Source organism: Paenibacillus sp. FSL A5-0031, from assembly GCF_001956295.1.
Classification (GTDB): domain Bacteria; phylum Bacillota; class Bacilli; order Paenibacillales; family Paenibacillaceae; genus Pristimantibacillus.
In genome coordinates this window covers 1-115,343 of record NZ_MRTD01000011.1, presented here as the reverse complement: position 1 = coordinate 115,343, position 115,343 = coordinate 1, and the positions used below count along the sequence as shown (strand labels likewise).

The 115,343-nt window shown below is 42.9% G+C and carries 114 protein-coding genes (1 of these 114 running past the window's edge); 10 read left to right on the top strand and 104 right to left on the bottom strand.

The annotated features are described in order from the left end of the window. The 6 genes from BK120_RS19820 to BK120_RS19795 all read right to left on the bottom strand — a co-directional run. A protein-coding gene (locus tag BK120_RS19820; protein WP_076269232.1) for a hypothetical protein crosses the window boundary here: on the bottom strand, positions 1 to 2,554 show its 5' portion. The gene continues 1,601 nt to the left of window position 1, outside the view; only the first 2,554 of its 4,155 coding nucleotides appear in the window; the start codon lies at positions 2,552 to 2,554; its stop codon lies off the left edge, out of view. Beyond that, positions 2,551 to 3,036, bottom strand: coding sequence for a hypothetical protein (locus tag BK120_RS19815; protein WP_076269231.1), 486 nt, complete (start codon positions 3,034 to 3,036; stop codon positions 2,551 to 2,553). Before BK120_RS19815 ends, BK120_RS19820 begins: the two co-directional genes overlap by 4 nt. After that, a complete protein-coding gene (locus BK120_RS19810; protein WP_076269230.1) occupies positions 3,029 to 3,853 on the bottom strand; it encodes a DUF4007 family protein in 825 nt (274 codons plus the stop codon). The genes BK120_RS19815 and BK120_RS19810 overlap by 8 nt, the downstream gene beginning before the upstream one ends. Beyond that, positions 3,846 to 7,160: an Eco57I restriction-modification methylase domain-containing protein gene (locus BK120_RS19805; protein WP_076269229.1), complete on the bottom strand. Its 3,315-nt coding sequence runs from the start codon at positions 7,158 to 7,160 to the stop codon at positions 3,846 to 3,848. Before BK120_RS19805 ends, BK120_RS19810 begins: the two co-directional genes overlap by 8 nt. A gap of 155 nt (positions 7,161 to 7,315) precedes the next feature. Then, positions 7,316 to 7,771 carry a hypothetical protein gene (locus tag BK120_RS19800; RefSeq protein ID WP_076269228.1) on the bottom strand — a complete coding sequence of 152 codons (456 nt, stop codon included), beginning with the start codon at positions 7,769 to 7,771 and terminating at the stop codon, positions 7,316 to 7,318. A 143-nt stretch (positions 7,772 to 7,914) separates the two neighbouring features. Then, positions 7,915 to 8,949 carry a hypothetical protein gene (locus tag BK120_RS19795; RefSeq protein ID WP_076269227.1) on the bottom strand — a complete coding sequence of 345 codons (1,035 nt, stop codon included), beginning with the start codon at positions 8,947 to 8,949 and terminating at the stop codon, positions 7,915 to 7,917. Between the two features lie 230 nt (positions 8,950 to 9,179). Between BK120_RS19795 and BK120_RS19790 the strand changes: the two genes are divergently transcribed. Together BK120_RS19790 and BK120_RS19785 are read left to right on the top strand one after the other, a co-directional pair. Then, positions 9,180 to 9,653 (top strand): JAB domain-containing protein, encoded by a 474-nt coding sequence (locus BK120_RS19790; protein WP_076269226.1) that lies wholly within the window; start codon positions 9,180 to 9,182, stop codon positions 9,651 to 9,653. Positions 9,654 to 10,426: 773 nt separating this feature from the next. Next, positions 10,427 to 11,305, top strand: coding sequence for a phage integrase SAM-like domain-containing protein (locus BK120_RS19785; protein ID WP_076269225.1), 879 nt, complete (start codon positions 10,427 to 10,429; stop codon positions 11,303 to 11,305). Positions 11,306 to 11,540: 235 nt separating this feature from the next. On the opposite strand, the gene BK120_RS35345 is transcribed toward BK120_RS19785, so the two are convergent. Then, positions 11,541 to 11,714 (bottom strand): hypothetical protein, encoded by a 174-nt coding sequence (locus BK120_RS35345; protein ID WP_179089833.1) that lies wholly within the window; start codon positions 11,712 to 11,714, stop codon positions 11,541 to 11,543. A 149-nt stretch (positions 11,715 to 11,863) separates the two neighbouring features. Between BK120_RS35345 and BK120_RS35340 the strand changes: the two genes are divergently transcribed. The 5 genes from BK120_RS35340 to BK120_RS19760 all read left to right on the top strand — a co-directional run bounded on the left by BK120_RS35340 (position 11,864) and on the right by BK120_RS19760 (position 15,736). Continuing rightward, on the top strand, positions 11,864 to 12,034 hold the full coding sequence (locus BK120_RS35340) for a hypothetical protein (RefSeq protein WP_179089832.1): 171 nt from the start codon (positions 11,864 to 11,866) through the stop codon (positions 12,032 to 12,034). A 33-nt stretch (positions 12,035 to 12,067) separates the two neighbouring features. Next, positions 12,068 to 13,030: a hypothetical protein gene (locus BK120_RS35335; protein ID WP_076269223.1), complete on the top strand. Its 963-nt coding sequence runs from the start codon at positions 12,068 to 12,070 to the stop codon at positions 13,028 to 13,030. A gap of 10 nt (positions 13,031 to 13,040) precedes the next feature. Beyond that, positions 13,041 to 13,751, top strand: coding sequence for an ATP-binding protein (locus BK120_RS19770; RefSeq protein WP_076269222.1), 711 nt, complete (start codon positions 13,041 to 13,043; stop codon positions 13,749 to 13,751). Positions 13,752 to 13,772: 21 nt separating this feature from the next. Further along, positions 13,773 to 15,191 (top strand): DnaB-like helicase C-terminal domain-containing protein, encoded by a 1,419-nt coding sequence (locus tag BK120_RS19765; RefSeq protein WP_076269221.1) that lies wholly within the window; start codon positions 13,773 to 13,775, stop codon positions 15,189 to 15,191. Positions 15,192 to 15,271: 80 nt separating this feature from the next. Beyond that, positions 15,272 to 15,736 (top strand): DUF2538 family protein, encoded by a 465-nt coding sequence (locus tag BK120_RS19760; protein ID WP_256710955.1) that lies wholly within the window; start codon positions 15,272 to 15,274, stop codon positions 15,734 to 15,736. A 52-nt stretch (positions 15,737 to 15,788) separates the two neighbouring features. Here BK120_RS19760 and BK120_RS19755 read toward each other — a convergent pair whose 3' ends face one another. Further along, positions 15,789 to 17,945, bottom strand: coding sequence for a recombinase family protein (locus tag BK120_RS19755; protein WP_076269219.1), 2,157 nt, complete (start codon positions 17,943 to 17,945; stop codon positions 15,789 to 15,791). A gap of 92 nt (positions 17,946 to 18,037) precedes the next feature. Continuing rightward, the gene (locus BK120_RS19750; RefSeq protein ID WP_076269218.1) at positions 18,038 to 18,328 is read right to left on the bottom strand and encodes a hypothetical protein; all 291 of its coding nucleotides are present in this window, start codon (positions 18,326 to 18,328) and stop codon (positions 18,038 to 18,040) included. A gap of 307 nt (positions 18,329 to 18,635) precedes the next feature. On the opposite strand from BK120_RS19750, the gene BK120_RS19745 reads away from it, so the two are divergent. Both BK120_RS19745 and dnaN read left to right on the top strand, forming a co-directional pair. Next, positions 18,636 to 18,887, top strand: coding sequence for a ribbon-helix-helix domain-containing protein (locus BK120_RS19745; RefSeq protein WP_076269217.1), 252 nt, complete (start codon positions 18,636 to 18,638; stop codon positions 18,885 to 18,887). A 15-nt stretch (positions 18,888 to 18,902) separates the two neighbouring features. Then, positions 18,903 to 20,033 (top strand): DNA polymerase III subunit beta, encoded by a 1,131-nt coding sequence (gene dnaN / locus BK120_RS19740; protein WP_076269216.1) that lies wholly within the window; start codon positions 18,903 to 18,905, stop codon positions 20,031 to 20,033. 63 nt (positions 20,034 to 20,096) lie between these two features. On the opposite strand, the gene BK120_RS19735 is transcribed toward dnaN, so the two are convergent. Next, positions 20,097 to 20,705: a TetR/AcrR family transcriptional regulator gene (locus BK120_RS19735; protein WP_076269215.1), complete on the bottom strand. Its 609-nt coding sequence runs from the start codon at positions 20,703 to 20,705 to the stop codon at positions 20,097 to 20,099. A gap of 185 nt (positions 20,706 to 20,890) precedes the next feature. Here BK120_RS19735 and BK120_RS19730 point away from each other — a divergent pair, with 185 nt between their 5' ends. Further along, the gene (locus tag BK120_RS19730) at positions 20,891 to 22,384 is read left to right on the top strand and encodes an MDR family MFS transporter (protein ID WP_076269214.1); all 1,494 of its coding nucleotides are present in this window, start codon (positions 20,891 to 20,893) and stop codon (positions 22,382 to 22,384) included. 70 nt (positions 22,385 to 22,454) lie between these two features. Here BK120_RS19730 and pduL read toward each other — a convergent pair whose 3' ends face one another. The 94 genes from pduL to trmFO all read right to left on the bottom strand — a co-directional run bounded on the left by pduL (position 22,455) and on the right by trmFO (position 115,125). Further along, a complete protein-coding gene (gene pduL, locus BK120_RS19725) occupies positions 22,455 to 23,030 on the bottom strand; it encodes a phosphate propanoyltransferase (RefSeq protein WP_372239009.1) in 576 nt (191 codons plus the stop codon). Positions 23,031 to 23,119: 89 nt separating this feature from the next. After that, the gene (locus tag BK120_RS19720; RefSeq protein ID WP_076269213.1) at positions 23,120 to 23,986 is read right to left on the bottom strand and encodes a 2-oxoacid:ferredoxin oxidoreductase subunit beta; all 867 of its coding nucleotides are present in this window, start codon (positions 23,984 to 23,986) and stop codon (positions 23,120 to 23,122) included. Continuing rightward, the gene (locus BK120_RS19715) at positions 23,964 to 25,721 is read right to left on the bottom strand and encodes a 2-oxoacid:acceptor oxidoreductase subunit alpha (RefSeq protein ID WP_076269212.1); all 1,758 of its coding nucleotides are present in this window, start codon (positions 25,719 to 25,721) and stop codon (positions 23,964 to 23,966) included. Before BK120_RS19715 ends, BK120_RS19720 begins: the two co-directional genes overlap by 23 nt. Positions 25,722 to 25,903: 182 nt before the next feature. Then, the gene (locus BK120_RS19710) at positions 25,904 to 26,845 is read right to left on the bottom strand and encodes a dipeptidase (protein WP_076269211.1); all 942 of its coding nucleotides are present in this window, start codon (positions 26,843 to 26,845) and stop codon (positions 25,904 to 25,906) included. A gap of 112 nt (positions 26,846 to 26,957) precedes the next feature. Next, complete coding sequence (locus tag BK120_RS19705) at positions 26,958 to 27,218, bottom strand: stage V sporulation protein S (protein ID WP_006036664.1); 261 nt, start codon at positions 27,216 to 27,218, stop codon at positions 26,958 to 26,960. Between the two features lie 137 nt (positions 27,219 to 27,355). Beyond that, positions 27,356 to 28,150, bottom strand: coding sequence for a TIGR00282 family metallophosphoesterase (locus BK120_RS19700; protein ID WP_076269210.1), 795 nt, complete (start codon positions 28,148 to 28,150; stop codon positions 27,356 to 27,358). Positions 28,151 to 28,239: 89 nt separating this feature from the next. Next, positions 28,240 to 29,784: a ribonuclease Y gene (rny, locus tag BK120_RS19695; protein ID WP_076269209.1), complete on the bottom strand. Its 1,545-nt coding sequence runs from the start codon at positions 29,782 to 29,784 to the stop codon at positions 28,240 to 28,242. A 181-nt stretch (positions 29,785 to 29,965) separates the two neighbouring features. Further along, positions 29,966 to 30,670 carry a regulatory protein RecX gene (locus BK120_RS19690; protein WP_256710954.1) on the bottom strand — a complete coding sequence of 235 codons (705 nt, stop codon included), beginning with the start codon at positions 30,668 to 30,670 and terminating at the stop codon, positions 29,966 to 29,968. Positions 30,671 to 30,749: 79 nt separating this feature from the next. Next, complete coding sequence (recA, locus tag BK120_RS19685) at positions 30,750 to 31,799, bottom strand: recombinase RecA (protein ID WP_054028920.1); 1,050 nt, start codon at positions 31,797 to 31,799, stop codon at positions 30,750 to 30,752. A gap of 259 nt (positions 31,800 to 32,058) precedes the next feature. Further along, the gene (locus BK120_RS19680; protein ID WP_076269208.1) at positions 32,059 to 33,309 is read right to left on the bottom strand and encodes a competence/damage-inducible protein A; all 1,251 of its coding nucleotides are present in this window, start codon (positions 33,307 to 33,309) and stop codon (positions 32,059 to 32,061) included. A gap of 92 nt (positions 33,310 to 33,401) precedes the next feature. Then, positions 33,402 to 33,977: a CDP-diacylglycerol--glycerol-3-phosphate 3-phosphatidyltransferase gene (gene pgsA, locus BK120_RS19675; RefSeq protein WP_076269207.1), complete on the bottom strand. Its 576-nt coding sequence runs from the start codon at positions 33,975 to 33,977 to the stop codon at positions 33,402 to 33,404. Next, a complete protein-coding gene (locus BK120_RS35330; protein WP_179089831.1) occupies positions 33,974 to 34,117 on the bottom strand; it encodes a hypothetical protein in 144 nt (47 codons plus the stop codon). Before BK120_RS35330 ends, pgsA begins: the two co-directional genes overlap by 4 nt. 251 nt (positions 34,118 to 34,368) lie before the next feature. Then, positions 34,369 to 34,863, bottom strand: coding sequence for a YajQ family cyclic di-GMP-binding protein (locus BK120_RS19670; RefSeq protein ID WP_076269206.1), 495 nt, complete (start codon positions 34,861 to 34,863; stop codon positions 34,369 to 34,371). Positions 34,864 to 34,891: 28 nt separating this feature from the next. Then, a complete protein-coding gene (locus BK120_RS19665; protein WP_076269205.1) occupies positions 34,892 to 35,836 on the bottom strand; it encodes a helix-turn-helix domain-containing protein in 945 nt (314 codons plus the stop codon). An 18-nt stretch (positions 35,837 to 35,854) separates the two neighbouring features. Next, on the bottom strand, positions 35,855 to 36,622 hold the full coding sequence (locus tag BK120_RS19660) for a DUF3388 domain-containing protein (RefSeq protein WP_076269204.1): 768 nt from the start codon (positions 36,620 to 36,622) through the stop codon (positions 35,855 to 35,857). Positions 36,623 to 36,811: 189 nt separating this feature from the next. Further along, on the bottom strand, positions 36,812 to 37,063 hold the full coding sequence (locus BK120_RS19655) for a DUF3243 domain-containing protein (protein WP_076269203.1): 252 nt from the start codon (positions 37,061 to 37,063) through the stop codon (positions 36,812 to 36,814). 108 nt (positions 37,064 to 37,171) lie between these two features. Further along, positions 37,172 to 37,918, bottom strand: coding sequence for an elongation factor P 5-aminopentanone reductase (gene ymfI / locus BK120_RS19650; protein WP_076269202.1), 747 nt, complete (start codon positions 37,916 to 37,918; stop codon positions 37,172 to 37,174). Further along, positions 37,915 to 39,201, bottom strand: a complete 1,287-nt coding sequence (gene yfmH, locus BK120_RS19645) for an EF-P 5-aminopentanol modification-associated protein YfmH (protein WP_076269201.1) — start codon at positions 39,199 to 39,201, stop codon at positions 37,915 to 37,917. The genes ymfI and yfmH overlap by 4 nt, the downstream gene beginning before the upstream one ends. Before the next feature lie 3 nt (positions 39,202 to 39,204). Beyond that, positions 39,205 to 40,479, bottom strand: a complete 1,275-nt coding sequence (gene yfmF / locus BK120_RS19640; protein WP_144376799.1) for an EF-P 5-aminopentanol modification-associated protein YfmF — start codon at positions 40,477 to 40,479, stop codon at positions 39,205 to 39,207. A gap of 147 nt (positions 40,480 to 40,626) precedes the next feature. Beyond that, positions 40,627 to 41,412, bottom strand: coding sequence for a spore cortex-lytic enzyme (gene sleB, locus BK120_RS19635; protein ID WP_076269200.1), 786 nt, complete (start codon positions 41,410 to 41,412; stop codon positions 40,627 to 40,629). A gap of 118 nt (positions 41,413 to 41,530) precedes the next feature. Next, positions 41,531 to 44,209: an FtsK/SpoIIIE family DNA translocase gene (locus BK120_RS19630; RefSeq protein WP_076269199.1), complete on the bottom strand. Its 2,679-nt coding sequence runs from the start codon at positions 44,207 to 44,209 to the stop codon at positions 41,531 to 41,533. A gap of 81 nt (positions 44,210 to 44,290) precedes the next feature. Beyond that, the gene (locus BK120_RS19625; RefSeq protein ID WP_076269198.1) at positions 44,291 to 44,503 is read right to left on the bottom strand and encodes a YlzJ-like family protein; all 213 of its coding nucleotides are present in this window, start codon (positions 44,501 to 44,503) and stop codon (positions 44,291 to 44,293) included. Further along, positions 44,500 to 45,237, bottom strand: a complete 738-nt coding sequence (locus tag BK120_RS19620) for a ClpP family protease (RefSeq protein WP_076269378.1) — start codon at positions 45,235 to 45,237, stop codon at positions 44,500 to 44,502. The genes BK120_RS19625 and BK120_RS19620 overlap by 4 nt, the downstream gene beginning before the upstream one ends. A gap of 216 nt (positions 45,238 to 45,453) precedes the next feature. After that, positions 45,454 to 47,133 (bottom strand): ribonuclease J, encoded by a 1,680-nt coding sequence (locus tag BK120_RS19615; RefSeq protein ID WP_053375776.1) that lies wholly within the window; start codon positions 47,131 to 47,133, stop codon positions 45,454 to 45,456. 433 nt (positions 47,134 to 47,566) lie between these two features. Beyond that, positions 47,567 to 48,442 carry a 4-hydroxy-tetrahydrodipicolinate synthase gene (gene dapA, locus BK120_RS19610; RefSeq protein ID WP_076269197.1) on the bottom strand — a complete coding sequence of 292 codons (876 nt, stop codon included), beginning with the start codon at positions 48,440 to 48,442 and terminating at the stop codon, positions 47,567 to 47,569. A gap of 25 nt (positions 48,443 to 48,467) precedes the next feature. Next, complete coding sequence (gene dapG / locus BK120_RS19605; RefSeq protein ID WP_076269196.1) at positions 48,468 to 49,682, bottom strand: aspartate kinase; 1,215 nt, start codon at positions 49,680 to 49,682, stop codon at positions 48,468 to 48,470. Positions 49,683 to 49,744: 62 nt separating this feature from the next. Beyond that, positions 49,745 to 50,779: an aspartate-semialdehyde dehydrogenase gene (gene asd, locus BK120_RS19600; protein WP_076269195.1), complete on the bottom strand. Its 1,035-nt coding sequence runs from the start codon at positions 50,777 to 50,779 to the stop codon at positions 49,745 to 49,747. Positions 50,780 to 50,807: 28 nt separating this feature from the next. Continuing rightward, the gene (locus tag BK120_RS19595) at positions 50,808 to 51,398 is read right to left on the bottom strand and encodes a dipicolinate synthase subunit B (protein WP_076269194.1); all 591 of its coding nucleotides are present in this window, start codon (positions 51,396 to 51,398) and stop codon (positions 50,808 to 50,810) included. Next, positions 51,395 to 52,294: a dipicolinate synthase subunit DpsA gene (gene dpsA, locus BK120_RS19590; RefSeq protein WP_076269193.1), complete on the bottom strand. Its 900-nt coding sequence runs from the start codon at positions 52,292 to 52,294 to the stop codon at positions 51,395 to 51,397. Before dpsA ends, BK120_RS19595 begins: the two co-directional genes overlap by 4 nt. Before the next feature lie 128 nt (positions 52,295 to 52,422). Beyond that, positions 52,423 to 52,902: a dUTP diphosphatase gene (gene dut, locus BK120_RS19585; protein ID WP_372239008.1), complete on the bottom strand. Its 480-nt coding sequence runs from the start codon at positions 52,900 to 52,902 to the stop codon at positions 52,423 to 52,425. Then, on the bottom strand, positions 52,847 to 54,115 hold the full coding sequence (locus BK120_RS19580; protein WP_076269191.1) for a M16 family metallopeptidase: 1,269 nt from the start codon (positions 54,113 to 54,115) through the stop codon (positions 52,847 to 52,849). The genes dut and BK120_RS19580 overlap by 56 nt, the downstream gene beginning before the upstream one ends. A gap of 123 nt (positions 54,116 to 54,238) precedes the next feature. Beyond that, the gene (locus BK120_RS19575; RefSeq protein WP_076269190.1) at positions 54,239 to 55,234 is read right to left on the bottom strand and encodes a polysaccharide deacetylase family protein; all 996 of its coding nucleotides are present in this window, start codon (positions 55,232 to 55,234) and stop codon (positions 54,239 to 54,241) included. 202 nt (positions 55,235 to 55,436) lie between these two features. Further along, positions 55,437 to 57,536 (bottom strand): polyribonucleotide nucleotidyltransferase, encoded by a 2,100-nt coding sequence (gene pnp, locus BK120_RS19570; RefSeq protein WP_076269189.1) that lies wholly within the window; start codon positions 57,534 to 57,536, stop codon positions 55,437 to 55,439. Between the two features lie 152 nt (positions 57,537 to 57,688). Next, entirely contained in the window at positions 57,689 to 57,958 is a 270-nt protein-coding gene (gene rpsO, locus BK120_RS19565) for a 30S ribosomal protein S15 (RefSeq protein WP_053375765.1), read from the bottom strand. Between the two features lie 211 nt (positions 57,959 to 58,169). Next, positions 58,170 to 59,117 carry a bifunctional riboflavin kinase/FAD synthetase gene (locus BK120_RS19560; protein WP_076269188.1) on the bottom strand — a complete coding sequence of 316 codons (948 nt, stop codon included), beginning with the start codon at positions 59,115 to 59,117 and terminating at the stop codon, positions 58,170 to 58,172. 44 nt (positions 59,118 to 59,161) lie between these two features. Then, the gene (truB, locus tag BK120_RS19555) at positions 59,162 to 60,076 is read right to left on the bottom strand and encodes a tRNA pseudouridine(55) synthase TruB (RefSeq protein ID WP_076269187.1); all 915 of its coding nucleotides are present in this window, start codon (positions 60,074 to 60,076) and stop codon (positions 59,162 to 59,164) included. A gap of 3 nt (positions 60,077 to 60,079) precedes the next feature. Continuing rightward, a complete protein-coding gene (locus BK120_RS19550; RefSeq protein WP_076269186.1) occupies positions 60,080 to 61,069 on the bottom strand; it encodes a DHH family phosphoesterase in 990 nt (329 codons plus the stop codon). Continuing rightward, positions 61,066 to 61,422, bottom strand: a complete 357-nt coding sequence (gene rbfA / locus BK120_RS19545; RefSeq protein WP_054028943.1) for a 30S ribosome-binding factor RbfA — start codon at positions 61,420 to 61,422, stop codon at positions 61,066 to 61,068. Before rbfA ends, BK120_RS19550 begins: the two co-directional genes overlap by 4 nt. Positions 61,423 to 61,429: 7 nt before the next feature. Continuing rightward, positions 61,430 to 64,063: a translation initiation factor IF-2 gene (gene infB, locus BK120_RS19540; RefSeq protein WP_076269185.1), complete on the bottom strand. Its 2,634-nt coding sequence runs from the start codon at positions 64,061 to 64,063 to the stop codon at positions 61,430 to 61,432. After that, positions 64,053 to 64,385, bottom strand: coding sequence for a L7Ae/L30e/S12e/Gadd45 family ribosomal protein (locus tag BK120_RS19535; RefSeq protein ID WP_054028945.1), 333 nt, complete (start codon positions 64,383 to 64,385; stop codon positions 64,053 to 64,055). The genes infB and BK120_RS19535 overlap by 11 nt, the downstream gene beginning before the upstream one ends. Next, a complete protein-coding gene (rnpM, locus tag BK120_RS19530) occupies positions 64,372 to 64,686 on the bottom strand; it encodes an RNase P modulator RnpM (RefSeq protein WP_076269184.1) in 315 nt (104 codons plus the stop codon). The genes BK120_RS19535 and rnpM overlap by 14 nt, the downstream gene beginning before the upstream one ends. Positions 64,687 to 64,740: 54 nt before the next feature. Next, entirely contained in the window at positions 64,741 to 65,838 is a 1,098-nt protein-coding gene (gene nusA, locus BK120_RS19525) for a transcription termination factor NusA (RefSeq protein ID WP_054028947.1), read from the bottom strand. A 38-nt stretch (positions 65,839 to 65,876) separates the two neighbouring features. Further along, complete coding sequence (rimP, locus tag BK120_RS19520; RefSeq protein WP_076269183.1) at positions 65,877 to 66,338, bottom strand: ribosome maturation factor RimP; 462 nt, start codon at positions 66,336 to 66,338, stop codon at positions 65,877 to 65,879. Between the two features lie 169 nt (positions 66,339 to 66,507). Beyond that, positions 66,508 to 70,815 carry a PolC-type DNA polymerase III gene (locus BK120_RS19515; protein ID WP_076269182.1) on the bottom strand — a complete coding sequence of 1,436 codons (4,308 nt, stop codon included), beginning with the start codon at positions 70,813 to 70,815 and terminating at the stop codon, positions 66,508 to 66,510. A gap of 43 nt (positions 70,816 to 70,858) precedes the next feature. After that, positions 70,859 to 72,307 (bottom strand): proline--tRNA ligase, encoded by a 1,449-nt coding sequence (proS, locus tag BK120_RS19510; protein ID WP_076269181.1) that lies wholly within the window; start codon positions 72,305 to 72,307, stop codon positions 70,859 to 70,861. Positions 72,308 to 72,317: 10 nt separating this feature from the next. After that, entirely contained in the window at positions 72,318 to 73,592 is a 1,275-nt protein-coding gene (rseP, locus tag BK120_RS19505; protein WP_076269180.1) for an RIP metalloprotease RseP, read from the bottom strand. A gap of 88 nt (positions 73,593 to 73,680) precedes the next feature. Continuing rightward, entirely contained in the window at positions 73,681 to 74,820 is a 1,140-nt protein-coding gene (locus BK120_RS19500) for a 1-deoxy-D-xylulose-5-phosphate reductoisomerase (protein WP_076269179.1), read from the bottom strand. 16 nt (positions 74,821 to 74,836) lie between these two features. After that, positions 74,837 to 75,631: a phosphatidate cytidylyltransferase gene (locus tag BK120_RS19495; protein WP_076269178.1), complete on the bottom strand. Its 795-nt coding sequence runs from the start codon at positions 75,629 to 75,631 to the stop codon at positions 74,837 to 74,839. Between the two features lie 27 nt (positions 75,632 to 75,658). Further along, positions 75,659 to 76,423: an undecaprenyl pyrophosphate synthase gene (locus BK120_RS19490; RefSeq protein WP_076269177.1), complete on the bottom strand. Its 765-nt coding sequence runs from the start codon at positions 76,421 to 76,423 to the stop codon at positions 75,659 to 75,661. 61 nt (positions 76,424 to 76,484) lie between these two features. Beyond that, the gene (gene frr / locus BK120_RS19485; protein ID WP_076269176.1) at positions 76,485 to 77,039 is read right to left on the bottom strand and encodes a ribosome recycling factor; all 555 of its coding nucleotides are present in this window, start codon (positions 77,037 to 77,039) and stop codon (positions 76,485 to 76,487) included. Next, on the bottom strand, positions 77,039 to 77,767 hold the full coding sequence (gene pyrH, locus BK120_RS19480) for a UMP kinase (RefSeq protein WP_053377774.1): 729 nt from the start codon (positions 77,765 to 77,767) through the stop codon (positions 77,039 to 77,041). The genes frr and pyrH overlap by 1 nt, the downstream gene beginning before the upstream one ends. 103 nt (positions 77,768 to 77,870) lie before the next feature. After that, positions 77,871 to 78,545 (bottom strand): translation elongation factor Ts, encoded by a 675-nt coding sequence (gene tsf / locus BK120_RS19475; RefSeq protein ID WP_339208950.1) that lies wholly within the window; start codon positions 78,543 to 78,545, stop codon positions 77,871 to 77,873. A 120-nt stretch (positions 78,546 to 78,665) separates the two neighbouring features. Continuing rightward, positions 78,666 to 79,364 (bottom strand): 30S ribosomal protein S2, encoded by a 699-nt coding sequence (rpsB, locus tag BK120_RS19470; RefSeq protein WP_054028957.1) that lies wholly within the window; start codon positions 79,362 to 79,364, stop codon positions 78,666 to 78,668. 183 nt (positions 79,365 to 79,547) lie between these two features. Continuing rightward, positions 79,548 to 80,117: an MltG/YceG/YrrL family protein gene (locus BK120_RS19465; protein WP_076269174.1), complete on the bottom strand. Its 570-nt coding sequence runs from the start codon at positions 80,115 to 80,117 to the stop codon at positions 79,548 to 79,550. Continuing rightward, positions 80,110 to 80,676, bottom strand: coding sequence for a DUF6115 domain-containing protein (locus BK120_RS19460; RefSeq protein WP_076269173.1), 567 nt, complete (start codon positions 80,674 to 80,676; stop codon positions 80,110 to 80,112). Before BK120_RS19460 ends, BK120_RS19465 begins: the two co-directional genes overlap by 8 nt. A 35-nt stretch (positions 80,677 to 80,711) precedes the next feature. After that, positions 80,712 to 81,038 carry a hypothetical protein gene (locus tag BK120_RS19455; protein ID WP_076269172.1) on the bottom strand — a complete coding sequence of 109 codons (327 nt, stop codon included), beginning with the start codon at positions 81,036 to 81,038 and terminating at the stop codon, positions 80,712 to 80,714. Positions 81,039 to 81,077: 39 nt separating this feature from the next. After that, positions 81,078 to 82,484: a flagellar assembly protein A gene (locus BK120_RS19450; RefSeq protein WP_076269171.1), complete on the bottom strand. Its 1,407-nt coding sequence runs from the start codon at positions 82,482 to 82,484 to the stop codon at positions 81,078 to 81,080. 14 nt (positions 82,485 to 82,498) lie between these two features. Next, positions 82,499 to 83,284 carry a FliA/WhiG family RNA polymerase sigma factor gene (locus BK120_RS19445; protein ID WP_054028962.1) on the bottom strand — a complete coding sequence of 262 codons (786 nt, stop codon included), beginning with the start codon at positions 83,282 to 83,284 and terminating at the stop codon, positions 82,499 to 82,501. 4 nt (positions 83,285 to 83,288) lie between these two features. Then, entirely contained in the window at positions 83,289 to 83,726 is a 438-nt protein-coding gene (locus BK120_RS19440; protein WP_076269170.1) for a hypothetical protein, read from the bottom strand. Positions 83,727 to 83,728: 2 nt separating this feature from the next. After that, positions 83,729 to 84,223, bottom strand: a complete 495-nt coding sequence (locus BK120_RS19435; RefSeq protein ID WP_076269169.1) for a chemotaxis protein CheD — start codon at positions 84,221 to 84,223, stop codon at positions 83,729 to 83,731. After that, positions 84,220 to 84,840: a chemotaxis protein CheC gene (locus BK120_RS19430; RefSeq protein WP_076269168.1), complete on the bottom strand. Its 621-nt coding sequence runs from the start codon at positions 84,838 to 84,840 to the stop codon at positions 84,220 to 84,222. The genes BK120_RS19435 and BK120_RS19430 overlap by 4 nt, the downstream gene beginning before the upstream one ends. A 3-nt stretch (positions 84,841 to 84,843) precedes the next feature. Beyond that, entirely contained in the window at positions 84,844 to 85,305 is a 462-nt protein-coding gene (locus tag BK120_RS19425) for a chemotaxis protein CheW (protein WP_076269167.1), read from the bottom strand. A 13-nt stretch (positions 85,306 to 85,318) separates the two neighbouring features. Continuing rightward, complete coding sequence (locus BK120_RS19420; protein WP_076269166.1) at positions 85,319 to 87,403, bottom strand: chemotaxis protein CheA; 2,085 nt, start codon at positions 87,401 to 87,403, stop codon at positions 85,319 to 85,321. A 44-nt stretch (positions 87,404 to 87,447) separates the two neighbouring features. Beyond that, positions 87,448 to 88,809 (bottom strand): protein-glutamate methylesterase/protein-glutamine glutaminase, encoded by a 1,362-nt coding sequence (locus tag BK120_RS19415; protein ID WP_076269165.1) that lies wholly within the window; start codon positions 88,807 to 88,809, stop codon positions 87,448 to 87,450. 26 nt (positions 88,810 to 88,835) lie between these two features. Continuing rightward, positions 88,836 to 89,705 (bottom strand): MinD/ParA family protein, encoded by an 870-nt coding sequence (locus BK120_RS19410; protein WP_076269164.1) that lies wholly within the window; start codon positions 89,703 to 89,705, stop codon positions 88,836 to 88,838. Then, complete coding sequence (flhF, locus tag BK120_RS19405; protein WP_076269163.1) at positions 89,702 to 90,931, bottom strand: flagellar biosynthesis GTPase FlhF; 1,230 nt, start codon at positions 90,929 to 90,931, stop codon at positions 89,702 to 89,704. Before flhF ends, BK120_RS19410 begins: the two co-directional genes overlap by 4 nt. Beyond that, positions 90,928 to 92,958 carry a flagellar biosynthesis protein FlhA gene (gene flhA, locus BK120_RS19400; protein ID WP_076269162.1) on the bottom strand — a complete coding sequence of 677 codons (2,031 nt, stop codon included), beginning with the start codon at positions 92,956 to 92,958 and terminating at the stop codon, positions 90,928 to 90,930. Before flhA ends, flhF begins: the two co-directional genes overlap by 4 nt. Before the next feature lie 22 nt (positions 92,959 to 92,980). Continuing rightward, on the bottom strand, positions 92,981 to 94,075 hold the full coding sequence (gene flhB / locus BK120_RS19395) for a flagellar biosynthesis protein FlhB (RefSeq protein WP_076269161.1): 1,095 nt from the start codon (positions 94,073 to 94,075) through the stop codon (positions 92,981 to 92,983). A gap of 13 nt (positions 94,076 to 94,088) precedes the next feature. After that, positions 94,089 to 94,886, bottom strand: a complete 798-nt coding sequence (gene fliR, locus BK120_RS19390; protein WP_076269160.1) for a flagellar biosynthetic protein FliR — start codon at positions 94,884 to 94,886, stop codon at positions 94,089 to 94,091. 11 nt (positions 94,887 to 94,897) lie between these two features. Further along, positions 94,898 to 95,167: a flagellar biosynthesis protein FliQ gene (gene fliQ / locus BK120_RS19385; RefSeq protein ID WP_054028974.1), complete on the bottom strand. Its 270-nt coding sequence runs from the start codon at positions 95,165 to 95,167 to the stop codon at positions 94,898 to 94,900. A gap of 22 nt (positions 95,168 to 95,189) precedes the next feature. Beyond that, positions 95,190 to 95,897, bottom strand: a complete 708-nt coding sequence (fliP, locus tag BK120_RS19380) for a flagellar type III secretion system pore protein FliP (protein ID WP_372239010.1) — start codon at positions 95,895 to 95,897, stop codon at positions 95,190 to 95,192. A 37-nt stretch (positions 95,898 to 95,934) separates the two neighbouring features. Continuing rightward, positions 95,935 to 96,534 carry a flagellar biosynthetic protein FliO gene (locus tag BK120_RS19375; protein ID WP_179089830.1) on the bottom strand — a complete coding sequence of 200 codons (600 nt, stop codon included), beginning with the start codon at positions 96,532 to 96,534 and terminating at the stop codon, positions 95,935 to 95,937. A 57-nt stretch (positions 96,535 to 96,591) separates the two neighbouring features. Next, on the bottom strand, positions 96,592 to 96,954 hold the full coding sequence (locus BK120_RS19370; RefSeq protein ID WP_076269158.1) for a response regulator: 363 nt from the start codon (positions 96,952 to 96,954) through the stop codon (positions 96,592 to 96,594). Between the two features lie 20 nt (positions 96,955 to 96,974). After that, the gene (fliY, locus tag BK120_RS19365; RefSeq protein WP_076269157.1) at positions 96,975 to 98,240 is read right to left on the bottom strand and encodes a flagellar motor switch phosphatase FliY; all 1,266 of its coding nucleotides are present in this window, start codon (positions 98,238 to 98,240) and stop codon (positions 96,975 to 96,977) included. Next, positions 98,230 to 99,231, bottom strand: coding sequence for a flagellar motor switch protein FliM (fliM, locus tag BK120_RS19360; RefSeq protein WP_054028979.1), 1,002 nt, complete (start codon positions 99,229 to 99,231; stop codon positions 98,230 to 98,232). The genes fliY and fliM overlap by 11 nt, the downstream gene beginning before the upstream one ends. Before the next feature lie 37 nt (positions 99,232 to 99,268). Continuing rightward, the gene (locus BK120_RS19355; RefSeq protein ID WP_076269156.1) at positions 99,269 to 99,733 is read right to left on the bottom strand and encodes a flagellar basal body-associated FliL family protein; all 465 of its coding nucleotides are present in this window, start codon (positions 99,731 to 99,733) and stop codon (positions 99,269 to 99,271) included. Further along, on the bottom strand, positions 99,730 to 99,957 hold the full coding sequence (locus BK120_RS19350; protein WP_054028981.1) for a flagellar FlbD family protein: 228 nt from the start codon (positions 99,955 to 99,957) through the stop codon (positions 99,730 to 99,732). The genes BK120_RS19355 and BK120_RS19350 overlap by 4 nt, the downstream gene beginning before the upstream one ends. Before the next feature lie 56 nt (positions 99,958 to 100,013). Next, on the bottom strand, positions 100,014 to 100,832 hold the full coding sequence (flgG, locus tag BK120_RS19345; protein ID WP_076269155.1) for a flagellar basal body rod protein FlgG: 819 nt from the start codon (positions 100,830 to 100,832) through the stop codon (positions 100,014 to 100,016). A 117-nt stretch (positions 100,833 to 100,949) separates the two neighbouring features. Continuing rightward, positions 100,950 to 101,327 (bottom strand): TIGR02530 family flagellar biosynthesis protein, encoded by a 378-nt coding sequence (locus BK120_RS19340; RefSeq protein ID WP_076269154.1) that lies wholly within the window; start codon positions 101,325 to 101,327, stop codon positions 100,950 to 100,952. Further along, positions 101,327 to 101,860: a flagellar hook capping FlgD N-terminal domain-containing protein gene (locus BK120_RS19335; RefSeq protein WP_076269153.1), complete on the bottom strand. Its 534-nt coding sequence runs from the start codon at positions 101,858 to 101,860 to the stop codon at positions 101,327 to 101,329. The genes BK120_RS19340 and BK120_RS19335 overlap by 1 nt, the downstream gene beginning before the upstream one ends. Positions 101,861 to 101,901: 41 nt before the next feature. Continuing rightward, on the bottom strand, positions 101,902 to 103,272 hold the full coding sequence (locus BK120_RS19330) for a flagellar hook-length control protein FliK (RefSeq protein WP_076269152.1): 1,371 nt from the start codon (positions 103,270 to 103,272) through the stop codon (positions 101,902 to 101,904). 45 nt (positions 103,273 to 103,317) lie between these two features. After that, the gene (locus BK120_RS19325; protein WP_256710965.1) at positions 103,318 to 104,214 is read right to left on the bottom strand and encodes a MotE family protein; all 897 of its coding nucleotides are present in this window, start codon (positions 104,212 to 104,214) and stop codon (positions 103,318 to 103,320) included. 46 nt (positions 104,215 to 104,260) lie between these two features. After that, positions 104,261 to 104,707: a flagellar export protein FliJ gene (gene fliJ, locus BK120_RS19320; RefSeq protein ID WP_076269151.1), complete on the bottom strand. Its 447-nt coding sequence runs from the start codon at positions 104,705 to 104,707 to the stop codon at positions 104,261 to 104,263. Positions 104,708 to 104,715: 8 nt separating this feature from the next. Further along, positions 104,716 to 106,041 (bottom strand): flagellar protein export ATPase FliI, encoded by a 1,326-nt coding sequence (gene fliI / locus BK120_RS19315; protein ID WP_076269150.1) that lies wholly within the window; start codon positions 106,039 to 106,041, stop codon positions 104,716 to 104,718. Beyond that, positions 106,028 to 106,867 carry a FliH/SctL family protein gene (locus tag BK120_RS19310; RefSeq protein ID WP_076269149.1) on the bottom strand — a complete coding sequence of 280 codons (840 nt, stop codon included), beginning with the start codon at positions 106,865 to 106,867 and terminating at the stop codon, positions 106,028 to 106,030. The genes fliI and BK120_RS19310 overlap by 14 nt, the downstream gene beginning before the upstream one ends. Next, entirely contained in the window at positions 106,860 to 107,861 is a 1,002-nt protein-coding gene (gene fliG / locus BK120_RS19305; RefSeq protein ID WP_179089844.1) for a flagellar motor switch protein FliG, read from the bottom strand. Before fliG ends, BK120_RS19310 begins: the two co-directional genes overlap by 8 nt. A 23-nt stretch (positions 107,862 to 107,884) precedes the next feature. Then, positions 107,885 to 109,456, bottom strand: a complete 1,572-nt coding sequence (gene fliF / locus BK120_RS19300) for a flagellar basal-body MS-ring/collar protein FliF (RefSeq protein ID WP_076269148.1) — start codon at positions 109,454 to 109,456, stop codon at positions 107,885 to 107,887. A 42-nt stretch (positions 109,457 to 109,498) separates the two neighbouring features. After that, entirely contained in the window at positions 109,499 to 109,804 is a 306-nt protein-coding gene (gene fliE, locus BK120_RS19295; RefSeq protein WP_076269147.1) for a flagellar hook-basal body complex protein FliE, read from the bottom strand. A gap of 39 nt (positions 109,805 to 109,843) precedes the next feature. After that, positions 109,844 to 110,293, bottom strand: a complete 450-nt coding sequence (gene flgC / locus BK120_RS19290) for a flagellar basal body rod protein FlgC (protein ID WP_076269146.1) — start codon at positions 110,291 to 110,293, stop codon at positions 109,844 to 109,846. 2 nt (positions 110,294 to 110,295) lie between these two features. Then, on the bottom strand, positions 110,296 to 110,709 hold the full coding sequence (flgB, locus tag BK120_RS19285) for a flagellar basal body rod protein FlgB (RefSeq protein ID WP_076269145.1): 414 nt from the start codon (positions 110,707 to 110,709) through the stop codon (positions 110,296 to 110,298). A 216-nt stretch (positions 110,710 to 110,925) separates the two neighbouring features. After that, positions 110,926 to 111,696 carry a GTP-sensing pleiotropic transcriptional regulator CodY gene (codY, locus tag BK120_RS19280; RefSeq protein ID WP_076269144.1) on the bottom strand — a complete coding sequence of 257 codons (771 nt, stop codon included), beginning with the start codon at positions 111,694 to 111,696 and terminating at the stop codon, positions 110,926 to 110,928. A 27-nt stretch (positions 111,697 to 111,723) separates the two neighbouring features. Further along, complete coding sequence (hslU, locus tag BK120_RS19275; protein WP_076269143.1) at positions 111,724 to 113,124, bottom strand: ATP-dependent protease ATPase subunit HslU; 1,401 nt, start codon at positions 113,122 to 113,124, stop codon at positions 111,724 to 111,726. A 78-nt stretch (positions 113,125 to 113,202) separates the two neighbouring features. After that, positions 113,203 to 113,748 (bottom strand): ATP-dependent protease subunit HslV, encoded by a 546-nt coding sequence (hslV, locus tag BK120_RS19270; RefSeq protein ID WP_076269142.1) that lies wholly within the window; start codon positions 113,746 to 113,748, stop codon positions 113,203 to 113,205. A gap of 57 nt (positions 113,749 to 113,805) precedes the next feature. Beyond that, positions 113,806 to 115,125 carry an FADH(2)-oxidizing methylenetetrahydrofolate--tRNA-(uracil(54)-C(5))-methyltransferase TrmFO gene (gene trmFO / locus BK120_RS19265; protein WP_076269141.1) on the bottom strand — a complete coding sequence of 440 codons (1,320 nt, stop codon included), beginning with the start codon at positions 115,123 to 115,125 and terminating at the stop codon, positions 113,806 to 113,808. Positions 115,126 to 115,343: the final 218 nt, after the last annotated feature.

The following is a 115,343-nucleotide window of genomic DNA, read 5'->3' as shown; positions in this document are numbered from 1 at the left end:
AAGTGTCTAGTGCTTTAGTAGTATCCCAGGATAAATCACTTTCAAAATTTAATAATCGATCGACAGCATCTCTAAGTGCGTTCTGACCATTTTTTTCAATACTATGATTTTTATTTAGATCGGGGTGCTTTATTCTTGTGCGTTTATTTTCAAATAATTTTTGCAATACATAGCTAACAGAAGCATGCTCATCCTTGGAAATTGGAATAACATTTCCTTCTTTTTCAGTCCAATTAATATTTTTTTGGTCGGAGTATTGCTTCAGTTGATCCGAGATAAGTTTTGCCTGATAGTTTTTCTTGTCTTGAACTAGTGCGAATTCTTGTTCTGAAATCGCTGAACTAGATATACTCTCCAGAGCAATATATCTAGCCACTTGTTCTTTCACAGGAATATCATTTTTAGGAACCCCTATTAGTATTCGTGAGTTTTTATTATGCATTGATAGGGATCTTGCCTTATCCCTCTCATCTAATGTCTCACAGATTACAATGAGTGAAACGCCTTCATATGATTTTGTGAAATCTTGTTCTTCAAACATCGCTCTAGAAATTTTCTCAAAGAAATTCTTACTTTCTAGCTCTTTAACTGTTGTAAAGACGCGTAAAAACCGTTTATCTTCTGACCATTCTAAATTGTATGCCTTACCCGAGTAAAAGTCGTCTCGGAAAAGTTGATACAATTCAGAATGATCTCTAATTTTACCAATACGAGAAAACTCATCTACGACATTAAAGTTGTAATGTTCTTCCTTAGAGACATACTCTTCGATTAATCCATCAATATCAATCAAATCATTTTTCTTAAACTCATATGCATCAGACTGTTTGTTGTAAAACAAAATATGCCTATCTGCCAGATATCTCAGGATGGATTTAATCTTGGCAGCAAGCTCTGGGAATAAATTAGCATTAGCATTTAATCCAAACAAAATATTAGTAGCATTAGGTACAACATTCGCTAAATGATATAAAACAAGAGTTTGAAGTATACGCTCTGCCCAAAGTTCATTTTCATCAACAATTAGGGTTTTCTCTTTGGCATGAACCTTTTTCCATTCCCTCAAGGATGCTTCAAAATTCCTGATTATGGATTTCTTACTGTCAGGAAGTTCGAGATTATCAGAACTAATTAATTGGTTGAAGTACCGAAATAAGTAGTCTACCGTATAAAAATTCAGATTCCCTTTGTCGTCCAATATATTATGTGTATGAGTATACCAGTTGTAAGATCCTTCTTCACTACTGTTACGATAGGCTTTTGTGAAAAATGTAAATACGGAACGATTGTTAGACGCAATATCTTTCGACAGTTCAAGTAGGACATGAGTAGCCATCGGGTGCATAGGATAAATATTTTCAATGATTTTCTCCCGAAGCTTTTTCCCTGAGCTAGAAAGGTGTGAAAAAATCTCATGTTCTTTACATGATTGCGTTAGAGAATCAAAAACATGACGGTTTGGACGTATAAGTTGTTTCCATGATTCAGAGTTTTTATTTGGGATTACTATTGCAGAAATAATGTCTTCGAATCCTTCTGTTTTAAGAGAAACTTCTTCTACACGATTGTTAACTACAGAAAAATCATCTTCGTTATATCGAGACTTATAACTGATAAACGATCTATGTCCCGTAGCTAACATAAAAACAGGAGCACCATTAATAAATGATTTAGAACAATATTCTCCAAAAGCTTGGAACACATTCAAATTTGAACCAAAACGTTGTTTTTCTTTTAATATGTAATCAAACTCATCGAATAAAATTGCAATCCCCTGAAAATTTTCCAAGAATAAAGGGCTTTGTACTAAATCCTTCACAATCTCTACCAAATTATTTTTATCCATCATGAAATCAACTGTAGTGATTTCCTTATGAATTTGTCTAAATATAACTAATTTTTCTGAATCGAGATCCTTATCAAGAGCTTTAATAAATTGATTAGGAGTTGTTCCGGGCAGTTTGCTCATTAAAGAACGTTCAAAATCGGAATAGAAGTCTTTTAATCCTTCATTGGAGAATCTTTTCCAATCCTCGATTTTTCTAACTGCTTCTCTATATGGAGTAGCTAATTGAGCACTATCAATTCCTTCTCTTTCCAATGCAGTGATAATAGATTTAAGAATGATCTCCATGAAAGAATTATCACTGTCATAATCACAAATGCAGACAAGAAACTTACCATTCTTTCTTTTGATTTTCCATTTGTCAATGTCATTTATGGATTCTCCATCTTGCTCTGACATATGTGCAAAGTTTTCGAAGAAAGTTTCAATTTCTGGTGCCGTAGAAGGGTGCGTCAAATAATTTGCAAGCATTAAACTTAGATGAGACTTGCCGGTACCATAGCTACCTGTTAACAGAAAAAACCTTTTACTGTCACGCTCTAGTAGAGCTCTAGTGATTTTCTCAAATGCTGCTCTATGGGAACGTATAGGCATATAACGCTCCATACGCTCTAAATTGACTTTATAATCATCATATTCTTCCCTTAAATTTACTTGAGTAGAGTAAGCGCTTTTTATTTCAATAATGTTTGAGATTTTGTTCATCATTGAGGTCCTCCTAGTAGTATCTCGTTAATATCCATCACTCTAGGTGAGTGATGGGCATCGTTTTTCCAGTCACATTTCATTAGTTGATCGTCTTTAAGAATTAAAAAAATAAAGACCGTATCTCTATACGGTGAAATAGTATTCATTTCAATCATTTTTAGAAATCGATTTCGCATTGAAGTAGACCATACAGTCCAAAGCATATCAATGCCCTCTAAAACTACAACTTCTTCTGTTGGTGTTACCAATTCCCTAAGCGTATTTTTCAAATCATCAGGATCGAATGTGTCAATACATGTATTACGCAATTGATTTTGTACAAACTCATCTACGATCGAGATGTACTTCGCTTCTAGTGCACTAGCGATATCACTTCCAACATTAGGAGATAAAGAATGAATATTCCCAAGGATAATAATCGCTTTATATCGTTCTGTTTTCTGAACTTCGACGAGGTCGTTAAGGTGTATTGAATTAGTCATGATTACCTCTGTAATACATCTTAACTCCATCAAGAAACGTATGATTATGAACAAAACGAATCTGATCTAGATCTGCTCTTGATTCCAATTGTATCAATTTCACTTTGTGCAGTTCTTCAATCATCCGTCTAATATTTATTGAAGAGTATAAGCTAACACGTCCTGGACTGTTGAACTCACTGCATAGAAAAGAAACATCCATTGTAGATGCACCTTGATAATTACGTTCTTTATACAGCAAAACTAAAGCATAAAATATGATAATGGACATAGGTTGATTTTTATAAGAATAAACTCCATCGTTAGTCTTCGCAATAATTCCTAGTTTCGAAAATTGTTGTTCACTGTATGCATTAAGCAGGCTATTAAGCTCACTTGGAACATTTGTTTTAATTGTTGCGGGTGTAAAAGTTTCATGTAGATCATCAAAATAATGATAATACTCATTACTTTGATGACCTGTTGGCATTTCATGAAGAATTGTATTAAATAAGCGATTCCAAATAATCAACTCTTGATTAGAAGCTGCAATATAATGCATTAACCAAAGTGTACCGTTGTCTCCAACATATGGATCATATTCGTTAACAAGCTTACCAAATAAAGTCGGTTTATAAACTTTTGGTATTAATAATCCGGTAGCGCTGCAATAATTCGCAATGCACTTCACCATTCTTGACGATACCCCCATGTTCTTTGTAACCCACTCTTTGGAGTGGGTTGGCAAATTAGAATCATTGACCAGTTGAAGCAAGGAAGCTACAGTGTCAAATTTCATGTGGTAACCTTCTGATAAATAAAGTTTAGGTTTACTCATTTTCATTACCCTCTTCACCCATTCTAAACCGATAGTCGTAATTTATAATAAAAGAAAGCTCTTCTTCGTTAAGTCCATAATACTCAGCAATAAATCCATCTATCTTATCAATAATAGGCTTAGATAACTGATGGTCAACGGAATCTAAAGTTACTTGACCGAGGTTCCCACCAAGATTCATAATCAGTTGCTTTTTATTTGTCTTGAAATTATCCATTAACTCATTGAATACATTGCTTAAATTGTTGATCATTTCTAGAGAAAGACTGTCCCAATTAAAGCTAAAATCCATAACATCCCTTTTCGTTAGATGCCTACAATCGGAAACAACATTCCACCACCAATAAAATAGAGCACTATTCACTATGCATCCAAATACACTTTTCTTTAACTCGTCACTAAAGGAAAGAGTCTTATACTCTGTTGATTGCTTATGTCCTTGCTTTTCACTGTAGAAACCAGGAACATAATCCATAGCTTTATTCCAGTACCTAGGGGTTCCATGATAGTAAAGATAGATCTCTCCGTCATTATCGGTAATTGACGCCAAATTATTTTTTACAGATTTAATTTTTTGAAATATGTTGTTTTCAATTACGTTGCCAAGTTTTGGTATAATCCCATCCGTGACAATCTCAATATAACAGCGAGAATATTTTAACATTTCCGTGAATAGTTGCTTCCTTTCATGAGAGTACCACTTCATATAGGAAGTGGTATACAGTTCAACCTCAGATTTGTTATCAATAGCTTTCGTCCCCATAATTATGGACAATCTTTGCTCAACTTTTTGAAATAATTTTGATGGTCTAGTTGAATAGTTGCTTATATACAACTTACTCATACTGGACAACAAGTGTTTCTGGAGCGGAATCATAGTTTTCCCAGCAACTGATGAAATAGGAACAATTACACCAAAGTATCCTTCACCTTTGCTATGTTTAAGGGCTCTTTCCATCATATAAGAGTATAAATTATTTGTCTGTAGAGTCTGGGTAATACTTTGCCTATATGGTTTTGTATCCGTAACAACAACGTAAGGGGGATTACCAATAACTATATCAAACCCACCATTTTCCATAATATCAGGGAACTCTAAATCCCAATGAAAATATTGTTGCTGTTGAGCATGTAGCAGGTATTCTTCATACACATCGAGATTAATATCAAATTCGGAATCATTATAGTTTAACAACTTAAGGAAGGTTTCATCGTGTACTTTACCATCTATCTGTAACATACCTAAATAAACATTGAATTTTTTCTTTAGAAGATCTACTTCACTATTAATTTCATCATAAAGATCTTTTTTCGCATGCACTTGGTCTCTTGTCTCTTCTGGCATTTGTGAGATTAGATTGTATTTGTTAAGTATATTTTCGATTACGCTGTTATAGGAAGCTGTAAAAATGTCATATTCACCGTTCATCCAATCATTGATTTGCTGTTGAACCTTTCTCTTGTCTATACCGATTAAGCTATTTCCTACTTTCAAATGGTGATCCATAAATGATAAGGGCTTATTTTTTGCAGCAGAAACAAGCCATAAAGACAGTTTGCCCAGATGTAGTGCTAGCGGATTAATATCAATACCGAATATACAATGACTTACTACTTGTATTTTCCAGTATGAGAGATCACCATTCAGATATTCACTTTCCCATTCAGTCGAATGAACTAAATCCATAATAAAATTAGCAATATAATGTGTTGTATTAACTAGAAAGTGTCCGCTTCCCATTGAATTATCAAGAACACTTAGAGTTAATATGTTCTTTTGAATAAATTCATGAACATTTTGGTCAATACTGTTATGAATCGCTTGTGTTTCCGAAAAATTGATTGCTGTAAGCAATCTGCTTTGTTCATTTTTCAAAAGTTGATTGAATTGAGATCTAATTTCTTCTAATTTTTTACCAACCGTATTTTCAATAATGTAATTTACAACATCTTCTGGTGTATAATAACTGCCGGTTTCTTTACGTTCTAATGCATCTTGGGAGAGGTAGATCTTCCCTTTCGAAATAATACTATTTCGTTCTGTTTGTTTCACTGTTGTTTCAGAGGTCGGAATATAAACAACTTTCCCTTTCGAAGATCTTCTTACTAATTCTTCTTCAGCAATAAATAGATTGAATTCAAGCAAGCCTTCATATAAACTGCCCAAACTCCTTACAGATAAATCTTTGAATTCAATACGATCTTTAAATCCATCGTTCTTGTCTTTTACGAAAGAGAGCCCGCATAAGACTTCGGCAAAGTAACTGTCAGAAATAGAATAACCATTAAGAATCTCATGGTACTCATTATCGAAAAGTCCACCATTGTATGCCTTCATATCTATATCATCCCATCCGGAATTAATATAGCCGCGCAATATATCCAGCTTTCTCCATAGTGAATATGAATCAACGTAATTTACCAAATCGCCTGAATTATATAAATCTCTGGCAGATTGAGCTAACGATTCGAAACTTTGCTTTACATATGTTTCGTTTTCCATAGGAAATAGGGATCTTGATTCCGCATATTGTATAAACAACATACGATATAATAAAATAATCGAGTCCTCGAAAATTTTTCTGCGTTCTAACTCAGAATACTGTTCTTTTCCGATACTTTGAATAAAACCATAACTTATATCTGTTACAATTTGTTCGATTTTACCCTTCAAAACATTTTCAAGCTTTTCCATTTCTTTTTCGCTATTCTCGAAATGAATCTCAATTTGAGATTTAACCTCACTTGTAACAGAAAAGTATGATTTAGCTTGACAAAATAATGAAAACGCTTTTGCGTCTTCATTCATATCAGTTTTAGCAAATAATACATCAGTTAAGTTTATTTCCAAATAAGTTTCATATGGACTTACAGACTGTACATCATAAATACGCCAGATTAGTCCGTTTGTTAGAAAAGCCCATCTAACATTTTCTTTACGTGCTAATTGAACAGCCGTATAGCCGAAGTTTTTCCCTTTGACTTCCGATGATACTTCATCAGAGTAGTGAAGAGCTACCAAAGTACCTATTGGCTTTTCTTTCAAGGAATCCGCATAGAGCTTAAAGTTATTTACACTATCAGATATTGAATTAAAATTAAAAAATGTCCCAACATAAGAAATAATAAAATCATCAATATACTCTTCTAACGAATATTCTTCTTTATCGCTATTTTTATCTACGTATGTTTTTACATCTTGAAAAAACATACGAATGCCTTCAATTGAATTTTTGATCATTTCATTTTTGATTTTAGATATAACTAATTTAAGATACGTCTGTGATATAAAACCGTTGTTGAGCATTTTCAATTTCTCCTCAAAATTAATATCTTGTTCTAAAAATAAAACGACAGCAACCTTATTTATTCGACTAAAGCTTTATACTTCCCTGCTTTCATAGTAAAAAAGCCCTGTTGAAAGAGGGCTTTAAGTCATAAAATTCATCTGAAGATACGAATCTAATTATTAGCCTCAAGTAGCTTTTTCATATATGCAGATAGTTGTCCATAAGTTTCATACCGACCTTTATGATATTCGTATTGCTCAGTATCTTTGTTCATTGAATCTTCGGATTCCTTTGTCATACTTCGAATATAAACTTGCAGTTCTGCCCAAAGCTGATCGTACAGTATAGGTTCTTTCCCACCGTTCAAGTAATAAGCATATAACTTTTTCATTTGTCTTAAAGCTGGTTCTTCTATCCTTTTTGGCAGATGAAATTGTTTTTGACGCCAATCCCACTCGAATTCTCCGTTACCTTGAAGGACAATAGGATTATTCATTTTTTCTATTTCACTCCAAATGCCATAATAAGCTTTACCATTTATGACATCGATATATAGTCGATAATTATGATCAATATGGAGCATGTAATTCGCTGTCGATCCATCATCAATTTTTTCATAGCGCAACATGTATATAATTTCCCCAATCCCATTTTTCTGATAAAATCCACAATAAATTCTATCGTACCATAAATCTAACTGGTTCAGTAGACATAGAATGAAAAAGAGCTTTGTTGCAAGCTCTGAAAAAAGGAGTTTAGCTTGTTAGTAGTTCAGTTGACGAAATACACAAGATAGTCTGAAATTGCATTCAGAGTTGTTTTACCTTGAATCTCAAAGGCTCTTTTCGCTTTAATAATTATATTCTGCTGTTTTTCTCGCAGAGTTTCGAAGCTATTATAAATTCTGCTAAGCTGCAAGCGATCATAAATCTGTCCAATATTCGGATACAGCTTCTCTTTCAATGGATCAACGAAAAATCCCGGTTTAAAAAGAATATTGATATGTTTGTGAAGTTTCTCTATCGTCTTGCCATGCAAGGCATCGTTTTTCGGGTCGAATCTATCCTCTAGCACGTTACGATGAAGATACTCTCGGCAGTTTTCAATTTGCTTTTCCAGTGAATCTACCATTTGAACGGATAATTGATATTCTTCTTCGTCAAGCTCGCTGAAAATACGAAGGAGAAGCGTGTACGCCTTTACATTCTCCAATTGGCAATCAAGATAATAGATATAGTCCATATAATCCAAATGCGTCGGCTTGTCGTCCAAATTAAACCTGCTTCTGCATTGGACACGGTCGATCCAAAAATCACTGTAAAAATCATAGAACATCCACACCAAATCATTAACACTTTCACTTTCTTTGATTGATTTGATTTCAGCTACCCTTAATAACCACTTTGCTTCACTATTTTCCTGCTTGTACCGCCCTTCCGTTCTATCATAATAGAAACGAAAGGATCGAGACATGGGATTATCAAGAGACGGCTTCATATACCGTGTATCCTGAGGATTCATTTCAAGTTTTCCATATTCTTGAATGATCTCGCATGCATCACCATAGTTGATGATTCGATAATCGCAAAATTTTGCCCCAAACTGTAGTGGAAGTATCCGACTATCACGATAAACAGGAAAAACCACGTATCCCTGTTCTAAATATTCCTTAGCGAAGTCTGGACGAATATCCGCTTCTCCCAGAGTAAACTTCCTACGAATCTGACTATCCGCTGAAAGCTCTCTTTCTTTTACAAGCAGCGGAGGGCACTTCATTGTTTCTAAATCTTTTATAAATTGATACAAATTAATCACCTTCTTTTCTGTGCTTAAATGATAAATCCAAACAAATGATTGTCAATCTTTTTGTTGACAATCATTCGTATGAAACTATAATGCTGGCGTATTATCGCTTAATTTGTTCGGAGATTATTTTTCGGACAAGCTTTACCTGTTTTATAACGAGTAAAGTGCGCCGCTAATCTATGATTCGTGGTTTAATCAAAGATAACTATAAAAAATGGAGGATGCATATCATGCAACTAACCGAAGAACTTGAAAAAGCACCAAAAATGAAAAGATTGAATATTGTTAGCTTAAAATTAGTGAAGGAAGCTACCTTATCATATCAAACCAATGTTATACGCAAGCCGCAAGATGCTTTTCAAATAGCAAAAGATTTCTTTGGCAGTGAGGATCGCGAACACTGCATTCTTATTTGTTTGGACACGAAAAACAAAGTTAATGCCATTCAAACAATTGGAATTGGTAGTCTGAACGCTGCTATTGTTCATCCTCGTGAAGTATTTAAAGTCGCTATCCTAAGCAACAGCGCCAGCATTATCTTTGCTCATAATCATCCAAGCTCAGACTGTTCACCTTCGCAGCAAGACTGCGAAATAACTGAACGTATTAAACAAGCCGGTGAAATTATTGGGATAGAGTTGCTTGATTCGGTCATTGTCTCGGAAGAAAATTATTTCAGCATGAAAGAACAAGGTTTAATGTAAATACTAATTTATAGAGGAACGCGTAAGTTCCTTCTTTCTTGAACACAATTTGGTTACCATGCCACGTATAACCTTACGCACGTAAGGTTTGTAACAATGGGAGGCGCAGCCTCTTGCTTTAGTGAATGTGTTCAAACTCTCAATGAAAGCAGCATGTAACCCATAGTGGGCTGGGTGCTTTTTTGCGTTGCATCAACGCCAAAAATGCATTCAGTGGTTTTGTCGTGAAACGACATAACCAGCACTATCAACCCTTTATCTGGCGTTTATGAAGTATCGCGGCAGCGATATTTCATCATAAGGCAGGTAGAGGGGGAATTCGTTTAGAATATGTCGGCTAAATGATCCAACTACAACAGTTTTCTTAGGTTTATATTTGTCGGTATTCATAAAAAAATTTCTTCTGGATCGTTTCATGCTCAGTTAAACTCTTAAGACTTTATACTGAGTATCGGGCGTGATAGGTTTAGAAATTGACAAGATAGCCTCTTAACGGAGTCTAAGAACATCTAAGAGCACCTAAGATCATCTAAGATCATATAAGAGCATCTAAAAGAATATAAGAGCATATAAGTGCATATAAGAGCCCCAATAGGCTACCCTGCCGTGCGAATACCTTGCGGTTTTACTCATTCACATGAAATCACGCCTGTAGAGGCTCCATGTCAATTCGGCTTAGGTCCCTCCATCTACTCGCAATTTTTCGGAATTATTTTCAACTCAATTAAATAAATGCAGATATAATACCTCCGAATCAGGAGGTGGTTCAAATAATGGATGAAACATCAAAGATCAAACGTGCTCTATCAAATCGCCTAGCCTATGACAACAAGTATTTTTCCGGTCAGAAAAAGCATGGAGAAAGGAAAAGCAAACAAAAGGTGAGTGATAAACAGCGAAAAATCGACCATCTTTCTAGCCGACAGAAAAAAGAGTTGATTCGCTTACATGCCGATTTAGATAAAGTGATTATCAGGAATTCCAAAGTCACAAGGGCTACCAGCGGTAAACAGACCAAACGCGATGCGAAGAAAGGAAACAATGGAAATCTTGGAGTGACGGGAATTTGGTCATCAGTGACATTTGAACGTTACAAAAAAAGTTGCCGTACATTTCTTAAGTTTTGTTATGAGAATTACGATAATGTGAAGTCATTACGTGATGTAAAACCGCGCATGGTCGGTGGTTTTATCCAATCCTTACTTGATAAAAACCTTTCTGCCAAAACAATCTCCGCTTACGTAAGTTCAATTATTAAAATGTCGGAATCAGCAGTAATCGTAGGATTAAAAAGTCATGCTACTCTTGTCAATGATAAGCACCGCAGCATGATTCCAGTAGCCCGAAAAGCTGATCGCAGGCGTGGTAGCACTGGAGGAGTAGGCTATACCCTCCGTGAAGCACAGATTATCGTAAAACAAGCTCAAAAGCATTACAGCCTATATGAAGAAACACTCCTCTCCATTTTCTTACATGCCAACCCTCGAATATCAGAAGCGCTTAAAATCAGTTTCGAACAGATTGACTTTGAGAACAATTGTATCCATTTGAACAAAAAGAATCAAAATAAGAATAACCGCCCACGAATGCTCCCCCCTCCCTCCCATCGTCATGGAAAAACTCAAAAAGCTGGAGCCGCACTTTCCCAATAAACAAACAAATATTTGGGGACATAGAATGTCAGAAAAGCAGGTTCGATCACTTGTTAAAAGTTGTGCTTCACATGGAAAAGTTTGTTATAAATCTGTTCATGATTTCAGAAAAGCTGGAGTCGAGTTACATATGCGTCGGTTGAAATCCTGGAGTAAGGAACAGCTTGTGGAAGCAATAATGCAATTCGTTAACGAAGACCCCAAACTAAATCCGACAGTTCAACGAAATGGTGTTTTAACGCCCAAGTATGTTCCCAATCGGTTGATGAATCGTCAACAACGTTGGCTGATCAATCAATACATCACTCAGTTGTACGGTCACAGTCGCAATGACAAAATGTGTCCATATAAGCGGAGTAAAAAATGAAATCAATCTTCTTGTTATGATGCCTCCCTTTTCGGTTGGCATTTTTTTATTGCGATTTTCTTGACGACAACCAAAATTCCCTTAAAATCGTTGGGCAATCAAAATTTTTTAAAACTAAAAAAGGACTCCTTCTTTTTTATCTCAATTACATAGTCAGAAAGTCCATTATTACTATTTTACGAGGGAGAATTATGATGTTGTTAAAAAGAAATCAGCAACCACAAATCAAATTCTACGCAAGAGATGAAGAAATGCGTAGAGCATTTAAGGTGTACTGTGCAGAGCGCGGTCTCACGATTCAAGAAGTATTGGAAGCCTATGTAATGCAGTTACTCGAAGGGAAGGTGTGTGATGAGCGTTAATATTGTGCCTACGCATGAAAGAGGATGGTCTTTATGAACACACGGAACCATCTTCTTCTTGATGAATATCCACTGCTTGTATATCCTCGCCTTGCCTGCTTGATCGGTCTGAATGAAAGCATCATTCTTCAACAATTCCATTATTGGCTGGACAAAAGCACTCATCAACATAACGGGAAACTCTGGGTATATAATACCTACGAAGCCTGGCAAGAGCAATTCCCGTTCTGGTCTATTAGTACAATCCGCCGAATCATTGGGAGTTTGGAGAAGTGTGGGTTAATTATAACTGGAAATTACAATCATGCCGGATTCGATAAAACCAAGTGGTACACCATTGATTATGCTGAATTGGATCGGATGAGCAATGCATCTGTTCAAAATGAGCAGACGGTCAATTCAAATTGGACAGACGCATCGCTCAGCTTGAACAAACCAATACCAGAGAATACTTCAAAGACTACTCCAGAAAGAAGAAAAATGAATACTGCGCATTCAAATCCTGAGATTCAAACTAATTTTACTGCTTTGAATTCATACCTAAAGGCATTAGGAGCAAATAGTGATTACGCCTTTACCAAACAGACGCTTGACTGGCTGAAAATAAATCATGCTCCCGCATCAGCGCTCCTAGCTCTTATTACGGCATCAGGCTGGCGATCACATAAAACCAAAACACAGCGGGACAGTATGCTTAAAATCCTCTCTGTCTATATCAAACAATACGAATCTTTTCCTTCTGAGGCTGAGCTTAATTGGTTGGAGAATAAACGGACAAGCGATAACGTTTATGAACCTAAAATCGTATGCCAAGCAATAAAAACAGCAAATGCAAATGGCTTGATAGCCTTGACTGATACATTCCATGCCTATGTTGTACAAGCCTCTCAACAGCAGAAAGAGAAACATTTACCCAGAACATCACGTCAGCTCACAGCAACAAAAGCCGACAATAAACCAAGCAACTTCGCCGATATTACCGGCTTATTCGAATAGGAGGAACCAAATGATGAAATGCATTATCGAAAACCCAACTTGTGACGGCTACGGACAAATTAAAATCAATCGAGATACATACGAGTTTTGTCCTTGTACAGATATTCATAAAGCATATGAGATTTACCGGCAATCAGGGGCAAGTAAACATTTAATGTTCTTCCCCTCTCAATTGCAATTTAACCCGAACATTCTAACAGAACATAATGGTTTAATACCTTTCCATGAACTTATAAGCACTCATAATAATTCACTAGCTCACATGATCAAGAAGAGATGGCACTTGATTCTCATCTCCGATATGGGCTATGGAAAAACCCAATATGCCTGTACATTGCTATTATTAGCAGCTTATCAAAAATACAAAAGTGTCTTTCTCGATATGCGCTTCATCCGTGATTGGTTGAATGATAAGACGAAAAAAGCACAGATGGAAAAGCAACTGTCAGAAGCAGATATTATTGTTATCGACGATCTTGGCGTTGAGAACTATACCGATTTTAATTTGAACAATGTTATCAATAATATCGATGCCATTATTCGCGATCATACCGGTTTGCTCATTGTTACCAGCAACTGCAAGATTGCTGATATGAAAACCGCATATCCTAACGGTAGAATTACGAGTGCTCTATTGAAAGGCGATAGGAAGATATACGCTTTTTTAGAACAATCTATTAGGCATCAGCCTACTGATGAGAAAATCAAGCAAATTCCCTAGAAACAACTGGAGGTAATATAAATGAATAGAGAACAAATGGAAAATGAAATTTTGAAGGCTTTATGTGCAGATTTGAAGCTACTAAAAACGATTAGGCAGCTTGGGATTACGGTGCAGGATTTTACAGATTCTAATTGCAAACAGGTTTTCAACATATGCGAGGAAAACCAAAAGCATGGAAAACTGACTCTTGAAATGTTTAGCCGCTTCACAGAAAACAAGAATATAGCAAAACAACTTCACCAGACCTTTGCTATTAGTGATGACAAAGAAGTTATTAACAACTTCATGCTTCACGTAACCGATATGGTAGAACAAAAATTTAAGTCCCAACGGGATTTACTTCTAAAGGAATATGCCGACAATCGCAAAAATGCTAAAGATACAAAAAAAATTGACATGCAATTCGCTCAAAAAATACTTGCTCTTAAAGACCCGAAAATTGTATTTGAAAATACATCAGCTGAAGAAATTATAGACGCACACTACAGACAAGATAAACGCAAAAAAGCGGTTCCTACTTTTTTGCGTGAACTTGATGAGCATAGTAAGTTTTATCGCGGCGAGCCAAACGTCATTGCAGCTGGATCGGGTGTAGGCAAAACCACAACCATGATGAATTGTGCATCCAAAGCAGCAGAAGCTGGATATAAGGTACTCGTCCTTTCCCAAGAAATGCACCCTATGAACTTAGTTTTTAAGGCGCTTGCAATTATTTCTGAAAAAGAAGAATTTTTTTGGCGGCTAGAGAACCGTTTGGATGACTCACCAGACCAATTTCAGACCGTCAAAGCACAAGCTCAACAGTTATTACGGCAATTTTTTAGCGGCAGATTAATAATTGAAGGTAACATCCTATCTGCTGAGCGTCTATGCCAAAGGATAGAGCATGCAGAAGAACAAGGAATAGATATCGTCTTCTATGATTACTTCCAGCTTTGTAAAGCCGAAAAACCAAAGGCAAACGGCGATTTCGAACGCTACGCCGAAGTATCGGATATGATACGGCAATGCGTGAAAGATAAGAATCTCTCTTTTGTTTGGCTGTCACAAATAACTCCAGATTTAAAAGACCCTGGCAACAGTAAAATGAAAAATACGAGCACGTTAAAAGACAATTCTGCTTCCGTAATCATTTTGTACAAAAAGAAATCGGATCGCATATTACCTAATGTCCACCCCAATATTTACGCCTACATCAATAAAAATCGATATGGATTGAAAGACATAGAGATTGCTTTCCCATTTGATTATACTCGCCAGCGCATTAGTAATTATCAATTTTCTAGTTTAAACCTATACGCCCGGAGTCGGATATTGTCCAATATGCCAATCGATTTATTTGCGCAAAGTACCATTATTCATATACCTTCATTTGAAAACGATAAACATAATGTAAACGACGAAACATATGAAGAGTTGATTGACAATGTCCAGTAATCGCTTATCATTTGTAAAATTCTTAATTTGTCCGCTGGTTATACCGCGAGACAAGCTCTGGATGCTTCAAAGTAGTCAGAGTGATCCGTTCTTTAAAGTTTGGAAATAGTCAAAACAATAGCAATCATGGAGGTCGTTTGTACATGTATTTCGCAAACAAGAAACACGCAGAAAATTTTAATTTAATGTTGGAGAAGTACCCAGTAGCAAAGAAAGATTCTCAGTACCAAACGGGATTTTACATAGTAGCTCATCCCGTAATATTTGACCATTGTGATGGAAATCCCGTTTCAGATGGGCACGGTCCTTTCGATTGGTATTTTGAAGTGCAGGATGATTCACCACCAAGCAATAGAACTGGGTTATCATCTGGGTATCTATTTCTGGTTAAGGCTGGTTTGAATCTCTACAATAACCATCAACACGAATTACGAAATGACGATTTTTCAACCTACCTCGCTTTAGGAACTTGGGGAGACGAATTGTTTAAGGTATTTGTGGAAGCATGTCAAATTAGACGTGGAAGACTTATCTATCAATATTAGCAAGAGAAAAAACTCGCCTATGAGAGACGAGTTTTTTCTCTTGCTATCATTCTTATGGCGAATCAACATCTTTATCGAGAACAAGTTCACTTGAATTTGATTTAAGAAATTTAGTCAACTCTCGTTTTGCACTCGGATTCATTCCATTAATGAACCCCTGAAATTTTTTGCGCGCACTCGGTCTATACTCCTTACCATCATCGTTCAAATAGTAAATCGGCAAACTCGATTGAAGTGCAACTATTTTGGCAACCGATTTCAAATTAGATTTATTCGGATCGATTACGCCACCAATTTCTGTTCTTACATGATGTGACAACTGCCTCAAATTAATTTCGTTAATCTTCTCGTTAACACTCTTTTCCTCGGTTCCATTTCCCTTATTAACAAAATCAACAAAGCGCTTATCTTCGAAATCAAATAACGGAAAAAATAATGGCATTAGAACGATTTTTTTAATTTCATAAGCATGAGCTCCTTTTTTCCCCTCCTCTTTGGTATATTCGATTCGTTTAACGTACCTGTCAACAAAGTCCATTTGCCCAACAGTTGTTAATGAGTCGAAGTAAACTCGAATATCTGAGAAACCCTTTAACTTTTCCACAATATCTTCGACTTCTTTTTCTTCCCAAAGCCGTTCTTGCATTTCACTCTTAATCTCATCCATTTCCATTTGAACCTGGCTTCGTTCTCCATCAATTTGGTTAATAATACTTTCAGCTTGCTCACGAGTTTTTATTAATTTTTTCGGGGAATCCGACTGATATTCGTGAACAATTTCTGCCATACGCTTATTTGCTCCAGCAATCTTAACATCAAGTGCTGCAAGTTGTGCTTCAGCGTCCGTTTGATATTTTTCGCGCTTTGATTCTTTTCCTACTATCTCATCGAACCGCTTATAGATGTATGACTCATAATGGCTTAATACGACATTCAGAATCGTTTCCCTGATATAATCCTCTCGTATCATGTTGTGCTTGCACATACCGCCTCTAGCTGCCTTCTGACACTTGTAATATACCTGTCCATCAAGAGTGGATGCTGCCATCGTTCCGCGGCATTGTGGACACTTTAATACGTGTGTGAAGAGGTGTTTTGCTTGTCTAGATGTATCAATTTTACTAGTGTCTTTTTGGGAACGCTGATTAAGTCGGTCGACTACTTTTGCCCATAGCGCCTCCGATATAATTGCTTCATGAATTCCTTCAGCAATTATAATTTCGTGATCTTCTTTCCGGTATGTCTCTTTAACCGGCTTAAGGTAGCCTTCCTTTGTTGGTTTCATTACCTCCTTATCACGAACGATGCCATAATCATCGACAATCTCTTCCATTTTGTTTTCAGTTCCGTGCCTATTCCAGACTAGCCATCCTGTATATAGATGACCGTTCTTCAGAATGCTTTGAATTTGTCTCTGCTGCCATTCCTTCCCCTTTCGGTACTTCCATCCAATTTCATTAAGATGCTTGGCTATTTTATATTCGCCAACAATCAAGTCATTTCCGATTCCGTCACAATACCATTCAAAAATCTGTTTGACCTGTCTTGCTTCATCTGGTTCTACCAAGAGCATCTTCTTCTTAGCATTTGCATCATTTGGAGGAAGCTCAGGATTTATCTCATGTTTATAGCCATATGGAACGTACCTAGCGCCCTGCCATCTACCATAATCTCTTACAGAAGTAATCATGTTGGGCATTACCCTCTCAGCTATTTGCTCAGATTCAAGCTGTGCAAGCGCCGATAGGATGGTAAGGGTAAACCTGCCATTGGCTGTTTTAGAGTTTAAACTATCTGACTTAGAAAGCACTGTTACATCCAATTTATTAAAGTCATCTATAGTATCCAGAACCATTCTCACATTACGTCCAAGACGGCTAATGGCGTAAAAGCACACCCCATCAATATCCTTCCGATTATCACGGACATATTTAATCATTTCCTGAAACTTATCGCGATATTGATCCTTACCACTCTTTCCCTCCTCACGGAAGACCTTATCCACTTCATATGTAATGTGCTTACCATTTTCATCCACAGAATTTTTAAGGAAAGCTCGTATCTCATTTTCTTGTGTATCCAATGACACACCGTCCAATTGCTTAACATCAGATACCCGCACGTAGATTACGGCTTTCCTAATACTTTTTAAATTATCTGCACTAGACTTTTCCTTCCTCTTTCTAATCGATGAAAAGTGCTCAACCATTTCAACGCCCCCTATGAATACTAAAAAGATCCTCTACTTTTAAGGTAGAGGATCAGCATGGAATTTGCAAGATATTATTATGCATTAACGTCTTACGGACAGCCATACGTTTGGATTAAATAAAACTTGCCTATACCCATCGATCGAAGCTCAGCAGGAATCGCAAAGTCATAATGCACCTCGATATCCTCTTTGCCACGCTTCTTCTCATCCTTGTGATTGGGAGCAGAGTTGATTTGTATATTCCGACCTTTAATTCGAACGGTAGTCATGCCATCTTCTTCTCGTAAAATCTTTGCATCCGAAAAATCGAAATACTTGGAGTAGTCCTTAACACCCGTGCCAGATTTTAAGTCTGGTGTGCTTTTGGTCTCCTTCGTCATGGGGATTCACTTCCTTTATCTGCAATTTCCATTATTAATTATTTTTATTCATTTGAACATATCAATTAGAAATTATATCATAACGCCCACGCCTAATCCATCACAAGCAAATCAAAAAAAAGCTTATAGAATGGTTTCATTCATTTACTATCTTTTTTATTGCTATGTATAGTCAAATGGCAGTTATTCAAATGGACCTTGATTAATGTTTTATAACCCACATTGCAATGTCATAATTTACATGCTAAAGTTAATATATTGATCATTGATTAGAGTTACCTTAATCAAACGAAAAAGGAGCAGTTTTATGGCTGGAAAAAAGATAAAAATTGCTGTGCCCGACGAAGAAGGGCAGGTTTCCATCATGTTTTCCCGTGGAGGACCTCGTGCCGGAGCCGGAAGAAAGGGATTTGGGGAAACTAAAAAAATATCGTTAACGCTCACCAATGAGGTCTGGACCGAGCTTGAAAATCGGTGCAAAACATCTGGTCTCTCCAGATCTGAAGTAATTCGCGGAATAATAGAGTCATCATTAAATACACACGACAAATTATTGTAAAGACGGGTGACCATCATGCTTGTTGAAGTGAGACAGCAATCGTTGCATATTGGACTTCAGCATATTGCTGCTGGTTTGGCATTAAAAGCAGTTTCCCCTATTCTTACAGGGATTAAAATGCAAGCCGGAGCTCGCGGTCTTTCTCTCACAGCCTGCAATGCTTCAATGGCTCTTCAATATGTTATCCCTAGTCATTGTGACCAGCTTAAAATTGATAAAGAAGGAAGTACAGTTATCCCCGCTCGTCTTTTGCTCGATATTGTCCGCAGTTTTTCAACTGAAAGCAAAGTGAAACTCGCAGTGTTAAAACATAATTTCATACATATTGAATCAGATCATTCTACATACAGTCTGGCTACAATGGATGTTTCACAATTTCCAGATATGCGCAGCTTGGAGAATACAGCTAAATTTCAAATCAATAATATAGAATTTAAAAAGATTGTGAAGCAAGTTTCGTTTGCAGCTTCCACTTCTGAAGCGAAACCGATATTGACAGGCATTTCTTGTCAAACCATTAATGGAAAGCTAAGGCTTTCTGCTACCGATGGCGTTCGGCTTGCTACAAGCACCTCAAATCTAAGTGAATACAGCTTAGATTCAGTTCCGTTTGTTATTCCAGCAAAACATTTGTCCGATTATTCCAAAATGCTGTCAGATGGATCTAGCAAAACACAAATTACGATTTCAGACCAGGTCATTTCCTTCCACACATTAAATTTCACTATGCAATCGCTGCTTATTCAAGGCACATTTCCTGTAGTTGAAAGATTGGTGCCAAAAACCTTTTCAACCGAAATAACGATGAACACTGCTCCTTTTCTTCGGGCCGTCCAACGCGTCAGCTTGCTCGTTAGTGATACACATGCCATCGGGATGCGTATTTCATCTCGTGAAGTCGAATTATTTGCAACAGCAGCTGAGATAGGTGATGTCTCCGAAAAGTTCGCCATTAACCATATTTTAGGTGAGCCGCTTGTTGTTTTTTTCAATGGAAAATATATGAGAGGCATTTTGCTAGCTATTGACAGCACACAAGTGTTGTTGCGATTTACAGGGAAAAATAAACCGATCATCGTTAAGCCGACCAACAACGAAGATACACTATACATTATTTCTCCTGTGCTGACGGCGCATCAGCTATAATTTCAAGACAAATAAAAGAGAGGGCAGCATATACGCTGCCCTCCTTTTTACAATAGTAATCAATTATCGAAATAAAGGATCAATAAATGTCTTGCAAAATCGGTCCTGTATTTCTTCACAAGTGTAGCCCATTACGTAACGCAATTGCCTAAACGTATGCGGGGATTGAATGGATATAAAGGAATGAGCAGCATAACAAGGATCAATAGGCTTAATTTGCTCTTTCTCCATTGCTTCCTCAAGTAAGCTGCGCAGGACAGTATGCAAATATAGATAAGGCGGTGATTGAAAAAAATCACCTTTAGGATGTTCAAGTTCGATTTTATTAAAAGATTGCATCACGCCAAGCCATTTCGATTCCTTATCGATAAACGCTATAATTTTGCGCATTACTCCGCTCAATCGCTCATGTACGGACAGCATAGCCCCTTCTGTCAAATACGCGTCGATCTCATTGATGAAAATTTCAAAATTCTCTTTCATCATATCCATACACAAATCACCTTTGTTTGAATACCTCCGGTACAAGGTGCCTTGTCCAATACCGACTGATTTGGCGATTTGATGCATACTGACCGATTCTACCCCATGCTCCGTAAACAAGTGATTAGCCGTACGCAAAATCGCTTTGCTTAGCGCTTGTTTCGTTCTGCTGTTTTCTGGTGCAGTCATCGTTCCTATCTCCTTTTTCCGCGTTTACAAATCTTACGATTGACAATTGCCCCATTCGTCTTTATTATTCAGTAATGCGGACAATTGTCCGCTCATAGAAGCGGTCACCTTTCATTGTAGCCTGCTGGTACACAGAGGTCAACAATAGTTGGATAGACCCTCATATTTGGATAGGAGGAAATAAAATGGCTTCAGCTTCAAAAAAAGCTTCACCTGCTGGTGATCCGATGTCCATGCGCAATATTATTGCACCGCTGATTGCCATTATCGTCGGTATGTTCATGGTTATTTTGGACGGCACCGCAATGAATGTCGCTATGCCAGGTTTAATGGCCGACTTCAAAAGCTCGATGTCACTTGTTCAGTGGACCATCACGGGTTATGCACTTGCACAAGCTGCTGTTATTCCGCTTGCGGGATGGATGTCAGATCGTTTTGGCGCCAAACAAGTCTTTTTGTTCTCAATCATTATGTTTACGATTGGTTCCGGTCTTTGTGCATTAGCAACAACCGCTGAACAGCTTATCGTATTCCGTATCATTCAAGGTCTTGGCGGCGGTATGGTTGCTCCAATCGCAATGGCCTTTACCTTTAGACTCAGCCCTCCTGGCAAACAAGGAGCAGTTATGGGTATGATCGGTATTCCAATGCTGTTAGCTCCCGCTCTTGGCCCTGTAGTAGCAGGCTGGCTCGTTGATTATGTATCTTGGCATTGGATATTTATTATCAATCTTCCGATTGGTGTCATTGCCGTTATCGTAGGGCTTCGCACCTTGCCAAAAATTGAACGCAAACATGTTCCTTCCCTAGACTTTTTAGGTATGATTTTTGCCCCACTTGCTTTTGCCAGTCTTGCTTATGGCGTAAGCTCTGCTGGCGGCGGTGAAGGCGGCGCAGGCAGCGGCTGGACTTCGCCTGAAGCTTTGATCGGAATGATAGTAGGCGGTTTTTCGCTTATCCTCTTCATCATCATAGAACTGAAGCGCAAGGAACCGTTGCTTGAGCTTCGCGTCTTTAAATCAAGCAATTTCACACGCGGCATTATTTTGCAGTGGATTGTTCAAATCGCATTATTCGGAACATTATTCTTGATTCCGATTTTCTTGCAAATCGCCAAAGGTTACTCCGCATTTGATACTGGACTTATTTTGCTTCCACAAGCTTTAGCAGCAGGTATCTTCATGCCGATCGGCGGCAAGCTGTTTGACCGTTTCGGAGCTCGTCCAATCGTCATTGCCGGTTTATCCATTGTTACGATTGCAGGCTTCATCCTTAGCCAGCTTTCAGCGGACACGACTCTTCTCACTCTTATGATTCCGATTGCTCTTCTCGGTGCAGGTATGGGCTTGTCGATGATGCCGCTTAACACACATATTATGCAATCCGCTCCTAAGGAGCTCGTTAGCCGCGTAACCTCGCTGACCGCAGCTGCGCAGCAGGTTATGACTTCCTTTGCAATCGCCGGCTTGTCGACGATTCTCGCTAGCAGAGTAGAGCATTACAGCGTAACTAACCCAGGACCAAATGTAGTGTACTCCTCTTACGGAGATACGTTCTTCATCTTGGCATCCATTTCAATCGTTGGAGCCCTCACAGCCTTCCTACTTCGCAGACCGAAGCAAGAGGATGGCACCAATGCTGAGAATAAACCTGAAGTATCCATGATGATGGGACATTAATTCCATTTTTACAAACAAAAAAACAGCTTCCTCATCGTCTCTGACGACAGGGAAGCTGTTTTTTTATTGATTAATCTATGATTTCAGCCATATCTCCGTTTTTCACGCCTGCTGCATTTGCTTCATCTGTATCGATGTGCATATCAAGTGCGAATTGATCAGATACACGTGCAACAACATTTTCAAATACGACACCGCGCTCGCCGGCGAAACGAACCCGCAGCGACTGCTTGTCCGCAATACCAAACCGCTCAGCATCGCTTGTGTGGAAATGAATATGACGAGCCGCTACAATGACGCCCTCTTCGATTGTAACCTCTCCAGCAGGTCCTTGAAGCTTAATGCCTGCAGAGCCTTTTGTATTACCGGATTCCCGAACTGGCGGGTTAACGCCTAACGCAAATGCGTCCGTACGCGATACCTCGAGCTGCGTCTCTTTCCGTGCAGGTCCGAGAATTCTTACTTTTCCAAATGTTCCTTTTGGACCAACAACTGCTACCGTTTCATTCGCAGCGTATTGTCCTGGCTGAGACAATGGCTTCATTTCAGTTAACGCATAACCTGCCCCAAACAATATTTCAACATGCTCCTGTGATAAATGAATATGTCTTGCAGATACTCCGATTGGTACTCCTCTATGTATCATGTTGTCACTCTCCTGATTTAATTTTGTTGTTTTCCACAGAGTTGAAAGAAAAAGCATACGGCCTTTTGGCCGCATGCTTATCATACCACTTATTTAAATTCGGCAACAAGCTTATCGAATTCTTCTGGGGTGATTTTGATATTTTGCTTAGCTAGAGCCTCGGGCTTGAAGCCTGTAATCAAATCTTCATAGGCTTTTCGCGTTTTATTCTGATAGATAAGTCCTGTGAGCATGCCGTTTGTTTCCATAATCTTGTTCATCGCCTGCACACGGTTTGTTGGATCGTAATCAGGGAATTGCTCCAAGTTCACGATATTTTCCTTAAACCAGTCGTACGTATTGATTTTGTTGAAGGTAACACATGGGCTGAATACATTAATCAAGGAGAAACCTTCGTGGTTGATTCCCTCTTCGATTAATTTCGTCAGCTGCTTCAAATCACTCGAGAATGATTGAGCAATAAATGTCGCACCCGCAGACAATGCAATCTCAAGCGGTGACAGCGTCGACTCAATCGAGCCTTCCGGCGTCGATTTTGTTTTGAAGCCTTCCGCGCTGCGCGGTGATGTTTGACCTTTGGTTAAGCCATAAATTTGGTTATCCATTACGATATAAGTCACATTCAGGTTGCGACGGATCGCGTGAACCGTGTGCCCCATACCGATAGCGAAGCCGTCTCCGTCTCCGCCTGAAGCGATTACGGTAAGCTCGCGATTAGCCAGCTTTACACCTTGTGCGATAGGCAGCACGCGGCCGTGAATGCCATGGAATCCATATGCGTTAATGTAGCCAGAGATCCGGCCTGAACATCCAATACCTGATATAACCGCTAGGTTCTCAGGTTCTAGTCCTACGTTAGCTGCTGCACGTTGAATCGCCGCTTGAATAGAAAAGTCTCCGCAGCCCGGGCACCAGTTAGGTTTTACATTATTTCTAAACTCTTTGAACGTTGCCATCTAAACTCAACTCCTTACATGCTTTGTGAACGTCGGAAGGTAAAAATGGGTTACCGTCGTATTTAAGCAAGCTATCGATTTTTTCTGCAAAACCAGCATGCATTTTAATTTGTCCTGCCAGCTGTCCGGTTGCATTATTTTCGATGACAATTACTTTTTTCGCATTTTGCAAGTAAGGAAGCAGAGGTTTAGTTGGGAAAGGATGAATTTGACGAATCGTGATATGGTTCGTTTTCACGCCATCTAGAGTAAGCAAGCTTCTAGCTTCATCAATCGTGCCGCCAGTAGAACCCATACCGATTATAAGCAAATCAGGCGTTTCATGAGGCGCGTCAACACGAATAGCATCACGAATGTACATATCATTCAGCTTATTCAACCGCTTATCCATCATGTGCTGACGGTTCACTGCATTCTCCGATGGACGTCCAGTTTCATCATGCTCTACGCCTGTCACATGATGCAGACCGCCCTTCTCGCCTGGCAATACACGTGGGGAAATGCCGTCTTCTGTTAGCTCATAGCGTTTAAACAAATCGTGGCCTTCAAGTGCAGGCACATTCTCGACTAGTTTGCCGCGTTTGATTTCAATTTTGCTGTAATCAAGCTGATCACAAGACTGTTTGCCGAGCGACAGCTGTAAATCGGTCATCAGAATGACCGGTACTTGATATTCCTCAGCCAAATTGAACGATTCTATCGTATCGTAGAAGCAGTCTTCAATCGAAGCAGGAGCAATGACGATTTTTGGAATCTCTCCATGTGTACCGTAAACCATTGCGTTCAAGTCCGATTGCTCTTGCTTCGTAGGTAGACCCGTTGAAGGACCGCCACGCTGCGTATTAACGATGACCAGCGGTGTTTCTGTCATGCCTGCAAGACCAATAGCCTCCATCATTAGGGACAGCCCCGGACCCGCAGAAGCGGTCATTGTGCGAACGCCAGCATAGTTTGCACCAATCGCCATCGTTACCGCTGCAATTTCATCCTCTGTTTGCACGACTGTTCCGCCGAATTTCGGAAGCTTTTTAATCAAATATTCCATAATCTCGGAAGCTGGTGTGATCGGGTAAGCCGCCATCAAACGGCATCCAGCTGCCAAAGAACCTAGACCGATTGCTTCATTGCCGATCATGAACAGCTTCTGCTGCCCGTCAGCCTCATCTAGCTTAAATTCGTCAAGCGGTCCGCCCGCTTGCTCCAGCACAAACTCAGCCCCGCTTTTTACCGCTTCGATATTTTTCTCTACAACAGCTGCGCCTTTGCGTCCAAACTCTTCTTCAACCGCTTTATTGAATACTTCAAGCGGAAGACCAAGAAGCGCCCAAGAAGCGCCTGAGGCAACCATGTTTTTCATTAATGAAGTGCCTAGCTCCTCAGCCATCTTCGTAATCGGAACTGCAAACAGTCTAGCATCTATGCCTTCAGGTATCGTTGGGTTAAACTTTGCATCTGCAACGATAACGCCGCCTAGACGCAATTCCTTCGCATTCAAATCAATGCTTTCTTGGTCAAAAGCAACCAAGATATCCAAATCATCCGAAATAGCACGAATCGGCTTCGTGCTTATACGAATTTTGTTATTCGTATGTCCGCCTTTGATCCGCGAGGAGAAATGACGATATCCATATAAATAATAGCCTAAACGGTTTAGCGCCGTGGAAAAAATCCGGTCTGTACTTTCGACGCCTTCACCTTGTTGTCCCCCGATCTTCCAAGACAATTGACTAATCAAAATGCCCAACTCCTCTTTGTCTAAAACGTGCAATATTCTATTTCATCAAGTAATTATATAGTATAATTCATAACAGTCACAACAAGTTTAAAGCGCATATCTATAAAAATCAAGATGTAAACGCTTAATATAAGCATAGTTTGTTTCGATCAATCCCATACCGCAAATAGATCGAATTCATTTTAGTTAAAAGGGAGATTTTCCCGAAGAAAACGAAGTGCATTACCGGACATAAACTGTTCGGTTTGCTGCTCAGAATAACGTTTAAGAAGTGCCTCTTGAAGATTAATGAGTTCTCCAGGATGCGTTAACTGTTTCATATAACTATCAATTCCGTCAAAATCAGAGCCGAGCATTATATGCGATGCTCCGCCTAGCTCACAAATATGCTCAATATGACGCAATAAATCATCAATGACAACGACTTCCGCGCTGGATACAAACCAAGGCACAAAAGTAACCCCGACTACTCCTTGCATCTCAATTATTTTTTCAATTTGGGCATCCCTCAAATTACGTGGATGATCACAGATTGCTCTTGCATTTGAATGAGAAGCTAGGATCGGTCTCTTGGAAAGCTCAGCAACATCCCAGAACGCACGTTCAGATAAATGTGATACATCTATTAGTATATCCAAATTATTGCATTCTTCTACTAGCAATTTCCCTTTTGCGGTCAAGCCCCCGCCGCGCTGCTCCATCGCTCCGTCTGCAGCCCAATTCGCGTGATTCCATGTCATTCCAGCTGCACGTATGCCTAATTGATGCATGATGCGAAGCAGCGACATTTGGCCTTGAAGACCATCAACACCTTCAAGCGACAGTAATGCTCCGATTTTTCCATCCTTAATACAAGAATCCAAGTCATGGGTTGTCCTTACCCACACCATGTCCTCGCAGCTTAACACCATTTGGTGAAAACGATCTACACTCTCCAAAATCGGCTCTAGTCGACCATTCATTGATTGTGGAATATAGATTGCAAAAGTTTGCAAGATCGTTCCTGCAGCCTTTAAACGCTCGTATGTAACATCTAATTTGCCGGGCTTATTGCCTTGAAAATATAAATTTTCATCAATCAACAGTTTGCATAGCACATCGCAATGGAAATCTACCACTTTCATAGACGCACCTCACCGTTTATAATTTGCAGCAAAAAAACCTGTCTACGACGTAAACAGGCGAACGATTGTTTTTTAATCCAATTGGCTTACAGCTTAACGCCGCTTGGACTTGCTACCGAGGTTCAACAATCAATTTGATTGCTGTTCGATCCTCCCCATCGATAACAATGTCAGTAAAAGCCGGTATACAAATTAAATCCACCCCGCTGGGAGCGACAAATCCACGAGCAATCGCAACTGCTTTGATCGCTTGATTTAACGCACCAGCACCAATGGCTTGCAGCTCCGCACCACCACGTTCACGAAGAACGCCAGCTAGCGCACCTGCAACGGAATTTGGATTGGACTTTGCTGAAACTTTTAATACATCCATAAAAAGAACCTCCCCTTGGACTGTTGGATGGATTCCACTTTTAAATAGTATTCGAGGGAGTTTAAAAAATTCCTGCTTTTATTCCGCATATTAACAAACTGTTCTGAATTGTCAGAACTTTCACTAGAATCATAGTATTACATCAGAAGCCATTCATCTTCCGTAAGACGAATTTTCTCAATTTTCCGTGCCTGACCCGTCGCATCATCGATTTGAACAGTGATTGCATGCAAATGCCACTTTCCTTCATCCACTACAAAACGAACCGGCAGCTGCGTAATAAATTTATGCAAAACGGCGTTTCGCTCCATGCCAAGTACTCCTTCTTTAGGGCCAACCATGCCAACATCTGTTATGTAAGCCGTGCCCCCAGGCAGGATCGTATCATCATTCGTTTGTACATGCGTATGCGTGCCAAGGACGATAGAAGCTCTGCCATCGAGATGCCATCCCATCGCGATTTTCTCCGAGGTTGCTTCCGCATGAAAATCGACAAGGATATTGTTCGTTTGCTCTTTTGCCTCTTCGATCAATTCGTCTGCTTTGCGGAATGGACAATCGATTGGCGGTAAAAAGGTGCGGCCTTGCAAGTTAATAATAGCAAGCTGCTTTCCGCCAGCCTTAATAAAAGCCATGCCTTGTCCAGGAGCGCCTTCTGCATAATTTGCTGGGCGAACCAAGCGCGGCTCGTCGTCGATCCATTCAAAAATATCTTTATTATCCCACGTATGGTTGCCCATCGTTATGCCATGGATTCCCCATTCGAAAAATTCCTTAGCAATGGTTGCTGTAATCCCACGCCCAGCAGCGGCGTTCTCGCCATTCGCAATAATAATATGAGGGTTATATTTACTTTTAAGTGCTGGCAGTACTCGCTTTAACGCGCTTCTTCCTACATTGCCTACGATATCGCCGATAAATAATACGTTCATTCATTACACTTCCTTTTTTGTACGCCTGCAAACAGAAAAGTGGCTAACTAGCAGCCACTTTTCTGAAAAGCTTATATTTTTTTGTTTACTTACTTTGCATATTCAACCGCGCGTGTCTCACGAATAACCGTAACTTTAATATGTCCCGGATAATCAAGTTCGCTCTCGATTTTTTTCGTAATATCACGAGCGAGTCGGAATGCTTCTGTATCATCGATTTTCTCTGGCTGCACCATGACGCGCACTTCGCGGCCAGCTTGGATCGCGTATGATTTTTCAACGCCTTCAAACGATTCGGAAATGTCTTCTAGCTTCTCCAGACGTTTGATATACGTTTCAAGCGTTTCACGACGAGCTCCAGGGCGTGCAGCGGACAATGCATCTGCTGCTCCTACGAGCATCGCGATAACGGAAGTGGCTTCCGTATCACCGTGATGGGAGGCAATACTGTTAATAACGACAGGATGCTCCTTGTATTTCTTAGCGAGCTCAACGCCGATCTCAACGTGTGATCCTTCAACTTCGTGGTCAAGCGCTTTACCGATATCATGCAGCAAGCCTGCACGCCTTGCGAGCGTAACATCTTGACCAAGCTCTGCTGCCATCAATCCAGTCAAGTAAGCGACCTCCATTGAGTGCTTCAGCACGTTTTGACCATAACTTGTCCGATATTTCAATCGACCTAAAATCTTGATTAAATCCGGATGCAAGCTATGAACGCCAACCTCGAAAGTAGCTTGCTCACCGTATTCACGGATACGCTCATCCACTTCTTTACGAGATTTTTCAACCATTTCTTCAATGCGGGCAGGATGGATACGACCGTCAGCCACAAGCTTTTCCAAAGAAGTGCGGGCAATTTCGCGTCTTATCGGGTCGAAACCAGATAAAATGACCGCTTCCGGTGTATCGTCGATAATAAGATCGATACCAGTCAATGTTTCCAAAGCACGGATATTACGGCCTTCACGCCCAATAATACGGCCTTTCATTTCTTCATTAGGCAAGGTTACGACGGAAACCGTCGTCTCTGCCACATGATCTGCCGCACAGCGCTGAATAGCTAGTGATATAATATCACGGGCTTTCTTATCGGCCTCTTCTTTCGCTTGCTGCTCGATCTCTTTAATCATCTGTGCTGTCTCATGTCGTACTTCCTGTTCAACATTGGATAAAATGATCGATTTCGCATCTTCCGTTGTCAGACTCGATATACGTTCCAATTCACTTAACTGTTGCTTGTAAATGGAGTCGATCTGCTCTTGCGTTTCTTCGATCCGTTTTTCTTTGTTGGCTACAGTTTCTTCTTTGCGTTCTAGCGCTTCTAACTTTTTATCCAGCGACTCCTCTTTTTGGAGCAAACGTCTTTCCTGACGTTGAGCCTCGTTGCGACGTTCACGAATGTCTCTCTCGGCTTCGGAACGAAGTTTGTGGACTTCATCTTTTGCCTCTAGCACAGTTTCTTTCTTCTGAGCTTCCGCTTCTTTTTTCGCATTTTCTACGATTACAATAGCAGCTTGCTCAGCACTTGAAATTTTGGCCTCGGCAATCGACTTTCGAATAAAATAACCAATCCCAAAGAATATTGCGCCAACAAAGAGACAGATCAAGATCCAAATGATCTCATTAGGCATCTTGTTCACCTCCTTGTTGCATACACCAAGGCACTGCTTGGGATGATATTAGGTTTTCAACCGGCTTCAAACCGTTTAAACATTTACTAATTTGACGAAAATAATCGTATTGAATCAACTTTTGGAAGGAAAATTGATTCAATAATGAAGGAATACAACCTCATTTTATCTTTTCGTAAAATCAATTGTCAAGCAAAAGCCCATCATCTTCCTCGAATGAGTCTTCTTCCCCATCCAGATCGATCGACTTTATCACATCTTTCACGATATCTCCCGGAAAGCCGCTGCGCATTAAATACCCCATAAGCTTACGTTTTTTCTCAAATGGTTCACCTTTTAAAGATCGCCATTTCTTCTCCGCAGCCTTCTTAGCAGATGCTAATTCCACTTTCTGGTCCAGTGAACCGATTGCTTCTGCTGCGGCTTCTTTCGACACGCCTCGCTGCTGCAGCTCTTGCTGAATGAACCGTCGACCCTTTAAGCGATTCTTAAGCCGGCTGGTCGCAAATTGGCGTGCATATTGTTCATCATCCACAATATGCTCTCTTTCTAAACGGTCAAGGGCATACTGAATATTGTCAGCTTCAAAAAACTTGCGATTCAAATATTGCTCAATCTGCTTTCTCGTTCGCGGTCTTGCTCCCAAATATGCGATAGCCATTATATATCCCCGATAACGCTCATCTTCCATTCGTATTTCATCGGCCTGAGCTTCGGTTACAAGTTGTCCCTTGGTCAATCGATAACGAATCAATATATCTTCATGCACGGACAGAATAGCTTTCTCTGACTCGGCAAAAAGATGGTATAACTTCCGTTCTTTTTTGTCTTGCTTAACGGATAATATCATCCATTCTTCTTCGGTTCTTGAATGGCTTTGGGTCATACGGTACATCCTCTCTAAACACAGCTTCGCCGTCCCTAACAGGACGGCGAAGCATCAACACGTATAATTGCCGGACAATTTATTCTAGATCTTCGAACTCTTCATCATCTTCATCAGGTTTGAAATTAGCCTGAGTTGCTGCTGCAGATAAGTTGCTCGCATCGCGAATTTGCTTTTCAATAACTTCGGCAACATCCTTGTGATCTTTCAAATATTGCTTCGCATTCTCACGACCTTGGCCCAGACGCTCGCCATTGTAAGAGAACCATGCTCCGCTCTTCTGAACGATATCCATCTCAACACCGATATCAACAAGCGTACCTTCTCTGGAAATACCTTCGCCGTACATGATGTCCACCTCAGCTTGCTTAAACGGTGGAGCAACCTTGTTCTTAACAACCTTAATACGAGTACGGTTACCGATCATGTCATTGCCTTGCTTCAGCGTCTCAATACGACGAACGTCAAGCCGTACGCTCGAGTAGAATTTCAATGCGCGTCCGCCTGGTGTTGTCTCGGGGTTACCGAACATAACGCCGACTTTCTCACGCAATTGGTTAATAAAGATCGCAATTGTTTTCGATTTGCTAATTGCTCCCGATAGTTTTCTCAAAGCCTGAGACATCAGACGAGCTTGAAGACCTACGTGAGAATCACCCATGTCGCCTTCGATTTCAGCTTTCGGTACAAGTGCCGCAACGGAGTCAATAACGATAATATCTACCGCGCCGCTTCTTACAAGAGCTTCGGCAATTTCCAAAGCTTGTTCGCCTGTATCAGGCTGCGAAAGCAATAGCTCATCAATATTTACACCAAGCTTGCTTGCATAAAGCGGGTCAAGCGCATGCTCGGCATCGATAAAGGCAGCTTGTCCGCCAATTTTTTGAACCTCAGCAATCGCGTGAAGCGCAACTGTCGTTTTACCAGAAGATTCTGGTCCATATATTTCGATAACCCGTCCACGCGGTAATCCGCCTATTCCCAAAGCAATATCTAGAGCAAGCGAACCGCTAGGCACGGTCTCAACTTGCATGTGTGTGGATTCTCCCAATTTCATGATGGAGCCTTTACCAAATTGTTTCTCAATTTGACGCAAAGCCATTTCTAGTGCAGCGCGACGATCCGACAAGAAACTCACATCCTTCTTTATTTATAATTTTATGATACCTTTTTTCCGGCAGGTTGACAAGCATTTTTTCGAACATACATTCGCCTTTTCGCTTCGCCCCCTTAAATGGACATAAAAAAAACCGCAGCAAAGGTAATCTTCGCTACGGTTCTTCCGATAACTAAGCTTTATTATAACGGTCAAACCGTCAATTGACAAACATTATTTATGGCAATCATCCATTTGCCAAACATGCATCTGCCATTCCTAATCAGCAAAATTACCGTGCTTGCAGCGCAAGCCACAAACGATACAAAGCAGACTTTACTGCTCGCATTCTGATCATGCCTCTGCCGCCGCTCAAATTCAGCGTATGAACAGCGGTCGGTTTGCCGCGTTCGGCAATTCCTACATAGACAAGCCCCACTGGCTTGCCTTCTGATTGCGCTGGTCCAGCAACCCCTGTCAAAGAAACGCCAAAATCAGCATCGGAGAGTTCTCGAACCCGCTCTGCCATTAAAGCGGCAGTCGAATCGCTAATCGCTCCAGGAGCCCCTTCGCCTTCAAGTTGAGTCATCGGAATGCTGAGCAAATGATGCTTCATTATATTGGTGTAGGTGACAACCCCTCCTACGTACTCTCCACTGCTTCCAGGAACGTTTGTAATTAGCTCGGCAAGCAAACCCCCACTAATGCTTTCCGCGCTCGCCAGCTTGCGTCTTGAGGCTCTCAGCAGGTGTATAACCTCCTCCTCCAGAGGGATATCCTGCTCTGCATACAAATATTCGCCTACCCGATCCTTAATCTGCTGCACACTTTTATCGATTTTCAGATCAGCCTCAATGGAAGAGCTCGCTTTGGTCGATACGCGTATCGAAACCTCGCCTTCCTTTGCATATGGTGCGATCGTAGGATCAAGCTGCCCATCAATCAGATCCAGAAGCTTAGCTTCGAGGTTGGATTCACCTATCCCCGCAAACTTTAAGATGCGAGAATAAAGCGGATTGGCCTCTCCCATCATCGAACGCAGCCACCGTTCACCGGCATCTTCCATCATCGGCTTCATTTCACGCGGCGGTCCAGGCAGCAGCAAATAAAGTGTTCCATCAACAGACAAACCGTTGCCAACAGCTAAGCCTGTAGTATTTTCCAACGGAACCCCGCCATCGATCATCAAAGCCTGACGACGATTGCTCTCCACCATATGAATGCCGCGCGAGCTGAACATCTGCTCAATTGCGGACATAGACGGCTCATGAATACTCAGCTCACGGTTCAAATAATCAGCTAATACATCTTTTGTAAGATCATCTTGTGTTGGTCCGAGTCCGCCAGTAAAAACAAGCAAATCCGCACGGCTTCTGCCGATCTCAATGGCTTGCCTCAGGCGAGCAGAATTATCCCCAACTACAGTCTGAAAATAGACGTCTACACCTAACTCTGCAAGCTTCTGCGATAAGTATTGAGCATTCGTATTAACAATTTGCCCGAGCAGCAGCTCTGTCCCGACTGCAATAATTTCTGCTTTCATGATTCAAGTTCTCCTTCATATTCAAATGTATGAGTAATTAAAGACATATAAGCAAAAGCATCTCCCCTTTTTGACGGAAAGATGCTTTACCATTATTCTACCGGAATCAGATGTTTGTTTTTCAAGAAATAATCAATGCCTGAGTAAACTGTAATAGCAGCTGCTACCCAGCTTGCAACAACATCGAATGGAAAATCAATAAAATTGAATGGGAAATTATTAATAAGAAGAGCGATAATCATCGTAATTTGAATCGCCGTCTTCCATTTCCCCCAAGTGCTGGCAGCCATAACAGAACCCTCTAAAAGTGCGATTTGACGAAGGCCTGTAACAGCAAACTCTCTACTGATAATAACAATTGCAATCAGCGCATTAAGTTTATCCATTTCAACAAGTGAAATGAGAACTGCCGCCACGAGAAGCTTATCCGCCAAAGGGTCAAGCAGCTTGCCGAGGTTAGTTACAATTTTGTTTTTCCTTGCAATATAACCATCTAGACCGTCTGTGCTTGCTGCCACAATAAAAATGAGTGCCGCTGCAATTTGATTGTATGTAATGGAGAAGTCAGAAATCGTGAACGACCCCAAATCCACTTTAATAAGCAGAAAAAACATAATAACCGGCACCAAAAATATTCTGGCTAGTGTAATGCGGTTCGCCAGATTCACGCAATTCCCTCCTCAGATCGATCTAACTCATAGGTGTGCGTTACGCGAACCCTTTGTTTGTAAAAAAAATCAGATTTTTGTCCCAGCTGCAATTCATTTGTTAAGCAGCTTTGAGTGACCGCATGTGTTTTTTCTCTCATCTATGTATCCCCCAGATCCAACTGTAAAGCTGTCTAAACAAGTATAATACATGCCATTACACGTGTCAAAAGCGGCTAAAGCCTCATTTTTCATCTATGGCTTTACCAAAACGAAAAGCCCCGTTTCTCGGAAACCGATGAAACGAAGCCTTTTTAAATATAAGAAAGTATATATTTTGTACCTACTCATCTTATATTTCTTCGCCAAAGCTGCTTCAGCATCCAGAGGACGCTGAAGGCGTTTTTGCTTGTTAGGAACGATAATTAGTAAATTGAAGCTCTACAGGCAAATCTGCTTCCCTAAGCAGCTTCATAACAGCTTGCAAATCATCTAAGCTTTTTCCGGAAACGCGCAGTTGGTCGCCTTGAATCAAGCTTTTTACCTTCAGCTTTGAATCGCGGATAAGAATATTAATTTTTTTTGAAACATCCTGCTCAATACCCTGTCTTAGCTTAATACGCTGACGAACCGTATTGCCGGAAGCACCTTCAATTTTTCCGTAGTCCATATTTTTAATTGGAACTCCGCGTTTTACCATTTTGGATAATAAAATGTCCAGCACACTCTTAAGCTTATATTCATCCTCTGAAGCAACAACAAGATCTTCCTTCTCAAGCGCAATGGAGCTCTTGCTACCTTTAAAATCAAAGCGTGTTTCAATTTCCCGCTCCGCCTGCTTTATCGCATTGGCTAATTCTTGCATATCCACCTTGGATACAATATCAAATGCATTTTCTGATGCCAATTCAATCTCTCCTTTGTTACGGTAATCATTATTCCGTTTTCGTTTGATTCGTTCCCGTACCTGTGTTAGTGCCAGATTCAGTTCCAGTTTCAGTATTTCCACCTGTTGCAGCGTTTTCGTCAATTAGAGGTTTAAGCAGCAGCTTCTTCGAGCCCGCTCTGTCCCCGTCAGGAACAATAACCCCATCAACCTTAATTTCCGTTAAATCTGCTCTACCAACATTGATATAAAGCGGACCCGTAAGTTCAAATGATTCAACACTGCCGTCCTCAGCATTCGCAGAATAAAGCTTCTCGCCTTGATTGCTGTTTGAACGTACCTCTAACCAGCTTCTTCCGCCGCTCACTTTAACCTCAACCTTATGGGCAACGCCAACAGGACCGATATCATATTGATCCGCTTTGCCTACTTTGCTTCCGAAAGTAACCGTCGTTGGTGCTTGTGTTGGTGTTGGCGGCGTTGGATTGTCGGTTGGCGTGTTTTCGTTGCCACCCGCGGTTCCTCCCTCATTCGTAGCTGGAGGTTTTGAAACTTCCGTGATATTGGTATTGTTGTCGGTTTGTTTGGCACCACCTGTGTCATTATTAATAACATACACCCAGATGACGACAACAATTAAAATAAGAAACGACCACATCATCACATTGAAGCCGATTTTCCCTAGTCTTTCTGAAGACTGGGACTGCACACGTCTTGGTGATCTTGATACAATCGGCTCAGATATTTGTTCTACCGGCGCTGCAGGCACCTCATGCTGATACAAACGAAGCACTTCGTCCGGATCAAGCCCAACAGCTTCTGAGTAATTTTTCACAAATGCTCGTACATAAAAAGGACCAGGCAAAACCGTGTGGTCTCCACTTTCAATCGCTTCCAAATACCGTTTTCTAATTTTTGTCGTTTCTTGAATATCGTCAAGCGTTAATCCACGTTGCTCTCTCGCCTTGCGAAGCAATTCTCCTAAGTCAGACATGAGACGGCCTCCTTCCGATTAGAAATCGTCTGTATAGTTAGTTGTAAAGGACTCATAAGAAATTTCTTCATCTGGGTTGTTCCGTAATTCAACAATAATATCAAAATGGCTGTAATCGTAATTGGATTCCTTAATAAATATGTCCGGATGCTCAATTACTTTAGTTGATGGCATAGCCATAATTTCCTGAAGCAAGCTGTAATGCTTTTCATTTGAACGAATCGTACTGACGATACCATCAATGATAAAGATTGTATTCGGCTGCATTTCGTCCTCTGACATCTGGCTTCTAACCGTCTGGCGCAATAAGGTGGAGGACACAAAGGACCATCGTTTGTTCGAGCATACGCTTCCTGCAATAATGGATTCCGTCTTCCCAACTCGCGGCATCCCTCTTACTCCTATAACCTGATTGCCGTCTCGTTTAAACACTTCACCCAAAAAATCGACCAAAATGCCCAGCTCATCGCGTGTAAAACGAAACGTCTTGCGATCATCAGAATCACGTTCAATGTAGCGTCCATGGCGCACTGCCAAAATATCTACAATTGTAGGCGTTCTCAGTTTATTAACAGTAATATTATCTACTTTTTGCAGCATTTTGCCAAGCAATTCAATCTTCTCATCATCGTCAGTTTGAAGCAGCATGCCCCTTGTTCTATCTTCCACACCGTTAATTGTCATAATATTAACCTCAAGCATACCGAGCAATGAGGCGATATCTCCAAGCAAACCCGGGCGGTTTTTATGTATTTTGTATTCCATGTACCATTGTTTCGATTCCAATGCGGTCACCGTCCTAAACCTGTTCTTGTAGAAGTATGTAAAAGAAGATTACATACATCATGAAACATAATTCTACAAGTTTCGTCACAATCCTGCAACCCAAAAAGAAACATTGCAGAAAAGCCTCCTAGAGGAGGCTCTTCTGCTTCTGCTTCTGTTAAGGAAGATGACGATTTCGTACGATTGCTGCTAAGACTCCTGAACGAGCTTGACCATTAAGCATGCAAGTGTTTTGCGTTCTGCTTCATCGCCAGCGTCCCATAGCTGCTTCAATACGCGTTCTTCCTCATTTTTCGGATCGACCTTCTCGTCGAGAAAAGTACCGATTTCGTAAGCTAAGCTTGAAATCGTTTCTTCCGTCATGCCGATTTTTTTGGCTTGCGATACGCGCTCTGCCAAAAATTGCTTCCATGTTGCAAAATTAGAAAGTACGGTTGACATGTTTCTTCGCCTCCTAAGGGTATAGAAAAAAATCATCAACAGTCATATGATGCGTAAACACTGTTCTAATTATGCAACAAGCTTGTCCCAAGAAGCAGCAGCCACCGACTACGTATGCCATCCGCCATTCGGACTAATGACTTGGCCCGTAATATAGGAAGATTCCGGCAGTGCAAGAAAATAAACAAGTGAGGCAATTTCATCTGTTGAACCAAAACGTCCAACCGGAATTTCCTGCTGAATAGCTGCCTTTTCCTCCGCATTGAACCCATCCATCATTTCTGTCTCAACTGCACCAGGAGCAACCGCATTGACCGTAACGCCTGTCGGCGCCAGCTCTTTCGCCAGCGCCTTAGTAAAGGCGTTCATGCCACCCTTTGTCGTGGAATAGAGAACCTCGCACGAAGCACCTGACATTCCCCAAATAGAAGAAACATTTATGATGCGGCCAAAGCGCTGTGCAATCATATTCGGCATAAATAGCTGCGAACAAAGGAACATTCCTTTGAGGTTGACCGCCATCACATCATCCCATTCTTCCTCTGTCACATCCATTAACATGCCATAATGTGAAATTCCGCCATTATTAACCAATATATCGGGAAGCATATTATGGCTCTCCAGCTTCTCCCGCATCCGCTCCAGCTGCTCCTTAGAGCGCAGATCAGCAGAAATGGTTAACACATTCGCGCCAAGAGCCATACACATCCGCGCCGTTTCATTTGCTGTCTCATGAGATTGCAAGTAATGGATAACGATATTTACGCCTTCCGCTGCAAATCGTTTAGCAATAGCTGCTCCGATGCCGCGGCTTCCCCCCGTAATAAGAACCGTCATCTGTTGGAGCGTCTTCATTTTGAAGGCTGTTCCACAATGGAAACTGCAAGCTGATCGAAATCAAAATGCTCGCGGAGCCGTTCATTCACTTGTTCAAGTGTACATTTCTCATAGAAATCGAGGACGTCGAACATGTCGCTGTCACGGAATCGATATCTTGTAAATTCACCGGCAATTGCTTCTGGGGAGTTAAGCATACGCAAATATCCACCGATTTTTTTACGTTTGGATCTTTCAAAAGCAGTAGGCTCAATACCGCTTACCAAAACGGCTTCAACCGCTGTTCGGATTTGCTTAATAAGCTCATCAGGATTTGGAGTATCTCCGCCGATAACGGAGAAAGCATAACCCGTGCTCGAATTATACTCGCTTCCAAATGAATCAGAGATCAGATCATTTTCATACAACTGCTGATAAAGCTTAGAGCTAGGTCCAATCAAAGCATCCAACATCAGCTTGGTCGTTACTTCTTGACGAAGAAGCGCTTCCCCTTCAAGACCTGTCTGCTTTTCTTTAAAGCCCAGCATGCATTTAGGCAATGATACAGGAAGCTCCGTTACCTTGCGCGCAATTTTCACTGTTTCCGGCTCTTTCTCGAAGTAACGTTCAATCGGTCCTTGAGGTTCAAACGACTTGCTATTTTGATTGTCGCGGACAAGCTGGAATACTTCCTCCGCCTTCACTCCGCCAACAACAAACAACAACATATTTGATGGGTGATAAAACGTTTCATAACAGCGATATAGCGTTTCCTTATCTATTTGTCTGATGGACTCGACAGTGCCGGCGATATCAATATGAACAGGATGCTCATGATAAAGCGCATCAATCAATCCAAAATAGACTCTCCAATCCGGATTGTCGCGGTACATATTGATTTCTTGCTCAATGATCCCTTTTTCCTTCTCCACATTTGTATCCGTAAAATAAGGGTTCTGAACAAAATTGATAAGCGTCTCTAAATTAGCGTTGATTTGCTCCGTTGCCGAAAACAAGTATACGGTTCGGTCAAAGCTCGTAAAGGCATTAGCCGATGCACCTTGAGAGGCAAATACTGCGAAAATATCGCCTGTAGGCTCTTCAAACATTTTATGTTCCAAGAAATGTGCAATACCGTCCGGCACTTTTACAGGCGGCTGGCTGCCAACTGAAAAACGGTTGTCAACGGAACCATATTTTGTTGAAAATGTCGCGTACGTTTTATGAAAGCCTTCCTTCGGAAGCACGATAACTTCAAGTCCATTATCAAGCACTTCACGATACAAAGTTTCCTGAACATTTGGATAATTTAGGGTTTGCACCTTTTATGCCTCCTTTCGATCGCGCAAAAAGTAAATCGTATCGAGCTGTACTTGCTCTGCAACCTTAACGATATCCTCAGCTGTTACCGCTTGAACCTGTTCAAGCAACTGCTCTGCACTTCGATCTTTACCCGTTAACACGCCATTAAAATCATAAGCAATCATCTCATATGCTGAGTCTTGAAGCTCACGAAGGTGATTGGATATCATCGCCTTGGTTTGGTTCATCTCAAGCTCCGAGAGATTTCCTTGACGCATACTTTCAAGCTGCTCTTTAATAATCGCAACCGCTCGCTCGTAATTTGCAAACTCAATTCCGGATTGAATTGTGCATAACCCTTTATGTCCATCAAGACGGGATGCAGCGTAATAAGCCAAGCTCTCTTTCTCGCGGACATTCAAGAAAAGCTTCGAATGAGGGTATCCGCCTAAGATGCCGTTGTACATTAATGCAGCTGGATAAGCATCGTCAACATACCCGACTCCCGTACGAAGTCCTAAGTTCAGCTTACCTTGACTCACTTCCATCCGATCTGTAACCTGTTTTACTTCCTTAACAGGGTGGTGGATGTTAGGCGTTGAATAAGCAGATGGTGAACCATCCTTCAGCTTGAAGGCGCTCGACACAAGCTCCGTTACTTCCTCAAGCGTCGTATCTCCAACGACATACAAGTCAAGCGCTGCATTATCCAGCCACTGCAAATAGGAATCATAAAGTGAAGATGAGGTAATGGATTCGATTTCAGCAAGCTTGCCTAGTGGATGCAAACGATAAGGCTCATCCGCGCACATTTCTTCCAAGCAGCGCTCAGCGGCGTATCGAATTTTATCATTTACGATCGCCTCTAAACGTTTTTTGAGCGTCGTTTTCTCGGCATCTACATACTTCTGATGGAAACCATTCTGATCTATGAGCGGATCTGTTATTACATCACCTAGAAATTGCAGCGATTCTGCAAGAAGTGGAGTATCGGATGAAACAAACTCATCATTTATGACATCCATTCGAAATTGGACGATCTGAGAGTCGCCTCTTTTATATACATCAAACCCAAAGCCTGCTCCATATAAATCGTCAAGCTTCTCACGAAAAGTAATCGTTTCTGGTAATTTCGCCGTGCCTCTTCTCAGTACAAACGGAATAAGAGCAACCGGTGTTACTGTTGCTTCTTCAAGTGAAAGTCCCGCAAATAACGAAATGGCAAACGTTTTGAATCGTTTTGTAGGCAATACATGCAGACGAATGCGCTGCAGCTGACCTCTTTCAAATGTGGACACTCGGTTTGCTCCTTTCAACGGCGCGTTATAGAGTAAATCTATTCCATTAAACAAATCACTATACCATTCTAACCTATAGGAAATGGAAGAAGCAACCACTGCTGCACTAGGCAGTAACGGCTGCTTCCTTTCGAGAATGGCTTATAGTTACATACAAAATATATGCTTGCCGATTGTTTTAATTTGTGTTCTTGTCCAGATCCATTTCGAGGTTGCTGTTTCTGGATTGAAATAATAAAGACAACCGCCAGAAGGATCTTGGCCGTTAATGGCATCCATAACTGCCTCGCGCGCTTTCGCATTAGGCGTGAGCCAAATTTGCCCGTCAGCAACCGCTGTAAAGGCACCAGGCTGGAAGATGACGCCATAAATCGTGTTAGGGAAACTTTGAGACTTCATACGGTTAATGATAACCGCAGCAACCGCGATTTGGCCTTCATACGGCTCGCCTCTTGCTTCACCGTATACGGCATTAGCCATTATCTGTATGTCATTTTCCGACAAGCCTAATCGGTTGGAACCTCCAATGGGTGCCTTATTGCCGGAAGAACCAGCATCTTCTTTACCGCCAGAATTAGAACCGGAAGCAGGCGGGGCTGCTGCTGATGGCGTCCATTTTTTTGTTGCTTCCCAAAGCTTCAGCTTTGTTTTGGCACCGACAATACCGTCCGATTTAAGCCCAAACTTCCATTGAAACCATGTGACTGCATTTTTTGTGCTCGATCCAAACTTCCCGTCTATATCACCTTTAAAATAACCGAGGTGCTTTAGCCGTCCTTGCAATTCTTTTACGTCTTGTCCAGTTGAGCCTACCGTTAAGGTGGCGTTGCTGAACGTTTCCTTTACTCCGTCATGCTTTCCGCTCAGTAACGAAAAGGAACCGAACAACAACAGCACGATAATCGAGGTCACCAAAATCAAACGATTTCTCATGATGGGATCTGCCTTTCTCTTGCAAGTTAGTTCGCTTAAGGTAGCGTTACCTAACTTTAGTATGAGAAGTTGATCCCACTTCTATGCACTTCGTTCCGTTTTCTGCAAACTTCGGAAATTATGAGCTAGCTCTTCCAGCTTGAAATTGATCGAGTGTAATTAGCACTTCCCGTGGCTTACTGCCTTCATAAGGACCAACAATAGAGCGAGCCTCCATTTGGTCGATCAATCTTGCCGCTCTAGTATAACCAATTCTCATACGGCGCTGCAGTAAGGAAACCGATGCCTGCTTCGCTTCCAATATCACTTGTACCGCCTGATCATAAAGCTCGTCCAGCATTTCGTTCCCATCCGTTGATTCCTCTTCAACTTCCGGTACAAGATCCTCTTTATACTGCGCTTCGGCTTGACCGCGTGCGTAGTTTACTAATGATTCTACTTCCTGGTCGGATAAAAAGGCTCCTTGCACCCTGATCGGCTTCGACATTCCAACCGGCAAGAAAAGCATATCACCGCGGCCAAGCAGCTTTTCCGCTCCAACCATATCAAGAATGGTTCGGGAGTCTACCTGAGAAGATACGCCGAAAGCAATTCGGGAAGGAATGTTCGCTTTAATTACACCCGTAATGACATCGACTGATGGCCGCTGCGTTGCAATGATAAGATGAATGCCAGCTGCACGCGCCATTTGAGCTAGCCTTGCAATGGAGTCCTCTACATCGTTTGCAGCAACCATCATCAAGTCAGCAAGCTCGTCCACAATAACAACGATATAAGGAAGAACAGCTGCAGGATTATCGGCCATTAAATTGTTGTAGCCTTCGATATTGCGAGTTGCGGATTTGGAGAAAAGCTCATAGCGGCTTTCCATCTCAACAACGATTTTCTTTAGAGCCAGAGAAGCACGCTTAGGATTCGTAACAACAGGAGCGAGCAAATGCGGAATCCCATTGTATACGTTCAGCTCAACCATTTTTGGGTCAATCATAAGAAATTTAACCTCGTCTGGCGCAGCCTTATACAAAATACTCGTAATAATGCCGTTAATACAAACGGATTTACCCGAACCTGTAGCACCTGCTACAAGCAAATGGGGCATTTTGGCTAAGTTGCCTACGATCGTCTGTCCTGATATATCTCGGCCGAACGCGATAGACAATTTGGATGCAGCATTTTGAAACGCAGTGGTTTCCATTACCTCGCGCATCGTTACGACGGAGACCTCCATATTTGGTACTTCTATCCCTATGGCTGATTTCCCCGGAATCGGTGCTTCCATCCGAATATCCTTAGCTGCTAGCGCAAGAGCGATATCATCCGTTAAACCAACAATTCGGCTAACCTTAACGCCCGTTGCCGGCTGAACTTCATAACGCGTTACTGCTGGCCCGCGAACAACATCCAGTACCTTGGCACGTACGCCAAAGCTTTCCAGCGTTGCCTCCAGCTTTCGGCGAGAATCGTACATGTCGGACGCATCTGCATTTTTACTCATTAAATTCGGTTTAGTAAGCAGCGTAAAAGGCGGCAGCAGGTAAGGCTTAGGTGCGTTCTCTTCGGCAATAGGACGTTTCGGAATCAATTGCTCCGTATCTTCCTCATACACAAGCGCTTCTGAAGAATTAGCACCAGCCGCGATTATTTCAGGCTCCAATAAATCCGTATCATCATCCTCAGCCTCTTCCAGAGTATCGTTATGCAGCTCTGAATTGGCTAATTCCTGAATAGGATTCGTTTGGTTCCATGCTTCATCACGATTAGCTACAAGCGGCTCATGGTCGATTATAAGACCATCACCAGCATTTTCCCATGGCGGCGTGCTGTCATGCTCATGTATATCTGGATTCAAATCTGTATGTAAATCAGCGCCGGATTTCTCCCAAGGCGGTTCGATATCATTTTGCCAGGCAGGCTTTGCGCTTGCAAGCGTATCCGTTCCATTTGGCTCGAACACCCATTCATCCTGCGGATGACTGGATATATCAGACTCTTCTTCATCTTGATCCTGTCTCCAAGAGAAAAACAAGGATCTTCTCTTCTTCTTCTTAGGAGGAGCAGCAACATAACTTTCATGATCGTCATCAATTGTTTCATCATCATCATCGAAATCAGCCTGTCCAACGTTGGCACTCGCTTGTGCTGCTGCGGCAGCACGCAGGGAAGCCCTCTTCTTCCATTTAGCTGCAAGCAGCTTGAACATACGATTGCCTCGGGTCGTAACCAATCTCCCTAACTCCACATATGACTTACCTGTCATAAGCATGATAGAGATCGCGAACATAACAAACATAATAAGCTTCGCGCCATAATACCCAAACAAAGAGAAAAATAATGAATATTGAATAGCGCCTACAAAACCACCGCTTATTTCTTTGTCTCTGATCGGTAAATCATTTTCGGCCGGTACACTTATTAAAGATAATTTCAAATCGCTGCTAAGCTGATTAAAAATACTCGACCCTGTCAAATCAACCGTAGGGCTCAGCTTTTGATCAATTTCAGATATGGAGCTCATGAGTGTAAAAGCCAGCACCATGATAAACAAGCCTGTTCGCTTGTTCGTCCATCCTTTAGGCCAAGCGCGTTTGATCATGACCGCAAGTCCAATGACAATCCCAATTAGTGCTAATACAAAATAAAACTTGCCGAGCACAAGCCCAAACAGCTTGGATAACGAGCGCCCGACAGCCGCCTCTCCAGAGAGGGCAATAATTGAAATTGTAATAAGCAAAATACCATATACTTCATATTTTAAGTTTGTGCCAATTGATTTTTTACGTCTCTTTTTCTTTGCCAAATCCGTCACCTCTGGTAAAAGATTATACCATAGGTGGGCAAATGTTCCTATGAGACATTTGCACGAACATTTGTTTGTTCCTTATTTATAATTCACAATCGTGCCCGGCATTAAATTTGGATTGAGATAGTCGTCGAGGCTGCAATCTAATAAACGAATAATTTTGCCCATTCCCGGTGCGATAGGAGTCACCTGCATCTTTACACCATTTGACCATACCTCTTGCGATTGCTCCATTTCGTCATTAAAGCCCTCCAGTACAACCTCAAGAGGCATATTCGTATAAAGTGTCATTGAATATTCACCTCAATTCTGCCGAGCTTGGAAGCCTCAATTCTTCGGTTTAATTCCTTTAACGCCTCACCCAAGCCGCCAACGGCATCAATCAGACCATGCTTGACTGCATCAGACCCAATAACCGTAGTTCCTATATCCCGAGTAAGCTCCCCCGTCTTGAACATGAGCTCTTTAAATGTATGTTCCGTCACGTTCGAGTGCGATGTTACAAATCGTACGACGCGCTCCTGCATTTTATCCAAATATTCAAAGGTTTGTGGTACACCGATCACTAAACCATTTAGACGAATTGGATGAATCGTCATCGTTGCTGTCTCTGCAATAAATGACATATCGCCAGCTACGGCAATCGGAACACCTATGGAATGTCCTCCGCCAAGCACGAGCGTTACGGTTGGCTTGCTGAGTGATGAAATCATTTCAGCTATTGCGAGTCCTGCCTCAACATCGCCGCCTACAGTATTCAGAACGATAAACACACCTTCAATTTTATGATTTTGTTCAGCTGCTACGAGTTGTGGAATAAGATGCTCATATTTAGTCGTTTTATTTTGCGGAGGCAAAACGAGATGTCCCTCCACTTGCCCAATGATGGTCATACAAAAGATATTGGATTCCGTCAATGCAGGAACCGCTGTCTGACCAAGCTGCTGAATCGTTTCGACAACAGCATTCGTCTTTTTTTTATCGTCTGGAATAGGCTGTTCAGGCTGCTCTGAAGTAAACTGCATGTTTGTGTGACCATTCATTTAAATATCCCCCTCTTATGATGATGCTCGTCATAGTATGAGGTCTGGTCAAAAATTTATACAAAATACAGTCTAGATCTCTTGATTTGACAAACCAATCAGAAACGGTTTCGGTTTTTACATAAAAAAAGAATCGCTTGTGTCCGCCGCGGCAATTGCGGAAAGGACAAGCGATTCTTTTCATTAATTACTTATATGTTAAACTTCCATAATGATTGGCAAAATCATTGGACGACGACGAGTCTGCTCGTACAAGAAACGACCCAGCGCATCCTTCACATTCGTTTTGAGCGATGCCCATTCATTTACTTTATCATTCATCAAACGTGTAAGCGTCGATGTTACGATGCGATTGGCTTCATCAAGAAGACCTTCGGATTCACGAACATAAACGAAACCGCGAGAAATAATATCTGGACCAGACAAGATCGCGCCATCTTGCTTGCTTAATGTAACAACAACGACCAAAATGCCATCTTGCGACAAAAGCTTGCGATCACGCAATACAATGTTACCAACATCGCCTACGCCCAATCCATCAATCAATACGTTTCCTGCTTGTACTTTCGAGCCTTTGCGGCCGCTGCCGTTCTGGAACTCAACTGTATCACCGTTATCAATAACGAAGATGTTCTCACGCTCAATTCCGATTGCTTCTCCAAGCTTCGCATGCTGACGAAGCATACGATATTCACCGTGGATAGGAATGAAGTATTTTGGTTTAATCAAGTTAAGCATAAGCTTAAGTTCTTCTTGGCTGCCGTGACCAGATACGTGAACGCCTGAAACGGAACCATTTCCGTAAATAACATTTGCACCAAGGCGGAATAATTCATCAACAGTACGACCAACATATCTTTCGTTGCCCGGAATCGGTGTTGCCGCAATAATGACGGTGTCGCCTGGTAAAATATCTACTTTGCGATGTGTCGATCGTGCCATGCGAGTAAGCGCCGACATCGGCTCGCCTTGACTGCCTGTACACAAAATAACAACACGATCAGCAGCTAATTTGTTTACTTCTTCCGGCTCAATAATCATTCCCTCTGGAATATTCAAGTAGCCAAGATCAGAAGCAATACCTACAACGTTAACCATACTGCGGCCAACAACCGCAATTTTACGTTTTGTTGCAATAGCTGCATTTATAATTTGTTGAATCCGGTGTACATTGGAAGCAAAAGTTGCTACGACAACGCGTTGTGATGATTTGCGGAAAATATCCTCTAGATTATCGCCAACTTGTGCTTCAGATGGTGTGTATCCTGGACGTTCAGCATTTGTACTGTCTGACAATAGAGCCAAAACGCCGCGCTTGCCAATTTCAGCGATACGCTGCAAGTCAGCAAATTGCTCATTCACCGGCGTATGGTCAAATTTAAAGTCACCTGTATGAACAACAGTACCTTCCGGTGTATCCAAGCTAACACCTACGGAATCTGGAATACTGTGGTTCGTTCTGAAGAAGGATGCACGAATCGTGCCTAATTGAATTTCGCTATCTGCATTGATGAGAATACGTTTCGTTTCCCCGAGCAAGCCCGCTTCCTTCAATTTTCCTTCGATAAGTCCGAGTGTTAGTTTTGTTGCATATAATGGCACATTTAAGCTTTTTAGTACATAAGGCAAACCGCCAATATGATCCTCGTGACCATGTGTAATAATAATTCCGCGAACTTTGTCGCGATTTTCCGTTAGGTAAGAGATGTCTGGGATAACAATATCGATTCCGAGCATGTCCTCTTCAGGGAACTTAAGTCCTGAGTCAACTACAACGATATCATTGTTATATTGGATGACGTACATGTTTTTCCCGATCTCGCCAACTCCGCCTAGTGCAAAAATGAGCAATTTATCCTGGTTGTTCTTCTTAGACAAGTGTTTTCCTCCTTAAAATTTTGCGAAGCGAAATTCGCTTCGTAATCATTGGGTTAATTTTCGAAGCAAAATAGCTTTGTAAGCATTTTCTTAAATATTTCGAAGCGAACGGCTCCGTAAGCATCTAATTATTATTGCGAAGCTATAATGGCCTCGTAAGTATTGTCGTAATATGGAAAAGCAATATTTATTTTGTACGGATCCATAGGTAATTAATGCCGAACATTGTTTACCTATGCGTTGTTATCGTCAGATGCCGCTCTGACGTTAATTTCATTTCCAAATATTTGCCGCACCCAGTCACTTGAAATCATTATACATGAAGAAAAAGCTGGAATACAAGTGAAACACGATATTGCTATTATGCAATATGCTTCCCAAAAAAATAAAACCGATGCTGGATGCACCGGCTGCAATCAACGATTACGTGTATTTACACCAGTAAATTGCGTAAGAATGCGGCCTCAGCCTCGGTCACAGTAACAAGCGGAAGTCTAACTCCTCCAACTGGCAAACCTTTTAAGCCAAGTGCAAATTTCACGGCCACAGGATTAGGTACAGGATGAGGACAATAGAATAAACCTCTGAAAATTGGATGTAAAATACCATTTATTCGAGCAGCTTCCTGAACGTTTCCGTTCACATAGGCTTCGATTAATTGTTTCATTTGCGCGCCAACGACATGTCCCGCAACGCTAACGATTCCGTAAGCTCCAATAGCTAAAGCAGGCAGTGTAGCACTGTCGTCCCCGCTGTATACTTTAAAACCTGCAGGAGCACCACTAATAATTTGAGTTAATTGATCTGTTGAAGCACAATCTTTTGTCGCCACAACATTGTCGATTTGTGCTAAGCGAAGCGTCGTTTCGACAGAGATGTTGACTCCCGTACGACCTTCCACATTATACAAAAGAATAGGCAATTTTGTTGCTTCAGCAATAGCCTTAAAGTGCTGATAAAGTCCTTCTTGACTAGGACGGTTATAATATGGAGCTACAAGCAAAATGCCATCAACGCCAGCTGCTTCTGCGTCTTTTGTCAGATGGATGGAATGGGCTGTGTTGTTGCTGCCCGTACCAGCAATGATTTTGCAACGACCATTCGCATGCTTAACAGCGAATCGGAACAGTTCCAGTTTTTCTTCATCGGAGAGCGTCGGTGATTCGCCAGTCGTACCTGAAACGACAAGACTATCGCTTTGCTGCTCCTCAATCAAATAATCAATTAATTTTGCTGTCGTTTCCCAATCAATATGACCGTCCGCATCAAATGGGGTTACCATTGCGGTAATTAGTCTTCCAAATTCCATCTGAATTCCTCCCAAAAAAGTTGCTCTATCGATGAAGCTCGAACTTCGCGTGCAGAGAACGAAGTGCCTCTACCATATCCGCTTCACGTACGAGCACCCATATCGTTGTATTAGAATCAGCCGATTGCATGATTGAAATGCCCTGCTCCGTCAGCGCTTCCACGATACGCGCCATAACGCCTGGCTCTCCATTCATACCACCGCCGATGACGGATACTTTAGCACAGCCATTAATAGCTGAAGGTGCAAAGCCGCATTCCTTCAGTACATCAACTGCACGTTTAGCATCATGATCAAATACGGTATAAACTGCACCGCTTGGCGTTACATTAATAAAATCAACACTAATATGATGCTTAGCCATAGATTGAAACACTTGCAGCTGCACATCATTTCGGCCTTCAATAGCCTTTACTGATATTTGAGTAATCCCTGATGCATGGGCAATTCCTGTAACATGACGATCCTTAACCGCCAGCTCAGCCTTAAGCTCAGCTGAATCAGTTACTAATGTGCCTGTTTCATTTGAGAAGGTAGAACGAACGCGGAGCGGTATACGAGCCTGCTGAGCAATCTCAACGGCACGAGGATGGATAACCTTAGCTCCTTGCCTTGCCATGTTGCATATTTCAGCATAGCTTACGACAGGAAGCGGTTTCGCCTCCTCGACTAATCTAGGGTCCGCCGTTAAAATTCCGTTAACATCCGTATAAATATCGACCATTTCAGCGCGCAGCGCAGCACCTAATGCTGTAGCTGAAGTATCGCTTCCACCGCGGCCAAGTGTTGTCGTATCTCCTAATGCTGTGCTTCCTTGAAAACCTGTTACGATTACTACGGTTCCTTCACGTAAATGATGAAGCACCTTATCTGGCCGAATCTCTTTGATTCGGGCTTGCCCATACTGCTCGTCAGTAATCATGCCCGCCTGTCCTCCGGTTAGGACAACGGAAGGAATGCCGCTCGCAATGAGCAAGCTGCATAAAGCGGCTGCGGAAATAATTTCTCCGCAGCCTAGCAGCATATCTCGCTCACGCGCTGGCAGCCTGTCGCCATTATCACGTATAACCTGAAGCAAGGTATCCGTTGCGTAAGGATCTCCCTTACGCCCCATAGCAGATACGACTACGACTACAGCAAAGCCACTGCTGCGTTCTCTGGTAATATGACTAATTACGTGTTCTCTGGCATGATCGGTAGAAAGAGAGGTGCCCCCGAATTTTTGAATCAGGATGCGCATATTATAATCCTCCATGATCGATCCAGGGAAGAAGCAAGCTTTACTACCTTTTACTTAATACATTAACCTCTTGCGATATGTTCAGCTATTTGAACAGCATTCCATGCTGCTCCTTTGAGCAGGTTATCGGAGACGATCCACATATTAAGTCCGCGATCCGAACCAAGATCACGTCTCAAGCGACCAACAAATACATCCGGCTTACCGGCGGCATCAGTCGCAAGCGGGTATTGCTGATTAGCAGGATCATCAACGAGCGTAACGCCCGGTGCATCTGCAAGCAGCTGCTTAACCTCTTCCAAATCGTAGTCGTTTTTGAGCTCAACATATAAAGATTCCGAGTGACCGTAAACGACAGGAATTCGCACGCATGTAGCTGTAACCTGAATAGACTCGTCACCCATAATTTTTTTCGTTTCGCGAACCATCTTCATTTCCTCAAGCGTATAACCATTCTCTTGAAACTTATCAATTTGCGGAATCGCATTAAATGCGATTTGATGCTTAACCGGCAATGCGCCTACTGGAAGAATAGCTGGGTTTACCTCTTCACCCTGAAGTGAAGCTGCAGTTTGACGAAGCATCTCGTCAATGGCAAGATTTCCAGCACCAGATACCGCTTGATAAGTGGAAACGATAATACGCGAAATGCCAAAACGGTCTTGTAGCGGTTTAAGAGCTACTACCATTTGAATGGTCGAGCAGTTCGGATTAGCGATTATGCCCTTATGCTCGCTAACCTTCTCAATATTAACCTCAGGAACGACAAGCGGTGTGTTTTCGTCCATGCGGTATGCATTCGTGTTATCAATACATACTGCACCATGTTTAACTGCATGTGGAGCCAATGCTTTAGTAACATCGCCTCCTGCACTAAACAAAGCGATGTCGATACCTTCGAAGCTTTCCGGTTTTGCTTCTTCAACCGTAAGCTCCTGATCATTAAATGTAATTTTTGTGCCGGCTGAACGAGCAGACGACAACAGCTTAAGCTTTCGGATCGGGAAGTTTCTGGAAGCAAGTAATTTCAGTATTTGTTCTCCTACTGCGCCTGTTGCACCAACAACTGCAACGTTAAACAATCTCTGATACGACATCTGTTGTCGTCTCCCCTCTATCCGTGTGTCATGAATGACGTTCGACAAGCAGAGGCTGCAGCTGTTTGCCAGAGAGGGCAGCTTCGCATGCTTCCAAGACCAAATCCATTCTGGCAACAAGCGAATTAGGCTTCTGCACCGGATTATCTTGGCCGAACGGTACAAAATAAATATGTTTAGCCACTAATAGCTTCGCTATGTTAGCGGCATTTAAACCAAGTCCATCATTTGTCGAAATAGCAAGAACCAGCGGACGGCCGTTGCGCATTTGGGCTTTAGCAGCCATAAGTACTGCGCTGTCGGTTATCGCATTTGCAAGTCGGCTTGTCGTATTTCCTGTGCAAGGTGCTATGACGAGAACGTCCAGCAGCTTAGAAGGCCCAAGTGGCTCCGCCTGCACAATGGTCGAAATAAGTTCATTTCCGGTAATCGCTTTTAACTGTGTTTGCCAATCCTCGGACTTTCCAAATCTAGTGTCCGTTGTCATAAGTGTATTCGAAACGATCGGCACCACATTGGCCCCCGCATCGACGAACCGCTTAATTTCAGGCATAACTTCAGCAAACGTACAATGTGAGCCTGACAACGCATAACCCACCGTAATTCCAGACCAATTCATATCCCATTCCCCCGCTTAATCGTATCGTCCAAAATCAACTGAGATAAGCAATCCGCTATGATACGTCCAGCTGTTTTCGGTGCGACGATACCGGGTAGTCCGGGTGCGAGCATCGCTTTAATGCCACGCTTCTCAGCGAAGCGGAAATCTGTCCCGCCAGGCTTCGATGCGAGGTCAATAATGACGGCTCGCGAAGGTAAATTTGCGATAATTTGTGCTGTGACTATCATAGTCGGAATTGTATTAAAAAGCAAGTCAATATTGCTCACATGATGCAATAAACCACTGATGTAGAAAGGCTCAAAACCCATCTCTGCCGCTCTTGCGAACTGCTCTGAACGCCGTACACCGACCTTCACTTTGGACCCCAAACCTTGAAGTGTTCGTGCCATTGTAAAGCCTGTTCTACCGAAACCAAGCACCATAGAAGATGACCCATGAATCGTAATATCCGTATTCTGAATGGCCATCATTAAGGCGCCTTCCGCTGTCGGAATTGAATTGTATATGGCAACATCATCACGATCAAACAGCTCAACGAGCGACAGTGAATACTGCTCGCATAGCTGACGCAAATAAGGCTTCGCCATTCCTGTATATACAGTGCAATGTTTTGGCAGCTTGGCAAAATGGCTGTCTGCCAGCTGCATTTGTCGGTCACTAAAAACACTCTGGATGATCCCTTGATCATCAGTGCCTACGGCAGGCAATAACAACGCATCGACGGATTCAAAAAGCTGTTCCTCGAACTCCGCCTGTACCGCCCCGTCGAGTGACGAATGCAAGCCGTCAAAACCCGAGACTGTGACAGCAGCATCAAGCTCAGTCAGCTTTCGAATTACCTCCAGCTGCCTTGCATCACCACCAAGCAGCAGCACTTGAACGCCTGTTAGCATTAAGCTTCACTCCTTCCTTGCTAATAGCTCTAGATCATCTTATGCTTGCGCCCAGAGCGGGGTGAAAAAGAAAAAAAGATCGGGCATATGCCCGATCTTCTTAATACTCATTTATGAATTCAAATCGCTTAAACGCCAGTATGTCCAAACCCGCCGGCACCTCTTACGGTGTCAGACAGCTCGTCAGCTTCTATAATCGTAACTGCCGGCACGAGTTGGAATACCATTTGAGCTATTCTTTCCCCGCGCGTAATTGTAAACGGCTGATCGCCTAAATTGACGAGCAGTACTTTCACTTCTCCTCGGTAGTCCGCATCAATCGTTCCTGGTGAATTCAAGCAAGTAATGCCATGCTTATACGCAAGGCCGCTGCGCGGTCTAATTTGCGCCTCAAGCTCCCCGGGCATTGCCATTGCAAAGCCGGTAGGAATAAGCTTACGCTCGCCTGGCTGCAATACAACAGGCTCTCCTACAGAAGCTTGCAGATCAAAGCCCGCTGCCCATTCGGACATTTTTTTCGGTATGGCAATATCTTCATTTCCTTCTAATCGTTTAAACTGAACTTGATACAAATTGATCCCTCCTGAGCTCTGCTGCTGCTTTATCATTCGTTCCGACCATTGCAACGGAGAAAGGAGCAGCCAACATACGCTTCGTAACATCAACTACATCTGACATCTGCACCGAATCGATACGCTTCAACAGCTCATCAAGCGTGTAATGATGACCGAGCATCAACTCGTTTTTGCCCAATCGATTCATTCTGCTGCTCGTGCTCTCCAAGCTCAAAATCAAGCTGCCCTTCAATTGCTCCTTGCCGCGGTGCAGTTCATCCTCGCCTAATCCTTTTACAGACAGCTCGTTCATCTGTTCCATCGTTAAATCAAGCACTTCCTTCGTTTGCTTAGGCGCCGTTCCAGCATATAAAGTAAACAAGCCAGTATCCGCATAGGAAGTGTGATAGGAATAGACAGAATACGCGAGTCCGCGCTTCTCTCTTATTTCTTGGAACAGCCTCGAGCTCATTCCGCCCCCTATCGCATTGTTAAGAAGAATCATGGCATATAAATTTGAATCGGTAATCGAGCACCCTGGGAAAGAGACACATAAATGGTTTTGCTCTGTTTTCTTTTTGTAAAACAAATAATCGCCATGAAATGCAGGAGGCGTAATGATGGATGAAGCTGGCTTGCTATTCTTAAAGCTTCCAAAATATTGTTCCATTAACGCAAGCAAGCTCTGCTCTTCAACATTGCCCGCAACACTGATTACTACATTCTCAAGTGTATACGTATCATTCATATACCCGCGAAGCGTATCGGAGGTCATGGCAGTCAAACGATCCTCAAGCCCCAGTATTGAATAAGCCAGAGGGTGCTCACCGAATGCTGCGCGAGAAGCTTCGTCATGCACCTTATCATCCGGAGTATCCTCATACATAGATATTTCCTCTAGAATAACATTTTTTTCTTTCGCCAATTCTTCCGGATCAAATTGGGAATTAAAAAACATATCCGAGAGTGCATCCACAGCAAGAGGCAAATGCTCATCAAGCACTTTGGCAAAATAACACGTATATTCCTTCGAGGTAAACGCATTGACATTTCCGCCTATACCGTCGAATAAATCCGCTATGTCCTTTGATGTGCGGCTTTCAGTGCCTTTGAACAGCATGTGTTCAATGAAATGGGAGATGCCGTTATTTTCTGGCGTCTCATTGCGTGAGCCCGTTTTGACCCATATGCCAAACGATACTGATCTTACTGTCGGTATGTATTCAACGACAACACGCAATCCATTGCTAAGTGTGTATTTGTTCATCAGTAGTCCTCCTCATGTTTTGTGCAGCAAAATTATCATTATTATACGTCTCATCATTTTGCCTTACAAAACTGACATCATATACATGTGACTCTAAACATGAATGTTTTTACTATAGCAGAATCAGTCCGCTCCCTCAACTTCAACGGGAATCCGCTTGGAGGAAAGCGTCTCACTAACCGTTCCTATCGCGTAGCCTTTTGATTTAGCTGTAGCAATTATGCCAGGCAGCGCATCTCTTGTTGTGGCTGTAGGATGCATTAATATTAGCGCTCCAGGCTCCAATTTCGCTGCAATTTTGCGCACAACGGCATCTGCCGGCGGTTTCTGCCAATCAACCGTATCAATGGTCCACAGCACCGTTTTTAACCCCTGCTCCTCGGCGATCTGGACAGTAGCTTGATTAAAAGAGCCCGAAGGCGGAGCAAACCATTTGTTGTTTACGTTCAAGCTCGATTTTAATAAAGCTTCGGTTTTGGCTATTTGATTGTACTGCGCTTCCCTGCTAATCGCACTCATATCAGGATGAGTATACGCATGATTAGACATTTCATGTCCTTCAGCTTGTATTTGCTTAGCAACATCAGCGTTTTTACTTAGCCAGCTGCCATCAAGGAAGAAGGTAGCTTTCACTTTTTCACGTTTAAGTGTTTTTAAAATGGAATCTATGTACTCATTGCCCCAAGCGACATTGATCATAAGCGATATCATCTTTTTGTTGGGATTGCCGCGAAAAATCGGATGTGGTCCAAGATCATTAAGACTGATTTCGGGTTCAACCTCTTTATATACATAAGGAATGGTTTGAGAAGGCGGAGCGAGCAATGCAGCTTCGAGCGTTTTATCCACATCGACTTCCAAGCCGTTATACCCTGGAATAGCTCTCCAAACGCGATCAATCCGCGCGTCTACTGGTGCAATGTTCAGCTTATCTGCTTCTTCTGAAATAATGTTCAGCAGCCTCTGCTTCTCCGATTGCGTATAAGAATATTGTGCATAAACCATTTTATTATCATATTTTAAAGAAGAGAGAAATTTTGATATGTCGTCGTTCATACTGACGAATGCAAGCACTAGAAGCATGCTTGCCGCAATTGCAGCTGCTTTTCTAAGCATCATTATTCCCACTCCCATATAAGTCCTCGCACGCTTCCTAAGCTTGACCTTATTTCGGCATGTTAATTCATATGTATGAAAAGTAGGACGAGAATATGCAGCGGCTGGGCAAGATGGTGATCGGATGTCGCTTTAAAAAACAAAAAGAGCCAGATCAAATCTGTCTCTTTTCTTCTTATTTATAGGACCGCCAAGCATTAAAAGCTTATTGCGGCGATGCTTCTGGCGTCATCAAAATTTTGGCAGACAAGTTAATACGGCCTTGTCCGTCAATTTCGGTTACTTTAACTTTGATTTGGTCGCCAATGTTAACGACATCCTCTGTTTTTGCAACACGTTCATTCGACAATTGAGAAATATGGACAAGTCCATCTTTGTTCGGCAGAATTTCAACAAAAGCACCGAATTTCTCAACGCGCTTAACCGTACCCATATAAATTTCACCAACAACCACTTCTTTAACGATACCTTCGATAATCGATTTAGCTTTTTGGTTCATCTCTTCGTTTGAAGAAGCGATAAATACCATTCCGTCTTGCTCGATATCGATTTTCACGCCAGTTTCTTCAATGATTTTGTTGATGATTTTTCCGCCTGCGCCAATAACATCGCGGATTTTGTCCGGATTAATGCGAAGCGTCAAAATTTTCGGTGCATACTTCGATAAGTTTGGACGAGTAGTCGGCAAGCTTTCGAGCATTTTACCTAGGATGAAAATACGGCCTTGGCGAGCTTGTTCAAGCGATTGCTCCAAAATAGCGCGGTTGATGCCGGCAATCTTGATATCCATTTGAATAGCTGTAACGCCTTCAGCTGTACCTGCAACTTTAAAGTCCATATCGCCGAGATGATCTTCCATCCCTTGAATATCAGAAAGAATTGCAAAGTGATCGCCATCTTTAATGAGACCCATAGCAATACCAGCTACTGGCGCTTTGATTGGCACCCCTGCATCCATCATAGCAAGTGTGCTTGCGCAAATGCTTGCTTGTGATGAAGAACCGTTAGATTCCAAAACTTCCGAAACAAGACGAATCGTGTAAGGGAACTCAGCTTCAGATGGAATAACTTTGGAAAGTGCACGTTCTCCGAGAGCACCATGCCCGATTTCACGACGACCTGGCGGACGAAGCGGACGCGCTTCACCAACGCTGAACGGCGGGAAGTTATAGTGATGCATGAAACGTTTTGTTTCTTCAGGCGAAATGCCATCCAAAATTTGAACGTCGCCCATTGCGCCAAGCGTACAAATACTTAGTGCTTGTGTTTGTCCACGAGTAAACAGCCCTGTTCCGTGTGTGCGAGGCAAAATTGCCACATCACAATCGATTGGACGAATTTCATCAAGCGAACGGCCATCTGGACGAACTTTATCATGAGAAATAAGACGACGTACTTCTTCCTTCACGATGTCATAAAGAACTTCTTTAACATCAGAGAGAAGTTCTGGCGTATCGATATACTGCTCTTCAAAGTGAGCAACTGCTGCGCTGTTAACTGCGTCAATTGCTTCTTGACGAGCATGCTTTTCTTCAACCTTAATCGCTTCAACCAAACCAGCAGAAGCATAAGCACGAACATCAGCATTCACTTGCTCATTTACAGTATGTAGCTTAACTTCCATTTTCGGTTTGCCGGCTACAGCTTGCAGCTCTTCTATTTTTGCAACGATCTTTTTGATTTCGTCATGACCAAACATAATCGCTTCGAGCATTACTGCTTCAGAAACTTCGTTTGCTTCTGCTTCCACCATCATAATCGCATCTTTTGTTCCTGCGACAACTACAAAAATATCCGTTTCTACGCTTTGCTCCACCGTCGGATTAATTATGAATTCGCCATTAACACGACCCACGTTTACTCCGCCAATTGGACCGTCAAAAGGAACGTCAGAAATGGATAGTGCAGCAGAAGTACCAATCATAGCCGCAATTTCTGGTGAACAATCTTGATCCACGCTCATTACAATGTTCATAACTTGAACGTCATTCCGGAAGCCTTCAGGGAATAACGGACGAATAGGCCTGTCCGTAAGTCGGCTGGACAAAATCGCCTTCTCGCTTGGACGGCCTTCACGTTTAATGAATCCACCTGGAATTTTACCAACAGCATACAAACGTTCTTCATAGTTAACAGTCAATGGGAAGAAATCCAGATCCTTCGGACCTGCTGACGCTGTTACCGTACACAATACGACAGTATCACCATACTGAACAGTGACTGCTGCATTCGCCTGCTTCGCAAGGCGGCCGGTTTCAATGGATAGCGGTCTTCCGCCTACCATCATCTCAATTCGTTGTACCATTTTATCCCTCCTAATAGTTATTCGATTAGTCTATTTCACTGCTAATTGGCAGTTTATTCCGAGTGTTTCCCTATTACAAAAAGCAACCCGAATCCGCTCATCCGTTATTCCCGGACGGCTGGACAACCAGGTTGCTTTTCTTTACGCATGTTTTAGCGGCGTAGGCCGAGTTTTTCGATCAATGCGCTGTAACGTCTAACATCATTGTTTTTAAGGTATGCAAGCAGCTTACGGCGCTGACCTACCATCTTGAGCAAACCACGACGGGAATGATGATCTTTCTTGTGCTCCCGCAAATGTTGAGTCAAGTTAACGATGTTTTCAGTCAGGATAGCCACTTGAACTTCCGGGGAACCCGTATCAGTTGCATGTGTCTTATGCGTCTCAATCAGTTCGTTTTTACGTACTTGTGTAATTGCCATCCTAATTCACCTCCTTCTTGATAATCGCCATTAGCCTCGAAGCCGTCGGTGAGATCGGACATCCAAGCTAAGGTTAAGTTTGTCCGTATGTCACACAAAATGTATGACTACTTACAACGTTGTATAGTATAACACATAAGGTAGACGAATGTCGAGGATCATAAATAAAGAATGCCTAACATTCGTTTACACAAATGGTTTATACGATCAGTTAGTTGTAACCATGGATCGCCTTCGCTTGCTCAGAATCAGATCCAATCTGCTCAACAAGCTCGGCAATGGAATTGAATTTTTTCTCCGAACGGATAAACGATAGCAATTGCAAACGCATCTGCTCACCGTATATATCGCTGTTGAAGTCAAACAAATGAGCCTCCATTACAGGTTTTAGCTCATCTTTATTAAAGGTTGGTTTTAAGCCATAGTTTAAAACACCAGGGTATGCGGTATCACCAATCCAAGCCATTACCGCATAAACGCCAAGCCTTGGCGCGATATATGGGGCATTAAATTGCAGGTTTGCTGTTGGAAACCCGATCGTCCGACCTCTTTTGTCCCCATGAACAACGATCCCTTCAACTTCATATGGCCTGCCAAGCAATCGTTCTGCCAGTTCAAGATCACCTTGCTCAAGTGCTTCACGGATATAAGTACTGCTTACTTTTACACCGTTCTCGATCAAAGGCTCAATGATATGAACAGAAATATCGGGCTCTGCCAGCTGCTTCAAAGTCTCTGCACTACCTGAGCCTTTGTGGCCGAAGTTGAAATCAAAGCCAACAACGACCTGCTTAGCACGGAGTGTACGCAGAACCTCATTAACGAAGCGCTCAGGTGATACTGAAGCAAACTCAAGATCAAACTTCATTATGAATACAAGATCTACGCCAAGCTCTGCAAATAACGCTGTCTTCGCATCAAAAGGCGTAAGGCAACGATAATATTGCTCACCTTGTCCGAGAACTTCCTTCGGATGAGGATCAAATGTCAAAACCGCTGATAGCATCTCGGATTCCTTCGCCGCATTTACAGCTTGGCGAATCACGTTCTGATGTCCGCGATGAACCCCGTCAAAATGACCGATTGCTATGGAAAGCGGTTTGTCCAGCGACAACGTGGACAAACCGTTTAAAGGAAAACTTAATGGAATAATTTCCAACGCTGAAGCACCTGCATTTCCTATTAACTTTCTACAACGATAAGCTAAGCTGAAAACACTTTGATTGGCTTGAAAACATTTGCATTCAAATCAATCTGAAAAATACCTAGAAACGAGCTTTGATCATTATAAAGACGTATAAGTTGTCCATCTAAAGTCAATGCTGCATGTTCGACGGAATGGCTGAGACTAACTTTCTGTCCTTGCAGTGCAAGTTTCCCAAACGATTCTGGAATCGTTACACGATCCAAATGTGTAATGGCTTCATCGGCGGAAATGATATGTCCGCTTAATTCACCGGATTGCTGCAATTGCTCGATTTGCTCAAGCGTCAAGCAGCTTTCCTTTGTAATACCGCCTGACATCGTTCGCGTCAAATGGGCCATCGTAGCAGGAACACCTAGTGCTTTGCCAATGTCCACACATAACGTGCGAATATATGTACCTTTTGAACAAACGACAGAAAACGAAATCTGAGGCTGATCAAGATCGAGCTGAGTGTCAATGAGATCTATTTGATGAATCGTTACTTTTCTCGATTTCCGCTCAACGGTCTTTCCTTCTCTAGCTAACTCGTACAATCGCTTGCCATCAACTTTGACAGCGGAATACATGGGAGGTACTTGATCGATCTCGCCTAAAAACTGCGACAGTGCATGGCGAACATCTTCTTCTGTAACCGATATTGGCGATTGCCGCGCAATAACTGTACCCGTTATGTCCTCTGTATCTGTTGCAATGCCAAGCTGCAATACGGCTTCATATGACTTAGGCCGCTCTTGCACATATTCGACTACTCTCGTTGCACGCCCAAGACATAGCGGCAATACACCCGTAACCATAGGATCAAGCGTTCCTGTATGACCAATTCGCTTCATCTTTAGCACTCGGCGTACTTTTGCAACCACATCATGAGAAGTCCAGCCTTCAGGCTTCCAAACTGCCAAAATGCCGTCCATCGCTTAAATCAACGCCTTTCTTACTGCTTCCACTAGCTCTTCAATCGAGGTCGTTAAAGAACCTTCAATCCGGCATCCTGCTGCACGCACATGACCGCCACCGCCGAATGCTTGCGCAATTGCGGCTACATTGGCTTTGCCTGCTGAACGCATGCTTGCTTTGACTGCACCGTCTTCCGTTTCTTTAAATAGAATGCCGACTTCAACTCCATCCACATTAAGCGCATAATTCACAATTCCTTCTAGATCTTCAGGAACAGCACCTGTATTGCGCAAATCATCTTTGCCAATATAGACCCAGCCGATCTCTAAGTTATCCGTAAATGTGAGGCGATTGAGCGCGAGCTGGAGAAGCTTGAGCTTAGCCATGGTCATTTTCTCAAGAAGATGATCAGCGAGCTCATTGCCGGACACGCCTAAAGCGAGCAAATGCGAGGCAATCTCCATGACACGCGGACTCGTATTGGAATAACGAAACCCGCCTGTATCGGTCAATAAACCGGTGTAGATTGCTGTTGCGCAATTCACATCTAAGGCGATTTCTGCCCTCTCGATTAAATCATACAATATTTCAACAGTAGCCGCAGCTTCTGCTCGTATAACATTTAAGGTGCCAAATCCATTGTTTGTTGGATGATGATCGATATTAAGCAGCTTTGCATCTGGTGCAAAGCTGCTCGCTACCTCTCCAATGCGTTTGAAATCCGCACAATCGATCGAAATAATGGCATCAAAAGTTTGCTGAGTTTCATCGCGCTTGTACTTTAGAATTGAATCAAATTGATGCAAGAAACGAAGTCTGGACGGCAGCTCGCTTTCATTAATCAGCACTGCCGACTTTCCAAGTTTCTCAAGCATCCAGCCTACGACAACAGTAGAACTAATAGCGTCACCGTCAGGCTGTACATGTGATACGACCAAAAAATGATCGTAAGTTTTCATGAACGCCAGCGCTTCATCTAACTGCATCGAATAGCTGCTTTGATTCATCATCGAGCTGAATTCCCATTATTGATGTTTTCAAGCAATGCCTCGATGCGGCTGCCATATTCAATACTGCTGTCAAACTTGAACAGCAATACGGGTGTATGGCGAAGGCGCATGCGCTTGCCAAGCTCTGTGCGAATAAATCCAGTTCCGCTCGCTAGTGCCTTAAGCGTCGCTTCCTTCTGCTCTTCGCTGCCAAGCACGCTTAAATATACTTTTGCTTGTGAAAGATCACTCGAAGTTTCGACACCTGTTACAGTAATGAATCCGATTCTAGGATCTTTCAACTCTGTTTGTATAATTTGGCTCAGCTCTTTTTTAATCTGTTCGCCGACCCGCCCTACTCGGATTTTTGCCATGCTTTACTCACCTCTCTACTGATTCCATGACAAACGCTTCGATAATATCGCCTTCACGAACATCATTGAAACGATCAAGCGTGATACCGCACTCATAGCCTGCTGCAACTTCTTTAGCATCGTCTTTGAAACGTTTTAGGGATTCAATTTTGCCTGTGAAGACAACGATACCGCCACGAACCAAACGCGCTTCAGCGTTGCGAGAAATTTTACCGTCAGTAATCATACAACCAGCAATTGCGCCAACTTTAGTCACTTTAAATACGTTACGAACTTCAGCGTGGCCAATAACAACCTCTTTGTAGATTGGATCAAGCATGCCTTTCATTGCTTGTTCAATCTCATCGATTACGTTGTAGATAACGCGGTGCATACGAACGTCAACCTTTTCTTGTGCAATCGTTGCTTCTGCTTGTGGATCAGGACGAACGTTAAATCCGATTACGATAGCATTGGAAGCTGACGCCAAAATGATATCCGATTCTGTAATCGCGCCAACACCGCTGTGGATGATTTTTACGCGAACGCCTTCGATTTCAATTTTTGCGAGCGAGCCTTTAAGTGCTTCGGAAGAACCTTGAACGTCGGATTTGATAATAACGTTCAGATCTTTAATTTCACCATCTTTGATATGGTTATACAGATCATCAAGCGTTACGCGTGTATTCGCACCCATATCCGATTGACGCTGTTTAATGGAACGACGTTCAGCAATATCACGAGCTTTGCGTTCATCTTCAAATACCATGAACGGATCTCCAGCTAATGGAACTTCTGTTAGACCAGTAATTTCTACTGGCGTAGAAGGACCTGCTTCTTTTAAGCGACGGCCTTTATCATTTACCATAGCTCTAATACGGCCGAAGCAGTTACCTGCAACAAAAGCATCTCCAATTTTCAAAGTACCGTGTTGAACGAGAATACGTGCAACAGGACCTTTACCTTTATCAAGCTCAGCTTCGATAACAGTAGCGCGAGCGCGTTTGTTCGGGTTAGCTTTGTAGTCATTCATCTCAGCAACGAGCAAAATCATTTCAAGAAGGCCTTCAAGACCAATTCTTTGTTTAGCGGAAACTTCGACGAAAATAGTGTCGCCGCCCCACTCTTCCGGAACGAGTTCATATTCAGTCATTTCTTGTTTGATTTTCTCTGTATTCGCTTCTGGCTTATCGATTTTGTTAACCGCTACGATAATAGGAACGCCAGCTGCTTTTGCATGGTTGATGGCTTCAACCGTTTGCGGCATGATGCCGTCATCAGCTGCTACTACGATGATCGTAATGTCCGTAACCTGCGCACCGCGTGCACGCATAAGCGTAAACGCTTCGTGACCAGGTGTATCGAGGAACGTAATTTTTTTATGGTTAATTTCGACTTGGTAAGCACCGATGTGCTGTGTAATTCCGCCGGCTTCTCCGCCTGTTACATTCGTTTTGCGAATGGCATCAAGCAAAGTTGTTTTACCGTGGTCAACGTGACCCATAATAGTAACAACCGGTGGACGTGTAACCAAATTCTCATCTTCGTCTGTTTCTTCTACGGTCTCGAAGGAGTCTTCCTCAACAGGAATTTTCACTTCAACCTCTACCCCGTAGTCTGTTGCGATCAAATGAATCGCATCCATATCGATTTCTTGGTTGATCGTAGCCATTACGCCAAGGAAAATCAGTTTTTTAATAACTTCTGATGCATCCTTATGCAGCAATTTTGCCAATTCGCCAACAGTCATTGTACCGCGTACAATAATTTTCTTTGGCGTATTGTCAATTTTCTCGCGTGGCGGTTGTTGTTGGAACTTGCCGCCGCGACCTTTTTGACCACCACGGCCATTGTTGCCTCTGAAGCCGCCTGGTTTGCCGTCTTCAAATCTTTTTTGGCCAGGTCTTGCGTTTCTGTTGTCGTTACCGCGCGCTTGTCCTTGTGCTGGCTTTGAGTCGAAACGACTTTGGCCCGATGGTGCTGGACGGCTGCTTGCGTCTGAACGCGGAGCGCTTGGACGGCTGCCTGTATTGCTTTGTCCGCCTTGTGAAGGACGGCTTTGTCCAGATGATGCTGGACGGCTGCTTTGACCGCCTTGACCTTGTGATGGACGGCTTGAACCCGCGTTAGAACCCGCTGGGCGATTGCCTTGTCCGCCTTGTCCTTGGCTTGGACGGCTCGAATTAGAACTGCCTTGTGAAGGACGGTTGCTGCTTGATTGTGATGCTGGACGACTTGATTGTTGTCCTGCTGGTCTTTGTTCTGACTGCTGTTGGGTTGTTTGTGGTTTCGTATTAATAGAATTCATAGGCCCCTGTCTGTCTTGATTCGTATTTTTATTTTCTTGTACTGGCTGCGGCTTCTTCTCCTGCTGCTGTGGCTGCTGCGATTGCGGCTTGTTGGCAGTAGGTTGAGCGGAAGAAACCGTTACATTTGTTGTTTCTTGCGCGCGCTTTGCAGCTGCATTTTGTTTAATATTGCGGAAAAAACCTTCAACCTTATTTACCATTTCGTTTTCCATGACACTCATATGGTTATTGACTGGCAAATCAAGTCTTTTTAGGATCGTTATGATTTCTTTGCTGCTCATATTAAGTGACTTGGCATACTCGTAAACGCGCAGCTTATCTTTATTGTCCTTGCTGTCTTGTTTATTGTCCAATATGATCCACCTCCGTATTATGGCTCAGATGACTCGCAATCATTTTTCCGAATTGCGCATCGGTTACCGCTATTACAACCCGTTCTGGCTTACCAATCGCCTTTCCTAGTTGCTCACGGTCGAATGCTTCGGCGAGTTGTATTCCGTAGGTGTTGCATTTGTCACGAAACTTTTTTTTCGTATTGTCTGAAGCATCTCCTGCAAGGATAACGAGATGCACTTGTTTATTTCTTACAGCTTTGAGGACAATTTCATCGCCTGTAATCAGCTTTCCGGCACGCATTGCCATGCCAAGCTGTGATAAGCTCTTATTCTGCTTCATCGCTTATCAGCTCCTTACCAGCAATAAACTGTTCCTCTACCGCTATAAAATCCTGCTCAAGTTGATCGTAAATGTGTTCACCAACATGCTGCTTCAGTGCTCGATCAAGCGCCTTGGATTTCTTCGCTAATTTAAAGCAACTGACTTTACCGCATAAATATGCACCGCGGCCAGCTTGTTTGCCTTTCAGGTCAATCTGCACCTCTTCGGCCGGTGTCCGCACAATCCGAATGAGTTCCTTCTTCGGCATCATGTCCTGACAAGCGACGCATTTGCGAAGCGGTACTTTTCTCGGTCTCATTGTACACCCCTCCTCTGCCAGCTGAATTGACGCGTATCTGTTGAAAAATTCAGATTAGTCGATGGATACTGAATCCTGATGCATGACCGTAGTCATTGATTTCGGACGTCCATACTCCTGCTCTGCCTGCGTTTCGCTCTTGATATCGATTTTCCAGCCAGTCAGCTTGGCAGCAAGCCTTGCATTCTGACCTTTAATACCGATCGCAAGCGATAGTTGGTAATCCGGCACGATTACTCTGGCCATCTTCTCTTGTTCGAATACGATAACCTCTAGCACCTTTGAAGGGCTAAGAGCATTCGCAACATATTCATCCACGCTTTCAGACCAACGAACGATATCGATTTTTTCACCTTTAAGCTCGTTTACGATCGTCTGAACGCGCAGTCCTTTTTGGCCAACACATGAACCGACTGGATCAACCTCGGAGTTACGGGAATGAACCGCAATCTTTGAACGGAAGCCAGCTTCACGAGCAACCGAACGAATTTCTACTACTCCGTCATAGATCTCAGGCACTTCAAGCTCGAACAAACGTTTTAAAAGGCCAGGATGCGTGCGGGATAAAATGATTTGAGGACCTTTAGTCGTGTTCTCAACTTTCGTGATATACGACTTCACGCGGTCTCCATGCTTAAACTTATCAGTTGGCATAAGTTCAGTCAAAGGCAATACAGCCTCAACCTTGCCTAGATCCACAAATAAATTGCGAACATCCTGACGTTGAACGATACCGTTAACGATATCTTCCTCTTTATCGATAAAAGCATTATAAATCAGTCCGCGCTCAGCCTCACGAATACGCTGAGTAACGACCTGCTTCGCTGTTTGAGCAGCGATACGTCCGAAATCACGCGGCGTAACTTCAATATCCGCAATATCGTCAAGCTGATAATGAGGATTGATTTCTCTTGAAGCCTCCACTGTAATTTCCAGACGCGGATCTAGTACTTCATCAACAACAGTCTTGCGGGCGTATACTTTGATAACACCAGTATGACGGTTAATATCGACGCGTACATTTTGAGCGGTATTAAAATTTCTTTTGTAGCTGGAGATAAGAGCAGCCTCAATGGCTTCAAGGAGCACATCCTTGGTAATCCCTTTATCTCTTTCTATTTCTTGTAATGCTTCAATAAAATCCATACTCATTGGACTGGATTTCCCCCTTTCAATATAGAAACGAATATTTAGAACACGATTGCGAGTCTGGCGCCAGCCACCTTATCGTAAGGAATGGTATATTCCTTTTTGGCTGTACGAACGACTGCATTTTCTCCATCAAATGCAAGTAGCAGCCCCTCAAATTCTTTAGCGCCGCTAATCGGTTCATATGTCGTTATGTAAACGTGCTTACCGATTGCTTTACGTACTTCATCTTCATTCCGAAGCGGTCTTTCTGCTCCTGGGGAAGATACTTCCAAGAAATAAACATCTGTAATTGGATCGTTTTTGTCCAATTGCTCACTTATGAATTCGCTGATACGACCGCAGTCATCGATGTCGATGCCGCCTTCTTTATCTACGAAAATACGAAGGAAATAATTGCTTCCTTCTTTTACATACTCAATATCAACCAGTTCAAATCCATTGCTGCTGAGGTATGGTGAAACCATTTCCTGGACAGCGGCTTTGATTTTGGATGTACTCAAATTCAGTTGACCTCCTGTTTATACGCACTATGCCATTTTGCCATTAACAAAACGTAAAGAGTGGGTTTCCCCACTCTTCTGCATCAAAGTCTTTATAATCATCATTGCCAGAAAAATTATAACATAACCGCACTATAGTGACAAGAAATCTTTTCTATTCAAGCCGCTTCTAGAACAGTGAAAGCTGATTAGATTCAGGCAATCCACGGAAGCAGCCCATGTTTCCAAGAACCTCAATAATCGTTTTTGTCGCCTTCGATTTCATTTGGAAATCCTCGATTGACAAGTACTCGCCATCGTCTCTTGAGGCTGCGATATTACGTGCGGCGTTATCGCCAATTCCCGCAATCGCAGCAAATGGAGGAATAAGGGAATCCCCATCTACAAGAAACTTCGTCGCGTCAGAACGATATAGATCGATCGGCTTAAAGGAGAAGCCGCGCGCTGTCATCTCAAGTGACATTTCCAGCTGTGACACCATGTTTTTCTCTTTAGGGAGCGCATTAAATCCTTTGGCTTCAATCTCGATCAGCTTTCGCAAGATCGCATCATATCCTTGGCAAAGCAGCTCCAAATCAAAATCGTCCGCTCTTACTGTAAAGTAAGTAGCGTAATACTCTATTGGATGATAAAGCTTGAAATAGGCGGTGCGAACTGCCGATATTACGTAGGCCGCGGCATGTGCTTTCGGGAACATATACTCGATGCGCAGGCAAGAATCAATGTACCACTGCGGCACCTTGCATCGCTTCATTTCTTCGATCCACTCTGGCGTCAAGCCTTTACCTTTACGAACGCTTTCCGTAATTTTGAATGCAAGTCCAGCGTCCATTCCAGCTTTATAGATCAAGAACAACATGATATCATCCCGGCAACCAATTACCGTCTTGATGTTGCAAGTGCCGTTCTTGATCAGCTCTTGTGCATTTCCTAGCCAAACTCCCGTGCCATGAGACAATCCGGAAATTTGCAGCAAATCGGCAAACGATGAAGGCTGCGTCTCTTGAAGCATTTGACGAACGAACTTCGTTCCCATTTCCGGCACTCCGTAAGTAGCTACCGAAGAGCGAATTTGCTCGCCTGGCACGTTAAGTGCTTTGGTGGAGTTGAACATGCTCATGACTTTAGGATCATTCATCGGAATTGATGTTGGATCAACGCCAGTCAAATCCTGCAGCATCCGCATCATTGTCGGATCATCGTGCCCCAGAATATCGAGCTTAAGCAAGTTTTCATCAAACGCGTGATAGTCAAAATGAGTTGTCTTCCATTCCGCATTCACATCGTCTGCTGGAAATTGAACCGGTGTTATATCTTCAACATCGATATAATCGGGAACAACGACGATACCGCCTGGATGCTGTCCCGTGCTTCGTTTTACGCCGGTACAGCCGCTCGCAAGTCTCGCAAGCTCCGCACCGCGCCATTTCTTGCTATGTTCTTCCTCATATTTCTTCGCGAAGCCATAAGCTGTTTTTTCTGCAACCGTACCAATCGTGCCTGCGCGGAACACACACTTCTCGCTAAATAATACTTTCGTATAGTTATGGGCAATCGGTTGATAGTCCCCGGAGAAGTTCAAATCGATATCGGGAACTTTATCGCCTTTGAATCCTAGGAAGGTTTCGAACGGAATATCCTGTCCTTCACCTTTCATTGGCTTCTCGCATTTCGGGCATAATTTGTCTGGCAAATCGAATCCACTTGGAATGCTTCCGTCCAAAAACCATTCGCTATGCTTGCAATCCGAGTTTTTGCACAAGTAATGGGCAGGCAGCGGATTAACCTCTGAAATACCTAGGAATGTAGCAACGACCGAGGAGCCAACCGATCCCCTTGATCCGACCAAATAACCATCTGCATTGGATTTTTTAACAAGCTTCTCCGAGATCAAGTAGTTGGCAGAGAACTTAAATTTGATAATAGGAATAAGTTCTTTCTCCAGCCTGTCGATAACGACCTGAGGAAGATCTTCCCCATACATCGACTTCGCTGTGTCATAACAAGTGTTACGAATTTCCTCGTCGGCACCTTCAATAATTGGAGCAAATAGTCCCGTCGGGAACATATCATACGGCTCAAATCGATCAGCAAGCTCTACTGTATTCGTAATGACGACCTCACGTGCTCTAGCTTCACCTAAAAATGCAAATTCCTCCAGCATTTCTTCCGTTGTACGAAAATGAGCATCTGGTTTGCGTATACTCTTAAGCGGGCTAAAACCGGTAATCCCATGAATCGTTATGTCACGATACATTTTGTCGCGCGGATTCAAGTAATGAACGTTTCCTGTAGCAATAACCGGCTTGCCCAGCTCATCCCCGATTTGGCAAATCCGGCGATGCGCCTGCTCAATCTCTGCTCGGCTGCCTACTAGCCCCTTCTCAACTAAGTGCATGTAGAAATCAATCGGCTGGATTTCAAGGACATCATAGAAACGTGCAACCTCGAGCGCTTCCTCATACGACTTATTTAGAACGGTTTCGAAAAATTCACCTTTCTCACAACCAGAAATAACGAGCAAGCCTTCACGGTGTGCAACAAGCTTCGTTTTTGGAATTGTAGCTACCCGTTTGAAATGTTCTGTATGAGAGATGGAAATAAGCTTGAATAAATTTTTCTTCCCAACAGCATTAAGTGCATAAATATTGCTGTGGAAAGGCCGAGAATTAGATAAATCAATGCCCACATAGTCATTTAGCTGATGTAGATTCGTAATATTTCGCTCAGCTGCATCTGCAATCAAGCCATACAACACGCCGCCAAGAGCAAGGGAATCGTCTACAGCGCGGTGATGGTTGTCGAGGCTAACCTTATATTTATCTGCTAACGTATTCAAACGATGATTTTTGAGCGTTGGAAAAATAAATCGAGCAAGCTCCAGCGTATCCAGCACTGGATTTTTCACTTCCGGCATGCCGAAAGCTTTGCAGTTGGCTTGAATAAAGCCAATATCAAATCTTGCATTGTGGGCGACAAGAACATCGTCACCAATGAATTCAATAAATTCTCTAAGCTTAGGCTCAATATCCGGCTGCCCTTTTACCATATCATCATTGATGTTAGTCAACTGTGTAATGTGGTAAGGAATTTTTTCATGCGGATCAATAAGGGTAGAGAAACGATCTATCTCTTTGCCATCACGCATTTTAACGCCGGCAAGCTCGATAATTTTGTTATTGATAACAGAAAGGCCCGTTGTTTCAATATCGAAAACAATATAAGTTGCTGTCGCAAGCGGCTCAGGTCTTGATTCCAGCACCATTGGCACTGCATCGTTCACAATGTTCGCTTCAACACCAAAAAGCACTTTTATGCCGTGTTTTTTGGCCGACTTATTCGCATCCGGATAACATTGAACATTGCTATGATCCGTTACTGCAATCGCCTTATGTCCCCATTTGGCAGCCGTCTTTATATAGACATCTACCGGAGTTACCGCATCCATAGCGCTCATGGTTGTATGGAGATGAAATTCGACACGCTTTTCTTCCGCTTTATCCATACGCTCAGCAGGTGTTCTGACCTCATGCAAATCATTCGGCATCATCACAAGCTCCGGTTCTTGCATGAAGCGATCATATTCTATGCGGCCGCGAGCTTTAACCCACTTGCCATTGGCAAGCTGGTTCAATATTTTCACATCATCCTTCGTCTTCGCAAACATCTTCATCGCGATAGAGTCGGAGAAGTCAGTTACGTTAAACGTAAACAATGTGCTTCCGTTACGAAGCTCTTTCACTTCGAGGCCGAATACCGCACCTTGTACTGTAATTTTTTTCTCTTCTTCGATGATATTCATCAATGGAACCGGCTCTTCTCGAATATCATAACCAACCGCCAGCTTGATCTCACTCTCATCGACGAGCTCAGACTCGGATTGCGCGCTCGCCATCAGCTCCTGCACATATTCCCGCTCTTCCTGCACCATTCGAAGGGAGAATTCATCCAAAATTTCTTGTCTGGATTCGCTAACTATCATTTTCACTTTGCATGCGCGCTGGAAATTCTCATTAAAGAAACGAATAATTTCTTCATCCAATCGTTTCTTCCGAGCGAGATCCAATCCCGTATTGTCAAGGAGAGACAGCGTTAGCAAGTCACCTTCAACATTGATCGAAGATTTCTGCAGCCATCCATTTACGGAAGCGACCTCGCGCTGTGCCCACTCCATGAACAAGCCCCAGTATTGCAGCACAATGGATTCAGTCTCTACAACAGGATCATAAATCATCAAGAAACTGACTGCAGCGATAGACTCAAACTTCATTCTAGCTGCCTGGCAAAGCCCATTATAGGCCTGTAAAGGCACCATGGACGTTTTGCGGATGCAAAACGTCCATTCTTGATTGCTGTTGCTAACGATAACTTGATCTATATATCCATCTTGAAAATAGGTTTGTATAAGTTCTTGCGGCAGCTGAATATGCTGTAAAAGCATTTCAAAACTCTGCCGTTTTTTTGCGGTTTGGCTCATAAAATACCACTCCTTAAGATCCGAACCGAACTAGCTTCAGTCCTTAATAAGCTCTTGCAAATACAACAGTATGTTTGGATGGATCTCCACATACGAGACATGTTTCTTTGTGCGATTCCGGAGCAAATGGAATATTCCGGCTTGTCGCTCCAGTTTCTTCCTTGACCTGCTTCTCGCAAGCAGCAGAGCCGCACCAGCCAGCTTCTACGAAGCCGCGCTGTTCTTCCAAAAAGCTTTTCATTTCATCAAGCGTTTCAACCGAACGAGAGTTGTCAATACGGAACTGCTTCGCACGATTAAACATCTCTTGATGCGTTTCTTCAAGCATCGCTTCTATTTCAGCAAGAAGATTAGCTTGCTGTACAATACGCTTCTCTCCAGTAACTCTGGAAACAAGCACAACTTGTCCATTTTCCATATCACGCGGTCCAAGCTCAAGGCGTAGTGGAACACCGCGCATCTCATATTCGTTAAACTTCCAGCCTGGGCTCACGTCAGCACGATCGTCCACGCGTACGCGAATACCGGCTTTCTTAAGCTCTGCATATAGCTCATCCACACGGCCAACAACCTGCTCGCGCATTTTTGCAGGGCCAATTGGAATCATAACCACTTGTGTTGGAGCAACTTTAGGAGGAAGCACCAGACCTCGATCATCGCCGTGAACCATAATAAGGGCGCCGATTAGTCTTGTGCTCACGCCCCAAGAAGTTGTATGAGCGAATTGCAATGTATTCTCACGATCAAGGAATTTAATATCAAAAGCGACTGCAAACTTCGTACCCAAATAATGCGATGTTCCGGCTTGAACAGCCTTCCCGTCCTTCATCATCGCTTCGATCGAATACGTATCAACCGCACCAGCGAACCGCTCAGAAGGCGTTTTTTCACCTTTGATTACAGGGATAGCAAGGAATTCTTCAACGAACTGCGTGTAAACATCAAGCATCTGCATCGTCTCTTGACGGGCTTCCTCTTCTGTTTCATGCGCAGTATGGCCTTCTTGCCACAAAAACTCACTCGTACGAAGGAATGGCATTGTGCGCTTCTCCCAGCGAACGACGTTTGCCCATTGGTTAATGAGCAGCGGAAGATCGCGGTACGATTGAATCCATTTGGAATACATGTGCCCAAACATCGTTTCCGATGTTGGACGAATTGCAAGGCGTTCTTCGAGCTTCTCGCCAGCTGCTTCAGTTACCCAAGGCAGCTCGGGATTAAAGCCTTCAACATGCTCTTTTTCTTTCTGGAAAAAGCTCTCAGGTATAAAGAGCGGGAAATACGCATTGCGATGTCCCGTCTCCTTAAAGCGGCGATCCAGATCACGCTGAATATTTTCCCAAAGCTCATAGCCCTCAGGACGGAACACGATACAGCCTCTTACAGGCGAATAATCCATAAGCTCGGCTTTTTTAATAACATCAATATACCATCTGGAGAAATCCTCGCTTTGAGGCGTGATTTCTGTAACAAACTGTTTATCCTTAGACATAAGCGACTATTTACTCCCCTTTTACCAATCGTAAAATATCATTATAAGTTACTACGAGCATTAATAACATGATGAGCGCGAAACCGACAAAATGTACCATGCTCTCACGGTTCGGATCAATCGGCCGACGTCTAATCGCTTCAATTCCGAGGAATATGAGGCGGCTTCCATCAAGGGCAGGAATCGGCAGCAAATTAAATATTCCTAAATACAAGCTTAGCAGCGCTGTCCAAGATGTTAACTGTGCAATGCCTTGCTGAGCAATCTGGCTCGTTACTTCTGCTGTTCGCACAGGTCCGCCAAGATCATCAAGCTTGAACTCTCCGAAAATAAGCTTCTTGAAGCCTTCAAAAATGCTTACTGTCATATTTTTCATGAGCTTGCCTGCGCCTGTGAACGTTTCAGAGAAAGTAGCCGGACGTGTTGGCAATGCCGCACTGATCCCAACCTTGCCTACACCCTCTTTGTTCGGTTCAGGTGTTATAACAACCTGCTGAGCTTTGCCGTCACGAATAATATCCATTTTAACAGGAACATTCGGTGATTTACCGATAATCGCGATCATTTTATCAAAATCAGCTCCGATTTTGATCCCGTTGACAGCATCGATGACATCGCCCTTTTTCAAATCTACTTTATCAGCTGGCATGCCTTCTGATATTTCATTAACAAGCAGCTTATCAGGAGACTCAACAGGAACACCTGCTAGCTGAATGTAGGTAGCAAACAATACAAATGCGAGCACAAAGTTCATCATAGGGCCAGCAAAAATAGCAAGTGCACGCTGCGCTACTGTTTTACTGCCAAATTGTCTGTCAAGCGGCGCGATTTGTGTTTCTTTGCCTTTTGTGATCATCAAAGCAGTAGGGTGTACCGAGAAAATCTCGTTTTCCCCTTCTACGTCAAGTGTAACAGATAGCTTGCGCTCAAGATCGATGGCAACGATTTCTCCGCGAATAACACCGCTGCGGTCATCAAGACGATCCAAATAAAGTCTAGTCACTTTATTGTCTTTCAGACGAACCGCGATCGTTTGACCGGGCTGGACATCAACAATTTCTGGATCTTCTCCCGCCATTCGAACGAAACCGCCGGCAGGTATTAATCGAAGCGTATATCTCGTCTCGCCACGTTTTACCGAAAAAAGCTTCGGCCCGAAGCCAATTGCGAATTCTCGCACCAATATGCCTGCGCGTTTTGCGAAATAGTAATGACCCCATTCATGGATCGTTACGATCACGAAAAAAACGAGTATGGTCAAGAAAACAACTTGAATCATGTGCATTAAGCTGAAGCCTCCTGTTCGTTACGGCCTGTACATAGATTATCATTATTCTCCCGTCCGATACAAGAGAACCGGAATTTAACCGATATTATACGGATTGGGCCAGCTGTCTTGCCCAAGCGTCCACTTCTGAGATCATCTGCAAATCATTGATATCAGCTGCTTCGTGCTTGCCAACGACCATTTCCAATATCCGTTCAATGTCAAGAAACGTAATTTCACCTTTCAAAAACCGTGCCACCGCAACCTCGTTTGCTGCATTATAAACTGCAGGAGCTGATTGACCTAGCTTCCCACACTCGAATGCCAGCCTTAGACATGGATATCTTTCAAAATCCATCTCGCGAAAATGCAGCTTTCCGATTTGTGCCAGGTTCAGCCTGCTTGTCGGGGTTACATTCCGCTGCGGATATGACAACGCATATTGAATCGGTACTCGCATATCCGGCATTCCAAGCTGCGCGATTATGCTGTGATCGGTAAACTCCACATAAGAATGAATGATGCTCTCCGGATGAATAATGACACCTATTTGATCGTATGTAACATCGAACAGCCATCTTGCCTCAATAACTTCTAGCCCTTTATTAACCATAGTCGCTGAATCAATCGTAATTTTTGCGCCCATCGACCAATTGGGATGATTTAGCGCCTCAGCTACGGTTACACCCTCAAGCTGTTCTCTTGTGCGATCACGAAAGGAGCCGCCGGAGGCTGTTAATGTAATTTGATTGATAGATTTGCGATCTTCGCCGTTTAAGCATTGAAAAATCGCGGAATGTTCACTGTCTATCGGCAAAATCGATACTCCGCGCTCTTTCGCACGTTCCATTACGATATGACCTGCCGTTACGAGTGTCTCTTTGTTCGCCAAACCAATCATTTTCCCCGCATCAATCGCCGCCAATGTTGCCGGCAGCCCTCTGCTTCCCATAATTGCTGTCACAACGACATCAGCGTCCGTCCCAGCGGCTACTTCAACAAGTCCTTCTTCGCCATAGACAACCTTTGTTCCAGGCGGCATATGGGGACGAGCGGCTTCTGCGTCTGCTTTGGAAGCCAAGCTAACGAGCGAAGGTTTAAATTGTTTGGCTTGCTCTATAATCAAATCGACATTCGCACCAGCGGACAAGCCAACAACCTGATAACGATCAGGATCATGGGCAATAACGTCCAGCGTTTGTGTTCCGACTGAACCTGTCGAACCTAATATACTTATTTTTTTCACACAAAATCCTCCTGACTTATACAGGCAGCAGCCCGGTAAGCACTAACAGTGGAAACACGATTAGCCAGCTATCGCATCGGTCCAGCACTCCGCCATGTCCTGGCAGAAGCGTACCTGTATCCTTTATATCTCTCACACGTTTATAAGCAGATTGAATCAAATCCCCAAACTGTCCAGCTACAGCGGCAATTAAACCGATTAGCAAAGCCTTTGGCAAATCAATAAAATCGGGCATTGTAAGTGCGAATACAGCCGATACGATTAAGGATAACAAAACGCCGCCTAAGGCGCCTTCGATCGTTTTGTTCGGGCTGATTGAAGGCCATAGCTTCGTTTTCCCAATGGCTCGTCCAGTAAAATAAGCACCGATATCCGAAGCCCAAATGCAGCCAAAGGACAAAAACGTCCACATTAGGCCATGCTCCTCAATTTGACGAGCTTCGCCCATTGCTGAAAAGCCGTAACCTACATATAAAGCGCCTAGCAACATAAGTGCGGCGCCATCAATTGTCGTTTTATTTTTGGTAATCACGGTTAGGGCAAGCAGCAAGAAGGCCAGCATCCAAACAATAGTCAGGAAAGATGGAATAACAATTCCCCAATCAGACCATGGAAGCACAAACAGTAGCACACCCGCATATCCGAGCAAAGTTGACGGATGCGACCATGCTACACCATTCATTCGCGCATATTCAGTAAAACCAATAATAGCTAGCAATACGAGGAGAGTTGTATACAACCATCCGCCTGCTATTGTTAAACCTATGAAGCCTGCACCTGCTACAATTCCAGTAATCAATCGTTGTCTCAATGAAAAGTCACACTCCGTCGCTTGAAGCTACAATCCACCATATCGACGCGCGCGGCGCTGATACTCCAAAATCGCTTCTTGAAAATGCGCTTCCGTAAATTCAGGCCAATACACATCCGTAAACCACAATTCACTATAAGCAAGCTGCCACATCATAAAATTACTTAAACGCAATTCACCGCTTGTACGAATGAGCAAATCTGGATCGGGCAATCCACTTGTAAGCAAACGATCAGCCATTACTTTATCATCGATATCGTCGATTGCAAGATTTCCTTGCTGAACCTCTGATGCGATGCTTTTCACAGCTTCAAGCATTTCCTTACGGCTTCCATAGTTTAAGGCAAAGTTTAGAACTAGCCCTGTATTGTTAGCGGTCTTTATAATGGCTTCTTCAACTGCACTGATCGTAAATGAAGGCAAATCCTCTTTATGCCCCATCATGCGAACCTGCACGTTGTTGGCTATCAATTCTTCTAATTCAATTTCAAGAAATTGCTGCGGAAGCTTCATAAGAAAATCCACTTCAGCTTTAGGTCTCTTCCAGTTTTCCGTTGAAAACGCATATAACGTCAAATATTTGACGCCTAACCGATCCGCTGCAATGGTAATACGTTTGACCGCTTTCATGCCGGAATGATGACCAGCCATACGTGGCAATCCACGATCTTTAGCCCAACGGCCGTTCCCATCCATTATAATTGCAACATGCTCAGGCACATTTTCTGAGGCCACAGAATCAGTCGGCTGTAAGGACGATTTGCCTAATTTGGCCCAAAGTCGCTCGATCATCTTACTTCCTCCCAACCGAAATCAAAACCAAACCCCACCTATCGGAGGGGCCCAGAGATTATTATACTTCCATAATTTCTTTTTCTTTGGCAACAAGCACTTTATCTACTTCAGCAATAAATTTATCAGTTGCCTTCTGAATATCCTCTTGGTGACCACGTGATTCATCTTCAGAAATTGTTGTTTTCTCAAGTTTTTTCACGCTGTCATTAGCATCCCGACGAATATTGCGAATAGCTACTTTTGCATCTTCGCCAAGCTTTTTCGAAGTTTTCACAAGCTCTGCCCGGCGCTCTTCTGTAAGCGGTGGGATAGAAAGACGAATCGATGCACCGTCATTGGAAGGTGTTAGTCCAAGATCCGATTTCATAATCGCTTTCTCGATTGCCGCCATCGACGATTTGTCCCATGGTTGAATGAACAACGTACGAGAGTCTGGCGTACTGATGTTAGCAAGTTGATTGACAGGCGTCATTGCGCCGTAGTATTCCACTTGAATACGGTCAAGCAAAGATGAATTAGCTTTACCAGCGCGCAAAGACGACAAATCACGTTTTAGCGCGGAAATCGCTTTATCCATACGTTCTTCTGCGTTTTTTTTCAGCTCTTGTGGCATTATTTCGCACTTCCTCTCACTATCGTTCCGATTTTCTCACCCAGCACGACGCGTTTAATATTCCCTTTCTCTGTAATCGCAAATACGATAAGAGGAATATTATTATCCATGCAAAGTGAAGCTGCGGTTGAATCCATTACGCCTAGATTACGGTTAAGCATGTCGAGGTATGTAAGCTCCTCAAATTTCTCAGCTGTGCTATCTTTAAATGGATCAGCAGAATATACGCCATCCACTTTGTTTTTCGCCATTAATATTACTTCTGCTTCGATCTCAGCTGCGCGAAGCGCTGCTGTTGTATCTGTTGAGAAAAACGGATTACCAGTTCCTGCAGCAAAGATAACGACGCGTCCTTTTTCCAAATGACGGATAGCACGACGTCTGATGTACGGTTCAGCGATTTGTTGCATCGCGATCGATGTTTGTACGCGAGTAGGTACATCGATTTGTTCCAGTGCATCTTGAAGTGCAAGTGAATTCATAAGAGTAGCCAGCATTCCCATGTAATCAGCTGTTGCACGGTCTATGCCTTTTGCAGAACCTGCAATTCCACGCCAAATGTTGCCGCCTCCGACAACGATGGCTACTTCTATGCCAAGTGCTACGACTTCCTTCACCTGATCAGCAATCGAAGATATGACCGTCGCTTCAATGCCATAACCTTCCTGACCAGACAATGATTCACCGCTTACTTTCAAAACGATACGTTTATACACAGGATGCTCCAACGTTAATACCTCCATCATGCACCTCAGTAAATGAGGTCCTTCAAATATGTTCTAATCATACAAGCAGGCGGGGCGGACGCCCCGCCCCGCCTGTGCGTTCGGATTAATGTTTAACTTGAGCCATAACTTCTTCAACGAAATTGTCAACTTTTTTCTCTAGACCTTCACCAAGCTCATAACGAACGAAGCGACGGATGGAAATGTTTTCACCAATTTTGCTGATTTTTTCGTTAAGCAATACGGAGATTGTTTTGTCTGGGTCTTTAATGAACGATTGCTCAAGAAGACAGAACTCTTCGTAGTATTTCGAGATACGGCCTTCAACCATTTTTTCAACGATTTTTTCAGGTTTGCCTTCGTTAAGTGCTTGAGCTTTCAAAATTTCGCGCTCTTTTTCAAGCTCTTCAGAAGAAACCTCGTCACGGCTAACGAATTTAGGGTTAGCTGCAGCGATTTGCATAGCTACGTCTCTTGCAAACTCACGGAATTGATCCGTTTTTGCAACGAAATCCGTTTCACAGTTTACTTCAACGATAACGCCGATACGGCCGCCTGCATGAATATACGATTCAACTACGCCTTCAGTTGCAATACGACCAGCTTTATTTGCTGCTGCCGCCAAACCTTTTTCACGAAGTACTGCAATTGCTTTTTCAACGTCATTGTTTGTTTCGTCCAAAGCTTTCTTGCAATCAAGCATTCCAGCTCCAGTTCTTTCACGAAGCTCTTTTACCGCGCTAGCACTAACTGCCATTGTAAGCCCTCCTATAGGTTTCACGAAGTCTATGTAGCTTCGAGAATCATTAATTGTTTTTTTAGTGATTTACATTCAAAAAAAGGGCAGTGAGAGGTTTATCACCATCTGACCACCCTTTGTTGACTAATTAAAGCCTTTAAATTAAGCCGTTGTTTGTTCGCCTTGGTTAGCTTCAACGATTGCATCAGCCATTTTCGAAGTCAACAACTTAACGGCACGAATTGCATCATCGTTACCTGGGATTACGTAGTCAATTTCGTCTGGATCACAGTTCGTATCAACGATACCAACGATTGGGATACCAAGTTTGCGAGCTTCTGCAACAGCAATACGCTCTTTGCGTGGGTCGATAATGAACAACGCGCTTGGCAAACCTTTCATTCCTTTAATACCGCCAAGGAATTTTTCCAAACGGTCTTTTTCTTTGTTAAGGATGATAACTTCTTTCTTAGGTAGAACCTCGAAAGTGCCGTCCTCAGCCCATTTTTCAAGTTGTTTCAAACGATCAATACGTTTTTGAATCGTTTGGAAGTTAGTCAAAGTACCGCCCAACCAACGTTGGTTGATGTAGAAGTTGCCGCAACGCTCTGCTTCTTCTTTAACGGAATCTTGAGCTTGTTTTTTCGTACCTACGAACAGCATAGTGCCGCCGTCTGCAGCGATCGATTTAACAAAGTTGTACGCTTCGTCAACTTTTTTCACCGTTTTTTGCAAATCAATAATGTAAATCCCGTTTCTTTCTGTGAAGATATAACGATCCATCTTCGGGTTCCAACGACGAGTCTGATGACCGAAGTGTACCCCAGCTTCTAGTAGCTGTTTCATGGAAATAACCGCCATTTCTCCAACACCTCCTATAATGGTTTTTTTAGTGCTCCTCCGCTAGTCGCATCTTTCGTCAAAACTTCCGCCGGGCGGAAGCACCGTTTGACAAAATTGACCTGCGTGCGTTTTTAACACCGTGAATTAATATACCATAAATACACATCGCATGCAACAATCGTTTCAGAAAAGATAGGATAGCTATTTTTTGTTGGCAGTTAGAAGATTTACTTCTGAAGATGTTAAAGGCTCACCGGTTACGATCCGAATGGCTTCTTCAACCGTTATCTCCTCATGAAACAAAAAATAACCGGCGCGAACCAGCTTCTTTGACTTTTTCATTTTTGATACAAAAGCGGTTTTATCTTTAATAATTTTGTTTGAAGCAAGAAGCTCTGCTGTATTCGTCAGGCTAGAGCCTGCTTTAATTCTAATAACATGCTTGACCTTTGACTGTTCCTGAACAGGGACTGCCATAGGCGCAGCTTTATCAGTCTTCGCCTCGCTTGTCTGCTCCTTAGCCTTGTCAGAATCATCAGCAGGCTTAGTCTCCTGTCCCCCTGTGTTGTCCTTATTAAGCTGAAGCGAGTCTTGATTTGCCTTTAACAAAGCATCAACTTCTAGTTGAGTGTAAAGCTTCTCATCTGACTCTTTTCCTAAGTCACTAAGCCTTTGCCTGCTTTGCTCGCCAGAGAGCATCAGCTGGAACAACAAAGCGCCAATGATGATGCCTGCACCTAATCCCATAAGAAATACTCGACTTTTAAGCATGGACAGAATCCTCCTGCTTAGCAAGCTGTATAATAAGCTGTACCTCACCTTTGTTCATACCAAGCTTTTTGGATATCGCTTCAATCGATTTCCCTTGCTCATAAAGTGTGAACAGCTCTTTATATCTGTCCTGGATGGTGTTCATCCGCACTGTCTCTTCTATAATATGTTCAACAACAGGCGCATCTTTAACAAGTTGTTGATTCGAATTTAATGAGACCGCTGGCAATGGGGGTTCCACTGGACGCACATAGGCCGTGGACTCGGACATTTTCTTTTGCAGCTGCTCTGTGAGCTGTTCGCATTTCCGCTCCAATTCTACAATACGCTGCTCCTTGCGATCCGCATCTAATTTCGATTCTTGCTGAGCAGTTCTAACGAGGAGCACAAGATCCTCATTGTCCTTCTCCATGTTCTCCATAAACTGCTCCAGCGCGGTTTCCATGTTTTGCATCGATTGTGACGGTAGAGCTGTATCCTGCTTCTTACGAGGCATTACAAAGGCACCGACAATAACAACCGCTCCTAGTAATACGATATATTGCAAGTATGGCTGCATCGTTCATAGCCTGCCTTTCATTGGATGCCTTCATTTTATAACTTAATATCAAGCCTATGGCCTTTGTACGGATGTGTAGGAGCCGCCTCCTGTTCATCAACATCCGAGGATAACTGTGTACGCTTACGTTTTGCCTGCTGATAAGCGTTACCTTGTTGACCTTCTTGATCACTGCGAATATGAAGGCCGTTTGATTGCTCGATCGCTGTGTTTTTCCCTCTTAATAGCTCTGTTTGTTTGGCAGACTGATTGGCCAACGTATTCTGATCAGCTACAGGTTTATGCATCGCTTGTCCATGCATGCCGCTGAATTCTTGCGTTCGTGGTACAGACATCTGCAAATCAATGGATTTGAACGTCATATCTGCTCACCCCTTTGCGCCATTCATCAATTTCAAGCGTTATTTGGTATAAGGAACTAAGACGATATCCCCTTCGGAATAACGGAAGGTCACCCGCTGCGCTGAATCCTTCACAAACTTTGTGTACCTGCCAATTACAATTTTTGTTCCGCCAAATACAATATTGCTGACATCGATCTTCGATCGATCTGTGTTCTCCAGCGTTTTCTCTATCTCAAGAATACGGCTTCTCGTCTCATCATTCTCAAGCACGGTCTGACGTTTTGTGGCAGTCAGCTTAACGCGCAATGCCAGCTTCTCAGGAGTTAATTTCCCTGTCACAGCTAATTGATCCAAAATAACTAGCGCTTTATCCGTTTTATCTAAATTATCCATGTTCTGCCTTAGCCTCGTTCTTAGCTCGAGCAGCTCCGAACGATATTCAGGGTTTACGCCTACTTCAATGGTTGTGGCTGTGGACATCGAGTTGCCAATGGTTCGAGCGCTGACAAGGTCACCTGCTTGTACAAGTCCGCCTACGATCAATCCTTTAGCGCCTGAGCATACAACATTTTTTCCGGCTTTTACATGCGAATGCATGATGCTTTGAGATACCAGCACCTCTTCGCCCGCAATAACATTGCCTTCTTGTATAAATGAGCTTCGCACGTTTCGTCCAGCTTTTACAAAACCTTTGTTGCTTCCCAATATTCCGCCTGTAATTTCAACAGAGCCTTCTGATTCGATTTCTGCCCCTTCAACTCCGCCAATAACTCGGATATCGCCCGAAGCTTTAACCCTGAATCCGCTAAGAACGTTGCCTCTGATGACTACTGTACCAACAAAATCAATATTGCCGACACTGTAATCCACATCGCCGTTTACTTCGTAAACAGGAAACACATTAATTTTTTCTTTTTCAGTAAGCGAAATCAAGCCGTCAATTGCCGAATACATAGCCGTCTGCTCATTGTTCAAAACGACATTTTTGCCTACTTTAAATCTCACGTGCTTGCCGAGCCTAGGAGCAATTTCTTCTCCCGTTACCGTCCTGCCAACAGGACCTGCTGTAGGCTCGAATCGCTCAGCAATCAACTGTCCACGCTTGACATTTTTCAACTGAACAACTTCTTTGAAGTCAACCTTCCCATCCTCGAGCTCCGTTGGGGCGTTCACATTTTTATCCATATCGTAAACTAGCTTCACATATCCGTCTTTACCAGGTGTAGGAGACTGCCCTTGCGCAACAAGTGTTTGTTCTTTGAAGTATGCGAGAGGATTAGTGCCAATCTGACTCAGAACTTCTTTACGAAGGCCAAAAACGATCCCCTTGCTATGCAAGAATCGTTCTAGCTCATCGCCGTTACATTCGAATTCGTCCGAAATCCTGCTAAAGGTTAAAAATGCAGACAAATTATCGGCAGATGTCTGTATGCGTAGGTATGATTCTAATTGAAGATTTTCCACGTAGCTCCCCCCTTTTAATGTTGCATGAGTTGATCTTTATGCTTAGCCAAAGCTCCTCGCAGCCTCAAAATCGCTTTAGAATGGAGCTGGGATATTCTCGACGGTGATAGTGACATTACTTCAGCAATTTCACTTAATGATAGTTCCTCATAATAGAAGAGAGAAACGACTGTTCGTTCCTTTTCCGTAAGTCTTTCAATCCCTTTAACCAATGATTCTTTCAAATAAAACTCATGAACCTTATGATCCGGGTTTTTCGCCTTATCGTCCACTAGCAAAGACATTCTTGTCTCCGATTCCTCTTCACGAATCGGGTCCTCCAATGAGCAGACCGTTGTTACCGCAATATCTTGCAGCATATTAATGAATTCTTTCTCCGTTACATCAAGGTAGCGGCTAATTTCTGCATCTGTCACAGAACGCAAATATTGTTGCTCTAAATGCTGATATGCCTCTTCTACTCGTTTGGCCTTCTCTCGCACAGAACGCGGGACCCAGTCGCCTTGTCTTAAGCCATCTATTATAGCGCCGCGAATGCGCCATGATGCATACGTTTCAAACTGCAAGCCGCGGCCGTAATCAAATTTTTCAATTGCGTCAATAAGACCCATTACGCCATTGCTTGCAAGGTCATCTCTAATGACGTTTTTTGGGAGTCCAATGGCCATTCGATTCGTTACATAATCAACCAGCGGCAAATATTGTTCAATCAACGTCTTTTTTGCTTCCAAATCGCCTTGTTCTCTCCAGGCTTGCCACATCTGCAAGTTTGTCAAATGAGGGGTCTTCTGCTCAATCATCGACTCACTCTCCTGTCAGGTGACGAATGGCTTTAACCAATTCTTCAGGCTGTGTATTTTTTGTATTTAACAATTGCGGAGGATTTAACGGACGAAAATCGCTTGCATCATCTTTCTGAGTTTCGATTGGCTGCTTGCCGGCACCATCTTTAATCTGTGATTTCAACAATTGATTGATATCTTCTGACTCATCAGGTGTCTGTAAATCTAGCTGACTGCCTTTTCCTTCTTCATCTTCAATTTCCGAGCCTATTAGTGCTGGCGGTTGAAGGATGTATGCCAATATTGCCCGTACTCCATACGCAAGAACAAAAAAAGCGATGAAAGCATACATACTTCTAAGCAGCATAACAGTAATCGGATTGTTACCGATTGAGAAAGCTACCGTAAGCACGGTGCCGAAAATTCCAAATACGACATTCCATCGCCATGTTCCGAACATTTTTAAATCTCCTTTGTTCCAAATTGCACACTTCTTATGGAAAGCATTCCGCTAGTACTGTCAAACTCTATCGTTCTACCAAAATTTCCGCCCGTATCTTGAGAGATAATCGGAATTTTGAATCTTCTAAGCATTTCTGTACAGGATTCAACATTGCGCGGGCCAATTCTTAGCGAATCACTGTGTCCAGACATAGCAAACATTTGAGCTCCACCAGCCATCTTAGCTTTCATGCGTTCAATGTATGCACCTGCTGCTATCATTCGATCAAGCAGCTCGGGTATGGCGGTATCTGCATATTTAGCTAGATTCATTTTGGTCTCACGGGCAATGTCTGAAGATGGCAGCATGACATGTGCCATACCGGCTATTTTTCGCGTTGGATCATACAAGGTAAGTCCAACACATGAACCTAAGCCGGTCGTTTTGAGTATCGCCCCATCCGTTGCAATATTTAAATCTGCCATGCCGACTTTGACCAAATTTTGTTGTATCATTCGCTAACGACTCCCAAAGCCCTAAAAATTTTCTCAAACGACTCTGGATCTGGAATGAGGAAAAAATGTCCTTCAAGCGACTGACAATCCTCCAAAAAGGTCGTTTCAATAAGTAGGGCCGAGTCCCCCATCTCTCCGTATTGCATTAAACCGTAGCTAAGCACGGCACCTGCCATATCTACTGCTATAGCGGGTACGGAGGGGGCCATTGCTAAATGAGTGAAATCAGCTAATGAAGATAAATAAGAGCCTGCTAAAATATTGCCAATCTCACAAAGAGCAGACAGTTCCATTTCTGAATAACCGTCCTGCTCTTCAATATTTAAGGAAAGCAGCTGACGCAACAATCGCCTTGCCGAATCTTCTTCAATGATAAAAAACATGTTGCCGGGAGCTTCTCCCTCCACTCGAAGAAAAACAGCAATGACGATTTTTTCCGAACCGCCAACACGCTCCGCCACTTCTTCAAATGGAAGCAAACTTACCTTCGGCACCGCCATATCAACTGGCTTATCTAACAAACGGGATAATGCCGTAGCAGCATTGCCTGCTCCAATATTGCCGACTTCTTTCAATACATCTAATTCAAATGCTTCAAAGCGGCTAAAAAGGTTCACAAGTTATACCTCAAGCTGCTCAAGTTGAATTATTTCATTCTTGTTGAGCACTTCGGACAAGTTCAGCATGATGAGAAGTCGACCTTCACCAAGCTTTGCAATGCCTCTTAAGTATTTAGCTTTAATGCCTCCAACAATTTCGGGCGGCAAATCAATCGTATCTGTATCAATGTCGATGACATCATTCGCCGAGTCTACGATGAATCCAACTTCGATGTCAGCCACTGAAACAACAATGATTCTTGAGTTTTCTGTAGTTGCCGTTTCCGTTAGATTGAATCTGCCTCTCAGGTCAATGACAGGAACGACCACACCGCGAAGGTTAATAACCCCTTTAATAAAAGTAGCTGTCTTCGGAACGCGTGTAATTGGAGACAATCTTTCAATCGTACGGACCTTGTCTACTTCAATTCCATACTCTTCGCTGCCTAGTGCAAACACGATAACCTTTAATTCTTCTCCCATCGTAAAAACCTCCCTATTTGATAAGTGCATTCGGATCGATAATCAATGCGACATAACCATCGCCAAGTATCGTTGCGCCGGAAATTGCTTTAATATTCGTTAAATATTTGCCCAGCGTTTTTAGCACGATTTCACTTTGACCAATAAATTCATCGACCATTACAGCTGCCCACTTCTCGCCTTTTCGAACGACTACAATTTCCGTTTCAAGCTCGTCATTCTCATTAAAATCAGGAGAGTCAAGCACTTTGCTTAGCGATACTAGAGGTATGATGGTATTTCTGAACTCTATCATTTTGTTGCCATGCACTTGAAGAATTTGTTCTTTGCGGATAATGCCTGTCTCAACGATCGAAGACAATGGGATAGCATACTTCTCCGACCCCAGCTTGATCAGCATTGCGGAAATAATGGATAGCGTAAGCGGCAATTGAACAGAAAATTTCGTTCCTCTACCAAATGCAGAATCTATCGTTACGTTTCCGCCTAGAGAAGTAATTTTTGAACGAACGACGTCTAGACCAACACCGCGTCCGGATATGTCCGAAATTTTATCTGCGGTACTGAAGCCTGCCGCAAAAATAAGCATATTAATTTCATCCGGCGTCAGCAGTTTTGCTTCGTCAGCCGTGACGACGCCATTTTTAATGGCTGTTTTTAAAACTCGTTCATGGTGTATGCCGCGGCCATCCTCTTCCACTTCAATGAAGACATGATTTCCGCTATGAAACGCGCGCAAGAAAATCGTACCGGTTTCTGGCTTGCCTGCTGCAATTCGCTCTTCCACCGTTTCGATTCCATGATCAACCGAGTTGCGCAATAGATGAACAAGCGGATCTCCAATTTCGTCGATAACCGTACGGTCAAGTTCCGTATCGGCTCCTGTAATAACAAGATCGATTTTTTTGTCTAGCGATTTTGCTAAATCTCTAATCATACGAGGGAAACGATTGAATACAGAATCCACAGGTACCATGCGAAGCTTAAGTACAATACTTTGAAGATCAGAGCTCACGCGCGCCATATGTTCCACAGTTTCAGTCAAATCACTGCGTTTGATTTCACTAGATAGCTGTTCCAGCCTAACCCGGTCAATAAGCAATTCGCTAAACAAGTTCATGAGCGTATCGAGCCTCTCAATGTCTACACGAATCGTCTTCGACACATTAGCTGGTGTGCTGGCAGCAGGTGCCGATCGAGCTTGTCCTTTTGCTGCTTCAACAGATGTAACTGCCGCTTCGGATTGCGGTGCAGCAGGTTCAGCAACTTCGACAACCTCTACTGCAGCAGCTGCGTTAGATTGGCCGAGCACGGCTAAAGACTCTGCATCTAAAGAAGTGACAACAGCGGATTCAATTTCTGAAATATTGAGCAGCTGTGCTTGAAGATCTTCCTGCTGCAAGCGTGAAATCGTAAACACCGTAAAAGTGAAATTGAATTTTTCTTGTTCAATGTCTTGAACGGACGGATCTGATTTAATAACTTCACCATTGCGCTCTAGCAAATCAAATACCATATAAGCACGAACGGCTTTTAGCAAGCAATTATCGCGAATAGCGATTTGAATATGAAAAACGTTATGTCCTGTTTCTATCGATTGAAGCAAAATCGAAGATTGAAACTCATCAAGCAGCATCGCCCCTGATGCGCTTGATTCTGCAGCACTTTGTGCATTAGCCGCTACGGTTGGAGCCTGAGTCGCTTTGCTTGCGCTATAATCGCTTTTCAAGATGATTTGCAGCGATTCAACGATCGAGGTAACGTCCGCTTTCCCTGTACCGCCGTCCACAATATCCTGAACCATTGCTTCAAGCGCATCTAACCCTTTAAACAAAGTGTCAAAAATAAAGCTGTCCATTTTTAACTTGCTGTTGCGAACGAGGTCAAGCACATTTTCCATTTCATGCGTCAGCGCTGCTAAATCTTCAAAACCCATCGTAGCTGACATTCCTTTTAGCGTATGCGCTGAACGGAATATATTTTGAACGATACTAAGCTCCTCAGGCTCGCTTTCCAGACGAAGCAAATTTTCATTCAAGGATTGCAGGTGATCATTAGATTCATCGATAAACATCGATAAATAGGCATTCATATCCATTTCCTAGCACCTCCTGTTAGTATGGTGAAGCCATTCTAGCCTATCTATTTCAGCACTGCTTGCTTCAGTTGCGAAGCAATATGCTGCAGTGGCAATACTTTACTCACACATCCAGCTTCAACAGCCGATCTCGGCATTCCATAAACGACACAGGTTTCTTCAGCTTCTGCTATGGTCGTTTCAATTCCACATTCGGATAACAGCTTCATCCCCTTCGCCCCATCGCTGCCCATGCCTGTCATTATGACCGCATGACGCTTCAGTTCGCGATATTCAGCCAAGGATTCAAACAATACATCTACAGAAGGACGATGTCCGTTGCGCTGCGGCTGTTCAGTGAGGGCAATCGAGTAGCTAGAAGCATCTTTGACAAGCTCCATATGAAAGCCGCCAGGTGCGATATAGGCAACGCCAGCAACTACTTTCTCTCCCTGCTCTGCTTCTACGACATGAATCTCGCTAAAGCTGTCTAGCCGCTGAGCTAACGATTTGGTGAATTTGGGAGGCATATGCTGTACGATAAGCACCGGTGCTGGGAAATCAGCTGGCAAAGAAGTGATTACCTCATGCAATGCTCTAGGACCGCCTGTCGAAGTTCCAATGGCTACGATATGTTTAAAGGTAGAAGCTGTCTGGACTGTCTTTGCTTTTTTTGTTGAAGGTGGCTCAGTGAAATGAGATTTAGGTTCAGCCTGCGGTACCTTTTCGACTGATTTGCGAGGTGCAATCTTAGATTTGGCATCGTTAGGCTTTGCTTCATCTTGCATATTGCTTATAAGCTTATTATGTAAAGGGGGAACCGAGCGTTGTTGCCCTTGTTTATCTTCCGCTTTCTTGAACGGCAATTTGTTCCGATCTTTAGCAGAAGTAGACAATGCTTCAAACGGCAGCTCCTCATGGTGTAAAATGTTGTTCGAAACTACTTCTTTTTTCGCTTTTGGCAAGTTGCTATCATCTGCTTTTGTTTCTTGTTTCTCGCTAATCGTAATCACTGGCTGATAACGCTTCGTTAATACTGCGATACGCAATTTCTCAAGCAGAACCTCTCCAACTTGGCGAATATCATTTGAGATCGTTGCAGAAGGTTTTCTAATGAAGTCGAATGCACCAAATTGGAGTGCTTTAATCGTTTCTCTTGTATTGTCTTCGCTTATACCTGAGAGCATTATTACAGGAGTTGGATGATCCTTCATAATAATCTGCAATGCGTCAATTCCGTTCATTAACGGCATTTCAAGATCTAAGGTAACGACATCCGGCTTCCATTCACGAACCGCTTCTATTGCTTCATGACCGTTTTTAGCTGTAGCTACGATCTTAAACTGTGAATCTTGAATGATTAAATCACTAATGATCTTTCGCATAAATGCGGAATCATCTACAACTAGTACGCGATAAGGAACCATTCCATTTCCTCCTCACTTCCAAAGGATTATCTTGAGAGTCTGAACATTTTATGCAGAAATCCTTTGACACCGCCGTTAATTGCAGTATTTTGTGGTATTTCAAGAAATTGCTTAGCGATCCGGTCAATAGCAACGGATGCTTCGCTTCCAGGATAGGCTACAGTAAAGGGCACTTGACGCTTCACAGCTTTTGACACATTTGGGTCATCCGGCAAAATACCAAGATGCGGCAAATCGGATTGAAGAAACCTGTGTGCAACCATGCTAATTTTATCAGCGGTTTGTTTTCCTTCACGGAAATCAGCGGCTCGATTGACAATTAATTTGAAGTGAACATCCACCTCCATCGCTTTAACCATCTTTATTAAGGCGTAAGCATCTGTAATTGAAGTAGGTTCGGGCGTTGTCACAACGATTGTTTCTTGCGCTGCAGTTATAAATTTAACCGTTTCCTTCGATAGGCCTGCGCCAGTATCAAACAAGATCACATCATACCTGCCATGCAGCTTGCTAATCTCATCAGCGAAACGGTCAAGCTGCTCTGTAGACAAATCCATCAAATCTCTAAAACCAGATCCACCTGCAATAAAGCTCAGCCCTTCCGGACCTTCCTGCACGATTTCCCAAATTGTTTTCTCCTGCTTGAGCAGATGATACAAATTGTACGTGGACGAAACGCCCATAAGCACATCAATGTTGGCCATTCCGATATCTGCATCAAAAACGAGCACTTTTTTACCCAATCGTTGGAGCGCTAATGCAAAATTCAAGCTGAAATTCGACTTTCCAACCCCGCCCTTACCGCTTGTTACCGTCACTACACGAGTCGTGCGGCCTTCATCTTGAAGCTCCTGCTGCTTGACTAAATTACGTAATGCTTCAGCTTGATCCATCATAAACTGTTGCTCCCGAGCAGCTGCTTAACGTATGAATCCACTTGAAACTTCTCGATATCGTCCGGAACGGTCTGCCCACTCGCCATATAGGTAGGAAGCAATTCAAAATTCATAATTAGATTAAAAATTGCTCCGTAAACCGATGTTTCATCAAGCTTTGTAAACAACACTTTTCGAACGCCGTATTTGCAAAAATGATTGGCTACTGCTGACATATCCTTCGTCTTGCCAGTCATGCTAAGCACAAGCACCGTTTCGTTAGCCTCGGTCGTTTGAAGCAAGCTGTTGACCTCTGATACATGAAGCTCGCTGCGGAAGTTTCTCCCAGCTGTATCCATATAAATGAGTTCTCGTTCTTCAAGCTGCTTGAAAGCACGGGGCAAATCCATCTGCGAGAAAACGACCTCTAGCGGCACGTTCAAGATGTTGGCATAAGTTCTGAGTTGATCCACGGCTGCAATTCGGTAGGTGTCTGAAGTAATGAATCCCACTTTCCTGCCCTGCTTGATTGTTTGTTCAGCTGCAAGCTTCGCAATAGTCGTCGTCTTGCCAACTCCGGTTGGACCAACAAAATGAACCACTCTTACATGACTGCTAATACTGCTGCCACTATAGGGTTGCAGCCACTCTTGCAGCAGCTCTGCCGCATGCTCCCATATTTGTTCCTTTGAAAAAACGATTTTTTCTTCGGATTCTTTGTCAGAAATAGCTTGTATCAAACGCTCGATCCACTGCAATTCCATTTCTTGTTCTATCAAGTGTTCTCTCAGTGCAATCAAGTGCTCTGACATTGAAATTAGATTGTTTTGCTGTTTCGAGAGTTTTAACATGTATTCTCTTAAATCTCGAATCTCATCGATGATGAATTGCTCTCGTTCTATTTTGTCCTTCTGAAGCTCTGCAATCGGTACTGAAGAAACTGCTTGAACGCTTGGCGGCTCCATTACAGCCGTTGCTGTTCGCTGCGCCGTTTGCAAAATTTGCTCAACGACCGCATCCACTTGAGGATCCGGGTTTCGCTGAGGTTTTGCTTGGGGACTCGATTGATTCGCTTGATTCGATTCGATAGCGGCGATAACCTCCATCTTTTTCTTACGAAACATCCCCATAAAGCCGCCTACTTTAATTTCCTTCGTATTCAATATAACTGCATCTTTCCCAAGCTCGCTTCGAATCAGAGAGACCGCTTCTGGCAATGCACTGACGACATATCGTTTTACTCTCATAGATTCACCACCCCGACACTCTGAACTTCAATGTTTGGCTCAAGCTCACTGTAAGAAAGAACGGGTACATCCTGCATCGTTCTCTCTACAATTTGTCTCAAATACATCCGAATGGTAGGTGATGCGAGTACAACAGGCTGTTGGCCAGCTTGGATCTGACGATTTACATGCTCATTGAGCTTCTGGTAAATCTGTTGAGTGGAAACGGGATCTAATGCAATATAGCTGCCTTGATCCGATTGCTGCACAGATTCAGCAATTTTTTTCTCAAGCTGCGGTCCTACTGTTATCACTCGTAACGTATCGCTACCAGATGAAAACTGCTGTGTAATTTGTCTTGATAGCGACTGACGTACATACTCTGTCAATATATCAGGGTCTTTCGTATAGTTTCCATGATCCGCTAATGCTTCAAAGATAGTAACTAGATCTCGTATAGACACCTTTTCTCTTAAAAGCTTCGACAACACTTTTTGTACGTCGCCAATAGTAAGAATAGACGGTATAAGTTCATCAATAAGCGCAGGATAAGACTCTTTTACATTTTCTACGAGCTGCTTCGTTTCTTGACGTCCAATCAGCTCATGTGCATGTCGTTTAATAATCTCAGTTAAATGTGTAGCTACGACTGAAGGCGGGTCAACGACTGTATAGCCGGAAAGTTCGGCACGTTCCTTCATTTGCTCATCAATCCAAATCGCAGGCAATCCGAAGGCTGGTTCAGTTGTTTCAATACCAACGACCGAATCATCCTCAAATCCCGGGCTCATGGCCAAATAATGATTAAGCAGCAAATCGCCCCGAGCGACGGTGTTGCCTTTAATTTTGATGACATACTCATTTGGCTTCAGTTGAATGTTATCCCTTATCCGGATGACTGGTACGACAAGCCCAAGCTCCAGCGCACATTGCCTGCGTATCATGATGATTCGATCAAGCAAATCTCCTCCCTGCTGCGTATCCGCAAGCGGAATAAGACCATAACCAAACTCAAATTCAATCGGATCGACCTGCAAGAGGCTAATTACACTCTCTGGACTGCGAACTTCCTCAATTTGCTGTTCTTCGACAAGCATTTCTTCTTGCTCTTGTTGCTTATGTATAGCTTTCTGCATATACCAGCCGCCAAAGGCCAGCATAATAGCGAATGGCCAAGTTCTTAATGGTCCGATTGGTGTAAGGCCTAGCAAAGCGATTGTTCCAGCTGCAATAAATAGCAGCTTCGGGTATTTGAATAGCTGAGCGGTTACATCCTCTGCCAAATTCCCCTCTGATGCTGCTCTAGTTACGATAAGGCCAGCAGCTGTGGAAATAAGCAATGCAGGTATTTGGCTGACGAGACCGTCACCAATTGTCAGGATCGAGAACGTCGAAAGCGACTCGCCAAAGCTCAAGCCATGAATCGCCATACCAATGATAAATCCGCCAACTAAGTTGATGACTAGAATGATAATGGAAGCAATCGCATCACCCTTTACAAACTTGCTGGCACCATCCATTGCCCCGTAAAAGTCTGCTTCACGTTCGATTTTGGAACGACGTGCTTTCGCTTGATGTTCATTAATCAAACCAGCGTTCAAATCTGCATCAATACTCATTTGTTTACCCGGCATCGCGTCGAGCGTGAATCGTGCTGCAACTTCCGCTACCCGTTCAGAACCTTTCGTAATAACGATGAACTGCACGACTACGAGAATGAGGAAGACGATAAATCCAATGGCAATTTCTCCACCGCCAACCCAGCTGCCAAACGTTGCAACGACTTCCCCTGCTTCCGCATGTGACAAAATATTTCTAGTGGTAGAAACGTTCAGCGCAAGTCGGAATAAGGTAGTGATTAGTAGAATTGCCGGAAATATAGAGAAATCAAGAGCTTCCTTTGTATTCATTGCAATAAGTAATATCATCAATGCTATCGAAATGTTTAAAATGATGAGTATGTCGAGTAGTAGGACTGGGATCGGGATTATCATCATGAGTACAATTCCAATTACGCCAAATAGTATTACAAAGTCCTTTGCTTTCATGACGCCTCCACCTCCCGTAGTGTTATGATTTCAATCGGCCTTTCATCTTATATACATATGCGAGCACCTCAGCCACAGCTTGGAACAGATCTGGAGGTATAACATCCCCAATCTCCGCTCGTTCATAAAGCGCTCTGGCAAGCGGTTTATTTTCCATTGTCACAACACCGTTTTCTTTCGCTATTTCTCTAATGCGAAGCGCTACATGATCCATGCCTTTGGCGATGATTCTTGGCGCTTCCATTTTGGTTGCATCATATTTCAATGCAATAGCGAAGTGTGTAGGGTTGGTAATGATGACATCCGCTTTAGGAACCTCTTGCATCATACGCTGCATGGCCATTTTGCGTTGACGCTCACGAATGCGGCTCTTAATGATCGGGTCACCTTCAGATTTTTTGTATTCATCCTTAATATCCTGCTTAGACATTCTCAAACTTTTGTTATGCTCATAACGCTGATAGAAAAAATCTGCTAATGCGAGAACGGCGAGCACCACACCAATTTCTATTCCTAGTTTTATCGTTAAACCAGCGGTAAAACTAAATATTTGTTGGATTGGCAAGCTAGCAAGCACTAATATACGGTTCCATTCTTTCGATATGGTCATATATACGAGCACCGCTACAATAAGCAGTTTTAAAACACTTTTCAAAAATTCGACTACTGTTTTAGCTGAAAAAATTTGCTTAAAGCCGTTGATCGGGTTCAATTTGCTTAATTTCATTTTTAGAGGATCACCGGTTAGCAAAAAACCGTACTGTACAACGTTGCCGAGGACACCGACAAGAACGGTTACCGCAAAGATTGGCAGTAAGATTAGCAGCATTTCAATTGCTACATCATTGAAGAGCGACATAATGTTGCCTGTCGTAACATCCATCAACAGCCAGTCTTCAAACAGATTGCCGAAGAGCATCATGATATGTGTCTTGAAATAATTGCCCATCATAATGAAGCTCATAAAAACAAAAATTAATATTAATGAACCCGGCAAATCAGCCGATCTTGCAATTTGACCCTTTTTTCTTGCTTCATCCTTTTTCTTCGGAGTTGCTTCCTCAGTCTTCTCTTGACTGAAAAGCTGCAAATCAAGCTCTAGACGGTAATTTCGCATGGGAAGCTTCCTCCTATTTCACGTCAGGCGGCGGTCCTTGCACGATACCGAATAACTGCTCCAAAGCATCAAACATGATGGAAAACAATCTTTCGAATATGCCAGCAAGACTTGGCATTAACAACACTAGCAAAATCATGCCTATAATTAGCTTTAGAGGTATCCCGATTACAAAAACATTGAACTGAGGAGCGGTTTTGGTTAAGAAGCCTAATCCAACATCCGTCAGAAACATCGCTACTACCAAAGGCGCTGACACTTGAATGGCCAGCAAAAACGTGTTTGCGAATGTTCTTGTTAAAAAATCAGTAATGCTGCCGCTCATTATTCGGCTAAATAAATCATTGGACAAAGGCATCCATTCGTAACTGTCCATAAGGCCTGTTAATAAAAAATGATGACCGTTCATCATTAAGAAAACAACTAAGATCATCATGTATTTAAAATTGCCGAGCAATGGGGCTGACGTACCTGTATGGGGATCTACGATATTTGCCATTGCAAAACCAACCTGCAAATCCATTAAGGCTCCCGCGGTCTGAACGACCGTGAAGAACAAGTAGACTACATACCCAAGCAGTACGCCGACCAATATTTCTCGAACCAGAACCAAAATATATTCAGCGTCCGGAACCATCGTCTGCTTCACACCGTACGTTAAGAAAACGATAAACGAGATAAAAAATCCGAGCCCAATTTTGAAAACATTCGGCACGCCTCGCGATGAAAAAACAGGCGCTACGACGAAAAACGCAGTTATTCGACAAAAGATTAACAAAAAAATAGGGAAACCCTGTACGATCGCGTTCATACACTCACAACCTAACCGATGTAATTATGAAGATTGTTCAGCAGATTGTAAGTGAAGTCGATAACCGTATTTAGAATCCATGGGCCAAAAATGATGATGGACACGAAAACCGCTACAATTTTCGGAACAAATGCCAGCGTCTGCTCCTGAATCTGTGTTGTTGCTTGAAATATGCTGACTAGTAACCCTACGACCAAAGCAAGAACGAGCATTGGTGCACTGGCTTTCAAAACAACGAATACGGCCTGGCTGGCCAACCCGATTATGAAATCAGTACTCATCAAACGTCCCTCCCTGCTAGTATCACGTGTTGAAACTTAATAACAAAGATTTTACGATCAAATACCATCCATCTACCAATACAAATAGCAATATCTTAAACGGCAAGGAAATCATAACAGGAGGCAGCATCATCATCCCCATTGCCATCAATGTGCTTGCGACAATCATATCGATGACTAGAAACGGAATGAATATCATAAATCCCATTATAAAAGCTGTTTTCAGCTCGCTTATGGCATATGCAGGTATTAGTACTGTGATCGGAATCTCTTCAAATGAAGCCGGCTTCTCTGTTTTCGTATAATTCATAAAAAGCATTAAGTCCTTTTCCCTCGTATGAGAGAACATAAACTTCTTCATCGGAACGGAGGCTTCCTTAAAAGCTTCTGTTTGAGAGATTTGACCTTTTAAATAGGGCTGCAATGCAACATCATTTACTTGAGAGAACGTTGGAGCCATGATAAAGAAGGTTAGGAACATTGCCAGTCCAATCAACACTTGATTGGGTGGCATTTGCTGTGTTCCAAGCGATGTTCTTACAAAGCCCAGAACGATAACGATTCGAGTAAAGCTTGTCATTAGCACCATAATCGCTGGTGCGATACTTAGTACTGTAATTAATAGAAGAATGGATAATGCGCTAGTATCGGGCGTGTCACCGCTTCCGTTGCCAATATTGATGGATACGTCGGGTAACGGCTCGGCAAATGCTTGATTATGTAATAACATCGCAAGCAATTGAACAACAACGATTGATATCCACCACTTATTTTTCATCATCCATCAACCGTTCATTTGATTTAGATTCATGCAATAACGATTCCAATTGCTGCTTGCGGTCAGCTTGCTGACTAAGCTTATTTTGCAACAAATCCTGAAAGGAAGACGTCTTGTTCCACTGCTCGTTCGTAGGATCAGACCCATTCGGATTGTTGCGATCTTTGAACTTCTTAAGTATTTGTGAAACTAGATCCTTTGACCAAGCCGATTCCTGTTGACGCTCCAGCGCTGAAATAACAGCACTTGCTTGCTCAGGATCATCTAGCTTGTCAATTAGAGTTATGTTCTCGCCGACGCCAACGATATAAATCCGACCAGCAATCTCGACGACTTGTAACGAGTTATTCTGTCCTAGCGCAATACCGCCAAGTGAACGAAGCGATCGATTCGTTCCCCACATGCGATTGCGCTGCGACAACCATTTAATGACTAAAATAATTAATACGATAACGATGGCAAGCGATACGATAACCCAAATCATGTTGCCCGCTAGATCATTTGTTCCGGTAAACATCATTTGTCCTTCATCGTTTGCGCTGCTGCCGCCTTGTGCCGCAGCAGCCGCAAATTGTGGCCAAATCGCCATCCCAAGAGCAGACACCATTGAAATGCGCGAAGCTATGTTAAACATAATGTCTAACCGTTATCCGAGTGTTTTCTTGATCGCTTCAATTACACGATCAGCTTGGAACGGTTTGACGATGAAGTCCTTTGCGCCTGCTTGAATCGCATCAATTACCATCGCTTGCTGACCCATTGCTGAACACATAATTACTTTAGCATTGCTATCAATTTTTTTAATTTCTTTCAGAGCGGAGATTCCGTCCATCTCAGGCATCGTAATATCCATTGTAGTCAAATCAGGTTTCAATTCCTTGTACTTCTCCACTGCTTGTGCGCCGTCTTGGGCTTCACCGACGACTTCGTAGCCGTTCTTTGATAAAATGTCACGAATCATCATGCGCATGAAAGCTGCGTCGTCTACGATAAGAATGCGGTTTGCCATCTTTTTATCCTCCTAGGATGCTATTGTAATTTTTGAATGCGGTCCCATTGGCTTACGATATCCGTTACACGAACACCAAAGTTTTCATCTATGACAACAACCTCGCCTTTTGCGATCAGCTTGTTATTCACTAGGATGTCGACTGGTTCGCCAGCTAGCTTGTCCAGCTCAATAATAGAACCTTGCGACAGCTCCAAAATATCTTTTATCTGCTTTTGGGTCCTTCCTAATTCTACCGTGACCTTAAGCGGTATGTCGAGAAGTAAATTGAGGTTTGTCTCATCTGGCTGAATAATTGGCGCATTGCCAAAATTAGCAAATTGCACAGGCTGTACATTAACATTTCGACTAGCTGCATGACCATATGTATGAGGCCCCGGCGGCTGCATCGACATGTCGTAGCCAGCTGCAGGTGTTTGATACGGCATAGAAGGCATTTGAGGCGCCTGTGTAGCCATATTCATTTGCGGCGGCACAGCGTTCAAATGGGCTGCTGCAGCCGTTTCTTGCATTGCCATAGCTTGTTGTGCTGCTGGCGCTGCTGCAGCCGTTTGAGGCGCTGGAACAGCAGGCTGAGCTGGCTGATCATCAACCACTCCCATTAATATATCAACCATTTGTTTCGCAAACGGAATGGGCAGCAGCTGCATGATTGTTGAATCTATGAGATCTCCAATCGTAAGCCGGAATGATATTTTTATAAACATATCTACCGGTGGCAAATGTTCCATGCCATCACCGTTATTAACATCTAGAATGTCAATGCCCGGCGGCGAAATATTGACAAACCGATTAAATATCGTTGACATCGACGTAGCAGATGACCCCATCATTTGATTCATCGCTTCTTGAACTGCACTAATGTGAATTTCATTAAGCTCTTCTACAGTGATGTTGGTGCCTTCCCCGCCAAGCATCAAATCAGCAATGATTTGGGCATCTTTTGTTTTTATGACAAGTGAATTAATGCCTTGAAAGCCGTCTACGTATTGCACGCTAACTGCAACATGAGGCTTAGGGAAAATGTCAGCAAGCTCATCTTTTCTTACAATAGTAACTTGTGGCGTAGTAATATCTACTTTCTTGCCAAGCAACGTTGACAATGCCGTTGCCGCGCTGCCAAATGTTATGTTTCCAATCTCACCCAGAGCAGACTGTTCCATATCGGATAAAAAGTCTGAAAGTTGTGTTCCGACTTCAGTGTGCTGCTCCGGTTCCGGCTCACTGGAGGATTGACGTAGCAATGCATCAATTTCCTCTTGTGACAAATAGTCCTTACTCGTCATAATCTTCTTCCACTCCTTCAGTGACAATCTCATCTACTTGAACAGCTAGCCGATCCTTAACAGAGCCTGCACTGCCAATGAATTTAAGCTTGTCTCCAACTTTAATGTTGAGACCATCATTAACTGATTTATTCAATGAAATGACATCACCAATATTCAGTCCTAAAAACTCTTGAATGGTTAGCGACGATTCGCCAAGCTCGGCTACGATAGGAAGCTTCGCTTTATTTACTCGCTGCTCCAATATTTCAACTTCCTCTGGCGCGCGAGCTTTCTTCTGCGATACAAACCAGTGATGAACAGACAGCCTGGACATAATCGGTTCAATAACGACATGCGGAATACAAAGGTTAATCATACCCGTCGTATCGCCAATTTTGGTACTGAATGAAATGAGTGCGATCGTTTCATTAGGCGATACAATTTGCATGAACTGCGGGTTCGTTTCCAATGCTTCCAGCCTAGGAGAAATATCGATTACTGTTTTCCAAGCCTCCTGCAAGCCTTCAAACGTTCGACTGAAAATTTTCTCCATAATAATGGTTTCAATTTCAGTTAAGTTGTTGATTTTGGATGGCGCTATGCCTTGTCCGCCTAACATTCGATCCAGCATTGCGTACGCTACGTTTGGATGAACTTCAAGCACCATACGACCTTCCAGCGGCTCCGCTTCAAAAATGTTCAATATCGTCATCTTTGGTATCGAACGAATAAATTCATCGTAAGGCAATTGCTCGACCTGCACGACATTAATTTGAACAAATGTGCGAAGTTGTGCTGAGAAATAGGTTGTCAAATACCGTGCGAAGTTTTCATGAATCCGCGTCAAACTTCTAATATGATCCTTCGAAAAACGTACGGCGCGTTTGAAATTATACACACTGACTTTTCGCGTCGTTTCTTCCTTCTTTAAATCCTCTGCATCCATTTCACCGGAATCCAAGGCAGCTAGTAGCGCATCAATTTCATTTTGCGATAAAACATCAACCAAATATCTCACCTCCTTCGAGGAATGTCTGCGTAGTCAGTTAAAGTGGAGCAAGTGTAAAGTCAGTGATTTCTACCTTAATCAGCTTCCCTTTAGGAATAATAGGATTGATTAAGTTGAGAAGCTTCGACTCAAGTGCGTCTTCACCTTGAGAACCCTGCAGCTCATCTGCTGTCATATCAGCAATAACACGGTTAATAATTGGGCGAACTTCAATCTCAAGCAGTTTATCAAAATCTTCTTTTGTTTTCTTCTTGTCAAGCTGGAAAGCAAAACTCAAAATAACGACATATTCACGATCTTTCAGATTTCTTCTGAATTCCTTTAATTCAGAAGTTACGGCCACACGCTCATCAGCCGATAAAGCTTTAACCTCAATCGTTTTTGTTTCCGTCGCCTGCTCCTTAGGGTCAGTAAAAAACGACTTGAACAAGATGATTGAAACAATGGCGATTAATGTTATGGATAACAAAATCGTAATTAACCAAGGTAGCATTTTCTTCATGACGATGGACCCTCCGTTTGCTCACTCTTTTGGGCCGCCGCAATAAGGCCAATTGTGCGAAGATACTGCCCATTAAGCTGCAACAGTTCCGTTGTTTTTTCTTTTACAACCAGCTTCTTGCCCGTCGTAAGTGTAATCACCGTATCCGCTGATTCTTCAATCATTTCAATTAATAAAGCATTTATTGTGACCTTTGTTCCGTTCAACCGCGTTACGGTAATCATCAGTTGCCCCCTCACACCTAGGGGAGGCGTTAAGCCTCCCGCTCGTTATGACTTACTTATCGTTTTAGATTAACTACCTCTTGCAAAATTTCATCAGAAGTTGTAATGATACGTGAATTCGCTTGGAAACCACGTTGTGCAACAATCATTTCTGTAAATTCAGCAGTTAAGTCAACGTTAGACATTTCCAGCTGACCGGCAATGATTGCGCCTGTACCGAATTCAGGATCAGTCGCAAACGTCATGAAATCCTCAATAGAAGCATCTGGATTTGCATTCGCTGTAACACGGTACATATTGCCGCCAAGTTTCTCAAGACCACTTGGATTTACAACTTTGGCTACGCCAAGCTGTGCAACGGCTTCCGTACCATCCGCTGTTACACCCATGATCGTTCCGTCTTGACCAATGGAAAACGCCGTAATTGCCTCATCAAGTACGATAGGCTCTTGATCAACGCTTAGTACGAAATAGCCATCACCTGTAACAAGCTGTCTATTCGAATCAAGCGTAAAGTTGCCCGCACGTGTTAAAAGCATTTCAGAATCTTCGCTCGCTCTAACTACGAAAAATCCGTCTCCGTCAATACGAAGGTCTGTCGGTTGGTTCGTTGTCATTGCGCTTCCTGCGGTATGTACGGTATCGATAGAGCCGATAGACACGCCGAGTCCGATTTGTTTTGCGTTAACGCCGCCGCGCACGCCTTCCTCAGGTGCGGTAACGCCCGCAACCGTTTGGCTCAAAATATCTTTGAACATGACGCGCCCTGCTTTAAAGCCAACCGTGTTCACGTTCGCAATATTGTTACCAATAACGTCTAGCTTTGTTTGGAAGCCGCGCATACCGGACACGCCCGAATACATCGATCTTAGCATTTTCGTAATTCCTCCTAGGGAATGGATTAAAATCTTATGGGCTTCAAAAAAAATGTTAGCACTATCATAAACTGCTTCAATCGGTCCACAGCTTGAGGCTCCCTGATAGGTCCAGCCTTACGATAATATAATAGCGCTGTCTATTTGCGTAAATACGTTGCTTCGCATTTGCGCGCCATCCATTGCAGTCACAACTGTACGGCTTGGGACATTCACAATCATTGCAATGTCTCGGAAAACGATTAATGAATCCTGAGCGCCTTTGGATGCTGCCTCTTCGACCGCATTCATTATTTTGGTTAATGACTCTGGTTGCAAGTTAATGCCTCGCTGCTGCATTCTAACCTCGGCATGATGACTAAACTTTAAAACCTTGCCATTAAGTATTTCTTGAAATTCAGATGGCTGAGCTGAACGGTTGGCAACGGTCTTGCTAGGCTGCAGAGGTGTCGACTTAACCGGGAAAATATGACCGATTTTTATGCCTTCACTCATTATTTATCAGCCCCTTCCTCAGCACCAGCTGGATCCGAAGGATTCTTGTCTACGCCGTTATCTTCCCCTGTAGGATCCTCTGGCGTTGGTGTTTCACCCGTTGTTTCCGATATAGAGTTGACATAATCAAGAGCAATTTCAGCTCCGCCTACCCTTGCATAAAGGAGACCATCCTTCGAAATAATGGAATCAACTACGCCTTTGGCGGTCTTGATTGCACCAGCATCATCATATTCATTCCATTCAATCGTTTTACCGATCAAGCTGGATGCTGAACCAATGTTTTGACGCATTAAAGATAGCTCGGTGGACATATTCATCAGCTGCTCTACAGAAGTAAATTGCGCCATCTGAGCGATGAACTCTTTATCCTGAAGCGGCTGCATAGGATCCTGGTTGCGAAGCTGCGTAACTAGAATACTTAGAAATTGATCTTTCCCAAGCGTATCCGTGTTTTTTTTATTTGCTGCAGCTTGTACATTCTCTTTGCTGTAATTCGGCCAAACTACGCGAGTAGAAACGCTATCTGCCATTTCCGATCACCTCCGATCTCTCTAACCCTCTACTAACTCCACTACGCTTTAACGTTGATGCCTCTGCCAAATCCAAGACCTTGAATCGTCGCTTGTTGAACCATTTCGGTTTCAAATTGAGACTCATTCACAGTTTCGTCAGTGTTCACAGCATTACGATTGGATGACTGCTGCTGATTGCTTCCTTGTCCATGCTGCTGTTGAAACAGCTGCGCAGCTGATTGTCCTTGCGAAACCTCAAGCTTATCTACCATTAGGCCTTGTGCTTGAAGCGCTGACCGCAGTTGAGCCATTTGATTATCCAGCATGTCCTTGGCCATTGCCGTATCCGTTTGGAAGATCGCGGTTAAAAGTCCATTTTGCATCGTTATTTTTACGTCTACTTGCCCTAAATGTTCAGGGTATAACATGAGTTTCGCTTCTGAAACGCCATTCAATGTAGTAAGATCAAATTTCTGTACGATCATACCTGTCATGGATTGGGCAAATTCATCAGCGACAACAAATGAAGTAGCTGCTGCTGCATTAGCAACAAGAGAAGTAAACGTCCGCATTGTATCCGGATTGTTTGTTCCAAGCTGCATTTGCGGAATCAATTCAATAGAAGAGTCAGATACATCTGATGCGATTGCCTGCTCCATACCCTGTACTGCAGTTGTTAATAATGCAGGATGGGCGGTTTGCTGTGACAGTCGTTGCAATAGCGTACTAACGTCAGCTTGCTGTACATGTTGAGCCGTAAACAGTTGTTGTGTAAAAGCGGTCGATTTCGTATGAGTCTTAGTCGTATCCACCGGCTCGCCTTCCAAAATCGCTGTTAACGCCTTAAGCTGTTGTGCCACCAAAACTGTTGGCTCTTGCTGTCCAACCAATTTTGTTGTTCCCTGCTGCAGCATCACTTGCATTTGCAGCAACGTATCCTGCAGGCTTGATTTGATATTTACAGCATTTTTCCCCTCTAGTGAAATAAAGGAGTCTTCCTCACCGTTAGTCGGTTGACCAATCGGTTGCTGAATGACAGGCACTGGAATGCCAAGCAGAGCAAGCAAAGCATTCATTTGATCAAGCACGTCTTCCAACTGTTGGAGCTGCTGATCATCTTCAAGAGGAGCCTTGCCGTCTTCACCATTAGTTGCATCCAATTGCTCTAGCAAGCCATCGATGATTGACATGAGGTCAGATAATGTTGGTGCTGCAGCAGCGCCATCCACCCCTACCATAGCTTCCTTAGATACGTTTGCAACTAAAGGTGCAGCTTGCGTCTGACTGCTGCTGCCAGCAGTTTCACTATTAATTTGCTGCACTAACGTTTTCTGAAACGCTGCTCCGCTTGTATTGCCGCTTGCTTGTCCCGTTGTTGTACCTTGTGCTTGCGGTTGTACTACAGCAACTTGTGAAATGTTCATTTCCATTTTTCTCACCTCCTTTCAAATAGAGGGAAAACATAAGGTCTGACATTAACTTCCTGTCATTAATTTAGCTACAATTTTGGCTGTAGTCGTTTCATTAATTCCAGACATTTCTGCAATAATGGATGATCTTGTTTGATTATCGACCGCATTTAAAATCCGAAGCACTTTGCTTGGACTCACATCTATCATTTTGATAAGAAGCTCTGCAGCGCTCTTTGCATTCATAGCTGTAAACGTTGCACTTAATTGCTCTTGATCAAGAACAGAGGAAGCAGGCTTCGTTGTTGGCGATTTCTGTGAATCAAGTCTTGCTTGAAGCGCGGCAATTTGCAAATCCTTTGCCTGCACGTTATCCTTCAGCTTCATCGCTGCATCAGCTGCCGTCTGAGGATTCATCTTCTCCATAATGCGCACTCGATCATCAGGCCGCATATTTGCAAATACGAGCACCATTTCATCTAAAGTCATGCTTTGCAAGATTGGAGCAGCTTTACTTGGCGTAATTTTGGAAAACATGCTTGCCAGCTCTTGAATTTTCGCTTGATATTGCTCATCCTCAAGCAATTGATCATCGTTTACACCTTTAAGCTGGGTGTTATCACTTTCCAAATTCTTTACTTCTTGCTCAAGCGTCGCTTTCGTTTGATTCGCAGCTGCCAGTTCGCTTTCAATTGCAGTAAGCTGTGTTTGCAAATCTGCTATTTTTGCTGACATATTCGCTGTCTTCAAAGCATCATCATTTCCAGGCCCGCCTGCAACCTTTGGCTCGGGAAGCACGTCTTTTAGAAAGGGAACTGAGTTTCCGGCTTCCAGCATCTTATTGCGGAAATCAATATTGAACAAGGTGTACAAAACACCGAGCAATACAATTGCGAATAAAATTGGTGTCATCAAAAACATAATTCTCTCTAGCGTGCTATAGCCTTGCTTTTCATTATCCATACCCGCCAATTCCACTCACTCCCTCTAGCCGGTGTCACGCATCACTTTATGGGGTTGGTATCATGAAACGGACGCTTGCCATCTCATCTAGTTCGTTCTGCTCTTTGATTTGCATCGCATACTGGAACCGATCACGCGCATGATCTTTTGCTTTAAGCCACACTTTCTCATCTTTCATCTTGTCTGAAAGCTTAAGTCGGCTTTGCTCAACCGCCTTTTGTGCATGCAACACATCTTTCAATTTGCTTGTAATGCAAGTGACCAAATAGTCCAAATATTGCTGAATAACTTGAAGCTCAGATAAAGGAACAGCAGTCTGTGAAGATTCAAGCAGCTTGCTTTCCCATTCTTGCTGCTTCGCACGCAATTGCTCTAACGACAATTCTTCAGCCGCTAGAGCACCAATGGCCGATGAAAGAATCCATTCCGCCTGTGTTTTTTCACTAGATTTTAAATCAACAACTTTTTGAAAAGTATAACGAAACGATGCCATCTCGTGATTCAACTCCTGTAGAAGTCATTAATTAAACGACTTTGCGCTTCCTCTAAGCTCACCTTTTCATTGGTCTTTTGCTTTGTGTAGCTCTGAATCGGTTCAATAAATTCTAGCGCCATATCAATTTCTACATTTGATCCTCGTTGGTACGCCCCTATATTGATCAGGTCTTCCGAATCTTTATATGTAGCTAGCATTTTTTTTAGTTCATTCGCCGCATCTTGCTGTTCTTCTGTGACAATTTCCTTCATAACACGGCTGACAGAAGCTAAAACATCGATGGCAGGAAAATGACCCTTATGCGCTAGCTGACGACTTAAAACGATATGACCATCCAATATTCCGCGGACAGCATCCGCGATAGGTTCATTCATATCGTCACCATCAACAAGAACGGTATAGAAGGCGGTTATCGAGCCTGTGGGCCCTGTCCCTGCACGTTCCAGAAGCTTTGGCAGTGCAGCGAATACAGAAGGTGTATAACCTCTAGTAGCAGGCGGTTCACCAATAGCCAGACCTACTTCACGAAGAGCCATTGCATACCTTGTAACGGAATCCATCATCAACATAACGTCCAGACCGCGATCACGGAAATATTCAGCAATGGATGTCGCAATTAATGCGCCTTTCATGCGAATGAGTGCTGGTTGATCTGAAGTTGCAACAATAACAACCGAACGAGACAAGCCTTCTGGGCCAAGATCCTTCTCGATAAATTCGAGCACTTCACGACCACGCTCGCCGATTAATGCAATTACGTTAACATCAGCTGAAGTATTGCGAGCAATCATGCCAAGCAGTGTACTTTTCCCTACACCGGATCCAGCGAATATGCCTACACGCTGACCACGCCCGACGGTAAGAAGCCCATCAATCGCTCTTACACCGATACCGAGTGGTTCAACGACGCGCGGACGTTTAAGCGGATTGCTTGGTTCATTATAAGTAGAGTAATGCGGCATTCGCCTTGGCAAAAATGATCCATCCAGCGGATTTCCAAGCCCATCGAGCACTTTACCGAGCAGCTCTGATCCGACTTGAACAGTCAAAGGTTTGCCTGTACCTACAACATCACAGCCCGGGCTAATGGACTGAAGATCACCAAGAGGCATTAATATTACTTTATTATCACGAAAACCAACGACCTCTGCCTTGATAGGTTTTGCGCCTTTGGAAGGATAAATAAAGCAAACATCGCCAATGCTCGCATCAGGTCCTTCTGACTCCACGGTTAGACCGATAACCTGAGTGACTTTGCCATTTACCCGAACGGGATCAAGCGGCTGCAAATGCTCAATATACTTAAGCACATCTAGATTATTCACTATCATAGGCTTGACCTCGTTCTTCGCCGCTATGATGAGCAAGATGTATTAATTCTTTTTTAATCTCAGCAAGCTGCGTGTCAATTCGAGCGTCTATGCTGCCAAATGAAGAGCGAATGACACAACCATTGTCTTTAACCGTCGAGTCAGGCAAAATTTGCAATTCCGCTTGAGAATCGATGGCCATATGAAGCTCTTCTCTAGCCGCTTGCACGAATGCAAGCTGTCCAGGTGCAACACATAGAGTAATAACTCCTTGCTCTCTGCGTCTAGACAATGATTTGCGAATGAGCTCGATTGCCATTTCAGGAGCCGTTGATAGCTGCTGCCCAATAATTTTTTCGGCAATCGCACAGCTTAGTTCAACAAGAAAGGGTTCTGCTTCCTGAATGATTTGTTCTCTCATTTGAAATGCAGTTTTTAGCACATCCGATGCTTCAGCCAGCTTTTGCTCCCAGATCTCACGCATTTCCTTTTCGGATTGCGCGGCTCCTTCGGCATAACCAAGCTCATAGCCTGATTGCCTGGATGCTTCTGATGCTGATTCATCTTCCGTACGTTTTTCGAGCCACCATACATCGATTTGCTGCTGTGTTTCAGCAAGAAGCTTTTCGCTTTCTTCTGCTGCATCACGCAGTCTCTCTTCTGCATATAGCTGAGCATCATTTAATATTTGATCTCGCAAAGTTATCGTTTCTTCATCAGGAACGGGTTCCATATCCTCTTCCTGATCCAGCGATTCATTGATTTCAAGATTCCGTTGATGCAGCCATTCGAGCTGCTTCAATTGATCAAGAGTAATCACACTCGAAGATTTGATCAAATTAGACAATGATATCGTCTCCTCCACCACGGGCGATGATGATTTCACCTGACTCTTCTAATCTGCGAATCGTAGCAACAATGCGTGTTTGCGCTTCTTCAACATCACGAAGCCGCACTGGTCCCATAAATTCCATTTCTTCTTTGAATGTTTCGGCCATACGCTTCGACATATTGCGGAAGATCGCTTCTCTAACTTCTTCACTTGCCACTTTAAGCGCAAGCTGAAGATCGGAATTCTCGATATCGCGAATGATTCGTTGAATGGAGCGATTGTCGATATTGACAATGTCCTCGAACACGAACATCCGTTTTTTGATTTCTTCTGCAAGCTCTGGATCTTGAATTTCAAGCGCGTCGAGAATCGTACGCTCCGTCCCGCGATCGACACCATTCAATATTTGAACGATAGAGTCGATACCGCCAGCATTCGTGTAATCCTGGGTAACGGTTGCGGACAGTTTTTGCTCAAGCACTCTTTCCACCTGCGAAATGACTTCTGGCGATGTGCTATCCATCAGAGCAATTCGCCTCGCAACCTCTGCTTGTTTCTCTTGCGGCAGCGACGAAAGAATGTGCGAGGACTGCTCCGATTGCAAATACGATAATACCAAAGCAATCGTTTGCGAGTTCTCATTTTGAATAAAGTTCAAAATTTGTGTAGGCTCCGCTTTTCTAGCGAAGTCAAATGGTCTTACTTGAAGCGTTGCCGTTAACCGGTTAATAACTTCAAGAGCTTTTTGTTCACCAAGCGCTTTCTCCAAAATGTCTTTGGCATAAGAAATGCCGCCTTGCGTGATATACTCTTGAGCCATACAGATTTGGTGGAACTCGCTTAAAATCGTTTCACGATCACTACTGTCCACTTTACGGACATTTGCGATTTCAAGTGTAAGCTGTTCAATTTCTTCATCTCTTAAATGCTTAAATATTTGAGAGGAAACATCAGGTCCAAGCGTAATAAGTAAAATGGCAGCTTTCTGTCGACCAGATAATCCTTGCATTGATTTTGACACATGAACCACCTCTATTCATCCACAAGCCATGTGCGAAGAAGGTTAACGAACTCATCCGGTTTTCGTTTGGCAAGTGTTTCAAGATTTTTTCTAGCCTGACTGTCGTTGTTGACACTTTCCAAATCAAGAGTTGGATATTCCACTTTAGCTGGAGCAACCAATTCAATTTCTTCCTCGGCAACCTTCTTGCGTCTGCGTGCTAACATGTAGATAAGTCCGCCAATGATAGCAAGAGCAGCAACACCAATTCCGATAATCCAAGGTGTTGATAGGAGGCTCGATTCCTTAGCAGAACTGCTTCCAGAAAATGTTCTTGCAATAAGAGCAACTTTTTTCTCTATCAATGCGTCATTGGTTACATCTTGACCAGAATCAGCTAGTTGTGCGCGCACCAATGCAGTCAAATATGTCATAATGGCCGTTCTGCTTGCTTCATCATTCATTTGTGACTGTTCAATGCCGATACTAATAGAAAGGTCTTTTAAAACAAATGGTCCGGATTCGATGTTGTTGTTGATTCGTGTCACATCATAATTCCGAATAGTCGAGTTCGATTCTGAAGAATTGCTGCCCGTCGCAGCCGCTTCGTAGCCTGGCACGTCAGTCTCTCCAGTTCCTGCAACACCGCCAGCGTCTCCGGAATTGCCAGTCGAAGTACTGTTATTCAGCTGTTCACTAATGATAATGCCGTTATTGTTGTTATTGTCTAGCGGCTTCACAACAGATTCTTGCGATGTCTTCTTATCGAAGTTCATGCTGCTAGAAACTTGAACGACTAAATTATCAGCTCCAACGATCGTTCCTAGAAACTGCTGGATATTTTTCTTGAGCTCAGCCTCGTATTTCCTTTGAATGACGAATTGGGACTCAACCGCATCTGAATTATTAGCAATCCCGCCAGCAACATCAGAGTAAATTAATTCGCCTTGAGGACTTGAGATCGTAATATCCTTAATTGCCAAATCCGGAACTGCTGTTTTCACCAAGTTGTAATAGCCGTCGATTTCCTTCTGGCTTGGACGATAGCCAGACACGAATTTCATCATAATCGATGCTGATGCTTGCTCCGCGTCTTCTGCAGAAAGAAATACACTTTCTTTTGGCAAGTTAACCAAAACCTTCGAACTGTCCACACCTTGCATCGCATTCAGCAACTGTTGAACTTCACCGTTCAAAGCATTCAAATATTTTACATTGAATTCATTTTCGGTTGTGCCAAACTGGCTTGAGCTTGCATTAAATGCTTCAAAACCAATGGAACCGTTTTGAACTAAACCTTGAGAACCTACATCTACCTTTATTCGTGCTGCATCTGTGCTCGGTACTGAAATGCTTTTCCCATTGTTGCTGAGCTGGTAAGGTATTCCGCTTCCGTCTAAGTAAGTCATAATAGCAGCTGCGTCTGTTGTATCCAAACCTTGAAAAGCAATTTCGTATTCCGTTCTCGTAAATACAATCGTTAACAAAATAATTGCTAACAATAGTCCACTAATAGATGCCCCCAACCAAATTTTTTGTTTTCTGCCCGTCTGGCTCCATAATTGTGTAAGCCTACCTCGAAACTGGGCGATTCTCTCGTTCACATTTTCACCTCACCCAAATACTATGCTAGGTCTTCATGATGGTTAAATTTGCATCCGCATCATTTCTTGATATGCCTCGACCATTTTGTTGCGGACTTGTGAGGTAAGCTGCAAACTTAGTTGCGCCTGCTCAGAAGCAATTAAAACCTTTGAAACGTCAACCTGACCTATTAAGTATTTGTCGTTAAGCTTATGAACGTTCTTTTCCTGATCACTTACATTATTAATTGCCGTTTCTAGATATTGACCAAATGATTGCGTCAATTGCGCCGGAGTCGCTTCTTGAACCGATTTAGTTTCAATGAGTTTGGTTGGCTGAACCGGGCTAAGCGACATCGCTTGTATCATCATTACTCCCCCAATACTTCATATGGAATTGTTAATCAATTACTTTCCTATTTCTAGTGCCTTAACAAACATTGATTTGGTAGCGTTTAGCGCGGTTACGTTTGCTTCGTAAGATCTTGTAGCTGCAATCATATCTACCATTTCCTTCGTTACATCCACATTCGGCATATTAACATAGCCGTTTGCATCAGCATCAGGATGCGTTGGATTATAAATGAGCTTGTTTGGCGATTGATCCTCTTTAATTCTCGTAACTTTAACTCCTTGAGCAGCGGAGTTTTCATTCATTTGCTGAGAAAGCACATTTGAGAAGGACTGCTGCAGAGGTTCAATGACAACCATCTTTCTCTTATACGGCTGGAATTGTCCATTTACAAAACTGCCTCTCGTCGTTTCAGCATTCGCTATATTAGAAGAAATTACATCCATCCGCAGTCTTTGTGCTGATAGAGCCGAAGCGCTGATATCAAACCCTGTGGACAATTTCATCGTTAAGCTCTCCCTTCAATCGCTGTGCGCATCATTCTTACCTCATGATTAATCTGTTGGACATAAAAGTTGTAGCTTAATTGGTTCTTAGCAAGCAAAGACATCTCACGATCGACATCAACATTATTTTCATTGTTGTTCATCGAAGTTGTTTCATCGGTAATAAGTTTGGGTATAGGTACATTAGAAGAACTTGCTCCAATAGCAATATGCTTTTGATTCGTTCGTTTGCCGATCAATTGCCCTTGCGTATTTCCCATGGATTGCTCTAATAATTCCTCAAACAAAACCTCTGACCGTTTGAAATGCGGCGTATCACCGTTTGCCACATTGTTAGAAATGACGCGCTGCCGCATTTCAGCTGCTTGAAGCGCACCTTCCATTCTTCCAAATGCTGCGCCATTCAACAAATTCACGTAGTTTCACCACTTTCACATAGGGGATCTTCTTAACGTATTCAACAGATTACTGCTCATTCCTTCTTTGTTCGACAGTAAATATTAAAAAAATGAGATACATGTGTCGATTTTTGCCGACATGATAATATTCAACAATTTCCTAAATTATTACAATAAGAAAAAAGCCCTATCTTTAAAATCAGATAGGGCAAAAATGGTCTAAACGTCCTATAATTATCGCTTCATCTTATCTAATTCTTGCAATAATTGGTGATTTAATATTTTAATGTATGTGCCTTTCATGCCTAATGACCTTGTTTCTATGACACCAGCACTCTCCAGTTTCCTAAGCGCATTTACAATAACTGAACGAGTTATGCCTACTCGATCAGCGATCTTCGATGCGACAAGCAAACCTTCCTTGCCATCAAGCTCCTCGAAAATATGCTCGACTGCTTCTAATTCGCTAAATGACAACGAACCGACTGCAACGGCAACGACTGCACGACTGCGAACCTCTTGCTCAATCTCATCCGCGCGCTCCCGTAAAATCTCCATGCCTACAATCGTTGAACCATATTCAGCTAAAATAAGGTCATCGTCATCGAAAGTACCGGACAAACGGGTCAGGACCAACGTACCTAGACGATCTCCTCCGCCAATAATAGGTACAACCGTCATAATTTCTTGATCACCTAACCGCGGAAAAGTTTCGTAAATTCCCGAATCAGGTTTCACATTCGTCATCGATTCCTGCATATCAAGAAACCGAACGTTGCTCTCTTGCGGAAAACGAAGCTCATCAGCTGATAACGTTCGCATGAAATCATGATCAAACGCATCTACTGCGGAGCATCCAAGTATTTTACCCCTCCGGCTGACGACAAACACATTGGTTTGAATCGTTGTACAAAGTACTTCTGCCATTTCCCTGAAACTCAGCGCTTTGCCAGCTGCGCGTTGCAACAACCGGTTCAGCGTTCTAGTCTTCGTTAGTAAAGTCATTCTAATGCCTCCCAAAACTCATAACAACTACAGTATATATTGACTCAAATCACGATTTTGCGCAATGCTTCCGAGTTTTTCTCGAACGTAATCCGGCGTAATCGTCATTTTTTCGAGCGACAGCTCAGGCGCTTCAAAAGATAGATCCTCCAGCAGCTTCTCCAAAATCGTATGCAAGCGACGTGCGCCAATATTTTCTGTATTGCGGTTAACATCTGCGGCAATAGACGCAAGCTCGCGAATCGCCTCATCCGTAAATTCGATCTGAATGCCTTCCGTTTCAAGTAGAGCTGAATACTGCTTCGTTAAAGCATTTTTTGGTTCTTTCAAAATGCTTACAAAGTCGTCCAAGCTAAGACTAGTCAGCTCTACCCGAATCGGGAAACGACCTTGAAGCTCTGGTATCAAGTCCGAAGGTTTCGCAACATGAAACGCGCCAGCAGCGATAAACAACACATAATCCGTTTTAACTGGACCATATTTTGTCATGACAGTTGAGCCTTCAACGATAGGCAAAATATCACGTTGAACACCTTCCCTAGATACATCTGGGCCAGATCCACGTGATGGGCTCGCAATTTTGTCAATTTCATCTATGAAAATAATGCCGGATTGCTCAGCTCTTGTAATCGATTCGGTAATGACATCATCCATATCGATTATTTTGTTAGCTTCCTCCTGAGTCAACACCTTGCGTGCTTCCTTTACAGGCAGCTTGCGCTTCTTCGGCTTCTTCGGCATTAATTGACCGAACAGCTCCTGCATATTCATGCCCATGCCCTCTGGACCCTGGCCTGAAAGCATATCCATCATATTAGGAGAGGAGTCCTCTACCTCAATTTCAATGATTTCGTTTTCCAGCTTGCCAGCCGCGAGCTGTTCTTTAATTTGTGAACGTTTTTGAAAAAGCGCATTTTCCACTTCCGGCTCTTCCTTTTGCTCTTCTGATTGCTGTTGATTGCCAAACAACATTTCAAATGGATTTTTTTGCGATTTGGCCTTAGCCGTTGACGGTGCAAGCAAAGAAACGATGCGATCATTAGCTAATTTTTCTGCTCTGTCTTTTACTTTTTCCGTTTTTTCTGTTTTCACCATACGTATAGCTGTTTCCACTAGATCGCGGACCATTGATTCAACATCACGGCCTACATATCCGACCTCAGTAAATTTCGTCGCTTCTAGTTTCACAAATGGTGCTTTAACCAGCTTTGCCAAGCGGCGTGCGATTTCCGTTTTACCTACTCCGGTAGGTCCGATCATCAAAATATTTTTCGGAACGATTTCATCGCGCAGCGTTTCATCGAGCAAACTTCTCCGGTAACGATTGCGAAGCGCAATGGCTACAGAACGTTTCGCTGGTTTTTGCCCAACAATATACTTATCAAGCTCCGCTACGATCTGACGTGGCGTCAGTGCATCATTTCCCATTATAAAATCCCTCCGATTTCTATTCTTCGCTAAGACTTTCCGAAGTTTGGCCTTCTATCCAAAATCCTGTTACTCGATTTATACGATCTCTTCAACAATAATATTATGATTCGTGAATACACAAATTTCTGCCGCTATTTCTAGCGATGAACGTGCGATATCCTTTGCTTCCATTTGAGGTGCATGACGCTGAAGCGCCCTTGCTGCTGATAATGCGAAGCTGCCGCCTGAGCCGATTGCTAGAATGCCGTCATCTGGCTCAATGATCTCACCGTTGCCTGAAATAAGCAGCAAGCCGGTTTTGTCCATAACGAGCATCATCGCTTCCAATCTACGAAGGACACGGTCTGAACGCCATTCCTTGGCAAGCTCAACAGCTGAACGCTGCAAGTTGCCGTGATGCTCCTCCAGCTTTGCCTCAAACTTCTCGAACAAAGTAATGGCATCTGCAACTGATCCTGCAAAACCTGCGACGACTTGACCGCGATAAAGCCTTCTTACTTTTTTAGCAGAGTTTTTCATGACCATGCTATTCCCAAAAGTGACCTGACCATCACCGGCAATTGCACCTTTTCCCTCATGACGAACTGCGCAAATCGTTGTAGCGTGAAATTGCATTTCCATTGCTTTGCCTCCTCAAGGTTCCAAATAATTAAATTGCCATGCCTTCATTACGCAATATTATTGCAAATGTTCCTTTTTAAATTGCTCAATACCTTCCAAAGCGCGATTCGCAATCATTTCGTTCTTTTCTTTTTTGCTGCGGATCTTCTTCTCAAGCGGTGGAAATAAACCGAAATTAGCATTCATTGGTTGGAAATGCTTGAAATCGGCTGTTGTAATATAATGAGCCATACTGCCAAGCGTAGTTTGCTCCGGCAATACGAGTGGTTCAAGATCTCGAGCTAATCTTGCAGCGTTGATTCCAGCAATCAAGCCGGAAGCAGCAGATTCCACATAACCTTCAACACCGGTCATCTGGCCTGCAAAAAATAAAGTCTCGCGGTTGTTAAGCTGATAGGTAGGCTTAAGCAAACGAGGTGAATTGATAAACGTATTGCGATGCATAACGCCGAAACGAACAAACTCAGCATTTTCCAGACCTGGTATTAATGAGAAGACGCGTTTTTGCTCTCCCCATTTGAGATGAGTCTGGAATCCAACCAAGTTGTATAATGTTCCTGCAGCGTTATCCTGACGAAGCTGAATTACAGCATGCGGCAGCTCACCCGTGTGCGGATTTACAAGTCCAACTGGCTTCATAGGTCCAAACAATACGGTTTGTTTGCCTCTGCTAGCCATAATTTCGATCGGCATACAGCCTTCAAAGTAGACTTCCTTCTCAAAATCTTTTACTTCTGCTTTCTCAGCTGTTGTCAGCGCTTCGTGGAAAATTTCAAATTCTTCTTCTGTCATTGGGCAGTTCAAATAAGCAGCCTCACCTTTATCGTAACGGGAAGCTAAATAAACCTTGCTCATATCAATCGAATCTTTTTCAACGATTGGCGCTGCAGCATCATAGAAATAAAAATACTCTTCGCCCAGCAGCTCTTGAATTTGTGAAGACAAGCCCGGTGCTGTCAGTGGGCCTGTAGCAATAACAACTATCCCGTCTTTCGGAATTTCTGTTACCTCTTCATTCCGTACTTCAACAAGTGGATGCTCATGCAGTCTGCGAGTAACTTCACCAGAGAAACCGTCGCGGTCAACCGCCAGCGCTCCTCCCGCAGGTACAGCGTGCTGATCAGCACAGCTTAAAATAAGCGAGTCTAGTCGGCGCATCTCTTCCTTTAATACTCCAACAGCATTTGCAAGACCATTAGAACGCAAGCTGTTGCTGCATACAAGCTCTGCAAATTGATTCGTATGATGAGCAGGTGTTTTTGTGACTGGACGCATTTCATACAAAACGACAGGTACTCCTTGTGATGCAATTTGCCATGCTGCCTCGCTGCCTGCTAGTCCTGCTCCGATGACGGTTACTTTTTGTGGTTGTGACAAAATATATTCAATCCTTTCAGATATAGTTCACGTAGGTTGACCTTTGGCGCTACTACCTTGCCTTCAAAGGTTTTTTTATTGTAAATTAATTATTTCAAACCTTCCAAAAATTTCAAACATTTTGAAAGTTGTAAAACTTTTCAACGTTTAACTTAAGAAGCTTTTTTGAGGTAGAAAGAATTTTTAAAATCCTTCTTATTTCTCAAAAATTTAAAAAC

Bases quoted from the DNA above. Each gene is read 5' to 3' on its own strand.
- BK120_RS19815 (WP_076269231.1), bottom strand. From the start codon at position 3,036: ATGACTAATTCAATACACCTTAACGACCTCGTCGAAGTTCAGAAAACA.
- BK120_RS19810 (WP_076269230.1), bottom strand. From the start codon at position 3,853: ATGAGTAAACCTAAACTTTATTTATCAGAAGGTTACCACATGAAATTT.
- BK120_RS19805 (WP_076269229.1), bottom strand. From the start codon at position 7,160: ATGCTCAACAACGGTTTTATATCACAGACGTATCTTAAATTAGTTATA.
- BK120_RS19800 (WP_076269228.1), bottom strand. From the start codon at position 7,771: ATGTTGCGCTATGAAAAAATTGATGATGGATCGACAGCGAATTACATG.
- BK120_RS19790 (WP_076269226.1), top strand. From the start codon at position 9,180: ATGCAACTAACCGAAGAACTTGAAAAAGCACCAAAAATGAAAAGATTG.
- BK120_RS19785 (WP_076269225.1), top strand. From the start codon at position 10,427: ATGGATGAAACATCAAAGATCAAACGTGCTCTATCAAATCGCCTAGCC.
- BK120_RS35345 (WP_179089833.1), bottom strand. From the start codon at position 11,714: ATGCCAACCGAAAAGGGAGGCATCATAACAAGAAGATTGATTTCATTT.
- BK120_RS35340 (WP_179089832.1), top strand. From the start codon at position 11,864: ATGATGTTGTTAAAAAGAAATCAGCAACCACAAATCAAATTCTACGCA.
- BK120_RS35335 (WP_076269223.1), top strand. From the start codon at position 12,068: ATGAACACACGGAACCATCTTCTTCTTGATGAATATCCACTGCTTGTA.
- BK120_RS19770 (WP_076269222.1), top strand. From the start codon at position 13,041: ATGATGAAATGCATTATCGAAAACCCAACTTGTGACGGCTACGGACAA.
- BK120_RS19765 (WP_076269221.1), top strand. From the start codon at position 13,773: ATGAATAGAGAACAAATGGAAAATGAAATTTTGAAGGCTTTATGTGCA.
- BK120_RS19755 (WP_076269219.1), bottom strand. From the start codon at position 17,945: ATGGTTGAGCACTTTTCATCGATTAGAAAGAGGAAGGAAAAGTCTAGT.
- BK120_RS19750 (WP_076269218.1), bottom strand. From the start codon at position 18,328: ATGACGAAGGAGACCAAAAGCACACCAGACTTAAAATCTGGCACGGGT.
- BK120_RS19745 (WP_076269217.1), top strand. From the start codon at position 18,636: ATGGCTGGAAAAAAGATAAAAATTGCTGTGCCCGACGAAGAAGGGCAG.
- dnaN (WP_076269216.1), top strand. From the start codon at position 18,903: ATGCTTGTTGAAGTGAGACAGCAATCGTTGCATATTGGACTTCAGCAT.
- BK120_RS19735 (WP_076269215.1), bottom strand. From the start codon at position 20,705: ATGACTGCACCAGAAAACAGCAGAACGAAACAAGCGCTAAGCAAAGCG.
- BK120_RS19730 (WP_076269214.1), top strand. From the start codon at position 20,891: ATGGCTTCAGCTTCAAAAAAAGCTTCACCTGCTGGTGATCCGATGTCC.
- pduL (WP_372239009.1), bottom strand. From the start codon at position 23,030: ATGATACATAGAGGAGTACCAATCGGAGTATCTGCAAGACATATTCAT.
- BK120_RS19720 (WP_076269213.1), bottom strand. From the start codon at position 23,986: ATGGCAACGTTCAAAGAGTTTAGAAATAATGTAAAACCTAACTGGTGC.
- BK120_RS19710 (WP_076269211.1), bottom strand. From the start codon at position 26,845: ATGAAAGTGGTAGATTTCCATTGCGATGTGCTATGCAAACTGTTGATT.
- BK120_RS19705 (WP_006036664.1), bottom strand. From the start codon at position 27,218: ATGGATGTATTAAAAGTTTCAGCAAAGTCCAATCCAAATTCCGTTGCA.
- BK120_RS19700 (WP_076269210.1), bottom strand. From the start codon at position 28,150: ATGAACGTATTATTTATCGGCGATATCGTAGGCAATGTAGGAAGAAGC.
- rny (WP_076269209.1), bottom strand. From the start codon at position 29,784: ATGCCTAATGAGATCATTTGGATCTTGATCTGTCTCTTTGTTGGCGCA.
- BK120_RS19690 (WP_256710954.1), bottom strand. From the start codon at position 30,670: ATGACCCAAAGCCATTCAAGAACCGAAGAAGAATGGATGATATTATCC.
- BK120_RS19680 (WP_076269208.1), bottom strand. From the start codon at position 33,309: ATGAAAGCAGAAATTATTGCAGTCGGGACAGAGCTGCTGCTCGGGCAA.
- BK120_RS35330 (WP_179089831.1), bottom strand. From the start codon at position 34,117: ATGAGAGAAAAAACACATGCGGTCACTCAAAGCTGCTTAACAAATGAA.
- BK120_RS19665 (WP_076269205.1), bottom strand. From the start codon at position 35,836: ATGTCTGACTTAGGAGAATTGCTTCGCAAGGCGAGAGAGCAACGTGGA.
- BK120_RS19655 (WP_076269203.1), bottom strand. From the start codon at position 37,063: ATGTCAACCGTACTTTCTAATTTTGCAACATGGAAGCAATTTTTGGCA.
- ymfI (WP_076269202.1), bottom strand. From the start codon at position 37,918: ATGAAGACGCTCCAACAGATGACGGTTCTTATTACGGGGGGAAGCCGC.
- sleB (WP_076269200.1), bottom strand. From the start codon at position 41,412: ATGAGAAATCGTTTGATTTTGGTGACCTCGATTATCGTGCTGTTGTTG.
- BK120_RS19625 (WP_076269198.1), bottom strand. From the start codon at position 44,503: ATGACACTTTATACGAATATGCCTCTTGAGGTTGTACTGGAGGGCTTT.
- BK120_RS19620 (WP_076269378.1), bottom strand. From the start codon at position 45,237: ATGCAGTTTACTTCAGAGCAGCCTGAACAGCCTATTCCAGACGATAAA.
- dapA (WP_076269197.1), bottom strand. From the start codon at position 48,442: ATGGAATTTGGAAGACTAATTACCGCAATGGTAACCCCATTTGATGCG.
- dapG (WP_076269196.1), bottom strand. From the start codon at position 49,682: ATGCGCATCCTGATTCAAAAATTCGGGGGCACCTCTCTTTCTACCGAT.
- asd (WP_076269195.1), bottom strand. From the start codon at position 50,779: ATGTCGTATCAGAGATTGTTTAACGTTGCAGTTGTTGGTGCAACAGGC.
- BK120_RS19595 (WP_076269194.1), bottom strand. From the start codon at position 51,398: ATGAATTGGTCTGGAATTACGGTGGGTTATGCGTTGTCAGGCTCACAT.
- dpsA (WP_076269193.1), bottom strand. From the start codon at position 52,294: ATGCTAACAGGCGTTCAAGTGCTGCTGCTTGGTGGTGATGCAAGGCAG.
- dut (WP_372239008.1), bottom strand. From the start codon at position 52,902: ATGATAAAGCAGCAGCAGAGCTCAGGAGGGATCAATTTGTATCAAGTT.
- BK120_RS19580 (WP_076269191.1), bottom strand. From the start codon at position 54,115: ATGAACAAATACACACTTAGCAATGGATTGCGTGTTGTCGTTGAATAC.
- BK120_RS19575 (WP_076269190.1), bottom strand. From the start codon at position 55,234: ATGATGCTTAGAAAAGCAGCTGCAATTGCGGCAAGCATGCTTCTAGTG.
- pnp (WP_076269189.1), bottom strand. From the start codon at position 57,536: ATGGTACAACGAATTGAGATGATGGTAGGCGGAAGACCGCTATCCATT.
- rpsO (WP_053375765.1), bottom strand. From the start codon at position 57,958: ATGGCAATTACACAAGTACGTAAAAACGAACTGATTGAGACGCATAAG.
- truB (WP_076269187.1), bottom strand. From the start codon at position 60,076: ATGGACGGCATTTTGGCAGTTTGGAAGCCTGAAGGCTGGACTTCTCAT.
- BK120_RS19550 (WP_076269186.1), bottom strand. From the start codon at position 61,069: ATGATGAATCAAAGCAGCTATTCGATGCAGTTAGATGAAGCGCTGGCG.
- rbfA (WP_054028943.1), bottom strand. From the start codon at position 61,422: ATGGCAAAAATCCGAGTAGGGCGGGTCGGCGAACAGATTAAAAAAGAG.
- BK120_RS19535 (WP_054028945.1), bottom strand. From the start codon at position 64,385: ATGAAGCAGAATAAGAGCTTATCACAGCTTGGCATGGCAATGCGTGCC.
- rnpM (WP_076269184.1), bottom strand. From the start codon at position 64,686: ATGAGACCGAGAAAAGTACCGCTTCGCAAATGCGTCGCTTGTCAGGAC.
- nusA (WP_054028947.1), bottom strand. From the start codon at position 65,838: ATGAGTATGGATTTTATTGAAGCATTACAAGAAATAGAAAGAGATAAA.
- BK120_RS19515 (WP_076269182.1), bottom strand. From the start codon at position 70,815: ATGAGCCAAACCGCAAAAAAACGGCAGAGTTTTGAAATGCTTTTACAG.
- proS (WP_076269181.1), bottom strand. From the start codon at position 72,307: ATGTCTAAGGATAAACAGTTTGTTACAGAAATCACGCCTCAAAGCGAG.
- rseP (WP_076269180.1), bottom strand. From the start codon at position 73,592: ATGCACATGATTCAAGTTGTTTTCTTGACCATACTCGTTTTTTTCGTG.
- BK120_RS19490 (WP_076269177.1), bottom strand. From the start codon at position 76,423: ATGATCGAGCGACTTTGGGCCAAATTAGGCAAATCGTCCTTACAGCCG.
- frr (WP_076269176.1), bottom strand. From the start codon at position 77,039: ATGCCACAAGAGCTGAAAAAAAACGCAGAAGAACGTATGGATAAAGCG.
- rpsB (WP_054028957.1), bottom strand. From the start codon at position 79,364: ATGGCGGTTATTTCCATGAAACAGCTACTAGAAGCTGGGGTACACTTC.
- BK120_RS19465 (WP_076269174.1), bottom strand. From the start codon at position 80,117: ATGCTTAAAAGTCGAGTATTTCTTATGGGATTAGGTGCAGGCATCATC.
- BK120_RS19460 (WP_076269173.1), bottom strand. From the start codon at position 80,676: ATGCAGCCATACTTGCAATATATCGTATTACTAGGAGCGGTTGTTATT.
- BK120_RS19455 (WP_076269172.1), bottom strand. From the start codon at position 81,038: ATGACGTTCAAATCCATTGATTTGCAGATGTCTGTACCACGAACGCAA.
- BK120_RS19445 (WP_054028962.1), bottom strand. From the start codon at position 83,284: ATGATTGAGCAGAAGACCCCTCATTTGACAAACTTGCAGATGTGGCAA.
- BK120_RS19440 (WP_076269170.1), bottom strand. From the start codon at position 83,726: ATGTTCGGAACATGGCGATGGAATGTCGTATTTGGAATTTTCGGCACC.
- BK120_RS19435 (WP_076269169.1), bottom strand. From the start codon at position 84,223: ATGATACAACAAAATTTGGTCAAAGTCGGCATGGCAGATTTAAATATT.
- BK120_RS19425 (WP_076269167.1), bottom strand. From the start codon at position 85,305: ATGGGAGAAGAATTAAAGGTTATCGTGTTTGCACTAGGCAGCGAAGAG.
- BK120_RS19420 (WP_076269166.1), bottom strand. From the start codon at position 87,403: ATGGATATGAATGCCTATTTATCGATGTTTATCGATGAATCTAATGAT.
- BK120_RS19415 (WP_076269165.1), bottom strand. From the start codon at position 88,809: ATGGTTCCTTATCGCGTACTAGTTGTAGATGATTCCGCATTTATGCGA.
- BK120_RS19410 (WP_076269164.1), bottom strand. From the start codon at position 89,705: ATGATGGATCAAGCTGAAGCATTACGTAATTTAGTCAAGCAGCAGGAG.
- flhF (WP_076269163.1), bottom strand. From the start codon at position 90,931: ATGAGAGTAAAACGATATGTCGTCAGTGCATTGCCAGAAGCGGTCTCT.
- flhA (WP_076269162.1), bottom strand. From the start codon at position 92,958: ATGAAAGCAAAGGACTTTGTAATACTATTTGGCGTAATTGGAATTGTA.
- flhB (WP_076269161.1), bottom strand. From the start codon at position 94,075: ATGCGAAATTACCGTCTAGAGCTTGATTTGCAGCTTTTCAGTCAAGAG.
- fliR (WP_076269160.1), bottom strand. From the start codon at position 94,886: ATGAACGCGATCGTACAGGGTTTCCCTATTTTTTTGTTAATCTTTTGT.
- fliQ (WP_054028974.1), bottom strand. From the start codon at position 95,167: ATGAGTACTGATTTCATAATCGGGTTGGCCAGCCAGGCCGTATTCGTT.
- fliP (WP_372239010.1), bottom strand. From the start codon at position 95,897: ATGTTATTACATAATCAAGCATTTGCCGAGCCGTTACCCGACGTATCC.
- BK120_RS19375 (WP_179089830.1), bottom strand. From the start codon at position 96,534: ATGGCGATTTGGCCACAATTTGCGGCTGCTGCGGCACAAGGCGGCAGC.
- BK120_RS19370 (WP_076269158.1), bottom strand. From the start codon at position 96,954: ATGGCAAACCGCATTCTTATCGTAGACGACGCAGCTTTCATGCGCATG.
- fliY (WP_076269157.1), bottom strand. From the start codon at position 98,240: ATGACGAGTAAGGACTATTTGTCACAAGAGGAAATTGATGCATTGCTA.
- BK120_RS19355 (WP_076269156.1), bottom strand. From the start codon at position 99,733: ATGAAGAAAATGCTACCTTGGTTAATTACGATTTTGTTATCCATAACA.
- BK120_RS19350 (WP_054028981.1), bottom strand. From the start codon at position 99,957: ATGATTACCGTAACGCGGTTGAACGGAACAAAGGTCACAATAAATGCT.
- flgG (WP_076269155.1), bottom strand. From the start codon at position 100,832: ATGCTAAGATCGATGTATTCGGGCGTGTCCGGTATGCGCGGCTTCCAA.
- BK120_RS19340 (WP_076269154.1), bottom strand. From the start codon at position 101,327: ATGAGTGAAGGCATAAAAATCGGTCATATTTTCCCGGTTAAGTCGACA.
- BK120_RS19335 (WP_076269153.1), bottom strand. From the start codon at position 101,860: ATGGCAGATAGCGTTTCTACTCGCGTAGTTTGGCCGAATTACAGCAAA.
- BK120_RS19330 (WP_076269152.1), bottom strand. From the start codon at position 103,272: ATGGAAATGAACATTTCACAAGTTGCTGTAGTACAACCGCAAGCACAA.
- BK120_RS19325 (WP_256710965.1), bottom strand. From the start codon at position 104,214: ATGGATAATGAAAAGCAAGGCTATAGCACGCTAGAGAGAATTATGTTT.
- fliJ (WP_076269151.1), bottom strand. From the start codon at position 104,707: ATGGCATCGTTTCGTTATACTTTTCAAAAAGTTGTTGATTTAAAATCT.
- fliI (WP_076269150.1), bottom strand. From the start codon at position 106,041: ATGATAGTGAATAATCTAGATGTGCTTAAGTATATTGAGCATTTGCAG.
- fliG (WP_179089844.1), bottom strand. From the start codon at position 107,861: ATGCAAGGATTATCTGGTCGACAGAAAGCTGCCATTTTACTTATTACG.
- fliE (WP_076269147.1), bottom strand. From the start codon at position 109,804: ATGATACAAGCGATGTCGCTTAGCCCGGTTCAGCCAACCAAACTCATT.
- flgC (WP_076269146.1), bottom strand. From the start codon at position 110,293: ATGAAATTGTCCACAGGGTTTGATATCAGCGCTTCGGCTCTATCAGCA.
- codY (WP_076269144.1), bottom strand. From the start codon at position 111,696: ATGACTTTACTAACGAAGACTAGAACGCTGAACCGGTTGTTGCAACGC.
- hslU (WP_076269143.1), bottom strand. From the start codon at position 113,124: ATGGGAAATGATGCACTGACGCCACGTCAGATCGTAGCGGAGCTTGAT.
- hslV (WP_076269142.1), bottom strand. From the start codon at position 113,748: ATGGAAATGCAATTTCACGCTACAACGATTTGCGCAGTTCGTCATGAG.